General features: G+C 39.7%; 78 protein-coding genes and 3 tRNA genes (1 of these 81 running past the window's edge). 40 read left to right on the forward strand and 41 right to left on the reverse strand.

The genetic code is table 11. The features are described 5' to 3' along the window. A protein-coding gene (locus DEU42_RS12170; protein ID WP_114758579.1) for an O-methyltransferase crosses the window boundary here: on the forward strand, nucleotides 1-572 show its 3' portion. 70 nt of this gene lie to the left of the window's left edge; the window shows 572 of its 642 coding nt (coding positions 71-642); its start codon lies beyond the left edge, outside the window; it ends in the stop codon at nucleotides 570-572. Here DEU42_RS12170 and DEU42_RS12175 read toward each other — a convergent pair. The 8 genes from DEU42_RS12175 to DEU42_RS12210 all read right to left on the reverse strand — a co-directional run bounded on the left by DEU42_RS12175 (nucleotide 531) and on the right by DEU42_RS12210 (nucleotide 7,369). Next, complete coding sequence (locus DEU42_RS12175; protein ID WP_114758580.1) at nucleotides 531-1,142, reverse strand: phosphatase PAP2 family protein; 612 nt, start codon at nucleotides 1,140-1,142, stop codon at nucleotides 531-533. The two genes, DEU42_RS12170 and DEU42_RS12175, sit on opposite strands and share 42 nt — an antisense overlap. 1 nt (nucleotide 1,143) lies before the next feature. Then, entirely contained in the window at nucleotides 1,144-1,437 is a 294-nt protein-coding gene (locus DEU42_RS12180) for a twin-arginine translocase TatA/TatE family subunit (protein WP_114758581.1), read from the reverse strand. A gap of 92 nt (nucleotides 1,438-1,529) precedes the next feature. After that, nucleotides 1,530-3,794 (reverse strand): M1 family metallopeptidase, encoded by a 2,265-nt coding sequence (locus tag DEU42_RS12185; protein WP_114758655.1) that lies wholly within the window; start codon nucleotides 3,792-3,794, stop codon nucleotides 1,530-1,532. Between the two features lie 10 nt (nucleotides 3,795-3,804). Continuing rightward, nucleotides 3,805-4,308: a DUF6702 family protein gene (locus tag DEU42_RS12190; RefSeq protein WP_114758582.1), complete on the reverse strand. Its 504-nt coding sequence runs from the start codon at nucleotides 4,306-4,308 to the stop codon at nucleotides 3,805-3,807. Nucleotides 4,309-4,335: 27 nt separating this feature from the next. After that, nucleotides 4,336-5,130: a hypothetical protein gene (locus tag DEU42_RS12195; RefSeq protein WP_114758583.1), complete on the reverse strand. Its 795-nt coding sequence runs from the start codon at nucleotides 5,128-5,130 to the stop codon at nucleotides 4,336-4,338. Between the two features lie 2 nt (nucleotides 5,131-5,132). After that, the gene (locus DEU42_RS12200) at nucleotides 5,133-5,903 is read right to left on the reverse strand and encodes a hypothetical protein (RefSeq protein WP_114758584.1); all 771 of its coding nucleotides are present in this window, start codon (nucleotides 5,901-5,903) and stop codon (nucleotides 5,133-5,135) included. Between the two features lie 16 nt (nucleotides 5,904-5,919). Further along, complete coding sequence (locus DEU42_RS12205; protein WP_114758585.1) at nucleotides 5,920-6,651, reverse strand: hypothetical protein; 732 nt, start codon at nucleotides 6,649-6,651, stop codon at nucleotides 5,920-5,922. Then, on the reverse strand, nucleotides 6,641-7,369 hold the full coding sequence (locus DEU42_RS12210) for a hypothetical protein (protein ID WP_114758586.1): 729 nt from the start codon (nucleotides 7,367-7,369) through the stop codon (nucleotides 6,641-6,643). Before DEU42_RS12210 ends, DEU42_RS12205 begins: the two co-directional genes overlap by 11 nt. Before the next feature lie 97 nt (nucleotides 7,370-7,466). Here DEU42_RS12210 and pepE point away from each other — a divergent pair, with 97 nt between their 5' ends. Both pepE and DEU42_RS12220 read left to right on the forward strand, forming a co-directional pair. Beyond that, complete coding sequence (gene pepE, locus DEU42_RS12215; protein ID WP_114758587.1) at nucleotides 7,467-8,174, forward strand: dipeptidase PepE; 708 nt, start codon at nucleotides 7,467-7,469, stop codon at nucleotides 8,172-8,174. 6 nt (nucleotides 8,175-8,180) lie between these two features. Next, nucleotides 8,181-8,567 carry a 3'-5' exonuclease gene (locus tag DEU42_RS12220; protein ID WP_317047652.1) on the forward strand — a complete coding sequence of 129 codons (387 nt, stop codon included), beginning with the start codon at nucleotides 8,181-8,183 and terminating at the stop codon, nucleotides 8,565-8,567. 321 nt (nucleotides 8,568-8,888) lie between these two features. On the opposite strand, the gene DEU42_RS12225 is transcribed toward DEU42_RS12220, so the two are convergent. Next, nucleotides 8,889-8,961 (reverse strand) — tRNA-Gly (locus tag DEU42_RS12225). A 309-nt stretch (nucleotides 8,962-9,270) separates the two neighbouring features. Between DEU42_RS12225 and DEU42_RS12230 the strand changes: the two genes are divergently transcribed. Further along, entirely contained in the window at nucleotides 9,271-10,857 is a 1,587-nt protein-coding gene (locus tag DEU42_RS12230) for a murein L,D-transpeptidase (RefSeq protein WP_114758588.1), read from the forward strand. Here DEU42_RS12230 and DEU42_RS12235 read toward each other — a convergent pair. Continuing rightward, nucleotides 10,846-11,553, reverse strand: coding sequence for a murein L,D-transpeptidase catalytic domain family protein (locus DEU42_RS12235; protein ID WP_114758589.1), 708 nt, complete (start codon nucleotides 11,551-11,553; stop codon nucleotides 10,846-10,848). The two genes, DEU42_RS12230 and DEU42_RS12235, sit on opposite strands and share 12 nt — an antisense overlap. Before the next feature lie 335 nt (nucleotides 11,554-11,888). Between DEU42_RS12235 and gpmI the strand changes: the two genes are divergently transcribed. Then, on the forward strand, nucleotides 11,889-13,409 hold the full coding sequence (gene gpmI, locus DEU42_RS12240; RefSeq protein WP_114758590.1) for a 2,3-bisphosphoglycerate-independent phosphoglycerate mutase: 1,521 nt from the start codon (nucleotides 11,889-11,891) through the stop codon (nucleotides 13,407-13,409). A 61-nt stretch (nucleotides 13,410-13,470) separates the two neighbouring features. On the opposite strand, the gene DEU42_RS12245 is transcribed toward gpmI, so the two are convergent. Continuing rightward, nucleotides 13,471-14,748, reverse strand: coding sequence for an acetyl-CoA hydrolase/transferase family protein (locus DEU42_RS12245; RefSeq protein WP_114758591.1), 1,278 nt, complete (start codon nucleotides 14,746-14,748; stop codon nucleotides 13,471-13,473). Nucleotides 14,749-14,881: 133 nt separating this feature from the next. On the opposite strand from DEU42_RS12245, the gene map reads away from it, so the two are divergent. Both map and DEU42_RS12255 read left to right on the forward strand, forming a co-directional pair. Continuing rightward, the gene (map, locus tag DEU42_RS12250; RefSeq protein WP_114758656.1) at nucleotides 14,882-15,703 is read left to right on the forward strand and encodes a type I methionyl aminopeptidase; all 822 of its coding nucleotides are present in this window, start codon (nucleotides 14,882-14,884) and stop codon (nucleotides 15,701-15,703) included. Further along, a complete protein-coding gene (locus DEU42_RS12255) occupies nucleotides 15,703-16,470 on the forward strand; it encodes a class I SAM-dependent methyltransferase (RefSeq protein ID WP_114758592.1) in 768 nt (255 codons plus the stop codon). Before map ends, DEU42_RS12255 begins: the two co-directional genes overlap by 1 nt. Before the next feature lie 90 nt (nucleotides 16,471-16,560). On the opposite strand, the gene DEU42_RS12260 is transcribed toward DEU42_RS12255, so the two are convergent. Further along, nucleotides 16,561-19,368 (reverse strand): M16 family metallopeptidase, encoded by a 2,808-nt coding sequence (locus DEU42_RS12260; protein WP_114758593.1) that lies wholly within the window; start codon nucleotides 19,366-19,368, stop codon nucleotides 16,561-16,563. Nucleotides 19,369-19,538: 170 nt separating this feature from the next. Here DEU42_RS12260 and DEU42_RS12265 point away from each other — a divergent pair, with 170 nt between their 5' ends. From DEU42_RS12265 to pruA, 3 genes are all read left to right on the forward strand, one after another. Further along, nucleotides 19,539-20,804 carry a DUF5103 domain-containing protein gene (locus DEU42_RS12265; protein ID WP_114758594.1) on the forward strand — a complete coding sequence of 422 codons (1,266 nt, stop codon included), beginning with the start codon at nucleotides 19,539-19,541 and terminating at the stop codon, nucleotides 20,802-20,804. Between the two features lie 112 nt (nucleotides 20,805-20,916). Then, nucleotides 20,917-21,303 (forward strand): Co2+/Mg2+ efflux protein ApaG, encoded by a 387-nt coding sequence (gene apaG / locus DEU42_RS12270; protein WP_114758595.1) that lies wholly within the window; start codon nucleotides 20,917-20,919, stop codon nucleotides 21,301-21,303. 111 nt (nucleotides 21,304-21,414) lie between these two features. Then, nucleotides 21,415-23,040 carry an L-glutamate gamma-semialdehyde dehydrogenase gene (pruA, locus tag DEU42_RS12275; RefSeq protein WP_114758596.1) on the forward strand — a complete coding sequence of 542 codons (1,626 nt, stop codon included), beginning with the start codon at nucleotides 21,415-21,417 and terminating at the stop codon, nucleotides 23,038-23,040. Between the two features lie 57 nt (nucleotides 23,041-23,097). Here pruA and rsmG read toward each other — a convergent pair whose 3' ends face one another. Then, a complete protein-coding gene (rsmG, locus tag DEU42_RS12280; protein WP_114758597.1) occupies nucleotides 23,098-23,727 on the reverse strand; it encodes a 16S rRNA (guanine(527)-N(7))-methyltransferase RsmG in 630 nt (209 codons plus the stop codon). Nucleotides 23,728-23,838: 111 nt separating this feature from the next. Here rsmG and DEU42_RS12285 point away from each other — a divergent pair, with 111 nt between their 5' ends. The 3 genes from DEU42_RS12285 (at nucleotide 23,839) to purT (ending at nucleotide 27,565) form a co-directional block, all read left to right on the forward strand. Next, on the forward strand, nucleotides 23,839-24,933 hold the full coding sequence (locus DEU42_RS12285) for a fatty acid desaturase family protein (protein WP_114758598.1): 1,095 nt from the start codon (nucleotides 23,839-23,841) through the stop codon (nucleotides 24,931-24,933). Nucleotides 24,934-24,968: 35 nt separating this feature from the next. Continuing rightward, complete coding sequence (locus DEU42_RS12290) at nucleotides 24,969-26,156, forward strand: pyridoxal phosphate-dependent aminotransferase (protein WP_114758599.1); 1,188 nt, start codon at nucleotides 24,969-24,971, stop codon at nucleotides 26,154-26,156. Between the two features lie 230 nt (nucleotides 26,157-26,386). Beyond that, on the forward strand, nucleotides 26,387-27,565 hold the full coding sequence (purT, locus tag DEU42_RS12295) for a formate-dependent phosphoribosylglycinamide formyltransferase (protein ID WP_255418261.1): 1,179 nt from the start codon (nucleotides 26,387-26,389) through the stop codon (nucleotides 27,563-27,565). Between the two features lie 63 nt (nucleotides 27,566-27,628). On the opposite strand, the gene DEU42_RS12300 is transcribed toward purT, so the two are convergent. Continuing rightward, nucleotides 27,629-29,263: a hypothetical protein gene (locus DEU42_RS12300; protein ID WP_114758658.1), complete on the reverse strand. Its 1,635-nt coding sequence runs from the start codon at nucleotides 29,261-29,263 to the stop codon at nucleotides 27,629-27,631. A gap of 247 nt (nucleotides 29,264-29,510) precedes the next feature. Here DEU42_RS12300 and DEU42_RS12305 point away from each other — a divergent pair, with 247 nt between their 5' ends. From DEU42_RS12305 to DEU42_RS12320, 4 genes are all read left to right on the forward strand, one after another. Further along, nucleotides 29,511-30,185, forward strand: coding sequence for a response regulator transcription factor (locus DEU42_RS12305; RefSeq protein ID WP_114758600.1), 675 nt, complete (start codon nucleotides 29,511-29,513; stop codon nucleotides 30,183-30,185). A 1-nt stretch (nucleotide 30,186) separates the two neighbouring features. After that, a complete protein-coding gene (locus DEU42_RS12310) occupies nucleotides 30,187-31,584 on the forward strand; it encodes a sensor histidine kinase (protein ID WP_114758601.1) in 1,398 nt (465 codons plus the stop codon). A gap of 79 nt (nucleotides 31,585-31,663) precedes the next feature. Then, complete coding sequence (locus DEU42_RS12315) at nucleotides 31,664-32,380, forward strand: hypothetical protein (protein ID WP_114758602.1); 717 nt, start codon at nucleotides 31,664-31,666, stop codon at nucleotides 32,378-32,380. 21 nt (nucleotides 32,381-32,401) lie between these two features. Beyond that, a complete protein-coding gene (locus tag DEU42_RS12320; RefSeq protein ID WP_114758603.1) occupies nucleotides 32,402-33,352 on the forward strand; it encodes a bestrophin family protein in 951 nt (316 codons plus the stop codon). A 49-nt stretch (nucleotides 33,353-33,401) separates the two neighbouring features. On the opposite strand, the gene DEU42_RS12325 is transcribed toward DEU42_RS12320, so the two are convergent. Further along, nucleotides 33,402-33,683 (reverse strand): hypothetical protein, encoded by a 282-nt coding sequence (locus tag DEU42_RS12325; protein ID WP_114758604.1) that lies wholly within the window; start codon nucleotides 33,681-33,683, stop codon nucleotides 33,402-33,404. 329 nt (nucleotides 33,684-34,012) lie between these two features. Here DEU42_RS12325 and fabD point away from each other — a divergent pair, with 329 nt between their 5' ends. Continuing rightward, complete coding sequence (fabD, locus tag DEU42_RS12330) at nucleotides 34,013-34,897, forward strand: ACP S-malonyltransferase (RefSeq protein ID WP_114758605.1); 885 nt, start codon at nucleotides 34,013-34,015, stop codon at nucleotides 34,895-34,897. Between the two features lie 174 nt (nucleotides 34,898-35,071). On the opposite strand, the gene DEU42_RS12335 is transcribed toward fabD, so the two are convergent. Further along, entirely contained in the window at nucleotides 35,072-35,521 is a 450-nt protein-coding gene (locus DEU42_RS12335) for a GNAT family N-acetyltransferase (RefSeq protein WP_233506674.1), read from the reverse strand. Further along, on the reverse strand, nucleotides 35,521-36,747 hold the full coding sequence (locus DEU42_RS12340; protein ID WP_114758606.1) for a 3-deoxy-D-manno-octulosonic acid transferase: 1,227 nt from the start codon (nucleotides 36,745-36,747) through the stop codon (nucleotides 35,521-35,523). Before DEU42_RS12340 ends, DEU42_RS12335 begins: the two co-directional genes overlap by 1 nt. Before the next feature lie 99 nt (nucleotides 36,748-36,846). Here DEU42_RS12340 and DEU42_RS12345 point away from each other — a divergent pair, with 99 nt between their 5' ends. The 3 genes from DEU42_RS12345 to galE are packed head-to-tail and all read left to right on the forward strand — an operon-like array spanning nucleotide 36,847 to nucleotide 39,424. Continuing rightward, nucleotides 36,847-37,977: a DegT/DnrJ/EryC1/StrS family aminotransferase gene (locus DEU42_RS12345; RefSeq protein WP_114758607.1), complete on the forward strand. Its 1,131-nt coding sequence runs from the start codon at nucleotides 36,847-36,849 to the stop codon at nucleotides 37,975-37,977. Nucleotides 37,978-37,982: 5 nt separating this feature from the next. Continuing rightward, nucleotides 37,983-38,408, forward strand: a complete 426-nt coding sequence (locus tag DEU42_RS12350) for a hypothetical protein (RefSeq protein WP_147278116.1) — start codon at nucleotides 37,983-37,985, stop codon at nucleotides 38,406-38,408. A gap of 2 nt (nucleotides 38,409-38,410) precedes the next feature. After that, entirely contained in the window at nucleotides 38,411-39,424 is a 1,014-nt protein-coding gene (gene galE / locus DEU42_RS12355; protein WP_114758609.1) for a UDP-glucose 4-epimerase GalE, read from the forward strand. A gap of 75 nt (nucleotides 39,425-39,499) precedes the next feature. Here galE and DEU42_RS12360 read toward each other — a convergent pair whose 3' ends face one another. The 3 genes from DEU42_RS12360 to DEU42_RS12370 all read right to left on the reverse strand — a co-directional run bounded on the left by DEU42_RS12360 (nucleotide 39,500) and on the right by DEU42_RS12370 (nucleotide 41,103). Then, nucleotides 39,500-39,976: a GNAT family N-acetyltransferase gene (locus tag DEU42_RS12360; protein ID WP_114758610.1), complete on the reverse strand. Its 477-nt coding sequence runs from the start codon at nucleotides 39,974-39,976 to the stop codon at nucleotides 39,500-39,502. A gap of 18 nt (nucleotides 39,977-39,994) precedes the next feature. Then, a complete protein-coding gene (locus tag DEU42_RS12365; RefSeq protein ID WP_114758611.1) occupies nucleotides 39,995-40,429 on the reverse strand; it encodes a carboxymuconolactone decarboxylase family protein in 435 nt (144 codons plus the stop codon). A gap of 104 nt (nucleotides 40,430-40,533) precedes the next feature. Beyond that, nucleotides 40,534-41,103, reverse strand: coding sequence for a Crp/Fnr family transcriptional regulator (locus DEU42_RS12370; RefSeq protein WP_114758612.1), 570 nt, complete (start codon nucleotides 41,101-41,103; stop codon nucleotides 40,534-40,536). Nucleotides 41,104-41,195: 92 nt separating this feature from the next. Here DEU42_RS12370 and DEU42_RS12375 point away from each other — a divergent pair, with 92 nt between their 5' ends. The 3 genes from DEU42_RS12375 to DEU42_RS12385 all read left to right on the forward strand — a co-directional run bounded on the left by DEU42_RS12375 (nucleotide 41,196) and on the right by DEU42_RS12385 (nucleotide 44,809). Continuing rightward, nucleotides 41,196-43,331 (forward strand): S46 family peptidase, encoded by a 2,136-nt coding sequence (locus DEU42_RS12375; RefSeq protein WP_114758613.1) that lies wholly within the window; start codon nucleotides 41,196-41,198, stop codon nucleotides 43,329-43,331. A 229-nt stretch (nucleotides 43,332-43,560) separates the two neighbouring features. Next, complete coding sequence (locus DEU42_RS12380; protein WP_114758614.1) at nucleotides 43,561-43,767, forward strand: hypothetical protein; 207 nt, start codon at nucleotides 43,561-43,563, stop codon at nucleotides 43,765-43,767. A 130-nt stretch (nucleotides 43,768-43,897) separates the two neighbouring features. Beyond that, the gene (locus tag DEU42_RS12385; RefSeq protein WP_114758615.1) at nucleotides 43,898-44,809 is read left to right on the forward strand and encodes a CorA family divalent cation transporter; all 912 of its coding nucleotides are present in this window, start codon (nucleotides 43,898-43,900) and stop codon (nucleotides 44,807-44,809) included. Between the two features lie 54 nt (nucleotides 44,810-44,863). On the opposite strand, the gene DEU42_RS12390 is transcribed toward DEU42_RS12385, so the two are convergent. The 3 genes from DEU42_RS12390 to mutS form a co-directional block, all read right to left on the reverse strand. Then, nucleotides 44,864-44,949: transfer RNA gene (locus tag DEU42_RS12390), tRNA-Leu, on the reverse strand. Nucleotides 44,950-44,965: 16 nt separating this feature from the next. Continuing rightward, nucleotides 44,966-45,038 (reverse strand) — tRNA-Gly (locus tag DEU42_RS12395). A gap of 394 nt (nucleotides 45,039-45,432) precedes the next feature. Further along, nucleotides 45,433-48,039: a DNA mismatch repair protein MutS gene (gene mutS / locus DEU42_RS12400; protein WP_114758616.1), complete on the reverse strand. Its 2,607-nt coding sequence runs from the start codon at nucleotides 48,037-48,039 to the stop codon at nucleotides 45,433-45,435. Nucleotides 48,040-48,284: 245 nt separating this feature from the next. On the opposite strand from mutS, the gene DEU42_RS12405 reads away from it, so the two are divergent. Both DEU42_RS12405 and DEU42_RS12410 read left to right on the forward strand, forming a co-directional pair. After that, complete coding sequence (locus DEU42_RS12405; protein ID WP_114758617.1) at nucleotides 48,285-48,824, forward strand: RNA methyltransferase; 540 nt, start codon at nucleotides 48,285-48,287, stop codon at nucleotides 48,822-48,824. A gap of 24 nt (nucleotides 48,825-48,848) precedes the next feature. Further along, entirely contained in the window at nucleotides 48,849-50,963 is a 2,115-nt protein-coding gene (locus DEU42_RS12410; protein ID WP_114758618.1) for a T9SS type B sorting domain-containing protein, read from the forward strand. A 169-nt stretch (nucleotides 50,964-51,132) separates the two neighbouring features. Here the strand turns inward: DEU42_RS12410 and DEU42_RS12415 are convergent, their stop codons facing one another. Together DEU42_RS12415 and folK are read right to left on the reverse strand one after the other, a co-directional pair. Next, nucleotides 51,133-51,780 (reverse strand): HAD hydrolase-like protein, encoded by a 648-nt coding sequence (locus DEU42_RS12415; protein ID WP_114758619.1) that lies wholly within the window; start codon nucleotides 51,778-51,780, stop codon nucleotides 51,133-51,135. Between the two features lie 168 nt (nucleotides 51,781-51,948). Then, nucleotides 51,949-53,079 carry a 2-amino-4-hydroxy-6-hydroxymethyldihydropteridine diphosphokinase gene (gene folK, locus DEU42_RS12420; protein ID WP_114758620.1) on the reverse strand — a complete coding sequence of 377 codons (1,131 nt, stop codon included), beginning with the start codon at nucleotides 53,077-53,079 and terminating at the stop codon, nucleotides 51,949-51,951. A gap of 172 nt (nucleotides 53,080-53,251) precedes the next feature. Between folK and sppA the strand changes: the two genes are divergently transcribed. Next, complete coding sequence (gene sppA / locus DEU42_RS12425) at nucleotides 53,252-55,078, forward strand: signal peptide peptidase SppA (RefSeq protein ID WP_114758621.1); 1,827 nt, start codon at nucleotides 53,252-53,254, stop codon at nucleotides 55,076-55,078. 168 nt (nucleotides 55,079-55,246) lie between these two features. Continuing rightward, nucleotides 55,247-57,907 (forward strand): AsmA-like C-terminal region-containing protein, encoded by a 2,661-nt coding sequence (locus DEU42_RS12430; protein WP_114758622.1) that lies wholly within the window; start codon nucleotides 55,247-55,249, stop codon nucleotides 57,905-57,907. Between the two features lie 211 nt (nucleotides 57,908-58,118). Here the strand turns inward: DEU42_RS12430 and DEU42_RS12435 are convergent, their stop codons facing one another. Further along, on the reverse strand, nucleotides 58,119-58,916 hold the full coding sequence (locus DEU42_RS12435; protein ID WP_114758623.1) for a DUF2797 domain-containing protein: 798 nt from the start codon (nucleotides 58,914-58,916) through the stop codon (nucleotides 58,119-58,121). 40 nt (nucleotides 58,917-58,956) lie between these two features. Here DEU42_RS12435 and DEU42_RS12440 point away from each other — a divergent pair, with 40 nt between their 5' ends. Together DEU42_RS12440 and DEU42_RS17460 are read left to right on the forward strand one after the other, a co-directional pair. Beyond that, complete coding sequence (locus DEU42_RS12440) at nucleotides 58,957-60,492, forward strand: GH3 auxin-responsive promoter family protein (protein WP_114758624.1); 1,536 nt, start codon at nucleotides 58,957-58,959, stop codon at nucleotides 60,490-60,492. A 67-nt stretch (nucleotides 60,493-60,559) separates the two neighbouring features. Further along, nucleotides 60,560-60,733, forward strand: a complete 174-nt coding sequence (locus tag DEU42_RS17460) for a hypothetical protein (RefSeq protein WP_158537880.1) — start codon at nucleotides 60,560-60,562, stop codon at nucleotides 60,731-60,733. Nucleotides 60,734-60,840: 107 nt separating this feature from the next. Here the strand turns inward: DEU42_RS17460 and DEU42_RS12450 are convergent, their stop codons facing one another. Together DEU42_RS12450 and DEU42_RS12455 are read right to left on the reverse strand one after the other, a co-directional pair. Continuing rightward, the gene (locus tag DEU42_RS12450; protein WP_114758626.1) at nucleotides 60,841-61,140 is read right to left on the reverse strand and encodes a hypothetical protein; all 300 of its coding nucleotides are present in this window, start codon (nucleotides 61,138-61,140) and stop codon (nucleotides 60,841-60,843) included. A 137-nt stretch (nucleotides 61,141-61,277) separates the two neighbouring features. Beyond that, the gene (locus DEU42_RS12455; protein ID WP_114758627.1) at nucleotides 61,278-61,565 is read right to left on the reverse strand and encodes a hypothetical protein; all 288 of its coding nucleotides are present in this window, start codon (nucleotides 61,563-61,565) and stop codon (nucleotides 61,278-61,280) included. A gap of 293 nt (nucleotides 61,566-61,858) precedes the next feature. Between DEU42_RS12455 and DEU42_RS12460 the strand changes: the two genes are divergently transcribed. After that, on the forward strand, nucleotides 61,859-62,224 hold the full coding sequence (locus tag DEU42_RS12460; RefSeq protein ID WP_114758628.1) for a hypothetical protein: 366 nt from the start codon (nucleotides 61,859-61,861) through the stop codon (nucleotides 62,222-62,224). A 250-nt stretch (nucleotides 62,225-62,474) separates the two neighbouring features. Here the strand turns inward: DEU42_RS12460 and DEU42_RS12465 are convergent, their stop codons facing one another. The 9 genes from DEU42_RS12465 to DEU42_RS12505 all read right to left on the reverse strand — a co-directional run bounded on the left by DEU42_RS12465 (nucleotide 62,475) and on the right by DEU42_RS12505 (nucleotide 74,405). Further along, a complete protein-coding gene (locus tag DEU42_RS12465) occupies nucleotides 62,475-64,571 on the reverse strand; it encodes a glycoside hydrolase family 97 protein (protein WP_114758629.1) in 2,097 nt (698 codons plus the stop codon). Between the two features lie 142 nt (nucleotides 64,572-64,713). Next, a complete protein-coding gene (locus tag DEU42_RS12470) occupies nucleotides 64,714-66,177 on the reverse strand; it encodes a glucosyltransferase domain-containing protein (protein ID WP_114758630.1) in 1,464 nt (487 codons plus the stop codon). Next, a complete protein-coding gene (locus DEU42_RS12475) occupies nucleotides 66,155-67,102 on the reverse strand; it encodes a glycosyltransferase family 2 protein (RefSeq protein WP_114758631.1) in 948 nt (315 codons plus the stop codon). Before DEU42_RS12475 ends, DEU42_RS12470 begins: the two co-directional genes overlap by 23 nt. Before the next feature lie 381 nt (nucleotides 67,103-67,483). Beyond that, nucleotides 67,484-68,716, reverse strand: a complete 1,233-nt coding sequence (gene clpX, locus DEU42_RS12480; RefSeq protein ID WP_114758632.1) for an ATP-dependent Clp protease ATP-binding subunit ClpX — start codon at nucleotides 68,714-68,716, stop codon at nucleotides 67,484-67,486. Nucleotides 68,717-68,789: 73 nt separating this feature from the next. Continuing rightward, complete coding sequence (clpP, locus tag DEU42_RS12485) at nucleotides 68,790-69,464, reverse strand: ATP-dependent Clp endopeptidase proteolytic subunit ClpP (RefSeq protein ID WP_114758633.1); 675 nt, start codon at nucleotides 69,462-69,464, stop codon at nucleotides 68,790-68,792. Nucleotides 69,465-69,557: 93 nt separating this feature from the next. Then, on the reverse strand, nucleotides 69,558-70,883 hold the full coding sequence (tig, locus tag DEU42_RS12490; RefSeq protein WP_114758634.1) for a trigger factor: 1,326 nt from the start codon (nucleotides 70,881-70,883) through the stop codon (nucleotides 69,558-69,560). 124 nt (nucleotides 70,884-71,007) lie between these two features. Then, nucleotides 71,008-71,352, reverse strand: a complete 345-nt coding sequence (locus DEU42_RS12495; RefSeq protein WP_114758635.1) for a phage holin family protein — start codon at nucleotides 71,350-71,352, stop codon at nucleotides 71,008-71,010. Between the two features lie 173 nt (nucleotides 71,353-71,525). Then, the gene (locus DEU42_RS12500; protein ID WP_114758636.1) at nucleotides 71,526-73,106 is read right to left on the reverse strand and encodes a G-D-S-L family lipolytic protein; all 1,581 of its coding nucleotides are present in this window, start codon (nucleotides 73,104-73,106) and stop codon (nucleotides 71,526-71,528) included. A gap of 15 nt (nucleotides 73,107-73,121) precedes the next feature. Beyond that, nucleotides 73,122-74,405: an OmpP1/FadL family transporter gene (locus DEU42_RS12505; RefSeq protein WP_114758637.1), complete on the reverse strand. Its 1,284-nt coding sequence runs from the start codon at nucleotides 74,403-74,405 to the stop codon at nucleotides 73,122-73,124. A gap of 290 nt (nucleotides 74,406-74,695) precedes the next feature. On the opposite strand from DEU42_RS12505, the gene DEU42_RS12510 reads away from it, so the two are divergent. Next, nucleotides 74,696-76,324, forward strand: a complete 1,629-nt coding sequence (locus DEU42_RS12510) for a hypothetical protein (protein WP_114758638.1) — start codon at nucleotides 74,696-74,698, stop codon at nucleotides 76,322-76,324. Nucleotides 76,325-76,403: 79 nt separating this feature from the next. Here DEU42_RS12510 and DEU42_RS12515 read toward each other — a convergent pair whose 3' ends face one another. Next, complete coding sequence (locus DEU42_RS12515) at nucleotides 76,404-77,171, reverse strand: alpha/beta fold hydrolase (RefSeq protein ID WP_114758639.1); 768 nt, start codon at nucleotides 77,169-77,171, stop codon at nucleotides 76,404-76,406. 1 nt (nucleotide 77,172) lies between these two features. Next, nucleotides 77,173-77,886, reverse strand: a complete 714-nt coding sequence (locus DEU42_RS12520) for a pyridoxine 5'-phosphate synthase (RefSeq protein WP_114758640.1) — start codon at nucleotides 77,884-77,886, stop codon at nucleotides 77,173-77,175. 99 nt (nucleotides 77,887-77,985) lie between these two features. On the opposite strand from DEU42_RS12520, the gene DEU42_RS12525 reads away from it, so the two are divergent. From DEU42_RS12525 to murI, 8 genes are all read left to right on the forward strand, one after another. After that, entirely contained in the window at nucleotides 77,986-78,645 is a 660-nt protein-coding gene (locus tag DEU42_RS12525; RefSeq protein ID WP_114758641.1) for a CBS domain-containing protein, read from the forward strand. A gap of 9 nt (nucleotides 78,646-78,654) precedes the next feature. Beyond that, on the forward strand, nucleotides 78,655-79,539 hold the full coding sequence (locus tag DEU42_RS12530; RefSeq protein ID WP_114758642.1) for an NAD kinase: 885 nt from the start codon (nucleotides 78,655-78,657) through the stop codon (nucleotides 79,537-79,539). A 155-nt stretch (nucleotides 79,540-79,694) separates the two neighbouring features. Beyond that, the gene (locus DEU42_RS12535; protein WP_114758643.1) at nucleotides 79,695-80,372 is read left to right on the forward strand and encodes a DUF6089 family protein; all 678 of its coding nucleotides are present in this window, start codon (nucleotides 79,695-79,697) and stop codon (nucleotides 80,370-80,372) included. 1 nt (nucleotide 80,373) lies between these two features. Beyond that, nucleotides 80,374-81,114, forward strand: a complete 741-nt coding sequence (locus DEU42_RS12540) for an isoprenyl transferase (RefSeq protein WP_114758644.1) — start codon at nucleotides 80,374-80,376, stop codon at nucleotides 81,112-81,114. Next, a complete protein-coding gene (locus tag DEU42_RS12545; RefSeq protein ID WP_114758645.1) occupies nucleotides 81,047-83,806 on the forward strand; it encodes an outer membrane protein assembly factor in 2,760 nt (919 codons plus the stop codon). The genes DEU42_RS12540 and DEU42_RS12545 overlap by 68 nt, the downstream gene beginning before the upstream one ends. 36 nt (nucleotides 83,807-83,842) lie before the next feature. Continuing rightward, the gene (locus tag DEU42_RS12550) at nucleotides 83,843-85,030 is read left to right on the forward strand and encodes an OmpH family outer membrane protein (RefSeq protein WP_114758646.1); all 1,188 of its coding nucleotides are present in this window, start codon (nucleotides 83,843-83,845) and stop codon (nucleotides 85,028-85,030) included. A gap of 45 nt (nucleotides 85,031-85,075) precedes the next feature. Continuing rightward, a complete protein-coding gene (locus DEU42_RS12555; protein WP_114758647.1) occupies nucleotides 85,076-85,585 on the forward strand; it encodes an OmpH family outer membrane protein in 510 nt (169 codons plus the stop codon). Between the two features lie 63 nt (nucleotides 85,586-85,648). Then, nucleotides 85,649-86,431 carry a glutamate racemase gene (gene murI / locus DEU42_RS12560; protein WP_114758648.1) on the forward strand — a complete coding sequence of 261 codons (783 nt, stop codon included), beginning with the start codon at nucleotides 85,649-85,651 and terminating at the stop codon, nucleotides 86,429-86,431. Nucleotides 86,432-86,434: 3 nt separating this feature from the next. Here the strand turns inward: murI and DEU42_RS12565 are convergent, their stop codons facing one another. Together DEU42_RS12565 and DEU42_RS12570 are read right to left on the reverse strand one after the other, a co-directional pair. Then, nucleotides 86,435-86,953 carry a gamma carbonic anhydrase family protein gene (locus DEU42_RS12565; RefSeq protein ID WP_114758649.1) on the reverse strand — a complete coding sequence of 173 codons (519 nt, stop codon included), beginning with the start codon at nucleotides 86,951-86,953 and terminating at the stop codon, nucleotides 86,435-86,437. 62 nt (nucleotides 86,954-87,015) lie between these two features. After that, nucleotides 87,016-88,008, reverse strand: coding sequence for a type IX secretion system membrane protein PorP/SprF (locus DEU42_RS12570; protein ID WP_114758650.1), 993 nt, complete (start codon nucleotides 88,006-88,008; stop codon nucleotides 87,016-87,018). Nucleotides 88,009-88,339 lie beyond the last annotated feature (331 nt).

The following is an 88,339-nucleotide window of genomic DNA, read 5'->3' on the forward strand; positions in this document are numbered from 1 at the left end:
CTGCCCTGAACAGGGAAACCCACCAGAAAATACTTCAGCCACGAATGCTGAGCGGACATTTTCAGGGAAGGGTATTAAGTATAATATCTAAACTTGTAAATCCTAAGCATATACTTGAAATTGGAACTTACACAGGGTATGCTACGCTTTGCCTGGCCGAAGGTTTACAGGAAAACGGAACGCTTGACACCATGGACAATAATGAGGAATTGTTTGATTTTCAAAGAAAGTATTTTGATCTTTCTTCGTGGAAAGACCAAATAACACAGCACCTGGGCAATGCGCTAGATATGATACCATCGCTAAACAAGAAATTTGACCTTGTTTTTATCGATGCAGATAAAGAGAACTACATCAACTATTTTAATATGATAGTACCTATGATGAACAAAGGTGGCATCATATTATCCGACAATGTATTGTGGAGCGGAAAAGTACTTGAACCTGTAAAAGCAAACGATAAAAGCACAAAAATACTTTTAGAATACAATCAGTTGCTTAAGGAAGACCCGAGAGTCGAAACAGTATTGTTACCCATTCGTGATGGGCTCACTGTTAGTAGGGTTATCTAAATTTTCTTTTTGAGGAAAATATTTATCCCTTAAATAAACATATAATTTTAATACAAGCCAGGCGGTAAAAATGCCCCACGCATAACCTACAAGGATATCGCCCGGATAATGCAACCCAAGATAAATACGGCTGTAGGCAAATATAAGTGGCCATAAAAAGAAGAAGCCCATATATTTGAGATACGGCCTCAAAACTTTATACAGAAAAAAAGCAGCAGCCATAGAGTTGGCAGCATGCCCAGAAATAAAACTGAAAGACCTGCGGTGCTGAACTGCCCTGATAATACCCGCAATTTCAGGATTATTACCAGGTCTTAACCTTTGGAAACCATTTTTAAAAAGGTTCGTAGTCTGATCTGTAAAGGCGATAAGTACAGCTATCATTCCTACCACTAAGAGCGCGTGGCGCCATCCTAGTCTTTTAAAGGTAAGATAAGCAATAATGGCAAAAACCGGAATCCAGTTTTGCTGTTTTGTTATGAATTCCCAAAAAGGGTCAAAAAATTCAGAACCAAGGGAATTCAGGTATACAAATACATCCCTGTCAAGGTTTGCCAGCTTATCAAGCATATTATCTGATGCGTTTTATTGGTCCCGACATATCTTCAATATCCTCTTTCACCTTGTCAATCTCGCCGGTAATATTTTTAGTTATATTATCACTGCCAATATCCTCAAATGATCTTTTGATACCATCAAGGTCGGCACTTTTATGAATCTCGCTTTTTATCTCGTTAGAGGCATTCTTAAGTTGCTGCATACCTTTACCAAGGCCGCGCGCAATTTCCGGAATCTTGTCAGACCCAAACAACATAAGCACCACTATTATGATGAAGAAAATCTCTCCTCCTCCTATTCCAAACATAGCTTCAAAAATTTAATATACAAAGGTATTATAAATTACGTTTTTAATTGGCTTAGGGTTTGCGATTTTACAATTACTAAACCTAATTTAACTTATTTACTTCCTTTTTTCTCCAACTGATCGAATTTTGAGCCAGATTCCTGCTTTGGCCAGCTATTATTTGAAGTATCAACATCGGCAGTAAGCAATTTAGGATCAAGCATAATTTTAGTAACTTTCTTCTCAGTTGCAAAAACACGTGAAGCCGTTTCGTTGTTCTTTCTCCATATCTGAACCGGGAAGGTATGACTTTCTGTAGTACCATCTTCAAAAGCAAGCTCAACAATTATTGGCATAAGCATATCGCCCGGCTTGTTAAAAGTCACTTCATAAAAATATTTCGGAGCTTTTAGCCTGGTTCTTTCTTCCGGCGTAAACTTAGACCCCATATAATCTTCAAGTAGCCTTACATCTTGCACATCAAGGGCTTTTTTATCCCTGTTCTTTAGCTCAGACTCGTCAGCAACCATATAAACAAAAGGACCTTTTTCCCTGTCGAATCTTCCTTTTTTGATGTTAACATCTTTCAGGCTTTCAGGCTGTGTTTCGGTAACATAATATTGTTTTACTTCCTGTATCCCCATATCTACATAATCGGTAGTATAGAACCAGCCTCTCCAAAACCAGTCAAGATCAACAGCCGAAGCATCTTCCATAGTCCTGAAAAAATCTTCCGGCGTTGGGTGCTTAAACTTCCAACGGTTAGCATACGTTTTAAAAGCATGATCAAATAGTTCTTTGCCCATAACCACCTCACGAAGCATATTAAGTCCGGTTGCCGGTTTCGCATAAGCATTAGAGCCAAACTGATGTATAGCTTCAGAATTTGTCATTATAGGCTCCAGAAATTTCTGATCACCACTCATATAGGGTACTATCTTGGCAGCAGGTCCACGCGATGACGGATAGTTAGCATCATACTCCTGCTCTGTAAGATACTGAAGGAAAGTATTAAGCCCTTCGTCCATCCAGGTCCACTGCCTTTCATCAGAATTCACGATCATTGGGAAGAAATTGTGCCCTACCTCATGAATAATAACACTCATATTACCCCATTTGATCCTTTCACTCACAAAACCTTTTTCATCAGGTCTTCCGTAGTTCCAGCATATCATTGGGTACTCCATCCCCTGATCTTCAGCAGATACTGATATCGCCTTAGGATAAGGGTAATCAAAAGTATATTTAGAATATGTTTTTAAAGTATGTGCTACCACTTTAGTAGAGGTGTCTCCCCATAGCGGATTAGCTTCTTTAGGGTAAAGCGAAATTGCCATTACGGTTTTCTCCGACAGCTTTACTGCCATTGCATCATAAATAAATTTCCTTGATGTTGAGAAAGCAAAATCCCTGACATTAGTAGCTTTAAATTTCCAGGTTTTCTTTTGCGATGAGAAACCTTTCTCCGCTTTTTCAGCCTCTTCCTGTGTTACAATAACGACAGGCTTATCATAGGTTTTTGTTGCAAGTTCATAACGCTTCAATTGTTCAGGTGTCAGCACTTCGGCCCTGTTTTGAAGCTCACCCGTACCATCCATAATATGATCGGCAGGAACAGTAATATTCACTTCAAAATTACCAAATGGCAATGCAAACTCTCCCGCTCCCCAAAACTGCATATTCTGCCAACCTTCCACATCATTATAAACCGCCATTCTAGGATAGAACTGCGCTATTACATACAGGTTGTTATTATCCTTATCAAAATGCTCATAGCCCGAACGAAAACCATAAACACGGTAATTATTTACCGTGTACCACCATTTGATCGAAAACGAAACTTTTGCTCCCGGTTTCAGTGGTGTCGGCAGGTCGATACGCATCATTGTTTGGTTAATAATGTAATTCAAAGGCTTACCATTAGCATCCTGAACATACTCAATATTAAATCCTCCCGGAAAGCCATCTTCAAAATAACGACGCGAAAAAGCATCAGGTTTGTAGGCCTGATCCATTTTCTGACTCTCTACAAGTTTCGATTTCGAATCTTTTGCCTGTTGGTTCTGATCGAGCTGTACCCAAAGATAATCCAGTGTTTCAGGCGAGTTATTATGATAGGTAATTGTTTCTTTACCTAAAATCTTAGTGTTTTTATCATCAAGCTCTATATCCATTTTATAGTCGGCCTGCTGCTGATAATACGCAGGTCCCGGAGCTCCCGATGCAGTACGGAACATATTTGGCGTTGCCAGAAGATCATACATCTGACTAAACTTATTACTGTCCTTATGCCCCGGCTCACGCTTTTGAACATTTTTTTCCTGAGCTGTAATTTGTATTGCCGACAACAACGACAACGTATATAGTAGTTTCTTCATAATCCAGATTTTAGAACCCGAGTACACCTCCGGTTGTACCATTAGTCAGCAAAAGACTTTTTTTGTTACCACCTACCGCAACATGAATTATATTTTGCTGATCATCAAACACATCTAACAAAACAGTAGTATCTACAACCAAAGACTTTATAGCTTTTTCAGCCGGAAGTGTGTAATAACATACAAGAATATCATCTTCCTTTTCTTTTCCCAAAAATTTTATCTGTTTTTCTTTACCGTTTATTTTTATGTGTAGTTTTTCCGTTATGTATTTCTTGATGTATTCATCGGTTCCGGCAACTTCAGTTGATGTACCAATGTAAAAGTGCTTCTTGTATTTTTTTACGAAAGCCGTTTCAAGGTCATCGATAAAAATACGCGAAGTCATTTGTATTTCCTTTTTTGCAGGAACATAGTTTAGCTGAAATACCGACACATAATACTTATGTGCGCTAACAGCCATCATAACTGTAACGGAAAGTAAAAGGGTAATACTTGCGGCAATTTTTCTCATCGCCCCAAATGTAATAAACTTAATGATTTATTTACCCTTTTTTAAATATTCTGAACTCTGATTCACAAGATAGTCAGTAAGTTCAAACTCATATTTAGGCTCAAGCATCCAGGCAGTTTCTTTTCCTTTGTCGCAATAAGCCAGAAATAGCCCAATCTCATCATTGGGAATTTTAAGCATATTGGTGAAAAAATGATGTGTATAGCGTTCTTTTACATTCTCAGAAAAATTCTTAGCACTGCTATTGCCATAAATCTCACCTTTATCAGTGCGTTTCTTTTTCTTAAAGATCATTTTATAGACTTCATTGAAATTAACTCCTGTCAGCGGACTCCCCAAAACATTGCTTGGCAATGCCGTATTAGGATTCGCAATTGGCCTTATCGTGGGATCACTGGCTATAAGACCGGCAGAATTCATTCCTCCTGTTATGTTTTTAGTCTTAGTGTTTTTACTATCACTTTCCAGATCTCCGGTAAGTGCATTAGCCTTAATCACTACCTCATCAAGCACTGTAACATCAACGTTAAGCTCAATAACAAGTCTCCTTCCTGTAAAATGTTCTTTTTTCAACACCAGTTTTGCTTCACGCACTGCTATCCCTGAAAATAATAGCGTATCTGTTGGTCGGGCATATATGGTAAAGTCACCATTCCCATCGGTAATAGCCTTTATATTCGAGGTAATATTCTGTACCGAAAGATTCTCTACATTCAGTGAATCAGCTACTACACGGCCGGCTAATATTTGTCGCGGCTGCTTTTGAGCAAATCCGATTAGTGGTATCAGCAGAAAAAGAAAAAACAGAAACTTGGCTTTCATAATTATTGGGTTAGGTTGGCAAATCGTAAATATCTTTCTTTAAGATAAGCTATAAGTTCAGATTCATTTTTAGGATCGAGCAGGTATCGTTTTGCCCCATCATTGCAAAAATTAAGAAATAAGCCCAGCTTTTCGCGTGGAACTTTTATAATCTCAGTGAAAAATGATTCAGAATAGCTTTCCTGCAGGATTTTTGAAAATGATTTTTGCTCTACTTTAGCATTTGCGTATAACTTATCTTTTGAAGAGCCTTTTTTATTTTTTGAATCCGAAGAACTTAACGCATCGGCAAGCAGCCCATACACAGCGATAAAATTCAGATTCATCGATGGGTTATCAACAACCCTCCCCAGATTCAGTAAAGATGGATCAAAATCATCTTTGAATTTTTCATTAAGCAATACCACATCGGTGTTTTTGCTATCAATGTAAAGATTACCCGTAAGCCCGCTAAGTTCTATATCATCAAGCAAAATTGCAGACGGCACAAGCCGTACTACAAAAAGCTCCTCCTTTACATCAATTGCCGTAAGTGTATACTGAAGAGTTTTAAAAGCCGGTGCTGCAAACTCAAGCACGTCTCCTTCTTTAGCATTGATAGTAAAGCTTGATTGCTCATTTACTTTCCCCGCTACTCCTGTTGTGGTATTTTTTACTTCCAGAAATTCAATAGTCATTTCATCTGCAATAGCTTTACCATACACTATATGCCTTTCCTGCGCAAAAAAAAGCGTCGGTAAAAAAAACAGAACAAATGCTATTATATTTTTCATGGTTGGTTATTTATAGCTATTTATCTTCCTGCTGAAGTTTGAGGTATTTTTTAGCCAGTTCTGCGAGCATAAAATCCACATACGCTTTGTTATTTCCTTTTATAGCTACAGTAAACTCTTCATTTTCTGCCAGGTAATACAGGAAACCGTTAACCTTCTCTTTTGGAATATTATAATTCGCAGTAAATTCTTCATCGCTGTATAACCCCCGCACTTTATCTATAGTCCCCTCCTGCTTTTCGGTCTCATAGGCTCTTTTCAACATTTTAGTGCGCCCCGAGATAGCATTTATAATAGGATCAAGTCCAATAACCGTTCCTACAGTCATTGCGCTGGCCGTATACAGCCTGCGTTCGGCTACCGTATATCGTTTCTGCCCTTTAGGCACCAGCCCTAAAGCTTCCGAATTAATGTGACTGTATTTATTTATAACAACCTCCTGAAGCTCGTAAGAATTAAAGTTTACGCTTATTATATAAGGCGTTACCTTAAACGAATCAGTATTAAGCATAAATTCGCGCACTACAATTTTAGTACTGTATACCACCAGCCTGTCACCTGGCTTTGCTACAAGATCGAAAAATCCTTTATAATCGGTTTTAACTTCAGTTCCGGCAGTCTTGTTGATTACAAAAACATCACCAACACCATTATCACCAACAACTACCCTTCCTAACATTTTTTGTCTTTCCTGCGAGAATGCAGCAAATGACAGGAATAACAAAATATACAGTAGTTTAGTTTTCATCTTTTATAAGTTGAAGGTATTTTCCTGACAATCCACTCATCAGAAACCTTGCCATAGTATCGTTCTTGTTTTTTATGGCTCTGGCAAAATTAGCATCTTCGACAAGGTAATATACAAACCCCCTCACATATTCTAACGGTATATTGAATTTCGTCACAAGTTCTTCCTCACTATAAATATAGTTAATCTTCTCCATAAGATTTTCCTTTTCGGCAGTCTCATTGGCTTTTTTTAACATTTTAGTGCGTCCGGTCAGGGCATTTATAACCGGATCCAATCCCATAGGATTCATTTTGGATGAACTTGCTGTCAGCAATCTTTTTTCTGTGGGCGTATATTTCTTTTGTCCCTTTGGAACCAAACCCAAAGACTCCGCATTGATATAACTGTAATCAACAATAATTAACTCTTCGAGATGATGTACATACTTTTCAACAGGGACTATAAGAAGCGTAGATTTCACATCTTCTTCTTCAAGCGTAATTTCTTTAGCTACAATATTTATTGCCGAAAAGATTATGGTGTCGTTTGCTCTGGCAGGAATCGTAAAGTAACCACCCCGTGTTGTGGTAACCGAATTATCTGCCGTTTTATTAATAACATAGATACCTTCAAGGTCTTCGGCATCTGATTTGATTTTTCCGTTAACAGGGACACGTTCCTGCGCTGTGAGTAAGGATGTAGCAGCAACAGAAATCAGGAAAAATAAATTTTTCAAGTACGTGAGTTTAGGTGATTAATGAATCAAGCAGAAAAGCTACGCTGCAAGTGTATCAAAACTTTGTAACTTTACCTCTTCTTAGATTATTAAACGGATGAAAAAATTAATTATTGCAAGCACTTCTACTTTACACGGAGGCGCTTACCTTGAATATTTACTACCTACGCTCGAAGTACATTTTAAAGATTGCAAATCGTTGCTTTTTGTACCGTATGCGAGACCGGGCGGCATTAGCCACGACGACTACACTAAAAAAGTAGCTGAAACATTCGCTACTATAAATATCAGTGTTAAAGGGCTTCATGAATTTAACAACCCCGAGCAGGCAGTAGCCGATGCCGAAGCCATATTTACAGGTGGCGGAAATACCTTTTTACTGGTTACCCAACTGTATCAGAACAATGTAATGACTGCCATTAAAAAAGCCGTAGAGAACGGAACACCATATTTAGGAAGCAGTGCCGGAAGTAACATTACGGGGCTGACGATGCAAACCACAAATGACATGCCTATCATTTATCCGCCTAGCTTTAATACGCTTGCATTAATTCCGTTTAACCTTAACCCGCATTACCTTGACCCTATTGAAGGCTCTACCCACATGGGTGAAACACGTGAAACCCGAATAAATGAATTTCATAAAATTAATCCACAGCCGGTACTGGGATTGCGTGAAGGCAGCTGGCTTGAAGTACATGGCGACAAAATAACCCTTAAAGGCGATTTACAGGCCAGACTTTTCCGTCAGAACAAAGAACCCGAAGAACTGGAAACCGGAAGCGACCTGTCAGATCTTAAGTAAACAATAATGGCAAAAAAATTAGACAAAATACTGGTAGTAGATATTGAAGCTACCTGCTGGAATGGTCCCAACCCTCCGGGCATGGAAAACGACATCATAGAGATCGGCATCTGCCTGCTCGATATACACACCGGAGATATTACCGATAACCGCGGTATAATTGTAAAACCCGAGCGTTCGGAAGTCAGCGAGTTCTGTACAGAATTAACTACCATAACTCCTGAAATGGTAACTGAACAAGGCATATCGTTTAAAGAAGCCTGCGCAATACTTAAAAAAGACTATATGTCGCAAAGCCGTGCATGGGCAAGTTTTGGCGCATATGACCTCAAGCAGTTCCAAAGGCAATGCAGCGCAGTGAATGTTGGCTATCCTTTCGGTCCATCACATTAATGTAAAGACGCTTTTCGCCTTGAAAAACAAGCTGGGACACGAATAGGGAATGGCAGGCGCACTCGCTATGCTGAACATTCCGTTGGAAGGTACACATCACAGAGGTGTGGATGACGCGAAGAATATTGCCAAGATATTGAATAAAATTCTTGAATAATGGAAACCGTAAATTTCTAACGAACAGAAAGTGGGTTTTCTAATAAAAAAACTCATCCCTCTACACAAAACAATTTCAAATCAAGCTCATCACTTTCCTTTAGAGAAGGCTGCTGTGAGAGCAATAAAAAAAGCCCAAACATAAGTTTGGGCTTTTTAACGCAGAGCGGAAGACGAGGCTCGAACTCGCGACAACCAGCTTGGAAGGCTGGAGCTCTACCAACTGAGCTACTTCCGCGTTATTGTGGTGCAAATATACAACCACTTTCCATATTCGCAAACTTTTCAATGAAAAAAATTAGAGGTTTTTTCACCATCAGCACTTAAATTATTTATTATTAATTCGTTACCTCAATAAAAAATTTTCATTTTTTTTCTATCCATCAGCATTAGCGATTCCTCCTAAACTTCCGCTTTTTACTGAACCGGAATATTGGGCAGTAGTAACCCGATGTTAGGTCTTCACCTTTAACACCTCTTTTACAAATAATTACATTTTTCGCAATAAATCATTTTGTAAATTTAGTAAAAGCTAATTTCAAACGTTATGATGAAGGTAGCCTGCATAATACTAAGTATATTTTTTCTTGCCTCCTGTAAAAACACTGCCGGGGTAAAAGAAAAACAACCTGCTGTTGTGGTAAATACCCAACACCTGAAAAACAAGCCTCATACTATCGACAGGAATTTTCTTGAAGAGGCAAGCAAAGGCATAAAAGATTTTTATTCTTCAAATGCATTCAAAACCGTATGGACTGAAGAAAAAAACCGCATCGCCCTGCTTGAGTCTATAAAAGATGCTGCTAATGACGGATTGCTACCCTCTGACTACAACCTCAGCAAACTGGAAGAATTCGAAAACAAGATCGACATTACTGAAGACCAATGCGTACATTATGATATTTTGCTAACGCAGTCGTTCCGCAAGCTTGCTAATCATTTATTCAAAGGAAAACTCACCCCTTATAAAGTGTATAACGACTGGGCGCTGCCTACAAAAAACTTTGACAGCAATAGAATGCTAACTGAAGCATTAGTCAAAAATGACATAAAAAAGACACTCGAAAAATGCAGGCCTACCCACAAAATGTATGTAGGACTCAGGGAAGGCATGATTTTTTTAAACAGTCTGCCAGACGACAAAAACCTAAGAAAGATTGACATTAGCGCTGCCATAAAACTGAAAGATTCCGGAAACGTAGTAACTGATATTAAAAACAGGCTGGTTTACTGGAAAGACCTCAATCCTGCCGATGCCACGGGAAACGTATACGACCGTAAAACGATGAAAGCCGTAAAACGTTTCCAGAAACGTCACGGCTTATATCCTGATGGCGTTGTGAGTACCTCAACAGCAAAGGCATTAAACACAAGCCTTACCGCCCGTAAGCAGCAGTTAATCGCTAACCTTGAACGCTGGCGCTGGTTCCCTTATGATTTTGGTAAAAATGCATTACTCATTAACATACCAGAATACCAACTGGCAGTTATAGAGGAAAACGACACCATAGAAATGTATAAAGTAGTAGTTGGCAAGCCCGAACGAAGAACTCCGGTGTTACATGCCGTGCTGAACAATCTGGTTATTAACCCCACCTGGACGGTACCTCCTACTATACTTAAAGAAGACCTTACTCCATCGGCCTCTGAAGACAGGAGTTATTTTGCAAATCACAACATGAAAATATACAAACATCGCGACACTATAGAAACGCTGCCTGAAGACTGGGATCCCGAAAAGGCTGACCACTATAGGTATGTACAGGGTCCGGGCGTAAATAATTCTTTAGGGCTGGTAAAGTTCAATTTCAGAAACAGTTTTAGTGTTTACCTGCACGATACAAACCACAGGGAACTTTTTAAAAGAGGCTATAGGGCATTGAGTTCAGGCTGTGTGCGCGTACAGGATCCGCTGAAGCTTGCAGGTTATGTTCTCGAAAAAGAAGAAGCCGACTGGACAAAAGAAAAACTGGATGAAATGATTGCCGAAGGGGAAACAAAAAACGTGAGCCTCAATAAAGCGACTCACGTTCATCAGTTATATTGGACCGCCTGGATGGATAAAGGTGGTTTGCAATTCAGGAATGACATTTATAATCTTGACAGTGTACTCTATAAAAAATTACGACAGTAATTTAGAGGAAGCCGCATAGCTTTGAGAAGGATGGTAGATAAAAAGGCATGATTTTCCTTTTATCAGATTGATCACTTCTTTATTAAGCGTTGGCGGCAGCGCAGGACATCCCTGGCTTCTGCCTAATCTTTTATGTGCTTTGATAAAACCTTCAGTAACATAATCAGCAGCATGCATTACCACAGCCCTGCTGCGTGCATTACTGTTGATACCCTGCTCCAGTCCGTCAAGACGAAGCGAAGCCCCGTGTTTACCCTGATAGATCTCACCTGTAGCATAAAAACCAAGGCTGCTTTTATTAGAACTTGCAACATTTGAGAAAGCAGTAGCAAACTCGTCGCCACTATTTCTTCCGTGTGCTACAAGGGTATTATAAAGTACCGTATTGGTAGCCATATCGATAATCCAAAGTCTTTTTGTGTTAGACGACTGACTGAAATCGATTAGCGTTAAAATATCTTTTTTTATTTTACCCTCAGCCTTAAGCTTTTTAAAACCATTCATGGCTTTCTGAAAGCATTCAAACTTTGGCATAGACAGCGAATGTGCCCTGATAGTATTGTACACTGAAACAGTCTCGGATACAGCATTTACTTCTGCATTATTAGTTTTTACAGGAGTTTCGGCGTGTTTTGGTGTTGTTGTACTAATTGTAAAGAACAAAAAGAAAACCGACGTAAAAAAGTTGTAAACCATATTTAATCTAGTAGTTGTGTTTTTTAGACAGCGGCTAAAATAGTTAAAGAAAACTTAACAAAAAAATAGCAACACTGTTAAAATCAATTATTTAACATTTATCATTTGGCAAGCCTCTTCCCAGGCGCTACCTCTCACTTCATCAATAATTAACACTATAACGGTCTCGTAATAAAGATATTGTACCAATCTTAATTTTTTTGTAAATATTCTGAAAATTGGATGCAAAAACAATCTCTCTTGCGAAATAAATGGGCAATTTATAGTAATTTTAGCCCTCGTTATCGGGTTAATAATAACCCAAAATCGTGCCAAAAAATCATAATATTCTAAAAATGAACAAGAAAGTAATTTTAATGATACTTGACGGATGGGGTAAATCACCTGATCCAAAAGTGTCTGCCATAGACAATGCTAATGTCCCTTTTATCAATAGCCTCTACCAAAACTACCCTAACGCTTCGCTTCGTACCGACGGCCTTAACGTAGGACTTCCTGAAGGGCAAATGGGGAATAGTGAGGTAGGCCACATGAACCTTGGTGCAGGCCGTATCGTATACCAGGATCTTGTAAAAATCAACCTGGCGGTTCAAAACAATACCCTTGCTCAGGAAAAGCCTCTTGTAGACGCTTTTAACTACGCTAAAGAAAACAATAAAAAAGTACACCTGCTAGGACTGGTTTCTAACGGAGGGGTTCACTCACATATCGATCACCTTAAAGGACTTGTAGATGCTACTGAGGCAGCAGGCCTTGACAAAGTTTACATCCATGCGTTTACTGACGGTCGTGATGTTGACCCAAAATCGGGAGTATTTTTTATTTCTGAATTAGAAAACCACATCAAAAACACCCATGCAAAACTAGCCTCAATAGTAGGACGTTACTATGCAATGGATCGTGACAAACGTTGGGAAAGGGTAAAACTTGCCTACGACCTTTTGGTTAATGCAGAAGGAACTCCTTCTACCAATGCAGTTGACAGCATCCATAACAGTTACAATGAAGGTGTTACGGATGAGTTCATTAAACCTATTGTAATGACCGATGACGCCGGGCAACCTTTAGCAAAAATAGAAGAAGGTGATGTAATTATCTTCTTTAACTTCCGTACCGACAGAGGAAGACAGCTTACTGAAGTGCTAAGTCAGTATGACATCCATGAGCAGAACATGCACAAACTAAACCTTTATTATGTTACCATGACCAATTATGACGACAACTATACAGGCATTCACGTAATATATGACAAAGACAACCTGACCGAAACATTAGGTGAGGTGGTATCACGCAATGGCAAAAAACAAATTCGTATTGCCGAAACCGAGAAATACCCACACGTTACTTTCTTCTTCTCAGGAGGAAGGGAAGAGCCTTTTGAAGGCGAAAAACGCCTGCTTTGTCCATCACCAAAAGTTGCTACTTACGACCTTAAGCCGGAAATGAGTGCTTTTGATCTTAAAGATGCTCTTGTTCCGGAACTTAAAAAAGGTGAGGTAGATTTTGTATGCCTGAACTTTGCCAATGGCGACATGGTAGGACATACAGGTGTTATGGAGGCTGCCATTAAAGCTTGTGAAGCCGTAGATGCCTGCGCAAAAGAAGTTATTGAAACGGCTCTTGAAAACGGTTACACAAGCATAGTAATTGCTGATCACGGTAACTGCGAAACGATGATAAACCCTGACGGATCGCCTAATACGGCGCACACTACTAATCCGGTGCCTATCATCCTTGTAGACAAAGACCTTAAACATGTTAAAGATGGTATACTAGGTGATATTGCCCCTACTATCCTTGACCTGATGGGACTTGAACAGCCGGCTGTTATGACAAGGCATTCATTAGTTTCATAGTAACAAAGTTGCAAAGCAACTAAGTAAAAAGGCCTGCAGAATATGAATTCTGCAGGCCTTTTTATGAGATGTTCTTTAACGATTCAAAGTAAGCCTTATCAATTGCCTCTCTATGGTCAGGGTGGGCGACATTAGTTAATGCTGTGGCGCGTTGTCGTAATGTCTTGCCATATAAATCGGCAATACCATATTCGGTAACTACATATTGTACATGGGCACGCGTGGTAACCACCCCTGCCCCCTGTTTTAGGAAAGGTACGATTTTGCTTTCCCCATTTTTAGTTACTGATGGCAAAGCAATAATAGCTTTTCCGCCCTCGCTGAGCGATGCTCCACGAATAAAATCCATTTGTCCGCCAACTCCGGAATACATTTTAGAACCAATAGAATCGGCACATACCTGTCCGGTAATATCAACTTCGATAGCAGAATTGATAGCAACCATTTTTGGATTACGGCGGATTACAGATGTATCATTTACAAATGATGATTCTCGCATTGAGATAAATGGATTGTCATTTACAAAATCGTAAAGCCTTTGTGAACCGATCAGAAATGTAGCCAGTGCCCTGTTCTTAGTCACCCCTTTGTATTTACAATTGATTATTCCCTGTTCGATCAGGTCAATTACGCCATCGGAGAACATCTCGGTATGCAACCCAAGATTCTTATGATTGGTCAGTTTTGCCAACGCTGCGTTAGGTATCGAACCAATACCCATCTGAAGCGTACTACCATCTTCAATTAGCGAAGCTACAAATCCCCCAATTAGGGCTTCCTGCTCTGTAATTATATCTGAACCGTGACCATAAAGGGGCATATCTACTTCTACAAGATAATCAATATCCGAAACTTTGATAACACTATCTCCAAAGGTTCTCGGCATTTGCGGATTGACCTGTGCTATTACAATCTTAGCCATTTCGATAGCTGCTTTTGTCGCTTCTACTGAAACACCCAGCGAGCAATAACCATGACTGTCAGGAGGTGAAACATGAATAAAAACAACATCGAGATGCACTATGTTATTCCTGAACAAACGGGGAATCTCACTAAGGAAGACCGGCGTATATGAACCGTTGCCGGCGGCGATGGTATGCCTTACATTTTTGCCTATAAAGAAAGAATTTACGTGAAAACTATCACTCAACTCAGGATTCGCATAAGGTGCTTCACCTTCTGTATGCATGTGGCAAACCTCAACATTACGCAATTCTGATGCTCTTTCAGATAATGCTTTAGTTAAAACCGTTGGAGTTGCCGCAGCTGCCTGCACATAAATCCTGTTTCCTGACTGTACTACTTTTACGGCCTCAGCCGCAGTTACATATTTACTCATACCTATAAAAGTTTAAAGCAAAATTAGTTTCACATAAAGATATAAAACATGACATAACTCATGTTATACAACCATTTAAAATAATCATTATAAAAATCGTACTTTTGCCGTGGTAAAAAATTAGAGCATGAGCATGATCATCCCAAAAACGAGAGAAGAAATTGAACTGATGCGCCAAAGCGCACTTATGGTTTCTAAAACATTAGGCATGATTGCCGCAGAAATAAAACCGGGTGTTACAACACTTGAACTTGACAGAATGGCCGAAGAGTTTATTCGTGATCATGGTGCAATACCTGGCTTCAAAGGACTTTATGACTGCCCTTCAACCCTTTTAACAAGCGTTAACGAGCAGATAGTTCATGGCCTGCCAACAAACCGCCCAATCCAGGAAGGTGATATCGTATCGGTAGATTGTGGCGCTATCATGAACGAATTTTACGGAGACCATGCTTATACCTTTGAGATAGGCGATGTAGCTCCTGAGACTAAAAAACTATTACAGGTTACCAAAGAATCACTTTATGTGGGCATCCGTGAGTTTAAAGCCGGAAACCGTGTAGAAGACGTGGGTAACGCTATCCAGAAATATACCGAAGCGCATGGTTATGGTGTAGTACGTGAGCTTGTAGGCCACGGACTTGGACGCAAGATGCATGAAGCTCCTGAAATGCCAAACTATGGCAAACGTGGGCGTGGTAAAATTTTTGTTGAAGGTATGGTTGTTGCAATCGAGCCTATGATCAACATGGGAACTAAAAACATAAAACAGCTTAAAGATGGCTGGACAATTGTTACCAGAGACGGGAAACCTAGTGCTCACTTTGAGCATGATGTTGCTCTTGTAGATGGTAAACCGGAACTGCTTTCTACATTCGCCTACGTATACAAAGCTTTAGGCATTGAAAGCACTGAAGAAGATGAGTTCAGAGCTAAACCGCTTGTGATTTCGTAATGAAGAAACTTTTTAAGTTAATACTCAATACCATACCACGTCCATTACTGATAAGACTCAGTTATGTGGCGCGACCGGTACTTGCTGCTGCCCTGAAGGGTAACACCCATACCGACCCTATAGATGGTAAAAGCTTTAAAAACTTCCTGCCCTACGGTTACGGACACCAACGCAATAATGTGTTGGCACCGGGAACGCTTTCATTAGAAAGACACCGTTTGTTATGGCTATACCTTAATAAAGAGACTGATTTTTTCACAGCTCCAAAAAAGGTATTGCATTTTGCTCCGGAACAGGCTTTTTATAAGCGTTTCCGCAACCAGAAAAACCTGGATTACACTACTACCGACCTATACTCGCCTCTGGCAGATGTTAAGGCGGATATTTGTAACCTGCCGTTTGAAGACAATGCATATGATCTTATACTATGTAATCACGTATTGGAACATATCCCGGATGACACCAAAGCGATGCAGGAACTATACCGTGTTTTAAAACCTGGCGGCATGGCTATTTTACAGATCCCTCAGGATTTGAGCCGCGAAACGACTTTTGAAGACGACAGCATTACCGATCCGAAAGAACGTGCTAAAATCTTTGGACAATATGACCACGTAAGGGTATATGGACGCGATTATTTTAACAAGTTGAGAAGTATTGGTTTCCGTGTAGTTGAAGAAGATCATACTAAAAAACTAACTCCGGAAGAAGTAGAACGTTACTGTCTGGCAAAAGGTGAAATCATCCCTGTTTGCTACAAAGATTAATTTTTTGCTTAAACTACATAAATCAAAAATCCCTGCTATTGTCTTTAGCAGGGATTTTCTTTTTAACCTCTATAGTAAAAACGAAAAACATTAACTTTTCTCGGGCATAAGTACACCTATAATCTTATCTTTTGTAAGGTACTTTTTAGCCACTTCCTGAATATCTTTAGCCGTAAGTGCATTTACCTTTTCTTCAACCGTAAGGATATCTTCCGGATTTTCTCCCTGTGAGTAAGAACTCCTGAAGTTACTAACCCAGGTACGATTCTCTTTAATATTCTTCTTATAATCCAGTAACTCACCTTCTTTATATTTGGCAAGATCTTTTGCTTCTGGACCATTTTCGATTATCTTTTTTATTTCAGCCAATGCCGACTCTGTAAGCTTGTCTACATTTTCAGGACCACACGGGAAAGAAACCGTAAATCGATATGTACCGTAAGGAACCTTTCCTAATCCACCACTGACATTCACACCATACACACCACTCTCTTTCTCCCTAAGCTCCTCTACAAGTTTAATAGTCAGGATTTCACCAAGTGCCTGCATAGCCAGATCTTCTTTAGGGCTGTATTTTGTTTCTCCTCTATACCTGATCATAACTTTACTCTTAGGCTCAGTACCTTTATAAATTATTTTTTTATGCTCACCCTTTAATGGACGTATACCTAAATCAACAATTTTCTCCCTTTCTTTTGTCGAAGGCAGCGAAGCTATGTATTTTGCAGAAAAATCTTCAATAGCTTTATCATCTATATTACCCACAAAAAAGAATTCAAAATCTCCTGCATTGGCAAAACGCTCTTTGTATTTTTTATACGCCAGTTCATAATCTGTGTTTGCCCAATCTTCGTCAGAAGGAAACATTGGAGTAAACCTCGGATTGTCTTTACCTGTAAACTTAAGTAGTTCACTGGTAAAATAAGTATCCGGATTAGAGCCCATATTAGCAAACATTGATTTTCTTTTTTTCTCATAGCCTGCATAAGCATCCATATCAAAATTCATATCTGTAAAATAGGCATGTATCATCTGAAACATGTATTCCATATCTTTAGGTGTCGAACTACCTCTCAAACCTTCAGTTTCGTCATATACATAAGGTCTGACATTTACAATCTTACCGGTCATAAACTTATTGATATCATTTAATTTCAGACCTGAAAAACCTGCGTCTGGCAATCCTGATTCAGCCCAATTCGTTTTGAGATAGTCATTAGTAGAATAAAGATTTGACCCTCCAAGGCTTACTGCCTCAAGCAAAACCTCATCATTCTTAAAATCAGTTTTTTTATAGGTAACCTTTGCGCCGTTAGAAAGCGTTAAAGTAGTGGTACCCAGTTTAGCATTCGTCTCTTTTTTAGTGACTTTTCCGGGCTTTACCTCTTTCCTCAATAGACTTGAAGCAATTACACCTTCATCATAAGGCTTAAGATTATCTGACTTAGCATTCAGCACAGCCAATACTTCCTGTTCTGTTGGTTGTTTTACCCCTTCTTTTTCAGGCCCGGTAATTACAACCACACGATTATCGTCTTTTACAAATCCGTTTACAAGCCCATTTATATCATTAAGACTTATTTGAGGCAATACTTTTTGCAGGTAGCTATACATCCATTCAATACCGGGAGCAGGTTCTTTATCAAGGAAATTTGCCTGATACTGCCCTACAAAAGCAGAAGAATTCATTTTATCCCTCTCTTTATAGCTACGTTCCATACTTGTCAGGAAATCTGTTTTTGCCCTATCCAGTTCTCCTTGTGAAAAACCATACTTTTTAACACGGTTATTTTCTTCAACAAGAACTTTAAGTGCATCAAGCTGCTTGCCATCCTGCGTCATTGCAACAGACTGATACGCTTCTTTGGTTCTTGCCATTGTCCCACCGTGCGAACTAAAACCATAAGTAAATGGCGGCGTAGGCGAATTGGTAAGTTCACGTAGCCTTTTATTAAGCATTACTGCATACAAACGTTCTGTTAAACGTTTTTTGTAATCATCTAAAGTTACAACAGGCTTAGCCTCGTCATGATCTTTATACATAACCTGTACCTCGCTACCCGAAGCTTCTTTATCACTTTCGATTGCTACAAAAGTTTCTTTATGATTAGGAAGGTCGTATACTTTTCTTGGACGCTCATTTTTAGGGTTTTCATAAGATGAAAAATGCGCATGGATCTTTTTTTCCATTTCAGCAACATCAATATCGCCCACAACAATTACAGCCATCAGATCCGGCCTGTACCAGTCTTTATAGAATTTTTTGATCTTGTCATACGTAAAATTCTCCAGGATTTGTTTTTGTCCTATAGGGAAGCGGTTTACATAATGCGACTGATACATTACCTTCGGCATGAATCGTTTCATCATCCTGTTGTCAGCATCAAGGCCAAGGCGGTATTCTTCGAGAACAACACCTCTTTCCTTGTCAATTTCTTCAGGAGAAAGAATAGTATTAAACGCCCAGTCTTCAATTATTTCAAAACCTTTTTCAAGTTTGGCAGGATCATCACTGGGAATAGGAAGAAAATAAACCGTTTCATCAAAACTGGTGTAGGCATTTAAGTGCTGCCCGAATTTTACCCCGATACTCTGAAGGTAATCTACCAACTGATTTTTAGGAAATCGTTCCGTACCGTTAAAACACATATGCTCCATAAAGTGAGCCAGTCCCTGCTGGTCATCATCTTCAAGAATAGAGCCTGCATTTATAACAAGCCTCAGGTCTACTTTGTTTTCAGGTTTTGCATTTTTTCTGATGTAGTAGGTAAGCCCATTTTTAAGTTTTCCAACTTTCACATTTGGGTCAAACGGGATTGGATCACTCCCTTTGAGCTCCTGTGCAAAGCCCATAACAGGCATAGCAGCAAGGAAAACCCATAGTTTTAGGTTTTTCATTTTATAATTGGTTTATAGTTTTGGTTTCATAAAGAACTGAAAAATAAGGATATTATTATAAAATTTAAAAGAAAAGCCTCACAACTATTTTGGCGCGCTTATTGCTGACGATAAAAATCGCAGATATAATATATTTAGTATCTTTACCGTTCAAGTTAAAAACAAAACAAATGACAAACGCCTTCAAAAGGCTTATTGCCTTAGTGTTTCTTACTTTTTTGCCTTTTGTGGCTTTTTCTCAGGTTCAACAGGAAATAGCTCCTCCTTACAACATAAAAACCGTTGCTTTTATGAAAGATGGCCAAAACGCTTATCCATTTTTCAGGCTTAATGAACCTTTCACTTTTGTTTTTGATGATCTTTTTGGCAATGAGGCCAACTACTATTATAGTATCCAGCATTGCAATTACGACTGGACACCATCGTCTATGTTAAGCATAAATGATTATATCCGTGGTTTTGACACGCAGCGAATCCAAAACTATACAAACTCATTCAATACCCTTCAGATTTATTCTCGCTACACGTTGGCATTCCCAAACAAGTTTACCACACTGCTACTTAGCGGTAATTATATTTTAAAGATACTTAATGAGGATCAGGAAGTAATTTTTACGAGAAGATTTGTATTGTATGAAGATATGGCAACTGTTCCTGTCCAGGTAAAAAGAACAAGGGACATGTCTACCAATCTCGAAAAACATAATCTCGATTTTTCTATAAAAAGCAGAGGATTTATATTTCAGATGCCATTACAAAATGTAAAAATAGCTTTATTCCAAAACGGACGATTTGACAATGCTATTTACAATGTAAAACCACAATATACCATTGGTAACGATCTTATTTACAAATATGATAAGGAAACCCAGTTTTGGGCAGGAAACGAATACCTTTATTTTGAAAACAAAGACATTCGCAACGCGGTTAACAATGTAGTACGAATAACTGCCGGTGAAATTTACAATACTATATTATACACCAATGAGGCAAGAGCCAATAAGCCTTATACTTTTTTTCCTGACGTAAATGGTAATTTCGTGACGAAGAACATTAACCTGAGCGTTACGGACCCAATGGTGGAATCCGATTACACATGGGTATTCTTTAGCCTTAGCGCACCGGCTTATTATGGCAAAGACCTTTACATAGGTGGTATGTTTAACAATTATGCTAAAACTCCTGAATACAAAATGGACTACAACGAGAAAACCAAATTGTATGAGAAGGCCGTTATGATGAAGCAGGGTTTTAATAACTACATGTACATCAGCACCGATAAAAATGGCAAAGTAGATGGTAAAAATGCTGTAGATGGTAACTTTTACCAAACAGAAAATGAATACACCATATTAGTATATTACAGGGAGAACAACGATCGTTACGACAAGGTAATCGGGGTAGGGACCGCAAACTCAACAGATATTATAAACTAAAAATCAATTAGTTAAATATTACTTTCACATAATTTAATCTTTGAAAATTAGTCCTAACGTAATAAATTTGTATTTTTGTTAATAGGATTGAGAACCGTTAAACAGGTTTAGCATGGTAACACAGATAACAAGAGGCATAAAAATTTCGGTATCCACTAATTTTGAAGGGACTTACTTCAAAAATTACAGGATTCAGTTTGCATTTAGCTATGAGATAACCATAGAAAACCAAAGCAAAGACTCTGTACAGCTTAATACCCGCCACTGGGAGATTTACGATTCGCTTAATGATATCGAAATTGTAGATGGTGAAGGTGTTATAGGTAAAAAACCTGTTCTTAAGCCCGGAGAAAAACACACTTATAGTTCCGGATGTCTTTTAGCTTCACCATTTGGAGCCATGAGAGGTTATTTCAACATGATCAACTTTACTACAACCCGTTCATTCAGGGTAATGGTGCCTACTTTCAGGCTAAGCGCTCCATTTGCCATAAACTAACATTATAATCAGCATATTGCCTTTTTTCCTGTATTATTTGCAATTACAGGAACAATAATTTATTGTACATTTGCAATACTTTAATTTAATCCTTTAAAATTACATTACACTATGCCAAAAGGAATATATAATGTACCTAAAGCTATTAACGAACCTGTTAAGGCTTACGCTCCCGGATCTAAAGAAAGAGAGCAGGTACTTGCCGCTTTTAAAGAAATGTACAACTCTACAACTGATGTACCTTTATACATAGGTAGCGAAGAAATCCGCACCGGAAAAACAAGAACCATAAACCCTCCATTCGATCACAAAAAAGTAGTCGGTGTTTTTCATGATGCTGAAAAAGAGCATGTAGAAAAAGCTATAGCTGCTGCACTTGCTGCTAAAAAGAAATGGGCTGCACTTTCGTGGGAACACAGAGCATCTATTTTTCTTAAGGCTGCTGAGCTTTTAGCAGGTCCTTACCGCGCTAAGATCAATGCTGCTACGATGATTGGCCAGGCTAAAACGGTTCATCAGGCAGAGATTGATTCAGCTTGTGAATTTATCGACTTTCTGCGTTTTAACGTAGAGTTCATGACAAAAATATACAACGAACAACCTATATCTTCAGAAGGTATATGGAACAGAATGGAGCACCGCCCTCTTGAAGGATTTGTATATGCTATCACTCCATTCAACTTTACAGCTATTGCCGGTAACCTTCCTGCTTCTCCTGCCCTTATGGGTAACGTAGTGGTTTGGAAACCAAGCGCAACTCAAATGTTAAGCGCGAATGTTATCATGGAAGTGTTTAAACTTGCAGGACTACCTGACGGTGTTATCAACATGATTAACGGTAGTGCAGGAATGCTGACAGAAACGATCATTTCAAGCCCTGATTTTGCAGGTGTTCACTTTACAGGATCTACAGGTGTATTTAACGACATTTGGGCTGGGATTGGTAAAAACATCAACAAATACAAAACATACCCAAGAATTGTAGGTGAAACAGGAGGTAAAGACTTTGTTATTGCTCACCCGTCATCAATTCCTGCTCAGGTAGCAACAGCGCTTTCAAGAGGTGCTTTCGAATATCAGGGACAAAAATGTTCGGCTGCATCAAGAGCTTACATCCCTCAGTCTATATGGCCTGAAGTAAAAGAGCAAATGGTAAAAGACCTAGCTTCTTTTAAAATGGGTTCTCCTGAAGACACTACTAACTTCGTATCAGCTGTTATCACTGAAGGTTCATTCGACAAGCTGGCAAAAGCTATCGATGCTGCAAAAGCTTCAAACGAAGCTGAAGTAGTTATTGGTGGTGGTTATGATAAATCAGTGGGATGGTTCATCGAGCCTACGGTTATCGTTACAACCAATCCCAAATATGACACTATGGAAACAGAGCTTTTTGGCCCTGTACTTACAATATATGTTTATGAAGATGCTAAATGGAGTGAGACACTTAAACTAGTTGATGAAACTTCACCATATGCACTTACAGGCGCTATCTTCAGCCAGGATCGTTATGCTATCGAAGAGGCTACTAAAGCACTTGAGAATGCTGCTGGTAACTTCTACATCAACGACAAACCGACAGGCGCCGTTGTAGGACAGCAGCCATTTGGTGGTGCAAGAGCATCAGGCACTAACGACAAAGCAGGTTCTGTACTAAACTTACTGCGTTGGGTATCGCCAAGGACGATCAAAGAAACGTTCGTTCCGCCAACAGACTACAGATATCCTTTCTTAGGATAATCCATATACAGAAAAGCCCCGCAATGCGGGGCTTTCTTATTATAAGGCATAAATTATTTAAACTTTATATTTCATGGCAAGGTGAACCACTTTTTTAGTTTCAAAGAATTCATCTTCAAAATAATCAGAAAGATTATATAGCGTTACCCTTTGGAAAACAGCAAGCTCTTCGGTAAGGTCACCGCCTTTAAGGTAAAGTATACCGTTAGGAAGATCGTGGTTTTGTTCTTTCTTGATCTTGCCTCTCACCCATACTACAAAATCGGGCATGTTAGTCACTGCACGGCTCACGATAAAATCGAAATCTTTATTTACCGTTTCAGCTCTTTTTTGTTCTGCATTTACATTCTTAAGTCCCAGCCCTTCAGCAACACCCTGAACCACCTTTATTTTCTTAGCGATAACATCGATGAGGTAAAAATTGGTTTCCGGAAAAAGGATTGCCAACGGAATACCCGGAAATCCGCCGCCAGTACCTACATCCATTACATGAGCGCCCGGCTTAAATTCCATTACTTTGGCTATACCCAGTGAGTGCAGCACATGGCGCGTATATAACTCGTCGATATCTTTTCTCGAAATCACATTTATTTTAGCATTCCATTCTTTGTACAATTCTTCAAGTTTGGCAAATTGGGCAACCTGAACCTCAGTAAGGTTAGGAAAATGCTTAAGTATCTCCTGCATGTTTTTAATTTTGAACAAAAGTAATCATTTCCGTGATGAAATTTTGCATCAATTTTTGCGTTTACCTCTTCATTAATACCTACCTTTGAAACCCAAGATTATAAACTTGTTATGCATATAAACCCACCCATATTTTCAAAGAATGACTCTATAAAATTCTTCAGAACGCTAAATAAGCGCGTTAATGATTATTTTAAAGAGAATAATATAAAAAAAACAGGCAACTGGAAACTTCATTTAAAAGCATTTATTATGTTTTCGATGTTACTGGCGCCATACTTCATAATTCTTGCTTTAGACATGCCGCTTTGGGCACAGCTGCTGCTTTCGGTTGTTATGGGTATTGGCATGGCTGGCATCGGGATGAATGTAATGCACGATGGTAATCACGGTTCGTATTCCGACAAATCATGGCTTAATAAATTCATGGGCGGAAGCCTTTACCTTTTAGCAGGAAATGTGAACAACTGGCAGGTACAGCACAATGTGCTGCACCATACGTATACCAACATACATGGTCATGATGAAGATCTTGATGCAGGCCGTGTTATACGCTTTACACAGAGCGCCAAATGGAGAAGATTCCATAAATTCCAGCATTACTATTCTATTTTCCTGTACGGATTACTAACGTTCAACTGGGCTATAACCACAGACATACGCCAGATGAGACGTTACATAAAAAGAGGTCTTTCGTATGGCGAATTCCAGAGCCCTATTAAACAGTGGACCGTTTTGGTGATAACTAAAATCATCTATGTATTGGTATGGATTGTTACCCCAATGCTGCTTGGCATTGTTTGGTGGGAAGTACTTATAGGATTTTTTGTAATGCATTATGTTGCAGGACTTATACTGAGCGTGGTATTTCAATTAGCACACGTAGTTGAGGAAACTGCCAACCCTGTTCCTGACGAAAATGGCGAAATGGAAAATACCTGGGCAATTCACCAGTTGTACACTACAGCTAACTTTGCCCCTAAAAACAAGATCATAAACTGGTTTACCGGAGGTCTTAACCACCAGATAGAACACCATATATTCCCAAACATCAGCCATATCCATTATGGAGCTATCGCAAAGATCGTAAAGGAAACTGCCAAAGAACACAACCTGCCCTACCATGAATTCAAGACTATGAGAGGCGCTGTTGCTGCACATTTCAGACACCTGAAAGAACTGGGAATGAAACCTGCACTGAATTAATAAAAAACACTAAACTCTAAAATAACATCAAAAAAATGAATCCGCTTTCTGACAGAATCAACAATCTATCTGTATCACAAACGTTGGCAATGGCTGCAAAAGCCAGAGAACTTAAAGCACAGGGTAAAGATATCATCAGCCTTAGTTTAGGCGAGCCTGATTTCAACACACCTGATTTCATCAAAGAAGCTGCTATTAAAGCTATACACGAAAATTACAGCACGTACAGCCCTGTAGACGGTTATGCCGAACTTAAGGATGCTATCTGCCGTAAATTTAAAAGAGATAACAACCTTGACTATAAACCGGCTAACATCGTGGTTTCTACAGGTGCTAAGCAATCGCTTTACAACGTATGCCAAGTAATGCTTAATCCTGGTGATGAGTGTATACTTCCTGCGCCTTACTGGGTAAGCTACTCAGAAATGGTAAAGATGGCAGAGGCTACTCCTGTTGAAGTACCAACATCGGTAGAAAGCGATTTCAAAATAACTCCTGAACAACTTGAAGCGGCTATCACGCCAAAGACCAAGCTTATGATGTTCAGTTCTCCTTGTAACCCAAGTGGTTCGGTATATAACGAAGCAGAACTTACTGCTATCGCAAAAGTACTGGAGAAATACCCTCAAATCTATGTAGTATCTGATGAGATCTACGAGCATATCAACTTCTCAGGAACTTTCTGCAGCATTGCTACTATTCCGGGAATGTTTGACAGAACCATCACTGTAAACGGTGTTGCAAAAGCATTTGCTATGACAGGATGGAGAATTGGTTATATTGGCGCTCCGGAATTCATTGCTAAGGCATGTACTAAAATGCAGGGACAAGTAACCAGTGGTGCTAACAGTATCGCACAACGTGCTACTATTACTGCTGTTGATGCCGATCCAAGTGTACTTAAAGACATGGTAAGCGCTTTCCACAGAAGAAGAGACCTTGTTGTTGGATTACTAAAAGAAATTCCTGGTATCAAGATCAATACGCCTGAAGGTGCTTTTTATGTATTCCCTGACGTATCATCTTTCTTTGGCAAAACACTTAACGGTGTGGAGATCAAAAACGCTGACGATCTTTCTATGTACCTGTTAGAATATGCTAACGTGGCAACCGTAACCGGAGATGCTTTTGGTAATGCAAATTGTATTCGTTTCTCTTACGCTACCAGCGAAGACATCCTGACGGAAGCACTACGAAGAATAAAAGAAGCTTTAGCTTTCTAAATACCTGAATCCCTCGCCATGGCGAGGGATTTTTTTTAGTCTCACCCCCAAGCCCTCTCCTTTGGAGAGGGGAGCAATTGAAAAACAATAAGTATTTATATGTTACGACTCCCTCTCCTTTGCTTCGCCAGTTCGCTTTGCTCGTGTGGAGAGTCCCGATAGCTATCGGGAGGGGTGAGGAAACAATAAACTTTTGTATTTTTGAGCAATCAAACTACAAACACAAAACAATAAACACATCCATGCAAAAAAAGATAGTACTATTAGGGTCAGGCGAATTAGGTAAAGAATTTGTTATCGCTGCACAGCGCATAGGACAGACAGTTATTGCCGTTGACAGTTATGCAGGCGCACCTGCAATGCAGGTAGCCGATGGCTTTGAGGTAATCAACATGCTTGACGGTGCAGCACTGGATACCATTGTTGCCAAACACAATCCTGATTTTATAGTTCCCGAAATAGAAGCCATCCGTACCGAGCGTTTTTACGATTACGAAAAACAAGGCATTAAAGTAGTACCATCGGCTAAGGCGGCTAACTTTACCATGAATCGTAAAGCTATCCGTGACCTTGCCGCTAAAGATCTTGGACTACGCACTGCCAACTATCGTTATGCAACATCGGGTGAAGAGCTGGCTAAGGCAGTTGCCGAAGTAGGCATCCCTTGCGTGGTTAAGCCATTGATGTCATCGTCAGGTAAAGGACAATCGACCATCAAAAGTGAAGAAGATATTGAGAAAGCATGGAAATATGCCGTTGAAGGTTCGCGTGGTGACGTTGTAGAAGTTATTGTTGAGGCATTTGTAAAATTCAACTCTGAAATCACCCTGCTTACAGTTACTCAAAACAACAACCCTACCCTTTTCTGCGCACCAATAGGCCACAGACAGGAACGTGGTGACTATCAGGAAAGCTGGCAGCCGGCTAACGTAACTGACAAGGACATTGCCGAAGCTCAGGATATGGCACGTAAAGTAACCGAAGCCCTTGGCGGAGCAGGTATCTTTGGTGTTGAGTTCTTCCTTACGGATGAAGGCGTATACTTCTCGGAGCTATCACCACGTCCGCACGATACAGGAATGGTAACGCTAGCCGGAACACAAAACTTTAACGAGTTTGAACTGCACCTGCGCGCAATACTAAGCCTTCCAATTGCTGAGATTATACTAGAGAAAGCCGGAGCAAGTGCTGTAATACTGGCTTCTGAGAATAGCGACAACCCAACCTTTACAGGAGTAGAAGCTATTGCCGCATTACCTAAAACCGATTTCAGGTTATTCGGAAAACCAACATCACGTCCTTACCGCCGCATGGGGGTAGCATTGGTTAGCGATGCAGTAGGCACACCTATTGAAGGCATTGTAGAAAAAGCGAAAGCTGCTGCTGCATTGGTTAAGATTCACGCGTAAACAAAAAATACAGATATGAAAAAGCCGCTAATTAGCGGCTTTTTGTTTTTTATGGACGTTCAATTACTGCTTCTTTACGCCTAATTTCAGGTTATCAAAAGAAGAAACATCAATTACCTCTTCAGCATCGTTATCGAACGACATATTGATACTATCCCCAACAATCGTTACCGGTAGTTCGTTAGACAATTGCGATGAACCAATGAATATCTTAGGATTTCCATTTACTGTAAAGTAATAGAAACTGTTACCGTTTTTGATATCGCTTTGTATACGGGTCACTACTGTTTTCAGGGTTGCACGGTTATCTTTAGCATCGGGATTAATGCGATTACCCGCCATGTTATATACGTTTTTGAACGACATCAGGGTTTCACGCATAGTATTACCCACACCTACAATGGTATAATCGCCAATGGCAACCATAGCATACATTTTTACCAGTCCGCCCTCATCTTTAAGTGTCATAACATAGGTCGGTATCCCGTTAATGGTATAAGGCACCGGCAATGAAGCATGGTATCCTTTTTCCTGTACTTTACCTTCGGCAGAGCTTTGTGCCGCATATTCGGTAGCTCCACTCTGGTGATATAAATGTGTTTCTTTAGTACGGGTATCTACCAGTACAAAACCGATATTTGATTCATCTTTACCTACTGATGAAACTCCGGTATACCAATATGGCCTTCCATCTTCTCCATAAACCAGCGTAAGGTCTTCGGTAATCATAAGTTTATCTTCATTACTCCAATTCCAATATCCGTGAATGTACTCACCCCAGTCGTTAAGCTGGTCAATTACAAAAGATATCGGTTGTATCCTGTCTACCCATTTAGGGGTATCGGCAATGGTGTAATCGCTTATTTCACCTGTCTGGGCATCGATAAGAATAACCCCCTTCGCATCATCCCCTGAAAAACCTACTTTTTTATCATATTTGGTAGCCACCCAGTAAGGCTTACCATTATCGTCAATCTCAAAATTAAAATCCTCCAGACCCGTAGTCATATAGCCGTTAAAGTAAGCATGCCTCTCCACATTACTACCAAAGAACGCTTCCGGCTGGTATTTTATCTTCAGGTCTTTTCCGTTAAGTGTCTGAACCAGTTTTACATCACGCTCATTGGTAGCCGAAACCATTACATAACCTTCGGTACCGGCTTTGTTATTCATCCATTTAAAGAAACCTGAATGCTGTAATGGCGCTACCCAATACAACTGGTCTCCTACTTTCTGGATAAAGAACTCTCCAAGCTCTGATTTACTACCTAAGGCGGGATCAGATCCTAATATTTTCTCACCAAGCAGATAAGCAAGATCTTCATCTACCACCCTTACTTTTTCAATAGCTATCGGGGCAATGTGATTTGTCATTTTATCCCCGGTCTTCACCTCTCCTATTAGTTCACGGTAAGATTGATTCCAGAAGATAGGTGCACTCGTTAAAAAAGGTAGTATCGTTACATATACAATAAGAATTGCTACTACAGCAAGAAGAATTTTACTTAATTTAGTAAACCTAAAACTCGCTTTTTTATTCACCTGGGATATTTCAGCAAAGCTAAAGCCTGCAACAAGCAACATAAGAATAAGGATAATTGCAAAACCTGTAAATCCGTAACTGATTACAGGTAATTCTAAGTAGAATAATAAAAATCCAACTAAAAGTAATACTACGACCACTAATGGCTTTTTCATTTTTGTGTTTTTGATTATTTGGTTATACCTATTTGTACACAAACGTATATAAATGTTACATCGTATATTGAGATAGAGCTACGAATTGAATAATTATTACAATTAAAACCTTAAACTACAGATTAAAGATTACTTCGGTTTATTTTTATCAATTTGATAATTGCTGAACAGATGTTGAACGTAAAATTCATTTTGCATAACTTTTAGATTTGAATTACTATTTTTGCCTAAGCCCTCATTACAACCCATGAAGATACTACTAGTAGAAGACGAGCCTAACCTTCTTTCCATCCTTAAAAAAGGACTGGCAGAGAAAAACTTTGACGTGAGCGCCGCACTTGACGGCACAACTGCACTTGCCATGCTCGAATCTAATGTATTTGATGTAGTGGTTCTGGATGTTATGCTGCCGGACGTTAACGGAATTGAAATTTGCCGCAGATTACGTGCTGCAGGAAACTTTGTACCTGTACTCATGCTCACCGCTCTTGACAGTAGCGAGAACATCGTTACCGGACTTAATGCAGGTGCCGATGACTATATGGCAAAGCCTTTTAAGTTCAGTGAGCTCGAGGCCAGAATAAACGCATTAGCCAGACGCGCTCAGCAAAAACAAACACCTCCTGAGACTATTACTATTGAAGATCTTGAAATAGACCGTATAGCAAAAACCGTTAAGCGAGGCAATGACAATATACTACTGACAGCCAAAGAATTCCGTTTACTGTATTATCTCGCTAAAAATTCAGGCATAATATTATCGCGGGAACAAATATTAGACAACGTCTGGAACATTAATTTTGACATGAATACCAATGTAGTTGATGTATACATAAACTACCTCCGTAAAAAAATAGACAAACCCTACGATACTAAACTTATCCATACCATAAAAGGGCTGGGCTATGTAATAAAACCATAATATGCAGATTAGAAGAAAAATCATTACCACTTACATTACTCTTTCAGGTATTAGTACTTTATTGCTATGCGTGGTAGTTTTTTTTCTTTTTAAACAAAACAACCAGTACTATTTTCTAAAACGCCTGCAGGACAGAGCCAAGATAGTAGCCTCTATCCACTACCAAAACGACCCTGAAAAAGCGCGCTATTACCGTGAACTCAAAAAACATGGGTTGGAAGAACTAATCGATGAAAATGATTTTGTACTGAAGGTTAATGGAGCTAATTCCTTTGAATACAACACCCAACTGCATTTGCCCCATGAATTTTATGAAGAAGCCATGACAACCGGAAAGGCATGGGTGATGCTGGATGAACATCAATATTATTATGCTCAGCTATTTGATGAAAATAACATAAAATATATGGTTATTGTAACCGCTAAAGATCGGCGCGGAAACACAACTACAATATACATAACCCGTATCATGGTCTTTGGGGCTATTGGCTTTATTATCCTTGCTTATTTCTTTGGACGCTTTTTAGCTCAACGATTCATAAACCCGGTGTCTACCATCACTAAAGAAGTAAAACGTATTAGCGCCTCTAACCTTCACAACAGGCTACCACTTCCCGGAAATGACGATTCGGATGAGATTACTGATCTTACCAAAACCTTTAACGATATGCTCGACAGACTGGAAACCTCCTTCGAGATCCAGGCTAATTTCATTAATAACGCGTCACACGAATTAAAGACGCCCATCACCACAATACTGGCCGAAACGGAGATTGCCCTGCTAAAAGAACGAAGCCCTGAAGAATATACTGCTGCACTTGAATCTATCAACAGACAGGCTTCACGCCTTAGTAACCTTACCGAAAGCCTCCTCAAGCTTACACAAACCGGATATGATGGCAACAAACAGGTACAGGACATTGCCCGCATTGACGAACTTCTACTGGATGTAAAATGCGATCTTGACAGGTTATATCCTGATAACCGTATTAGCATCAAGCTAAACAACATGCCCGAAGACGAAGCCATGCTTACCCTGCCATGCAACAAGCCATTGCTGGAGCTTGCTATAGGCAATATCATTTCCAACGGAGTTAAATATTCTGATAATGAAGAGGTATTCGTTTCGCTTACAGCAGATACAAAAGCTATTAAAATTGTAATTACCGATATAGGAATAGGTATACCCCCGGAAGACATCCCTTATCTTTACGAACCGTTCTTTAGGGGTAAAAAAGCATCGCGCTATACCGGTTATGGCCTTGGTCTACCATTAGCCATGAAAATCATCAGGATGCATAAGGGAGAGCTTAATGTACAATCTGAACCCGATAAAGGAACAGTTGTAAGCATCGTTTTCCATAAATACAACATTAAAAATCCTAATGTAAAATCTTAGGGTTTTCTAATTTTATTTTAAGCACTTTCTTATATCGGGATAATTAATTTGTCTGTATAACTTTTAAGAATTATACAGCATGAAAAACATACTTATCCCCACAACATTACAACATGATACCCTTTTTGCAGTAAAAACAGCACTAAAACAAGCTAACAGTAACTGCAATATAACAATTATGTATGTACGTGATGTTGCTGATGCCGAATCTGCTTCATTATTCCTAAGATCGGCCAGACCTTCAAAAACAGACTTACAGGCAAAAATACTGGAGGCTTGCCATTCAGAAGCCAACAATTATCCGCACTGCACGCTCGAATTACATAACCGTTATGGCATTTCGGCTCCTTTGCTTAAAAACCTGCTACAGCATTTAAATACTGATTTTATTATAGTTCCTGCTTCCTACAGGCAGGAAAGGGACAGCATACACCATTACTGTCTGAACTTATTATCAAACAGTAAAATTTCCATGCTTCATCTCACTGAAGCCGGTGAAGAACTGGAGTTTAACAAAGCCCTGTATCTCGAACATTCTTCTGCGCAGCTTGATATTCAACAATTACAGGAACTGGTAGGCAACAGATTTAATTTAAGAATCGTTAGCCATGCGTCACTAGCCGAAAACTATCCTGAACAATTAGAACAACAGCTAAACGATGCTATTGCTAAAAATAATATCGATCTGCTTATAGAAACCAGAAAAACAGAAAAGATAAGGATGAAAAAACGCAAAGAAGCGTATGTAAATGAAACACTTGGGTTACCGGTGCTTTCTATATTTGAAGAGGTCTGATTAATTAAAATTCCAAAAGACATGCTATTAAGAAAGAGAATTCCGCTACAATATACTTTAGGCAAGATCAGACTTGAGCTTGCCCTTGTCATCGTCTACACTATAGGATTTGAGATAATACATCATTTTTATCATGCCGTCTCCATAAACATCCCTATTGCAGTCCCGGCAATTATAGGAACCATCATATCATTACTCCTGGCTTTTAAATCGAACCAGGCTTATGACAGATGGTGGGAGGCACGTACAATTTGGGGTGCTATAGTAAATGATTCACGCACATTGCTGCGTCAGGTTATCACCTTTTACGAAGACCCTGATTTCTCGGTAGAGGCTAATAACTTTAAAGAGCGTTTTGCCAAAAGACAGGCTGCATGGTGTTATGCCCTTGCTCAGGCCCTGAGAGGCAAAGATCCCGTTAAACCCATAAAAAGCTTGCTTAGCGAAAAAGAACTGCGCTTTGTAGAGAACCATAAACACGTGCCAAACGCTATACTGATGCTGCACGCCAAAGAAATTAAAAAAGCAAAAGAGAATAAAAAAATAAACGTATACCAGCAGGTAGAGATAGACAACACCCTGACAAGGTTGTGCGACTCGATGGGTAAATGTGAACGTATTAAAAATACAATTTTCCCAACAACTTACAGTATGTACATAAGGTTTACATTATTCCTTTTTATACTTCTGTTGCCATTTGGCCTTACCGATTACCTCGGCTGGATACAAATTCCGGTAATTGCTACTATTGGGGCCGCATGCTTTCTTATCGAAAAGATGGCGATCCATCTACAGGATCCATTTGAGGGTAAGCCAACTGACACTCCTATGGTTTCTATCTCAAACAACATAGAGAAGAATCTAATGCAAATGGTACACGAATACCGTAACGAGTTTGAAGAGGAAAAATTTGCACATAACCCTACACTGCATCACATACAGCCCGTAAAGAACGCTTATTTTGTGCTTTAATATTTAAGTTTTGGATTGACGAGAAGCCTTCGCGAAAGCGGGGGCTTTTTTATATCCTTTTGTTCCAGTTCTTACCCAGCCATATATTCATTTCACCACGGGTTACGCACTTTTCGGGCATATGCTTCTTTATGAGGTTTTCGAGACGGTGAAATGAATCGAGAGAAAAAAGACCCGACATCTGAAAAAAACGCTTCATGAAATCGAGCATCTGGTAGCCATTGTTCCTGTCGATGATATCATCATCGCACACGGTCTTAAAAATTTTAGCCTTATCGGTGTCCGACCACGAATATTCATAGCGCAGGGACGGTTTATCAGATCTGAACATAGGCTTATAAATTAGACGGTTGGGGGCTTAAAAAAAGTCAATATCTCTTTAAGATTTGACATATGTCTCTAACAATATTAATAAAAAAATCCCTCAGGCGGAGGGATTTAATTAAAAAATATTTTAGGAAAACCCAGCGGGCTTTAATAAGGTTTTTCAAAAGTACAACATTATTCAACATGCAAACACGGCAAAATGTTAATTAACATGTTAAAAATTAAGAGCTTCACAATAAATATTACAAACCTGAAATGTGATTTTGAGACGACCTATAGAAAAAACATTATTTTTGCGTGACAAACTAAAAACAGAAACAAATACCTCTCAGTATGAAAGCATACGTATTTCCGGGACAGGGTGCCCAGTTTACAGGCATGGGAAAAGACCTTTACGAAAAATCTCCCCTTGCAAAAGAACTATTTGAAAAAGCTAACGAAATATTAGGTTTCCGTATAACAGACATTATGTTTGAAGGAACAGCCGAAGAACTTAAAGAAACTAAAGTAACACAACCAGCAGTATTCCTTCATTCGGTAATACTTGCTAAAACCCTTGGTGAAGATTTTAAGCCTGAAATGGTAGCAGGCCACTCCCTTGGAGAATTCTCTGCCCTTGTTGCAGCTGGGGCACTTACTTTTGAAGACGGACTTAGACTGGTATCGCAGCGTGCTATGGCAATGCAGAAAGCATGTGAGATCACTCCATCTACTATGGCTGCTGTACTTGGCCTTGACGATAAAGTGGTTGAGGATGTATGCGCAACTATCGAAGGCGTGGTAGTTCCTGCGAATTACAACTGTCCTGGTCAGCTTGTAATCTCAGGTGAGACCACAGCTGTTGAAGCTGCTTGTGTTGCTATGAAAGAAGCCGGTGCTAAACGTGCTCTTATCCTGCCTGTAGGTGGTGCTTTCCACTCGCCTATGATGGAGCCTGCTCGCGAAGAGCTTGCGGCTGCTATTGAGAAAACAACTTTTAGCGCACCAGTTTGCCCTGTGTACCAAAACGTACCGGCAAGTGCTGTGACTAATCCTGACGAGATAAAACAAAACCTTATCATACAGCTTACTGCTCCTGTAAAATGGACGCAGTCAGTTCAGAACATGGTAGCCGATGGCGGTACACTTTTCACAGAAGTTGGACCGGGTAACGTACTACAGGGGCTTGTGAAAAAAATTGCTCCTGAAGCGCAAACGGCTGCTGCTGTTTTGAGTTAACAGTTTACAGTACTCAGCGTAACGTTTTTGTACTACCCGTCATCGCGAGCCTGCCTGCCGGCAAAGGCAGGGAGGAACGACGAAGCGATCTAAAGATTGCCGCGCTCCATTGCATTACGCTCGCAATGACCAAAATTCATAAAAAAATCCCGTTCGCCGAGGCGAACGGGATTTTTATTTCACTACCAACTTCATAAGTCCGCGGTTGTGTATAGCATAACCTTTGGACAAGTAGAGTTTTTGAGCTACGGTATTGTGACCTTCTATCTCGAGGTATATTATCTTAACTGACAATGTCTTTGCCTGTTCGCTGATAAAATCAAGTGCCTGTTTACCAAAACCAAGTCCACGAGCTACTGATGAAATAAAGAGTTCATCGAGAAAAGCGATTCGGCCTTTGTATTCAAAAGAAAAAACAAAAGTCATGATTACATATCCTACGGGTTCGTTTTCTTTGAATATTAGCCATCCCCTGCCTAACGTTTCATTTTCAAGAAATTCCTGCATTAGTCCGCGAGAAACATTAACGTCAATAGGATAATTATCTATAGCATAGAATTCTTCCATCATGGCAATTACCAACGGAACATCCTGTGCTTCTAAAGGTTTGAATACGGCCTGCATCAGTCAATATTCTTAAGGATTATATTTACCGCACCTCGGTTCATGCTCACAAATGTTCCTGCAACATGACCGGTTTCATAACGCACATCATCATTATATACCAGTGATGATAGTGCATCATTCATCTCTTCTTTATTTTTTACGGCAATACATCCACCCATATTGACCAAAGCAACTGCTTCGGGAAATTTTTGATGATTAGGCCCTATGATTATTGGCACGCCAAAAGCAGCAGGCTCTAAAATATTATGCAATCCTGCAGTGCCAAATCCTCCTCCAACATAAGCCACATCGGCATAGCTGTAAATTTTAGTCAGTATACCTACTGTATTGATGATAAGCACATCATATTCGGCAAGGTTCTTACCCTCCTTTTCTGAGAACAGAACCACTTTGCCTGTTAGGCTGTTTTTAATATCATTAATGTGGTCTTCGCCTGTGGTATGTGGCGCAATAATGAATTTAGTGTTTACCGCAGTATTGATAAAATCGACAAACATGGTTTCATCCTTTGGCCATGAACTGCCAAATACCACGGTGGTTGTATCATTTTTAAATTTTTCAATAAAAGGAAGTGTATTATCACGCTCCAGTATTTCACTCACCCTGTCATAACGGGTATCACCGCTAATAGTTACATTATTGAAACCTATACCCTGCAACAGCACTTTTGAACTTTCGTACTGCACAAAAAAATGATTAAAGGTTTTAAGCGCCTTTCTGTAAAAACCGCCATACCATTTAAAAAACACCTGATCTTTTCTGAAAAAACCTGAGATCAGATACACCTTTGCATCGGTCTTTTTCAACTCGTTCAGGTAATTGGGCCAGAATTCATATTTGATAAAAAATACTTTCTCCGGCTTAACGATTGAAAGGAACTTTTTAGCATTTGCCAAAGTATCCATAGGCAGGTAGACAATTACATCGGCAGTAGTGGCATTTTTCCGTACTTCGTAGCCCGATGGCGAAAAGAAAGTAAGCACAATTTTATGACCGGGATGCATGGCTCTTACCTTTTCCATCACCGGAAGCCCCTGCTCATACTCTCCCAACGATGCCGCATGGAACCAGATTGTTTTATCTCCCTGCTGAATTTTTTCCTGAAGTGTACTAAAAACAGTCTTTCTTCCGTTTACGAAGAGTCTGATTTTAGGGATGAAAAAAGCCACAAGACTCAGCACCCATTTAGCGATTATAATAAGCACATTATATAGAAAAAACATAGGCATAAAATTGAGGTGCTAAATTACATACTTTATGCTATTTTCATTGGCAGGCAGTCATTAAATTAGTAGTTTTGCGCTGATTAATAATTTCACATCATGAAAAAAATCCAAATGGTTGACCTGAAAAGTCAGTACGACCAGATTAAAGATACTGTAAATGCTTCTATACAGGAAGTTTTAGATACTACATCATATATAAACGGCCCACAAGTTCATAGTTTCCAAAAAAATCTTGAGACTTATCTTGATGTTAAACACGTAATACCATGTGCCAATGGTACCGATGCCCTTCAGATCATCATGATGGGTATGGGACTTCAGCCGGGCGACGAGGTAATTACTGCCGATTTTACCTTTGCCGCTACTGTTGAAGTTATTGCCCTGCTGCAACTTACACCGGTACTTGTAGATGTTGAGCCGGATACTTTCAACATTTCTGTAGAGGCTATCAAAAAAGCGATCACACCAAAAACGAAAGCTATCGTTCCGGTACACCTTTTTGGCCAGGCAGCCAATATGGAAGAAATTATGACCCTTGCTACTGAGCATAATCTTTATGTAATTGAAGACAACGCTCAGGGAATAGGTGCCAACTATAAATATGCCGATGGCTCTAAGAAAAAAACAGGTGTTATAGGTCATGCCGCTTCAACATCGTTCTTCCCATCTAAAAACCTTGGCTGTTATGGCGATGGTGGTGCTATATTCACAAATGATGATGCGCTTGCCCATACGCTAAGAGGAATTGTTAATCACGGTATGTATGTGCGTTACCACCACGATGTTGTAGGTGTTAACTCAAGACTTGACAGCATTCAGGCTGCGGTGCTTAATGCTAAGCTCCCTTTACTTGACGGTTATAATGTAAAAAGACAGGAAGCCGCTGCAAAATACAGTGCTGCTCTTGCCAATCATACAAATATTATTACTCCTGTAATCACAGGAGAACAGGACAGCCATGTATTTCATCAATATACACTGCGCATTATCAATGCTGACAGGGATGGACTAATGCAACACCTTCTTGACAAAGGTATTCCGTGTGCCATATACTACCCTATTCCGCTTCACAGCCAAAAGGCATATGCGGATAGCCGTTATAACGAATCGGATTTCCCGGTAACTAATCAACTTGTAAAAGAAGTAATATCGTTGCCAATGCATACTGAGCTTGATGATGAACAGATAAAATTCATTACGGATAGTGTAATTGAGTTTTTAAGCTAATGGAAATGACCAAAAAGAAAGCGTGGGGTCCCATAATAGGGATTGCTATAGGAGTTGGCGTGATGACAGGGATAAGCAATGTAAACAGGACAAGTCCTTACAAAGAGCTTTCAAAATTTTCAAAAGAAATCAATGCAAAAGGGGCTGTAACAATTGATCCGGATACGAGGATGGACAGCACATCTGTAGCTGAAGATCCGCTTATGGTTGTTTATCACTATACGGTTGTAACTGTTGATAAAGACTCTGTTACCATTGACGAAAAAGAGGCTAAAGAGGTATTGATAAAGCAAACGCAGGAAAACCTTGATAATAGCCCGGACATGGAAACGTTTAGAAAACATGATGTTTCTATGAAATATGATTACAAGGATAAAAAAGGCAGACATTTGTTTGACTTTACCATAAAACCAGCAAAAAACATCCAGTAAATATGAAAATTCTTGTAACCGGCGGACTAGGCTTTATAGGTTCGCATACTGTAGTAGAACTTCAGAACGAAGGTTTTGATGTGGTTGTAATTGACGACCTGTCTAATTCTTCTATCGAGGTACTTGACGGTATACAGGCCATTACCGGCAAAAAACCGGATTTTGAACAAACAGACCTTCGCGATAAGGCTGCTGTACAAAGCTTCTTTGCAAAATACAGCGATGTATCAGGCATAATTCACTTTGCAGCTTCTAAGGCTGTAGGCGAAAGTGTAGAAAACCCATTATTGTATTATGAAAACAATATTGGTGCACTGGTATACCTTTTACAGGGATTACAGGCAAAACCTGAATCGCATTTTATCTTTAGCTCATCATGTACAGTTTACGGACAGGCAGAAAAAATGCCTATTACCGAAAACGCTCCTATACAAACTGCAATGTCTCCTTATGGAAATACAAAACAAATAGGTGAAGAGATCATTCAGGACGTTGCAAAAGTAAGTGGCATCAATTCAATATTGTTACGTTACTTTAACCCTATCGGAGCCCATGAGTCTGCTAACATTGGCGAATTACCTAAAGGAACTCCGCAAAACCTTGTTCCGTTCATTACGCAAACTGCTATTGGACTAAGACAACAGCTATCGGTTTTTGGGTCTGACTACCCAACGCCGGATGGCACCTGCATTCGTGATTACATTCACGTGGTAGATCTTGCCAAAGCACACGTTACTGCGCTTAAGCGATTAGTGAACAAAGCGAACGCTGATAAAGTTGAAATCTTTAACCTTGGAACAGGTAAAGGAAGTTCGGTTCTTGAAGTTATCAATGCGTTTGAAAAAGTAAGTGGACAAAAACTGAATTACAAAATTGTAGATAAACGCCCGGGCGACATAACAGAAGCCTATGCAGATACTGATAAAGCAAATAATGTTCTAGGCTGGAAAGCCGAACTTTCCCTTGATGAAGCTTTGGCATCAGCATGGAAATGGGAACAGAAAATAAGAAAGTAGGCAGTCGCAGTATTCAGTATACAGACAATCACACTATAATTTAAAAAATCCGAAGCTAATGCTTCGGATTTTTGTTTATAATTCTTTCTTCATTTTATAGTTGATGAGTATAACATCACCTCTCTGGTTTTGCTGTTCTGTCACAACCACATAACCCTTCTTCTCAAAAAACGGGCGAGCCGTTTTACTGATATCCGATGTTATTACCGTTGCTTTTTGCCGTAAGGCTTCCGCCTCTAATGCTCTCAAAAGCAAATCAGCAATCCCCTGTCTTTGATAATCTTTATGAACGTACATAAAATCAAGATAATTTCCGTCAAGCAACGATCCGAAACCTACAATGACATCATGCTTTATTGCAAGCAAAACATATTGCAGTCTGATAAGATTCTCCCATCGTTCTGTTTTTTCAGATGACGAAGCCCATTGCTTTCGTTGTTCATCATCATATTCATTGGCACAAACATACTGTATGGTTTCCCTGAAGAGTTCTTTCATCTCGGGGAGGTCGCTTAATGATGCCCGACGTATTATGACTTTATCTTTGCTCATATCAAACAAATATAGACATTATTCAGGCTGCATACCCGTAGTAATGGCAATACGGTTCCAGCCATTGATCGCAATGATTGCCATAATAACCTGAGCAACATATTTTTCGCCCAACAGCGTTACGGCATCACTATACGTTTTATCCGAAACATGGTTTGATATTTGGGTAACCTCTTCGGTAAGCGCAAGTATAGCCTGCTCTTCTTTAGTGAAGAAAGGAGTATCCCTCCATGCACTAAGGGTAAAGATGCGTTGTTGGGTTTCACCATATTTAAGAGCATCTTTAGTATGCATATCCAGACAGAAAGCACAACCATTAATTTGTGATGCTCTTATTTTAATAAGCTCTTTATGGGTTTTAGTAAGCTCAGTAGCTGCAAGGTATTTTTCAAATGCAAGCATTGTGTTATATCCTTCAGTTTCAACTTTAAAAAAGTTCATTCTATTTTCCATGACTTTAAAAATTAAATTTGTTATTTGATTTGTACATGACAAATTTCCGTCAATGCCTCCTCAAAAAACTTAATCATGGTTAAGAAATGAAATTTAGTCAAAATTTATTTTTTCGCCCTCACCTTACTTAAAAACTCAGGAGTAATCCCTAAAAAGGAAGCCAGCATATATTGTGGCACACGCTGAACAAATTCCGGATAACGTTCCACCATCATCCTGTATTGTTCCTCCCCTCCCAAATTGAATATATAATGAATGCGATTAAGCTGGGCTGCATAGGCTTTCTCCAAAACGATCCTGAAATATTTCTCCAATTGTGGCAATTTTTCAAAAAGCTCGTCCTGTGCCTTTCTGCTAATTGCTATTACATTAGTTTTTTCTATTGCCTGTATGTAAAAATTTGACGGCTGATTACTTTTAAAACTGAAATAATCGGTCATCCACCAGTTCTCAACAGCAAACTGTATAACCTGTTCGGTTCCTTTATCTGTCGTAAGATACATCCTCAGGCAACCGTCGGCTACAAAGTAATTCTCATTGCAAATCTGGCCGGCTTCCAGCAAATGCTCTTTCTTTTTAAGTTCCCTAAGCTCAAGAGAAGCCAACAGCAATTCCGTCTCCTCGCGAGTGAGGCTTACATGTTTTTTTATATGTGTAACAATTGAATCAAACATACTACTCATTATTAAACAGCTGAAAGATACAAATTATAGCTTTTTATAAATAATGTGTACCTTGCACACCGCTAAAACAATTAAACCCAAATATGAGATTATTACGACTTCTTGTCCTGTTATTGGTTCTTCCTGCCTATGCGCAGCAAGGCGGTATGTGGATTCCTTCCCTGCTTAAAGGGATGAACGAAAAAGAAATGAAAAGCCTGGGCATGAAAATGTCTGCATCAGACATTTATGATGTAAACCATTCGAGCCTTAAAGATGCGGTTCCGCAATTCAACGGAGGCTGTACATCGGAGGTTATTTCTTCTCGCGGATTGTTACTTACTAACCACCACTGTGGTTTTGGAGAAATACAATCGCACTCAACTGTAGAACACGATTATCTTGCCAATGGCTTCTGGGCTATGAGCCTTGCAGAAGAGCTGCCTAACCCAGACCTTGAAGTAACTTTTATCGTAAGGATAGAAGATGTTACAACGCAGGTTTTGGAAGGTGTAGCATCACTGACAAACGAGAAAGACAAACAGAAAAAAATCCAGGAAAATATTTCACGTCTTACAAATACACTTCCTAAAGAATCATGGCAGGGTAACAGCATCCGTACTTTTTATGAAGGTAACCAATACATGCGTTTTGTAACTGAAACTTTTGAAGACGTTCGCCTTGTAGGGGCACCACCTTCATCAATAGGTAAATTCGGATCGGATACCGACAACTGGGTATGGCCAAGACATACAGGTGACTTCTCTCTTTTCCGTATTTATGCCGGTAAAGACAACAAACCTGCAAAATACTCTAAAGACAACGTTCCGTATGTGCCTAAGCATTACTTCCCTGTATCTATCGGTGGCGTAAAAGAAGACGACTTTACAATGGTATTTGGTTATCCTGGGAGAACTACCGAGTACCTTCCTGCGGTTGCGGTAGAACAAATTGTAAACAGCCTTAACCCAGCAAAAATTGAAGTAAGGGATGCAGCTCTTAAAGTAGCTGACGGCTTTATGCGTAAAGACCAGGCAATAAAAATACAGTATGCTGCTAAATATGCACAAATTGCCAACTATTGGAAAAAGTGGATAGGTGAAACGCAGGGACTTAAGAAAAGTAATGCCGTTGCCATTAAAAAAGCAAACGAGAAGGATTTCCTTGCACGCGTTGCAAAAGCCGGCAAGCAGGCAGAGTATGGCAACCTTTTAGCCGATTTTGAAAAGAATTATAATGAGATCGCTCCTTATGCACTGGCAAGAGACTATTTCACGGAGGTTGTTTTACGAAATACCGAACTACTTACAACAGCTTACAGACTGTACCAACTGGAGCAGATTTACAATGCACGTGGAGAGCAATCGTTCAACGACAGAAGAGACAATACCATTCTTGGACTTGAAGAGATATATAAAAACTTCAATAAAAATGTAGACGAGAAAGTTTTTGAACAGCTTATAGCACTTTATGCTGCAAAATCGCCTAAGCAATTCCAGCCGGAAATTCTTAAGGGTGCCGACCTGAAGGCTATGACATCTGAAATTTACGGCAGTTCAAAACTAACCTCGTATGAAGGAGTAAAAGAACTTCTGAAAGGTGATGCAAAAACTGTTATTGCACGTCTTAACGAAGACAAAGGCTACAAACTGGTAAAAGCTCTTACAGATGCCTACAACACTAATGTAGCTCCTAAATATGATGAGATCAACCTTAGGATAACGGGTCTTCAGCGCACCTACATGAAAGGTATACTGGAACTAAGCCCTAAAGACGCCCGCATCTTCCCGGATGCTAACAGCACACTGCGTGTTACTTATGGTAAGGTAGATGGCTACCAACCTAAAGATGCCACTTACTACGGACCTGTAACTTACCTTGACGGTGTTATGGAAAAATACATTCCGGGGGATTATGAATTTGATGTTCCTCAGAAACTTATCGATCTTTACAATAAAAAAGATTACGGCCGCTATGGCGAAAATGGTAAGATGCCGGTATGTTTTATAGGCACTAACCATACTACGGGAGGTAATTCGGGCAGCCCGGCAATTGATGCTAAAGGAAACCTTATAGGCCTTAACTTTGACCGTGTATGGGAAGGAACCATGAGTGACATTTATTATGACCCGTCTATTTGCCGTAACATTATGGTAGATATGCGCTATGTGTTATTCATCATCGAGAAGTATGCCGGAGCAAAGCACCTGGTAGACGAAATGAAGGTTGTAACCAAATAATCGTAATCGTTTTCATAAAAAAACAAAAGAGAAACCTTTGCAGTTTCTCTTTTGTTTTTTATAGCTACCATAAAGGCAAAAACCTACAAAAAAAGCAAACTAAAATCATCAAACCCCTTGATTTTAAAGGGCAAAATCGAAATATTTTTTTTTCAGCCAAACATCCCCCGATATTAAAAAATTTATATCTTTGCTTCGAATTAATAATTAACCTTTATAATTTAGTAAGATGAAAAAAGTTGTTTTAAGCCTAGCTCTAGTAGCAATGATGAGTGTTTCTTTCGTTTCTTGTAAAGAAACTAAAACTGAAGAGACTACAGTAGAAGAAACTGCAACTCCAGTTGAAGAAGCTCCAGTTGCTGAAGAAGCTCCAGTTGCTGCTGATACTACAGCTGTTGAGGCTGCTAGCCCAGCTGAAGCTGCTCCTGCTCACTAAGAAATAGCAAGACGACAGTCAAAGTATTTGAAAACCTTCGCCAAGCGAAGGTTTTCTTTTTTACAGGGTTTATAAAAAACTTAAGAAAAGATATGCTAACTTTGAGCAAACCACCTCAAAACAAAGTAGTATGCCTACAACATCCTGCCGTATCAACGACGCCGATATAGACTGGATAGACATTAGCGATCCCAGTAAAAATGAATTAATAGAGGTAAGTAAAAGGTACAACCTTAATCGCTATACGCTAAGAGACTCTTTAGATCCGGATCACCTGCCAAAATATGAAGAGCATAATGATACGCATTTTATCATTGTAAGGATACTGAAGGACATTGATTCCGAAAGCAGGAACCAGCAAACCATACAAAGCCTTAGCAGCAAGATTGCGCTCTTCTTCAACAAGAACTTCATCATTTCAATACACCGCAACGAGCAATCAATTATACACGATATAAAGGCTGGTTTTGTCGATACCGGAAAAATCACCTCAACAACGGGAGTTGCCATCCGTATATTACGCGATGTACTCCACTCCTACGAGCAACCTGCCATAAAACTTTCTGACGAAATAGATTTTTTTGAATCGAAGCTTTTCCTGAAAAAGAATACCCCTTCTGACATGATAGAGGACATTTATTATGTAAAGAACAAAGCCGGACTCTATAAAAAGCTGTTGGTACTAAGCAATGAGGTAATCAATTCGCTTATTACAGAAGGCGAAGACCGGCCTGCATTACGCGATGTGCGCGACCTGCATACTAAACTGATGCTGCTGTATGACCAGATACTCGAAGACGCCAATAACCTGCTGAATATTTACCTTTCACTTTCGGCACGAAAAACCAATGATGTAATGAAAATACTCACGGTATTTTCAGTATTCTTTATGCCACTTACTTTTATTGTTGGGGTTTACGGAATGAATTTCAAATTTATGCCCGAACTGGAATACAAATGGGGTTATCCACTCTCAATAGCATCTATGGTGATAATATCAGTGATTATCTATATTTGGTTTAAGAGGAAGAAGTGGTTATAGATTTAAAAACTTCATAAAATAAAAAAGCCCTAAACTTTCGTTTAAGGCTTTTTGTACTCAAGGCGGGACTTGAACCCGCACGGGCATTACTACCCACTGGATTTTAAGTCCAGCGTGTCTACCAATTCCACCACTCGAGCATAAACTGATAGTTTGAGCGAAAAACGGGGTTTGAACCCGCGACCTCAACCTTGGCAAGGTTGCGCTCTACCAACTGAGCTATTTTCGCGTTTTATACCGCTGTTTGTTTCAGTATTACGGGTGCAAATGTAGCACTTAATTTCAATTCTGCAAACGTTTCAGCGAAAAAAAATCAAAGAAAAACATAACCTTCTGATAACGTTCCGCTTAAAATTGAAAGTTTTTTTAAGCTACATATCTTATGACGGTTTCATTGTGAACGTAGCGAAGTGCGGCAATCAGAGATTGCTTCGTTATACCTCCCTGCCTTTGCCGGCAGGCAGGCTCGCAATGACCGGACCCGACTGAACCCTATAAATATTTAAAACACACCCCTAACCCCTTCCGCCGCGGCGGAGGGAACAAGCTTCACTCAAACGGAAAAAATATCGGATTTGTATGAAGCTAAATTGCTACATTAAATAATCTACACATTGGTAATACTACTTCGTGAGCATTCTCTTTATCTCGTTCAGTTTCATTAGCGCCTCTACCGGTGTAAGCGTATTGATATCGAGATTAACGATCTCTTCTTTTATTTCCTGCAATAACGGATCATCAAGATTAAAGAAACTTAACTGTAATTCATCCTTGGCTGCCGGTTTGCCGTTTGACAATGCTTCACCTGAATGATCTTTCTCAAGCTTTTTAAGCAGCTTTTGCGCCTTTTGTATTACCGTTTGTGGCATTCCGGCCATCTTTGCCACATGGATACCAAAACTGTGCGCAGAACCGCCTTTTACAAGCTTACGAATAAACAGTACTGTATCCTTAAGCTCTTTTACGGAAACGTTGAAATTCTGGATGCGCTCAAAGATATCCTGCATCTCGTTCAGTTCATGGTAATGCGTTGCAAACAATGTCTTTGGCTGTGCCGGGTGTTCATGCAAAAACTCGGCAATAGCCCAGGCAATAGAAATACCGTCATACGTACTTGTACCACGACCGATCTCATCCAAAAGAATAAGGCTTCTGTCAGATATATTGTTCAAAATGCTGGCCGTTTCGTTCATCTCTACCATAAAGGTCGATTCGCCCATAGAGATATTATCTGACGCTCCTACCCTTGTAAATATCTTATCTACAATACCCATACGAACGCTTTCAGCAGGCACAAAACTTCCCATCTGCGCGAGCAATACGATCAGTGCCGTCTGACGAAGAATGGCCGATTTACCCGACATATTCGGACCGGTGATCATAATGATCTGCTGTCCGCTTCGGTCAAGGTAAACATCGTTGGTAATGTATTCTGTGCCGACAGGTAATTGCTTTTCGATAACAGGGTGGCGGCCTTCTTTTATCTCAAGATCAAAGCTATCGTCGATAACCGGGCAAACATATTTATTATCAATTGCCAGTTGGGCAAATGAACTAAGACAGTCCATTTGTGCCACAAGGCTCGCATTAAGCTGTACCGGTTTTATATAGGTCCCAATCCAGATAACCAACTGCTCAAACAACTGTGTTTCCAGCGCATGGATTTTTTCCTCGGCACCTAATATTTTAGATTCATATTCTTTAAGCTCTTCGGTAATGTAGCGCTCTGCATTTACCAATGTTTGCTTGCGTATCCACTCCGCCGGAACTTTGTCTTTATGCGTATTGCGCACTTCGATATAATAACCGAATACATTATTAAATGAAATCTTCAATGAAGATATTCCTGTAGCTTCAGACTCCCTTCTTTCTATTCCTTCAAGATATTCTTTACCGGAATTAGAGATATTCCTTAAATCATCAAGCTCGGGATGAATACCCATTGCAATGGCATTTCCTTTATTGATAGATACCGGAGCATCAGGGTGAAGTGTAGTTTTTATCTTCTCACGAAGCAGGTCGCAGGCGTGCAGGCTGTCACCAATAGCTTTAAGTGCATCGTTTTTGCTATCCAGCGCCAGTGCTTTTATGGGCACAATGGCGTCTAGCGAGTCTTTCAGGTAAATTACCTCACGCGGACTCACCTTACCCGTCGCAACCTTAGAGATAAGACGTTCCAGGTCGGAAATCTGCTTAATCTGGTATTGTATCTTGTTAAGGGTTTCCTGATTGTCTTTCAGGTAAGCCACAACCTCATGACGCGCACGCACCTTATTAGCATCCTTTAGCGGAAGCGCCAGCCAGCGTTTCAGCAGTCGGCTACCCATAGGCGAAAGCGTTTTATCGATGACGTCAAGCAGGGTTACAGCATTCAGGTTCGGGCTTTGGTACAGCTCAAGGTTACGGATGGTAAAGCGGTCCATCCATACATAGGCATCCTCAGCAATACGCTGAATACTTGTAATATGCTGCACTTTGTTATGTTGCGTTTCCGACAGGTAATACAGCACCGCTCCCGAAGCGATGATACCTTCCTGCAACTCCTCTACCCCAAAACCTTTAAGGGAATTGGTTCCGAAGTGGGCTGTAAGGTTCTCAAAAGCATAATCTTCTTTATACACCCAGTCTTCGAGGTAGAAAGTATGAAAATCTTCTCCAAAGGCTTCCCTGAAATTATTTTTCTCCGCTTTAGGTACCAGCACCTCACTCGGACTGAAGTTTTGTAATAGTTTATCAATGTATTCCTCATTACCCTGCGCCGTAAGAAATTCTCCCGTAGACACATCAAGGAATGAAACACCCATTGTCCTTTTTCCAAAATATACCGACGCCAAAAAGTTATTGCTTTTAGAGTGCAGCACCTCATCGTTCATCGAAACTCCCGGAGTTACCAGTTCGGTCACGCCACGTTTCACGATGGTCTTTGTCATTTTCGGATCTTCCAGCTGGTCGCATATCGCCACACGAAGACCGGCCTTAACCAGCTTTGGCAAATAGGTATTCAGCGAGTGGTGCGGAAACCCGGCAAGAGCCGTTTCGGTTTCGCTGCCCGCTCCCCTTTTGGTAAGTACTATCCCTAATATCCCGGCCGCCCTTATGGCATCTTCGCCAAAGGTCTCATAAAAATCGCCCACACGAAACAACAGGCAGGCATCAGGATACTTTGCCTTAATCTCGTTATACTGTTTCATTAACGGGGTTTCTTTGGGTGCTTTTTCTTTAGTCGCCAAGGGAAATAGGGTTTAAATTAACTTGATGGGCGAAGTTACTCAAATTCTGAAAAAGGTAAACGCGGTGTTGGTAAATGGTGGATAACTTATCTCTTCTTTTGTCTTGAAACAAAAGAAGCAAAAAAACCTCACCCCAGCCCCTCTCCTTTGGAGAGGGGAGCGAACACAGTAACGAATACGTTTGATATCAGGCTATTTCTTTAAAATATGTTTACATTTGCGGTTATCTATTCCAAAAAACACTCATGAGAAAATTAGCTAACAGTGAGTTGGGCCGCAAAAGCATTGAAGACTTTAAGGAAGCCGAGAAGACCCCGCTCATTATAATACTTGACGACATCCGCAGCCTGCACAATATAGGCTCGGTGTTTCGTACTGCCGACGCTTTTCTGGTAGAGAAGATCTACCTGTGCGGCATTACCGCTACCCCTCCCAACAAGGAGATTCATAAAACAGCCCTTGGAGCTACCGATACCGTAGCCTGGGAATATGCCAAAGATGTTCTCGAAGTCATTACAAAACTTCAGGCAGACGGCACTGATGTATGGGCTATAGAACAGGTGGAAAATTCGGTTTACCTGAATGATTTTCAGCCTGAAGAAGGAAAGAAATATGCCCTTGTTTTTGGCAACGAGGTAAAAGGTGTTTCGCAGGAAGCCATAAAACTGTGCAGTGGCACTATTGAGATCCCACAACTTGGGACTAAACATTCCCTCAACATCTCGGTAAGTGCCGGTATAGTGGTGTGGGATATTTTCCAGAAAAACCATATAACAGCAGGTTAAGCCCCAACCTCTCACACTTACGACATGATACTATTTCAACCCTCTTTTAACGGGAGCATTACTAGTGCGCAACTGTTTGTGATTGCATTATTTCTTTTCACAATTCAACACAGTAACGCACAAGACATTGCACCCGTTGTTACAGCAACAGGCCAACAAACCTATTGCCCCGGAACTCCGCTAAATATCGTTACGGATTTTAATATTACCGATGTTGATGATACCGGCGCGGAAGCTGCGTACATACAGATATCATCAGGTTATGTAAACGGAGAAGACATCGTGAGTCTTAACAGTGTACCTGGACTTACAGCAACATGGAATGCAACATCGGCAACCCTTACCATAAAAAGCACTACACCCGGCGCGGAAATACCTTATCCGACACTTAGAGATGCCATAAAATTTAACGTTATATACAACAATATGTCGGCAAATCCATCTGCCGGACAACGTACTTTTTCCATATCATTAGGCGACGCTAACTATCTGGCTTCAACAGGGCATTATTACAAATTCATAGCTGCAGACGGCATTTTATGGACGAATGCAAAAATCGCAGCAGAGAACACCACTTATTACGGACTTCAGGGTTACCTGGCTACTCTTGGGTCGACCGACGAAGCTCAGCTTTGCGGGGAACAGGCAACAGGAACGGGATGGATAGGCGGTAGTGATGCCGAACAGGAAGGCGTATGGAAATGGATGACAGGTCCCGAAGCAGGTACTATTTTTTGGAACGGTGGAGCAAACGGATCCACACCTAATTTTGCATTCTGGAATAGTGGCGAACCCAACAATATGGGTGCGGAAGATTATGCCCACATTACAGCTCCGGGAGTAGGTATTCCAGGCTCGTGGAATGACCTTGCCAATGCCGGCAGCGGCGGGCAATATTCCCCAAAAGGTTATATAGTAGAATTTGGCGGCATGCCGGGCGATCCGGTATTACAGATATCAGCCACTACAACAATAGATGTGGAAAGACTATCCGAAACCACCCCTGCACAACGCTGCGGCGATGGGGCAGTCACCTTACAGGCAGTCTCAACAGGCGGAATGGTATATTGGTATAACGCTTCAACCGGAGGCAACCTGCTCGCAACGGGCTCGAGCTTTACGACCCCATCATTATCGCAAACAACAACCTACTACGCATCAGCATATTCACCGGGCTGCATCACGGGTCCGAGAAGAGCTGTAATAGCAACAATCAACACTCAACCCTCCTTACCAAATCCTGATCCAGTTGCGCCAGTTTGTTACGGAGATCCTGCACAACTTACAGCAACTGTTACTTCGGGAACATTAAACTGGTATGATGCGCCCACCGGAGGAACACTTTTAGGCACAGGAAGCCCTTTTACTACATCTCCGCTTACTGCCGAAACCATTTTTTATGCCGAAGTAGTTAGCACCGGATGCACGGCAACGTCACGGGAGGCCGTAACAGTTAGCGTTTTAGCGCTACCGGTTGTAACCGACGAAGAAATAGAATTTTGCGAAAAAACAAGAACTACAATAAATGCAGGGATTTCAGGTGTAACCTATGAATGGTCGACAGGAGCGACCACCCCATCCATAGAAATTAACGCGGCAGGGACCTACACGGTTAAAGTAACAAATCCGGCAGGCTGCAGCGCGGTAAAAACCATCACAGCCACTACCCTCCCTTCGGCAGATATAGTCCGCGTGGAGGTGAACAGCGACGTGGCAACAGTTATCATGTCCGATCCTGAAATAAACCATTATGTATTCTCACTTGATGGCAACAGCTATGGAGACTCAAATGTTTTTTACAACCTCAATCCCGGGCAGCATACGGTAAAAGTACGCTCTAAAAATGGCTGCGGAAGCGATTCGATGACATTCTACGTATACATGATACCAAAGTTCTTTACCCCTAATGGTGACAACATCAATGATGTATTTACTATTGCAGGTATGTCAGCCTACCCTCAGGCAACCATCAATATCTTTGACCGCTATGGTAAGATTGTAGCTGCCTTAAACAGCCGTAACCGTTCATGGGATGGTACATTTCAGGGACACAAGTTACCGGCAACCGATTACTGGTACATTATTAAACTAACCTACGATAGCGAAGAGATTAAAGGGCATTTTAGTTTGATTCGATAATCGTTGTAAAGAAATTTATTCCCTACGGGAAATATGAGCCAATGCATATTAATTTCTACCAGCATTCATTCCCTACGGAAAACTTCCATTCCGAATATCGCGTAGCGATTTAATGCTGGTAGCAAACAATTAGAACAGGGAGAAAATTTCCCATAGGGAATAAATTTCGTTATACCGCAACAACAGGCTTATGCAACACCAACGATAATATTTGGGCAGGGCTATCAATATGGTAGTCCGGCTTATTATTTTCAAGAGCTTTTTCATTGTCGTAACCCCAGCTTACCCATGCAACATCTACACCGCTTTTACGGCAGGCAATTACATCACGAAGTTCATCACCCACATAGAGTATCTCAGAAGGTTTTACATCTTTATCCCTCAGGAATTTATTAATAAGCAGATGTTTACCAAACATACTTCGGGAAGAATAAATGTGCTTACACTTTACTTTATGCTGCCTGAAAAACTGCTCGATATTGGTTTTGGAATTGGACGAAAGCACAGCATATTTAACCCTGTTTTCAGTTAATGACAGTAGCAGTTCTTTCATGCCTTCATTAAACTCCAGTTTAGGTATTGCTGCTTTATACCTTCGGATAATTACCGAAGCCAGAAAAGGTATTTTATACAATGGCACCCCTAATAGCCGGCAGCGTTCGGTAATGCTAAGGCAACGGAGCTCATCGAGATTTTCCTCATTAAGCAGCTGATAATTATTTTTTAGGGCAAGTTCGTTATAGAGTTCAATAAATAAGGACCGAGAATCGGCAATAGTGCCGTCAAAGTCGAAGACAATAAATTTATAAGGATACATTTAATGATTGATGATGATTTAATAGTGCAAAGGTAATTAGTTATAGCATACGTTTATAAATTATCATCTTAAAGCTCGTGAGGAGTGGCATATGATATGTCACTCCTCACGAGCTTTAAGAATTATTATCATTTATTTTCTATAAATATGCCGCCAGGTGTGGCCTGACTATCTATTTAAATTTACCTGTTCCAGCACCCAAATATAATCCTCCTGATTATGCACGAAATCACGGTTGGAAACATCCAATACTAAAACATTAAGTCCACTATGGGTTTTGATGTAATCCAGATACCCCTGATTTATACTCTCAAGATATTCGGCTTTGATGTCCTGTTCGTAGCTTCGTCCACGCATTTTGATATGCTCAAGCAGTGTTTCGGTAGTCTGATATAAATACACATACAGTCCCGGCCTGCGCATTTCGCCATACATAATATCAAACAGCTTTTTATATAGCGTATACTCATCTTCCCCAAGCGTAACTTTTGAGAAGATCAGCGATTTGATGATATGGTAATCGGCAACAACAAAATCGGTCTGTGGGTTTACCTGCAACAGGTCGTCGCTAAGTTGTTGGTAGCGATCAGCCAGGAAGGACATCTCTAGTGAAAACGCATAAAGTTGCGGATCTTTGTAAAATTGTGGCAGAAAAGGGTTATCAGCAAAACGCTCTAACACTATTTGTCCCCCAAAGTCTTCCGAAAGCTTTCCGGCAAGACTGGTCTTACCAGCCCCTATATTTCCCTCAATAGCAATATAGCTATGATGTTTTGGATTAAATTGTTCAATTGGCGAAGGCAACTGCACTACAAATTCACATTTGCTTTGGTCTCCCGATTCGGTTATCAACTGGTTAATATTCTTTTTGAATTTTGGGTGCTCCCAATGCGGGGCGACATCCCGTAACGGAATCAAAACAAAATTGCGGTTCTGCATTCGCGGATGCGGTACTTCGAGCGTTGGCTCAGCAATAATCTCATTATTAAAAGTAATCACATCAATATCTATGGTACGCGAATGATAGCGTTCTTCAGGATTGCGAACCCTGCCACCCTCCAGTTCGGCACTAAGCAATTCGGCTAATAGCTGTACAGCAGGTTTTTGCGTATGCACCAACAAACAGCAGTTATAAAAATCGTCGCCTTCGAAACCAACAGACGGATTCTCATATATACCCGAAACCTTTACTACCGTAGCAATATGGTTATTAATATAATCGATGCACCATTGCAGGTTTTCAAGGCGATTGCCCATATTGCTGCCCAGTGACAGTATAGCTTTGTTTTGAAATCTCATACCGCAAAGTAAGCGAAAAGTATTCAGTTTTCAGTCGCGGTCGTCAGTATCTTACTGGCTGAAAACTGAGGCTGTGACTGAAAACTGAATACTTCTTTAATTTTTCTAACTTAGTAGTTGTAACATATCAGGCTATTTTGCGTCTGATTAATAAATAAATTATCATTTCAAGATGAACGATACCCCACAACAACCACAGTACAGGCAACCACAGCCTAAATCGCCCTCATTCCTTAAGAATGTACTTTCTACCGTAGTAGGGCTTTTTGTGTTTTGCTTTATTTTCTTCTTTCTAATACTACTTATCGGTATTATTGCCGCTGCTGCCAGCGGAGGGAACGACACAGCCGTAAAAGTTGAAAAAAACAGTGTTATTGAACTTGACCTTTCTCAGGTTACTAATGATTATTCAGGAAAATTCAAATATAAAGACTTCCCAATGTTTGACTCTGACAATCAGGAAGGCCTTGTTGATGTTATAAGAGCTATTGATGCTGCTAAAGACGACGAAAGAATTAAGGGAATCACTATAACCAACAGTAGCACCCAACTGGGTATTGCCCAAAACAAAGCACTTCGCGATGAGCTTGATGCCTTTAAAAAATCAGGAAAATTTATCGTCGCTTATTCTGACGGTTATTCACAAAGCGATTACTACCTGAATTCTGTTGCCGATACCATTTACCTTAACCCGGTAGGTGAAATTGACTTTAAAGGACTTTCATCAGAAGTGATGTTCTACAAAGACCTTCAGGACAAAACGGGCATTAAAATGGAAGTTATCCGTCACGGAAAATACAAGAGTGCTGTTGAACCTTTCCTAAGCAATGAGATGAGCCCTGAGAACAGGGAGCAGATTACCGCATTGCTTAACTCTGTTTGGACATCGGTTGTTGGCGATATCGCTAAAAGCCGTAAAATTCCGGTTGACAGTCTTAATGCTGTAGCCGACAGGCTTGGTGGCCGTACTCCGGAACTGGCAAAAGAAGCAAAACTTATAGACAAAATTGGTTATATCGATCAGTATGAAGCCGGCATCAAAAAAGCACTTAAACTGAAAAAGGATGAAGACTATAAAAGAGTATCAATCCTTGATTATGTAAAAGCCACTGCGCTTGACAAACTGCTATCGGGTGGTAAAGACGAGATTGCCATCATTTATGCACAGGGCGAGATTCGCGGCGGAGAAGGTGATGTGAATACCGTTAGCGAAGTACCAATCCGCAAAGCACTAAAAGAGGCAAGGGAGAATGATGCCGTTAAAGCTATCGTACTTCGTGTAGACTCTCCGGGTGGTAGTGCACTGACTTCTGAACTGATATGGAGGGATATTGAACTTACTAAAAAAGTAAAGCCGGTTGTAGTATCTATGGGTAATATAGCAGCTTCGGGAGGATACTACATCTCTTGTAATGCTAACCGTATTTTTGCAGAAGAAGGTACTATTACCGGATCGATAGGTGTATTTGGAATGCTGCCAAACTTTACAGAACTGTCTAACCGAATTGGTATCCATACCGAGCAGGTAAGCACACATAAAAACGCATCAGGATATAGTGTATTCACCCCGCTTAAAGATGACACGAGAGCTATCATTCAGGAAAGTGTAGAGAAAGTATATACAACATTTGTGAGTCGTGTAGCTGCCGGGAGAAAACTTACTCCGGAGCAGGTTGATGCCATAGGACAGGGACGTGTATGGAGTGGAAGCATGGCACTGAAAAACGGACTTGTAGACGAAATTGGCGGACTTGATGCTGCTATTGAATATGCTGCCAAACTAGGCAAAACAAACGACTATTCTGTTTCAGATTATCCTGAGTTTGAAAAAGACTTCAGTAAAATTTTAAGTATGTTCGGACTTAGCACACAAACTAAAGAAGAGCTTATTAAAGAACAGGTAGGTGTAGAAAACTACCGCGTTATAGAGCGCATTCGTCGTGTAAGCCAAATCAAGGGCAACCAGGTACTAATGCCTTATGAGCTGACCATAAAATAAATCCCGAAAGGAATTAAAAAGCAAAAGCACAATGGTAATCGTTGTGCTTTTTCTTTTTTAATAATGGTTATATTATCTAATGTCAGAAAATTACGTGCAACAATAACATGAAATTTGAGTTATACAAGTCAGGATTCCCTATCTTAGGGGCAAAATTTAAAAAATATCATGGTTAAGAAAGTTTTAAAATGGACCGGTATCGTTTTACTGGTAATTATCATTGCGTTGGCGGCTACGCCATTCTTATTCAAAGGAAAAATTAAAGAACTGGTATTAAAAACCATCAATGAAAAGGTAGATGCCAATGTAGCATTTGAGGATGTAAGCCTGAGCCTTTTCAGGAGTTTCCCTAAAGCCAATGTTACCATTGAAAAACTTAGCATTGTAAACAAGGCGCCTTTTGCAGGCGACACTCTTGTTTATATGGAAGAAATAGACCTTGATATGTCGGTTAAGGAATTATTCAAAGGTGAAGGAGAACCGATGAATATTGAATACATCGGCACCAAAAATGGTATTGTAAACATCCTTTTCAACAAAGATGGTGTAGGCAACTTTGATATTGCCATCAAAGACGAAAAAGAGCAGCCTGCTGACAACAAAGAAAGCAAGCCGTTTGCCCTTAATATGCAAAAATATAAAGTAGAGAACCTGCGTTTCCGTTACTTTGATGAGCGCTCTAAGATAAACATGGTAATTGACAGCCTTAACCACGAAGGTAAAGGCAACATGGCGGCTAATAAGCTTGACCTTGACACCAAAACCACAGCTAAACTTTCGTTAAGCATGGATAAGGCTAATTACATGAACAATGTAGCCCTTAGCCTTGATGCTGTATTAGGCCTTGATCTTGACAAAAGCATTTATACTTTTAAAAACAATAAAGCACTCATCAACCAGTTGCCTCTTGAATTTGACGGTAGCTTTGCGATGGTGGAACAGGGACAGCAAATTGACATTACATTCAAAACGCCTACCTCATCATTCAAAAACTTCTTAGGTCTTGTACCGGAAGCCTATTCAGGTAACCTTGCCACAGTTAAAACAGACGGTGATTTTACCATTAATGGTAAAGTAAACGGACTGAATGGCGATAATTCAATCCCTAAATTCAACATTGCGATTGCATCAAACAATGCATCTTTTAAATATCCTGACCTGCCTAAATCGGTTCAGAATATTGTTATCGACACTAAGATCATCAATGAAACAGGAGTACTTAACGACACCTATGTAAACCTTGATAAACTTTCGTTCAGGATAGACCAGGATGTTTTTGATGCCAGCGCAAGTATTAAAAACATTGTAGAAAACCCTCTTGTAGATGCAAGACTTAAAGGTATAATAAACCTTGCCAACGTATCCAAAGCTTACCCTGTTAAGGTTGATATTCCGCTTTCAGGTATACTGAGGGCAGATGCCTCTACAAAATTTGATATGAAATCGGTAGAAAACAGCCAGTATGAAAAGATACAGAACAATGGTAGCATGAGCCTTAGCGGATTTACGTACAAAGGCGACCTTCCTAAACCTGTAAAGATAAACGAAGCTGCCGTGCAGTTTAATCCAAGCCGCATTACCCTTAGCAAATTTGATGCTGTAACAGGCGGATCTGATATTAATGTAAGCGGTACACTTGATAACTTCTACGGTTTTGTGTTCAGGGATCAGACCCTGAAAGGTAACTTTAACATGAGTTCTAACAAGCTTGTAGTTGCTGACTTTATGGCTCTGGAAGCTGCCAATACAGCCGCTAAAAAAGCCGAAGGCGCACAAAAAACCGAAACTCCTAAGCAGGTAGCAGCTACCGACGCGGTTAAAATCCCGGCTTTCCTTGACTGTACTATTACAGCAAAAGCCGGCACTGTAGTATATGACAACCTGTTCCTAAAAGATGTATCAGGTAAAATGATTATTAAAGACGAGACTGTTACCATCCAAAACCTGCAGTCGTCAATATTTGGCGGAAAAATAGGTGTTAGCGGAGATGTGTCAACTAAAGGCACCACACCTAAATTTAACGTAGACCTTGCTCTTAATAACGTTGACATTACACAGTCGTTCAACCAGCTTGACATGCTTAAGTCCATTGCTCCGATAGTGGGTGTTATAACAGGTAAAATGAATACCACCATTAAGGTAGGCGGTAATCTGGATGCTAAAGAAATGACTCCTGATCTGAAATCGCTTTCCGGAGATTTGCTTGGACAGTTATTGAATACGACTGTAAATCCTCAGAATTCAAAAATGCTTACGGCATTAACATCGAATGTAAAATTCCTTGACCTTTCTAAAGTCGACCTTAATAAAAAAATAGGCCTGACATTTGAAAACGGAAACGTTGTTATAAAACCAATTGACCTGAAATACCAGGATATTCCAATCAAGATACAGGGATCACACGGTTTTGACCAGAACATGAACTATACTGTTGCTTTTGAAGTTCCTGCCAAATACCTGGGCACCGATGTAAACAAGCTTATAACTCAGGCAAAAGGAGATCCAAGTAAAATAATCGTTCCGGTAAACGCATCAATTACAGGTAACTTTAAAAGCCCTAAAGTATCAACCGATCTTAGCAAGGCTGCAACTAACCTGACGAACCAATTGGTACAACAGCAAAAAGACAAGTATATCAACGAAGCTACCGACAAAGGTAAAGATGCCCTGAACAAGCTTTTAGGCGGAGGTAAAACAACGTCGACTGATACAACTAAAACAACTACAACTAAAACCAATGCCGAAACTCAAAAACAGGTTGAAGAGAAAGCTAAAGAAGGTGCAGGCAAACTAATTAATGGTCTGTTTAAAAAAGATAAGAAAGAATAGACTTTGTCTGTTTCGGGTTATTGAGTTTCGGGTTGCTTACTCATACCAATTAACTCAAACCCATAAAAAAACCGCCTGATGAAAAATAACATTAGGCGGTTTTTTATTTAAAAGAGATTACTTCGTCCGTTCGGCTTTTAGCCTCGGGTGCCACGTCGTTCCTCCTCGCAATGACAGAAGCCGACAACAGACAACCATCAACCGACAACATTTATACGTTTATCTGCACTACAAAACCTTCGTAAGATCTTACGTTAAAAACAGTACCATCTTCAAATAAAAGATACTGCCCTTTTACGCCCATAAGTTTACCGTTGAAGATTGGAGTCTTAGACAGATTTAAACTTGTTCCCAATTTTTGAGGGTATTGCAGTACGGGATAGTCTAATGTAAACAGTTTTTCCTGGGTTGACTCAAAATAAGGAGCAACTTCTGCCGGAAGCAATGAGCGCACCTCGTTTCGCCTGGCAATAAGATCTATTTCATTTACTTCGTTAAGCAGCATTTTTTTCCAGTTGATCTTATCCGAGAAATGATCTTTAAGTGCCACCTCTGTAATTCCTGCAAGATAGCGGTTAGGCACTTCCACCAGTGGTGTAGCCCACGAAGCTCCCTGATCGATCCATCGTGTGGGCACCTGTGTTTTACGGGTTACCCCTACCTTCAAATCACTCGATGCGGCCAGATAAACAATATGCGGCTGTACCTGTACTCTGGTTTCATATTCAAGGTCGCGATCGGCAATACCCAAATGGGCCGTACTAAGCTCCGGACGCATGATCCAGTCGCCTGCAGCCGCCGAACTGTAAAAACAATCATAACAAAATCCCTGACGGTAGATCTTTTTCTTCTTACTACAATTCAGACACTGGAAACCCATGAAATTGATCTCTAAGTCTTTGCCTAGCAATTGATTTACATTCAAAAAACTGTTTTCAAAAACCAGGTAATATTGTATCGGGCTGCCCACCTCAGTTTGCATTTTTGTTAAAACCCCTTCGTATTGCATATAAATTTTAGTATTTTTATGGGCATAAAGATACTAAAATATGGCGTTGCCGATTATCAATTCCATTGCTTCGTGGATCCTTAAAAAGCGTATCCATGATATCGAATTGTTCCTTAAATACCCTAACGAGGTACAGGAAGAACTGTTAATGAACCTTATCCGTACTGCGGAGGGCACATCCATTGGCAGAAAATACGATTTCTCATCCGTTAAGAATTATAGAGCTTTTTCCGAACGGGTACCTGTTTCAACCTATGAAGAACTGGAACCCATGATAGAACAAACCCGTAAAGGTGAGCAAAATGTTTTTTGGCCCAGCCAGATTAAATGGTTTGCCAAATCGAGCGGAACTACTAATGCCAAGAGCAAATTTATTCCCGTGAGTAATGACGCCCTTGAGGACTGTCATTATAAGGCCGCAAAAGACTTATTGTGCCTTTACCTGAACAACAATGAGGAATCGCAGCTCTTTACAGGTAAATCCCTTCGCCTGGGAGGCAGCAAACAGCTGTATGAGGACAATAATTCGTTCTTTGGTGACCTCTCGGCCATTCTGATAGACAACATGCCTATATGGGCAGAATTCAGCAGCACGCCAAGCAATAAGGTATCACTAATGAGCGAATGGGAAACAAAACTGCCAGCTATAGTTAAAGAAACCATCAACGAAAATGTAACCAGCTTTGCCGGTGTACCTTCGTGGATGCTCGTACTGATGAATCGTGCGCTTGAAGAAACCGGAAAAACCAATCTGATGGAAATATGGCCCAATCTGGAAGTATATTTTCACGGAGGGGTAAGTTTTGAACCGTATCGAGAACAGTACAAAAAGATACTACCTAAAGCTGACTTTAAATACTACGAGATATATAATGCTTCTGAAGGGTTCTTTGCCATACAGGATAGTAACGACAGTAACGAATTACTGCTGATGCTCGACTATGGTATATTCTACGAATTTATCCCGATGGATACTTTCGGAACGCTGAACCAAAGAACAATTCCTCTTTCAGAAGTTGTGGTAGATAAAAATTATGCTATCGTTATCACTACCAATTCCGGCCTATGGCGCTACATGATCGGCGATACCGTGAGATTTACATCCATCAATCCGTACCGCATAAAAGTAACCGGTAGAACCAAACACCATATTAATGTTTTTGGCGAGGAGCTGATGGTAGAAAATACCGATACTGCAATAGCCAAAGCCTGTAAAGTTACTGGTCACGAAGTAATTGATTATACCGTGGCTCCCGTATTCATGAACGGAAAAGAAAAAGGGGCACACGAGTGGATCATTGAATTTAAAGAACCTCCGGCAGATGCCGAGCACTTCCGTACTATTCTTGACGAAACACTGCAAACCCTGAACTCCGACTATGAAGCCAAGCGTTACAATAATATGACGCTGAATCCGTTAATACTGAACGTAGCACGACCAAGGCTTTTTTATGATTGGTTAAAGGAACAGGACAAACTTGGTGGACAGCACAAAATACCACGCCTGAGCAACGAGCGACATTACCTTGAACAGCTAAAAGCCATGCAGGATAGTTTTTCTACAGACTTAGCATAATACAACAAACAGAAAACCAGCAATCTGGCATTATGTTTGCTTCCTTTAAATAATGAAACAGATGATAATGAAGAGGAAACACATTTTTACATTAGCAGCAGGAGTATTGCTATTAGCTTCCTGCGGACCTAAACTGCACCGTTATAGCTGCGGTGGAAGGAAACGCTGCATAAGCCATGTCGAAAAAGAAAGACCGGCTGCTGATAAATCAGTCCAAAAAGTACAGACTAAAGACTCATAAAAAAAGCCTCACGAAGTGAGGCTTTTTAGTGCCCTCTCCCTTCTAAAACTAAAGCAAAAAGGAGTAGAAACCTTAATAACCCAAATCTTGTATTTTATTACAGCATTTTAATCAAAAACACTGCAGTCCATTTCTTCTACCACTGTTTTGGTCTGATCCAGTTCAGTAGTAGCATAACCACATGATTTCATTTTGTTATACACATTAAACCATGCTGTTTTATAAGCCTGGCAGTTGGCTACTGTCTGATTAGAGCTTAATGCACTGGTTTTTTCCAGCAGTATGTTCGACAGATTCTCAACCTCGTCCAAACAGTTATCACCACTTACATTTGTAGTTTCTTCCTCTTCGCACGCAATACTTACCAACGCAAGCGCGGCAACAAATAAGATAAATTTCACTTTCATATCGTTCTGATTTAAGATTAATATGAAGTCAAAGGTATTTTACCCGTTTGATATAAGTCATAGGCTATTAACTAAAGCTAATAAGGATTTTACCTAGAAATGATCGTGTATCCTGAAAAGAAAAAGCGAAAACTGAATCAATTTGCCAGTAGTGAAATATCCACCACTTTAATAATCTCTTCAAAGTCGGCAATTACAGAAGTATGTGCTGCGGTGTTTTTAGGATCTTTTATAAACCTGTCGATATTGTAAAGCCAAAGGTCCATTTCGTCTTCGGTATGATTACGGTCGTGTGAAGATAATGGCAGTTTATTGAGTTCCTTAAAGATGTTATCACGTATTTCTGCACGTTCTGAAGCATCAGATGTTGCAAGGAAATCGGCAATCAGCTTATTTAGCAGTGCCTTTTTTTCAGATTTAGTCATAGCGTTGGATTTGGTATCTTAAAGGTACGATAAAACAGGATTAATTCCCTACGGGAAAATAAAAACCCACTTGAATTATCTTCTACCAAAATTATTTCCCTAAGGGGAAATCTCATTACGGCTATCGTAGCGCGTAGCGATTTAATTTCGGCAGACAAGACATTCAGATATGGTAAACATTTCCCGTAGGGAATAAATTACACCTACAAGGTTAAATTGTACAGCACCATGTTAAAACCGCTTGACCCGCTTCTTTAAAATGCGTATATTAGTGATATATTTACAACCCATATATGACCTATTACAAAGCCATTTTCAGGCTGCCGGGAGGCAGCGAACTTAAAGCCGACAGAGGCTACGTTCCTGATGCGTTTTTCAACGCCCTTTTTGAAGTTACAACTACAGATATTGTTGATATACACGAAGGCGGATTTATCCTTTCTACCGAAATGCATGAAAAACTGAGCGTGCCCGATCACTTTACCAGCTATGCTATTACCGGACTGAATGCGTCTGAAGAAGAAAAGTTTTCGCCTGAATTCCACATCAAACTACTGGAACATCTTAGGGAAGCGAACCATGCCCGCCCTATTGAGGAGCATTACAATTACCAGGTATTTATGATGGAGTATATTGAGGAAGTACCGGATGATGATTAAGCCTGACCCCTAGCCCCTCTCCAAAGGAGAGGGGAACTCATATCGAATAATTAAAGCTTCTGAGAAGCGGCATATTTATAGCAAATAATGCATAATCCCATAAAGAGCTCCGGAGGAGCGGCATATAATCATACCGCTTCTCCAGTGTTCTTAACATTCCATCCACAATAAACTATAAATATATCGCCCCGCCGGGGCTAAATAAAAAACCGGACATCGCTGCCCGGTTTTTTAAAATATAAACACGAAATTATTTAATGCTTATTGCACATCCTCCACCAGGAGCCAGTTTCTGGTCAAGCTTCGTTTTGCTTGTTACCTTAATGGTTTTGATGGTATAGCTTTGCGGATTTTTCTCGTAGTGAGCATCGGCACCATCAGCATAGATTGTTGCTGTATAGGTTTTACCTTTTGGCAGGTACTCAAAAGTAATTTTTGCCGTACGGGCATTCTCATCATTGATAGCACCTACATACCATTCTTCTTTACCTTTAGCCTTACGTGCTATTGTAATATAATCACCCGGCTCTGCCTCAAGAATATAACTGTTATCCCAGTCTACCGCTACATCTTTAATGAACTGGAATGCATCCATGTATTTGTTATATGTTTCCGGAAGATCGGCAGCCATTTGTAATGGGCTGTACATTGTCACGTAAAGCGCTAGTTGTTTTACAAGCGTAGTGTGAACAAATGAATTGTTCTCAGGATTGTAAGCACTTACTTTAGTCTGGAAGATACCCGGAGTATAATCCATAGGGCCACCCATCAAACGTGTAAACGGAAGGATAGTTGTATGATCTGGGTTATTACCACCAAAAGCTTCATACTCTGTACCACGGGCTGCCTCGTTTCCGATAAGGTTCGGGTACGTACGGCTTAATCCTGTAGGACGTACTGCCTCATGAGCATTTACCATTATTTTGTAATCTGCCGCTTTTGTAATAGCATAATTATAGTGATTGATCATACTCTGGCTATAGTGGAACTCTCCTCTTGGGATAATATCGCCTACATAACCGCTTTTTACAGCATTATAGCCATAATCATTCATCAGTTGGTATGCTTTATCCATATGACGCTCATAATTCGCTGCAGCACCCGATGTTTCGTGGTGCATAATGATCTTCACCCCTTTTGAGTGTGCATAGTCGTTAAGCGCCTTGATATCAAAGTCAGGATATGGCGTTACGAAATCGAAAACATACTCTTTCGATTTCCCGAACCAGTCTTCCCAACCTTCGTTCCAGCCTTCTACAAGTACCGCATCAAAACCATGTTTTGCAGCAAAGTCAATATACTCTCTAACGTGAGCATTGTTAGCAGCGTGCTTACCATTCGGTTTTGTTTTAGAATAGTCAAGCTCACCCAGTTTTACGTTAGTAAGGTCGTTATAAGCCCATGTACTTTTACCTGTAATCATTTCCCACCATACACCTACATATTTCACTGGTTTGATCCATGAAACATCTTTGTATTTAGTAGGCTCATTAAGGTTCAGTATCAGTTTAGAAGCAAGGATATCAGTTGCTTTATCACTAACTACCACCGTTCTCCAAGGCGACTGTGTAGTAGTTTGCATATAACCTTTGTCACCAATTGCATCAGGAGTAAGCCATGATTCCAGGATCATGTTCTTGTCATCAAGGTTAAGCGACATACAAGAATAGTTAATTAGTCCCGCCTCATGAATATTGATGTACAAACCATCATTACTTTTCATCATAAGCGGAGTCTGTAATCCTGTATCAGAGAATGGATGCTGAGAAGCATTTGGTGTAACCGCTTCTTTCATTTTACCACGAACTTCAGACAGTTTAGATGTTACCGTGCTGTATTCCTGTGTATCATAATCACCCGGAAGCCAGAATGCTTTGTGGTCACCCGCAAGTGCAAACTGTGTTTTTTCTTCCTTAATTACGAAGTAGTTAAGGTTGGGTTGTTCAGGGAATTCGTAACGGAAACCAAGACCGTCATTAAACAACCTGAAACGGATATTGATAAACCTGCCTTTTTCAGCCTGCTGTGCAACAGTAACCACAAGCTCGTTATAGTTGTTACGAATGTCCTTTTGCTCACCCCATACCGGACTCCAGGTTTCATCAAAACTAGCTTGCTTTGTCCCGGTAACGGTAAAGCCTTCAAGCATATCGGCCTCTTTTTTAAGGTCAAGTCCCAGTTTACTGGTTTTTATAACCGGCTTATTCTTGTAAGTAAGTTGATAAGTAGGCTCTCCTTTTGCGCTCAGGGCAAAAGTAAGCGAAAGGTTTTTGTCGGGTGACGAGATGGTTTGTGCACCTGCCAGAGCCGCTGCCAGAAGTAAAACGGCAGAAAACAGTTTCTTCATAGTATAGATTTTGTCTTTTGAAATGCTAAATTACCCAAATTCAGCACATAAACATAAATATACATAATCGAAACCGTTTTCGTGTTGACAACTTTATGAATTTACATATCCATACAGTAGTTAAATCAAGAGTTTAAAGAATCTACTTAACACAATCACTTTTTCTAAAATCAATAATAACAGTATCAGAATTCAGTTTTCGTAAATAATAAAATTTTGACTCTAATAACAATTCTCCTTTACAGTAATAATCATCAGTCTGAAGGATATTAACACTATTAAGTTCACTGTTTATATTCACCTCCTTACTCCATGAAGTATATTGCCCAATAGGCGCCTGAACCAAATTCTCGAATATTGGGAATTGGGAATAGGTAAAATTATTTTTAGGAGCAATAACCATCTTGCCTGAAATAACAATATTCTTAAGGGATTTACCTTTTAAATAAGGTCTAATTTCAGAAATAAAATCTTTAGTAAACTCAGTTTGTCTGGTAAGGACTTTTCCGAATTGTGCCATCAGCAGAAAAGAAAAAAACACTAACAGTGCTACCGAAAATCTACTTAACCATTGAAACGCATTAACCTTTATATATTTATGAAAATATACACAAACCATCAAAAAGAAACCCAGCCCACAAAAGGTTCTCAAGTCCCAATAAGTGTCCACCAACAAAAGACTCACACCACATATCAACCAGAAATTAACCCCTAAAACAATTAACAGCAATGGAAGAATCAATAGTCTCTTTAATTTTTCTTTTGCAGAATATACAAAAAACCCCAGACCCAACACTGTAAAAGAAAGAAACAGCATTACCCAGTACTTATAGTTACCGGACCTCAGCAATAATGATATTCTTTGAAAGAAAAGATCATTATTCTTTGTCAGCAACTCACTGAAATTGGCTTCACTAATAATTAACCCAGCCCTGTCAGACATATCAAGATTAAGCACTTTTAATGCAATCATGTATGAGATATAAGCTAAAAGAAAACTTGCTACGATAATCGAAAAATTGGCAAAGAAACGTTTCCATTCGAATTGAATCATTTCCCGAATCAGGAACACAGAGCCTACAATAAAAAATACGGTAGCACTACTCTGGTATAAACCAAGAGCCAAGAAAACCCCAATAAAAGAAGCAATCGCAAACTTTATCCTGTTATGAAAAAAAATATAAGGAATAACAACGACAAACAGAGATAATGCCATCGGTAAACAGTCAAACTTGTATACGAGATTACCCAAAAAAGCAGGCGCAGTAACAACCAGTAATGAAGACCATTTTATAATTCGGTTTTCTTCAAGCCCCATCATCTCTGTTAAAAGATATCCTGTAAAACCGAGTATCGAAGCACTTAACACTAATGAGAATGGATGAAAAGACATAACCGCACTATTTAGCGACCATACTTTAGCTAATAGAGTTGCTATAAATCTCCCATCATGCTGCCAGCCATAACCAAAGAGATCCCTGCCATAATCATCCAGGTACGTGTAATCAGCTGTTAATAGAGGTAAAATGTATAATAATGATATCCCCAGCGTAACCTTTAACGATTTTTTATCCTGAAGTAAACTATCCAGCTCTTTGATTCTCATTAATTGATTTTTTTATAATGTATTTAGGTCTTTGTTTTGTTTCCAGATAAGTTCGCCCAAGGTATTCTCCTATTACACCAATCCCAATAAGCTGTACACCCCCAAAAAACAGTACAGCTACCATTAGAGAAGCATATCCTGAGACATTAATACCGAAGAAGAGCTTTTCAATAATAATTTTTAAGCCATATAAAAAAGAGATGAAAGCCGTTATGCCACCAAAGTAAGTCCATATCTTTAACGGAAGGGTTGAAAACGAAGTGATGCCCTGAATAGCTAAATTCCACAATTTGAAGAAATTGAATTTAGTATCACCTTCATTCCTTGCAGGCCTTACATAAGTAACAACCACAGTATCAAAACCAACCCAACTCATAAGCCCTTTCATAAAAAGCTGGTTTTCTTTAAGTTTTAGTATCTCGTTTACTACCTGGCGTGTCATCAGGCGAAAGTCACCTACATTATCTTCAAGCTTAAGCGAAGACATTTTATTATTCACCTTATAAAACATTTCAGCCGACCTCCTTTTCAAATAACTATCTGTCCCTCTGTCTATTCGCTTCGCTAAAACAACATCAGCTCCTTCCTCATATTTTTTCAGCATCTCAAAAACAACTTCAAAAGGATCCTGAAGATCAACATCCATAGGAATAATCAAATCTCCTGAGGCATGCTCAAGCCCTGCAAAAAGAGCCGATTCCTTACCAAAATTTCTTGAAAAGAGTATTGCCCTGACATAAACATATTTATTCGCTAGTGCTTCAAGAATAGCAGCAGTATTATCTTTGCTGCCATCATCAACAAACTGAATATCAAAATTATAATTCAATTCTGAAAATTTCGGATAATGTATATTGAACTCATCTATAAAGGTATTGAGATTCAACTGTTCATTATACACAGGCACTACAAGAGTAACATTCATACTTAGCAATTATTTATGTCAATTCCGAATCAACATATAAGATTGTAAATATAAATTAATTAAGAATTGACACTACCATGTTAAATCATAAAATCGCTTTTTTCTGACAACTCAGTAAAATAATGTCTTTATTTATTAGCGCCAAAAAAAGCAATATTAAAACTCAAAACACTATAAACCAAAAGCTTAACGCTTTTAATATTACGCAGCAAAAGAGCATTTTTGGCGTTTTTGAGATACCAAAAGCGTAAGATTAACACTTTTTTGAGTCATTTGTGTAAGATATTACTCTAAATAAAAATCCCTTGCTGAAGCAAGGGATTTTTCAATTTTATATCTTTTTGCAAATCACTGAAAACTACGACCGCAAACTTTATACTTTTATGAAGCCGTTTTAAGACGCTTTAAAAGTGTCCTGTTCAGGTGGTGTTCTACATAGTCTTTATCGATATGCAGTTCCTTCTCTTCAGACCCTGGCAATTCATACATTGCTTCGGTTAGGATAGCCTCACAAAGCGAACGTAACCCTCTGGCACCCAGCTTGTACTCCAGTGCTTTTTCTACAATATAGTCAAGCGCATCGTTTTCTACAGTAAGAGCAACCTCATCCATAGCGAATAACTTAACATATTGTTTTACAAGGGCATTCTTAGGCTCAGTAAGAATAGCACGAAGCGTTTCCCTATCCAGTGGATCCATATGCGTAAGCACCGGCATACGCCCGATGATCTCAGGAATAAGTCCGAAATCTTTAACATCCTTTGGGATAATATATTGCAACAGGTTATCCTTATCTATGTTGTCTGTATTCCTTGACGTGCTGTACCCAACCGCTTGACGGTTAAGCCTTTTTGATATGATACGTTCTATACCATCAAAAGCACCTCCGGCAATAAACAGGATATCCTGTGTATTTACCTCAATGAATTTCTGGTCAGGGTGTTTACGGCCACCTTTCGGCGGAACGTTAACTACCGTACCTTCAAGCAGTTTCAGTAAAGCCTGCTGTACTCCCTCACCCGATACGTCACGGGTAATAGAAGGGTTGTCGCTTTTACGGGCAATCTTGTCTATCTCATCGATAAACACAATACCACGCTCAGCTTTTTTAACATCATAGTCAGCAGCCTGTAACAGACGCGTTAGTATACTCTCTACGTCCTCACCCACGTAACCTGCTTCAGTAAGTACCGTAGCATCTACAATAGTTAAAGGCACATTAAGCATACGTGCGATGGTTTTAGCCACCAGTGTTTTTCCGGTACCAGTCTGGCCCACCATAAGGATGTTACTCTTTTCGATCTCAACACCATCATCGCCGGCAGGCTGCATAAGTCTCTTGTAGTGGTTGTATACCGCTACAGAAAGCACTTTTTTAGTCTGATCCTGACCAATAACATACTGATCAAGGAATGCGCGTATTTCTTTAGGCTTTTTAAGCTCAAGCTCGGCAGATAATGCCGATGTACCTGACTGCCTTAATTCTTCAAGCACAATGCCGTGAGCCTGCTCTATGCATCGGTCACAGATGTGCGCGCTAATACCCGCTATAAGCAGGTTTGTTTCCGGCTTCTTCCTACCACAAAAAGAACACTCTAATACTTCTTTAGCCATTTTTATTCATTTGGTAATGCAACAATAAGACTAACATATAGCCCTATTGTTACATAACTCAGGTTTTATTTTTTTATTCTCTGATCAAAACTTCATCGATCATTCCATACTCTTTAGCTTCAGGAGCTTTCATCCAGTAATCCCTTTCGCTGTCTTTATGTACTTTTTCAAAAGTCTGGCCTGAATGCTTAGAGATAATCTCATAAAGCTCATCTTTAAGCTTAAGCATCTCTTTAAGGTTAATCTCCATATCGGTAGCAACACCCTGCGCACCTCCTGATGGCTGGTGAATCATAACCCTTGAGTGTGGCAATGCCGAACGTTTTCCCGCTGCACCAGCACATAAAAGCACTGCACCCATAGAAGCAGCCATACCTGTACAGATAGTAGCTACATCAGGACGGATATACTGCATCGTATCATACATACCAAGACCTGCATAAACGCTACCGCCCGGTGAGTTAATATATATCTGGATATCCTTAGAAGCATCTGTACTCTCAAGGAATAATAACTGCGCCTGTACGATGTTAGCGATCTGGTCGTCGATACCTGTACCAAGGAATATAATCCTGTCCATCATAAGACGCGAGAAAACGTCAAGCTGGGCAACGTTCATTGTACGCTCTTCCATGATGTAAGGTGTCATTCCTGTTGGTGTAACACGGCTTATAAGTTTATCGTAGTATAAGTTGTTTATGCCGTGATGTTTAGTAGCATATTTGTGAAATTCTTTTCCGTAATTCATAATTGAAGTAAAATAAATTTATTTGTTTGCATTAAAGAACGAAACGCCAGCCCAAACGGACTGACGTTCAAATATACTTATTTTTTACGAGAATTATTCTCCGTACATTTCTTTAACAAACTCCTGATATGTAACATCTTTCGTTTTGTATTTCACTTTTTCTTTGAAAAGGTTAAGCATTTTTTCGCTCATTACCTGCTCAGAAAGTCTCTTAACTTCATCTTTGTTAGATAGTACTCTTGCAACGATGTTATCTACATCTTCCTGGCTTGGATCAAGCTGACCGAACTGTGCCATTTGTTTTTTAATAACCTCTGCAGTATACGCTTTAAGGTCGTCAAAAGTTATCTGAAGACCATTCTCAGCAATCACTTTTCCTTCAATAAGCTGGTAACGAAGACCGTTTTCTGATTTTTTGTACTCAGCCTCAGCCTCTTCAGCCGTTAGCGTAGTCTCACCTGCAGTCTGAAGCCATTTTACAAGGAATTCAGCCGGAAGCTCAAATTTAGTGTTCTCGATTAGCGACTCAGTTACATCATTAAGGAATTTCTGATCTGCCTGAGAACCAAATTGCTGCTCTGCATCCTCTTTAATTTTTTCTTTAAGCTGCTCTACAGATGTTACAACACCTTCTCCAAACAGTTTATCAAAAAGCTCCTGGTTAAGTTCAGCTTTCTCAGATGTGTTGATCTCGCTGATAGTAAAGTTTACTTCTACATCAAGACCGTGAACATCATCATGCCCTACTTTTAGGTAGTCCATTAGTTTGTGATCATCATCAAAAAGACCTTTTGTAGAAACAGTAACTACATCACCAACTTTTTTACCAAGGAATTTTTTACCAGTAGTTTTTGTTTTGAAGATATCAGAAGAGATAGTAGCCTCAGCGTTGATACCTTTCTCCTCGTTAGTAAAAGTACCACGGATATCATCACCTTCTTCTGATTTCTCTTTAGAGATAAGTTTACCAAATTGTTTCTGAATGCGCTCTACCTGCTCATTAAGCATAGTCTCATCAGCAGTGATGTTGTATTTTACAACTTTATTCTTAGCACCAAGATCTACTGAAAACTCAGGAGCAAGACCAAGTTCGAACTCAAAAGAGAAATCGTCAGCATCCCAGTTAAAATCTTCAGTTACTTTTGGTAGCGGGTTACCAAGTATATCAAGTTTTTCTTCTACAAGATAATCGTTAAGAGAAGTCTGAAGTAATTTGTTTACTTCATCTAAAAGTACAGCTTTACCGTATTGTTTTACGATAAGGCTCATAGGAACAGCACCTTTCCTGAAACCCGGAATGCTTGCATTTTTCCTGTAGTCCTGTAAAACTTTGTCTACTTTTTGTTTGTAATCTTCTTTACTTACAGCTACTGTTACAACAGCGTTTAATGCATCTACCTGCTCTCTTGTAATATTCATTATCTAAATTTGTTTTATATCCATATAAATTTGGGTTGCAAAATTATAGTTTTTTTACAACCCATACAAGTTTTTAAATTATTGTCTACCAATATCCTGAAAAAAAGAAGTGCAATTATTATCCTTAGTCTTTTTTACCTGAAAGCGAAGCTACCAACGACTGACAGAAAGAAAGCACAAGACTAAACAACAACGCCCTCCAGAAACCAAGAACTTCAAAGCCTTCTACCAGCGAATCGCACAGCATTATTATTAATGCATTGATTACCAGCAAAAACAAACCCAAGGTAAAAATAGTTACAGGAAGGGTAAAAAGCACTAATAAAGGTTTGATAAAAATATTAAGCAGTCCCAGCACCAATGCCACTATAAATGCAGTAAAAAAACTATCTACCCTTACACCCGGCATTAAATAAGACAGTAGTATTACAAACAATGCAGTAAAGAAAATATTGATAAGTGTTTTCATAATATCCGTTTTATACAAAATTAAAAAATGCATTTAAAATGCGAGAGATTTAGTTCCCGCAATAATAAACCCTAACGTCGCCCACTCTTTTGGAGAGGAGTTGGGGTGAGGCCAAAATTAAAAAAAGCATCCGCTGAGGCGGATGCTTTTAAGATTTATGTACCCTTGTACCGTTAGTTTGAAGTCAGTACCGTAGCACCCGGATATGCACCAGGTATTACAAAAGGTAAATGCGCTTTATAATGACTGTTGATCACTTTTATAAACTCGTTAGCCACAATAGCATAACCCCTTGCGTTTGGATGCACTCCATCAAGAGAGAACACTACAGTGTTAGCTGTAGCAGAACTAAAGTATCCTGCTTTATAAATTTGTCCGTCAGCCGTCTGAAGACCTGTTACAAGCTGGTTAAGCACTGCGTTCATATCTGCAACAGCAAGTCCTTTAGAAGTAGCTATAGCTTTAATAGTTGTATTAAACGCTGTTGTTGCATTATTAATAAGTGTAATTTCAGAAGGCACTAAAAGGTGCTGATCCTGTAGCGGATAAGTAATACCAAACTTGTTAAGCGGATCGATACCTCCGGTAGCCGTTGTGCCGATAGCTGTTCTCGTAGTTAAAAGTACAAGATCAGCAGAAGTAGCCTGTCTTGCCTGTCCGTAAACAGCCCCTAAATAAGGTGCAAGTGCAACAAGTTGCGGATTACCACTTGCTGCAGCTACTGCAGATATCTGAGCACCAACATCAGCAAGACCCTCATCTTTAATCAGTAGTGGGTTAGCATCAGTAGCAGACAACAGGTTTATTCTTGATCCCTGGCCAATAGCAGTAAGTATTTGCTTAAGCGGACCGTATAACTGCTGATTAAGCGCAGCAATTGTAGCCTGACCTACCTGCTCATTACCCTGACCTATTACTGATGCCGTAAGAGGATTGTAAGGAACAGTTGTAAAATAAGGAATAGATGTTACATTTGGAATAGTAGCACAAACACCTTTAGCACCATTTGCCGTTAAAGCGTTAGTTATATTAGAATAAATACTGGCAAATACAGTAGGATCGGTAATATCATTATCGCCGTATGAAGAAGGATCAAAATTACCAGTCTGGTCTACTCCTACACCTCCTGAAGTTGCAAATGCCAACACATCCATATCGCCTACCCAGTTCGTAAAGAATGTAGGATTTTTAGCCACCGCATCACCTAAAACTGTTGCAGATGGAGAAGAAGCCTGACGCACAAAGTAAGGATTAGCCTTACCTGTTGTACCCAGTACCTGAAGGCTACCATAACCCGGAGCTATGAAATGATATGACTTTGCTCCCGGAACACCCATGTTATTATATGGACCAGGAACTATATTAGACACTAAAGACGACGGACCTCCTGAAATTGGCTCCGGACCTCCTGTTGACGTATTGATAACAAGTCTTGTAGAAGTTGTTATGCCCGGACCTAAAATCATACCTCCGGTATTATTTACATCATCCTCATAAGAAGGCTGCGTAAATGCACCTCCCCCCACAAGCGCAAACTGCTGTGAAAGAATATTTGGAAATGAATTCTTCTGGCCTTCGCGATAAACGGTACCATCAATATAACCGGCAGTAAGCGAGTTACCTATTGCCACATATGAACTGAAGTCAGCCTCTCCGGCACTGTAACTGGCGTTGCTAACCTCATTATCAAATTCCGGCTGACAGCCTGCAAATACAGCTGAAAGAACCGCTAAGTATATAAATTTATTTTTCATGATATTTTTTTCAGATTAGAACTTGTACGATAAACCAATACCCGGCGAGAAAACCACATTTTTGTATGTTCCACCAAATGAAACATTTGTATTTCCGTCTTCAATATAATGATCATACGATGCATTAACCTCACTAAAGTGAAGGTAAAGGAAAGAAGCATCAACACCTAAGTTAGGCGTAATCATATATGTTAAACCACCTGTATAACCGGTAGAGTCGTTTCTTGGCGTTTCAGGAGCAAAGTATCCGTTTTGTACCGGGCTCTCGTCATAATAAATACCTGCACGGAAAGAGAACTTATCATTGTGTTTATATTGCGCACCAAATCTGTAAGTACTTGCATCTTTATAGTTACGCGGATTGTATGACTGCGGCACCTGAGAAGTAGCTGTTGGTTTGAAATCTACCACTAACGCATCATATACATTCCAGAATGCTCTGTTGTAATCAAAAGCAACTAACCATTTATCTGTTAACTGAACCGAAAGACCGGCAGTAATTTCTGCAGGAAGCGGAAGATCTGCATTAAAAGTTGTATTACCCAACTGTATATCCTGAGCCGATGTTGGAGCATCAGCAAGATAAGCCGGCACCTGATTAAAAGTAGCATCACCATCGCGTGCTTCCATTGTAATTTCAGAACGGTAGTTAACACCTAATCTTACTTTATCCGTTGGGTTAACCATAAAACCTGCGCTCCATCCCCAAGCAGTTACATTTTTAGCTTCAATGGTAACATCTGTTTTATTGCCTTGTTCATCGGTAACGCTTCGCCCAACATTTCTGTTAAAGTCTACACCACCGGTAACAAAGATAGGTCCACCACCTACACTAAACTCATCACTAACTTTTACCGAAACAATAGGCTGTATATATATTGCCTTAAGATCAATATTGTTTACAAGATGAGCTCCTTCCCAATCCTGATCCCATTCTACAGCACTACCATAAGGGCTGTAAACTGCAAGACCAACCGACAACCAGTCCGTAGCTTTATAAGCAATATAAGCACTGAAAGGTGTCCCTGTGTTCTCTGTAGAATTTCTAAGATTGTTTTCCAGACTCTGGAATTTAGTACGCGCAAAAAGAGCATTTGCACCTACTGATGCGCTAAAGCGATCTTCAAGATATACCGCTCCCGCAGGGTTAAAGAACAATACCTCGGCACTGTTCACAACAGCTACTCCGGTATGCCCCATCGCTAATTGTTTCTGACCCTGAAGACTCACGCGGTATCCTCCGGCGAAAGCCGATGATGTTGCAAGAGCCATCATTGTTAAAGATAATAGTTTTCTCATAAGTTTAAGACGTGTTAGTTTCCCGTTGTTAAAAATTGTATTTCAAATTTATAATATTTTATGAATTACACAATAGGAAACGTCAAAATATTATGCATTCATAATAATTATATTGTCAAAAATTACGTATCAATTTTGAAAAATTATCATAAATATTATTTAAAATTGCGCGATTACACCAAAACTTAACACCTGTCACCTATCATTATAGACTCAGGCTATTAATAAAAACACAAATAACTAGCTTAAGCAGCTGCTTTGTAATAAATTACACCTTAAATAGAATTTACATGAAGCTGCTCCGTAAAATTGTAATCATACTCCTATCATTCCTCCTGCTCATAGTCATCGCCGGATTTGGCCTTAGCTGGTATGTTTCCGAAAAGCTGCCATCAATACTTAGGGGAGAGAAAGATTTTCCGTACAACGTAAGTTATGCTAATCTTGACATCGACCTGTTAAGCGGGAGTTTCACGATTCAAAATGCCTACCTCGCTCCTAAAGACAGTCTCAATCAGGGAATACAAACAGGCGCATTTGGAAAAATTGAACGTATAGAAGTCAATAACTTTAGCTTATTGGCACTGCTACGCAAAAACCAGATTGCAGTAAGTGAAGTCATCATCATAAAGCCGGATGTAACCTTATTTTTCCGTAAAGAAAAATATGACCCTCAAAAAGATTTTGTAAAGCCATTTGAAAACACCATCAGCACCGGAAAACTCATCATAAAAAATGGCGAGTTTAAAATGCTCGACTCTTTACAGAAGCCTTCTGTAAAAGTTGCTAATATCAGTTTCGAACTTACCAATATAAAGGTAGACAGCACTACTCTTAAAAAAGACATTCCTGTTCGCTATAGGGATTACACCCTTAAATGCGACAGCCTGTTTTTTGACATGGGAAAACATTACACGATAACCGCCAACAAACTTTCTACAACAGACAGCAAGCTAAGCCTGGAAAATTTTAGGATGACACCCAAACAATCGAGAGAGCAGTTTACACGGATGCAGCCTAAAGAGCTCGATCAGTTTAACCTGAGTGCTAAAAAAATCAGCATCCCCAATCTTGACTGGGGCTACTTCCGCGACACTTTATATGTTCATACACCAAAAATTACGCTGGATGGCATATATGCCAACATCTACCGAAGCAAGGAACCGGCAGACGATTACACCCGCAAAAAATTGTATAGCGAAATGCTTCGTTCTTTAAAGTTTGATCTTGATGTAAAGCAGTTCGACATAAAAAACACAATTATAGAATATGAAGAGCAACTCACTTTCAGTAAACCTGCCGCAAAGGTTTCGTTCTCTAAGTTTGATGCTAAAATTAAAAACATCTATAGCCTGACAGGACACAAAAACCAGAAAAAACTACCTGCAACAGTATTAGACGTAAAATGCCTGTTCATGAAATCTTCACCACTTAGGGTTACATGGTCTTTCAACATTCCGGATAAAAGCGATGCCTTTACTATTATGGGGCATTTACAAAACATAGATGCCCAAAAAACAGACGCCATCACTATGCCTCTCATGAATGCAAGAACTGACGGCCACATCAAAGAGGTAAAATTCAACTTTAATGGTAACCTGCGACACGGCAGCGGCCCATTTGCTATAAACTACGACGATCTAAAAGTAGACATCCTTAAAAAAGATGGTAAAAAGGAAAACAAGCTTGTTAGCACCATTGCCAACACCATCGTAAAAAATGATTCTGACGATAAATTAAAAGAAACCCATGTAGAGGTTGACCGGATTCAGCATAAATCGGTATTCAATTTTCTGTGGCGTTTTACCGAACAAGGGTTAAAACAAAGTGTACTACCTAAAACGGTGGTAAATATTGCCAATAACAAAAAAGAGAAGAAAGACGAAAAGGAAAAAGCGAAGACGAAAGGAAAGAAATAGTTTCCAGTATTCAGTCACAGTAAGCAGACACACCCCTAGCCCCTCTCAACAGGGGGCTAGGGGTGTGTAGTTTCATTTATTACTTCAGGAACTCCAGCGTTTCCGTTAAAAAATCCTTTGGATTTTCTGCATGAAGCCAGTGTCCTGAATTATGTATTGTTTTTATTTCCGCCTGTGGGAAATGTGATTTTATAAGATCAAAATCTTCATCCTTTACATAGTTGGATTTGTCGCCACGCAGGAAAAGTGTTGGCTCATGAAATACTGCCCCCTCGGGAAGTGCTTCTCCTATGTTCTCAATAACTTTATTAAAGGCATCGAGATTAAAACGAAAGCCCAGCTTTTTACCTGGCTCAACCCAATACACACTTTTTAGCAAGAACTGGCGCGTTCCCCAGTCCGGAAGATAAGGCTCCATAGCAGCCTCAACTGCAGCCCTGTCAGTATGTACTGAGAAATCAACAGCATTAAGTGCCGCCATTACATCCTGATGATGTGGCTTATAATATTTAGGACCTATATCGGCAACCACCAGCATATCTACCAGTTGCGGATACTGCACCGCAAAGAACATCGCTACCTTACCCCCCATAGAGTGCCCTATAATATCAACCTTTCCTAAACTGTAATGATTAATATATTCAATCAGATCCTGCACCATTACAGCATAGGTAAACTCATCCGAATGAAAACTCTTACCGTGGTTACGCATATCTATAGCATGCGTTTGGAAACCTGCAACAACATATTGCCCTGCCAGCGTTTTCCAGTTATCGCTCATACCCAGATAGCCATGAATGATCAATAGCGGCTTACCTTCACCTTGTATAACAGAATGTAAAAGCATATTATTTCAGTCGTTGAAGGTACATATTCACTACATTCTCAAGTCCCAGATACAATGACTCTGATATAAGGGCGTGCCCTATTGACACCTCAAGAAGTCCGGGAATATTCTCTTTAAAGAATTTGACATTATCAAGACTCAGATCGTGTCCGGCATTAATCCCAAGGTTCAGTTTGTTGGCAAGTTCCGCGGCAGCCACATAAGGCTTAATGCCGTTTTCATTACCCAAACCATAATCATGAGCAAAAGCTTCGGTGTACAACTCAATCCTGTCGGTTCCCGTCAGTGCAGCACCTTCAATCATAGACAACACCGGATCTACAAAAATTGATGTACGTATACCGTTACGTTTGAACTCGGCAATAACATCAACCAGAAAATCTTTGTGCTTTACGGTATCCCAACCCGCATTGGACGTGATAGCATCATCAGCGTCCGGAACCAGCGTAACCTGTGTAGGTTTGGTTTCTAAAACAAGATCAATAAACTTAGGAACCGGGTTACCCTCTATATTATATTCAGTATATACCACCGGAACAAGATCGCGGGCATCCTGATAACGGATATGTCTTTCATCCGGTCTTGGGTGAATGGTTACACCTTCTGCACCGAACTTCTGAACATCGGCAGCTACTTTTAAAAGATTAGGAACATCGCCCCCTCTTGAGTTACGAAGAGTGGCTATTTTATTTATGTTTACGCTTAATTTTGCCATATATTTGTATAGTGTGCATTTTCACACAAAAATACAAAGTTAAAAAGGCATAGTCTCTTTATTTTTGATTATTTTGCATAATATATTCCCATTTGCCCCATGACAGACATTACAGATTTTATCAATAAAGACATCAAGGCTTTAAGGACTACAGACAGTATTGCTGATGCACAGGATTTGTTTGCCGATTATCCTTTTTCTCACTTTCCGGTACTGGAAGACGGCATATATATAGGTGCCGCCAGAGCAGAAGATATTGAGCTGGTGGATATTGACAAAACACTGGCCGACGTACGTTTTAGCTTTGACCGCTTTTTTGTAAGGGATACGGCATTATGGCTTGACGTGCTTGAGGTTTTTGCAAAAAATGAAACAAACCTCCTTCCGGTTCTTAATAAAGACAACAAATACCTCGGCTATTACGAAATTACCGATATCATTACCTTTTTTCACGACACTCCTTTCCTTAAAGAAAACGGAGGTATAATCGTTGTTGAAAAAGGCATCAACGATTATAGCATGAGCCAGGCGGCACAGATAGTAGAAAGCAATAACGGCAGACTACTTGGGCTTTTTATATCTGAAGCCAATATGGAAAAAGTTCAGATTACCCTAAAAATAAGCCTTGGAGGTATGAGTGACATACTACAAACCTTCAGACGTTATAATTATGAAATCATTACAGAGCATCAGGAAGACGCTTACCTGAACACTCTGAAAGAGCGCTCAGATTACCTTGACAAATACCTGAACATCTAAAACCTGCCTATGAAGATTGCTGTATACGGACAGTACTATAAAGATAACACCGAAGACATCATTCATAAAATGATTGCTGTTTTCGAAAGGTATAATCCCGAGGTAACTTTTGAATCCAAATTTTACAATGTACTGAATGAGCACAACCTGCTCAACAAGTCTTTCGATACATACACCACCCATGAAGAGCTGGATAGCGGCTACAACCTGCTTATATGTATAGGTGGTGATGGTACCATGCTTCGCGCAGCGACCTATGTGCGCAATAAAGGAATTCCTATTTTAGGTATCAATGCAGGGCGTCTTGGATTTTTAGCTACCGTACAGCAGGAAAACATAGAGACTTTACTGCCTCTTATTTTTGAACACAAATACAAAGTATCGCCACGCTCGCTCCTTACCCTGGATTACGATGGAAAGACTGAAGAGCTGGACGAATTGGACTATGCACTTAACGAAGTAACCGTAAGCCGCAAGGACACCACTTCGATGATAACCATAGAAACAAGGCTTAACGGAGACTATCTGAATGCTTACTGGGCAGACGGCCTTATAATATCTACCCCTACCGGATCTACGGGTTATTCCTTAAGTTGCGGCGGACCAATATTAATGCCTGAGGTAAACAGTTTTGTAATAACCCCTATCGCACCACACAATCTAAATGCACGTCCTCTGGTAATACAGGACGACACAGAAATAGAACTCATCGTTAGCAGTAGGGAAAACCAACATCTTATCTCTTTGGACTCCCGAATAATAACCGTTGAAACCGAAACCGTACTACGCCTTAAAAAAGCACCTTTTAAAATCAATCTTGTTGAATTCCCACAGGAAAAATTCCTGGTTACTTTACGCAAAAAACTGCTTTGGGGAGAAGACAAAAGAAATTAAAAATGCACAATTTTATTCCGTTTACATACTACACTGCATCTTCTTCCGTTTTCAAGACTGTATTTAATGCTAATTATGCAATTATAGATGTAAAAAGTCTATTGTTACAATAATTAGAAATCTATATTGTTATATTTGCAGCCAATTTCGAAAGAATGAAAAGGATCATTTTTATTTTAGTATTAATCGTAACGTCGCTAAACAGCCGTGCCCAGATCAATGAACTGGGTGTATTTGTGGGTGGTGCAAACTATATTGGCGATGTAGGACCTACTAATTACATAGCTCCTAACGAGCCTGCATTTGGCATTATATACAAATGGAACAGGAGTCCGCGTCACTCGTGGAGGGCTTCATTTACGTATGCCGACATTAAGTCTAAAGACATCGATTCTGACGAGACATCGAGACAACAAAGAGGCTACGAATTTAAAAACACAATAAAAGAATTATCTTTAGGCCTTGAATTCAATTTTTTTGACTTCAACCTTCACGAGCCTGACTTTAAAATCACACCTTATACTTATATAGGTGCAAGCTATTTTTGGGCAGATGAACTTTATATAAGCGGAGGCGAAACCCATGGTGGTAACGCTAAGGGCAATTTTGCAATACCAATGACGGTAGGTATAAAAAGCAACCTGTTCGAAAACTTTGTCCTTGGATTTGAAGTTGGTGCACGCTACAGTTTTACCGACAACATAGACGGAAGCAACAACCCTGACTATAAACCGTATGCGTTTGGTAACCTGAACAACAATGACTGGTATGTATTTACCGGATTTACCTTAACGTATACCTTTGGTGAACAGCCTTGCTATTGTGCTCAATAATATGGATATAACAACTACTATAAATACCGACAATCTTCCCAAACATCTTGCGATAATCATGGATGGCAATGGCCGTTGGGCTAAAAAGCAGGGATTGTTGCGCGCTATAGGACACGAAAATGGCACAAAAGCCGTTAAGCAGGTTGTAGAATCCTGTGCAAAACTTGGCATCGAAAACCTTACGCTGTATGCCTTCTCTACCGAGAACTGGAACAGGCCCAAACTTGAGGTAGATGCCCTTATGAATATTCTGGTAAATTCCCTAAAAAAAGAACTACCTACCCTTATAAAAAACAACATAAGGCTTAATACCATAGGAAATACCGACCTTTTGCCATCTAAAGCACGTAAGCAGCTGCTTGATGTTATAGAACAGACAAAAGGAAACAGCAGAATGATACTTACACTCGCCCTGAGCTACGGCTCAAGGGAAGAGCTTATCTCTGCCTTCAAAAAAATAACCGAGAAAATAAACACAAATCAGCTAACTGTTGCTGATATAAACGAAAACACCATAAATGAGCATTTATATACTCATGACCTTCCTGATGTTGACCTTGTGATCAGAACAAGTGGTGAACACAGGATAAGCAACTTCCTGCTTTGGCAGATTGCTTATGCAGAGTTATACTTTACAGATATTTTATGGCCCGATTTCAGGGAAAAAGACCTACATGAAGCAATCATCAGTTACCAACAAAGAGAACGTAGATTTGGAAAGACCAGTGAACAAGTTAAATAAAAAATCAATGCTTCAGAGAGGCATCAAATTACTTTTTAGCATCTTAGTATTAGCCGCAGGAAATAAAGCTGCTGCTCAGGATGGTCCCCGCCTTGAAACAGGCAGGCAATATATTCTTGCCGATGTTCTCGTTACAGGTAAAATAAGCTATAATGAGCAAACCGTAGTTACTTTTACCGGTCTTGAAAAAGGACAGGCAATAAATGTACCCGGTGAAGAAATAAGTACAGCTATTAAAAAACTATGGAAGCTTGGTCTTTTCAGCGATATTGAATTTTATGAGGTAAAAACTCAAAATGATAGTATCTGGCTGGAACTGAATATTAACGAATTACCCAAACTTAGCGAAGCCAGGATTCAGGGCGTTAAAAAAGGTAAACGTGAAGGTCTTATAAAAGACACTCAGCTTACAAAAGGTAAAATTGTAAATGAAAACCTCCTGACAACCACCAAAAATTATATTGAAAACAAATATAAAAAGGATGGTTACTACAATACTAAAGTTGCTATTAATGTAATACCGGACAGTACCAATACGGTAAAAATGGTAGTAAACGTTGACAGAGGCAGCAAAGTAAAAGTAAAATCTATCGCTTTTTCAGGGAACACCAAGCTTAGCAATGCCAAGCTGAAACAAGCCATGAAAAACACTAAAGTTAAGGCATTTCCTAACCCACTGCGTATATTCAAGTCGTCAAAATTCGTTTCAGACAAGTACAAGGAAGACCTTAATAGCATTGTAGACAAATACAAAGAAAAAGGATATCGTGATGCAAGGATAACCGAAGACACAGTAGTATATGATGCTAAGAAAAACCTTGTTTCAATAAAAATTAACCTTGAAGAGGGTAACAAATATTATTTTGGTGATATAAAATACCTTGGTAACACGGTTTATACCAACCAGCAATTAAACCAGATTCTTGGCATTAAAAAAGGTGAAGTATACAATGGTATATTACTTCAGAAAAGAATTGCCGACCCATCTAAACCGGATGGTATGGATCTTACAAACCTTTACCAGAACAATGGTTACCTGTTCTCTAACATCAATGCTGTAGAGGTTAAAACAGCCAATGATACTATTGACTTTGAGATAAGGATTGTTGAAGGTCCTATTGCCTACTTCAACAACGTAACCGTAGTAGGTAATGACAAGACTAATGACCACGTAATTTACCGAGAGCTGAGAACAAGACCGGGAATGCGTTGGAACAAAGAAGAGGTTATCGGTACAATCAGAGAACTTGGAGCACTTGGTTTCTTTGACCCTGAAACCATCAGACCTGATGTAAAAAACCCGGATCCGGCAACAGGAACTGTAGATATCGAATGGAACGTTACTGAAAAAGGATCTAGTCAGATTGAGCTTCAGGGTGGTTATGGTGGCGGTGGCTTCATCGGTACACTTGGTCTATCATTCAATAACTTCTCAGCAAGAAATATGTTCAAGAAAGAAGCCTATAAACCAATACCTATGGGAGATGGCCAAAAGCTTTCTTTACGCCTGCAGGGAAGTACCTACTTCCAGACATACAGCTTATCATTTACTGAACCATGGTTTGGAGGTAAAAAACCAATACAACTTTTCACTACCTTATCGCACAGTAAACAATATTTGTATAACTTTAACACCCGCGATGTAGACAGGAATAAGAGTTTTACAATATCTTCGATATCGCTTGGACTTGCCAAAAGGCTTAGTGAACCGGATTATTACATGAGATTATCTCACGCATTGACATTCCAGTACTATGACCTTAGCAACTATAATACAGGATTATTTACCTTTGGTAACGGACAGTCAAGAAACATTAACTATACAGTAGAATTAAGCAGGGACAACAGAGGATACAACATCATCTACCCTTCAACAGGTTCTTATTTTAGTGTAAGTGCAAAGTTAACGCCTCCATATTCAATGTTTAACGGCATTGACTATGCAAACCTTGGTAATAAGGAAGAGTATAAACTTAAAAACACCGGAGCTCCTTATGAAGGTTCAGATGGTATTGGTATCGGTACAGGAGATTACATCCGTCAGGAAACCGTTAACGGAACAACAAGACAGTATCGTGCAAACACATGGCAGGAAGCTTCTGCTGACCAGGGTAAAGTAGACCAGCAGCGTTTTAACTGGCTTGAATACTATAAAGTTAAGTTCAAAGCTGATACATATACAAGGCTTGCAGGTACTAAATCGCACGAACTTGTATTACGCTCGCTTGCCGAATTCGGATTTATGGGAGCTTACAACCAGGCGAGAGGACTTGTACCTTTTGAAAGGTTCTACCTTGGTGGTGACGGTCTAGCCAACTATGCACTCGACGGAAGGGAAGTTATACAGTTAAGAGGTTACCCTAACCAGTCGCTTGCTCCAATAGATGCAAGCGGAAACCAGATTGGAGGTACAATTTATAATAAGTTCTCGATGGAACTTCGTTACCCTATCACACTTAAACAACAGGCATCAATTTATGTGCTTTCGTTTGCAGAAGCAGGTAGGTCATTCAACTCGTTCAGAAACTACAACCCGTTTGCACTTAAACGTTCTGCGGGAGCAGGTCTTAGGGTATTTATGCCTGCATTTGGTTTACTTGGTATTGACTTCGGTTACGGATTTGACCCGGTTGAAGGCGGAACCCAAACAAATGGATGGGAAACACACTTCATCATCGGACAACAGTTTTAAAAAATTGGCATGATATTTTCTAATACGTAATAGGTTATGAAAAAATGTTTTTTTACAGTACTTTTTGCTTTAGCAGCCTTAACGGTAAATGCTCAGGGAGCACGTGGTATTAAGATTGCATATCTTGATATGAATTATATCCTTGATAAGGTACCTGACTATGCTGAAGCTAAAAATCAACTTGAGCAAAAAGCCTCTAAATGGAGACAGGAACTTGAAGTAAAGCGAAATGATATAGCCAAGCTTAAAGAAAGCCTTGCTCAGGAAAAAGCATTGCTTACTAAGGAACTTATAGAAGAAAGAGAAGAAGAAATTGCTTTTCAGGAAAAAGAACTTCTGGACTATCAGGAGAAGAAATTTGGTCCTACAGGCGACCTGATGTCACAAAAAGCAGTACTTGTAAAACCTATACAGGATCAGGTATTTACTATAGCACAAGATCTTGCGGAAATAAGAAAATATGATTTTGTTTTTGACAAGTCCTCTGACCTTACAATGATTGTAGCAGCTAAAAAACACGACATCAGCGATCTTATTATCAAAAGGATGTCACGCGCTGCTAAACAGGAAAAACTGAGCAGCAAGGAACTTAAAGAGTTTGAAAAACAAGAAGCTAAAGAAGAGCTTGAATCAAACCCTGACTTTGCCGAAAGACAAAAAGTTCTTGAAGACAGAAAGAACGCAAGAGATAAAAAACTTGAAGAGCGTAAAGCTTTACAGGAAGAAAAGAAAAGAGCTTATGAAGAAAAGCGTGAGCAGATGAAACGTGACAGAGAGGCTAAGTTGAATGGAACTGCACCGGCAACGAAATCGGCTGCTCCTGCTTCAACTGAAAGCAATCCTGCTTCTGGAAGCACCACTGCAAAAACAGGCGCACCTAAGTCAACGGCAAAAGAAAATAAAGCACCTGAAGCATCATCAACAGCGAAAACAGGAACTCCTAAAACAACTCCTGCCGATACTGATGAAAAACAGTCTACAACAAATGATTCAGACAATGCTACTCCGGAAAAGACAGCAGCTCAGCTTGCGAAAGAAGAACGCGACAGAAAACTGGAAGAGAGAAAGAAACTGATTGAAGAAAAAAGAAAAAAACAACAGGAAGACAGAGAGGCAGCCATAAAAGCGCGTGAAGAAAAAATTAACGCTCAAAAAGAAAAAACGTCTGCTCCTGCAACCGACATTCCGGAAGAAAAAGAAACTCCGGCGACACCTTCAAACTAATAACACAGAACAAAAACGAAAAATTAATAATAAATACCTTAAATGATGAAACAATTGAAATCTTTACTAATCGCTGCGTTACTTTTTGCAGGAGCAAGTCAAACTGTTTCAGCTCAGGCTAAAGTATCTCACATTAATGTACAAGAATTGATGACGAATATGCCGGAGATGAAAGCTGCTAATACACAGTTAGAGAAACTTGGCAAAACATATGATACTGAATATGAAACTATGGTTACTGAGTATCAGAACAAAATTAAAAAATATGACGCAGAAGCAAATACTGTAGGTGAAGCTGTAAACAAAACCCGTGAGGCTGAAGTACAGGATATGCGTGCAAGAATCCAGCAATATCAACAAACAGCTACTACTGAACTTCAGAAAAAACAAGAAGAGATTGTTAAGCCTATCCTGGAGAAAGCAAGAACTGCTATCCAAAAAGTAGCTAAAGCAAAAGGTTACCAATATGTACTTGACTCTTCTACAGGAAGCGGTGTGCTTTTAGCTGACGGTCCGGATCTTTTAGCAGATGTAAAAAAAGAACTTGGTTTCTAAGAAAACCATCATCGATACGCAGAACGGCTCATTTTATGGGCCGTTTTTTTTTATATTTGTTATATGGATAAAAGCACAGCCCCTATCGGATTATTTGACTCAGGAATTGGTGGAACATCAATATGGAAAGAAATACACAACCTACTCCCTAACGAAGACACTATATATCTTGCCGACAGCAAAAATGCACCATACGGACAAAAATCGAAAGAAGAAATTATTGAGCTTAGCTTTAAGAACACTGAATACCTTCTGGAGCAAAATTCAAAGATTATTGTTGTTGCCTGTAATACTGCTACAACAAACGCCATAAAAGAATTAAGAGCAAAGTATGATGTGCCTTTTATAGGCATTGAACCAGCAATAAAGCCGGCAGCCTTTAACACCAAAACGAAAACAATTGGCATCCTGGCAACAAAAGGAACGCTCTCCAGCGAACTTTTTTACAAAACCGTATCTAGCCTTGAAGGCATCAATGTAATTGAGCAGGTAGGCTATAACCTTGTAAAACTCATAGAAGAAGGCAAATTGGGCTCACCTGAAATAAAAGAACTTCTTGAAGAATATCTAAATCCCATGATTGAAGCCAATATAGACCATTTAGTCCTTGGTTGCAGCCACTACCCATACCTTGTACCTCAAATAAGAAAAATCCTTCCTGAGAGCGTTAAAATCATCGATTCAGGAGAAGCTGTAGCCAAACAGACAAAAGCAATCTTAGAGAAAAATAATCTTTTGAATACAAACAGCCATAAAAATAAAAATGCCTTTTATACAAACGCTGATACGACTGTATTAAAAAGCATCTTAAATAACGAATACGAGGTTTTAAATAAAGACTTTTAAAAACTATTTGTCTTTATCAAACCACGAAGAATACATAACATAATTATTAGATATTCTTTCTATTTCTCCTGCAAAGTCTGAAGCACTTATATCCTTAACTTTTTTAGCAGGAACACCTGCATAAATAGTACCCGATTCAACTACAGTATTCTGGGTTACCACCGCCCCAGCCGCAATAATGGAATTGCTCTCAACTACACAATTATCCATCACGATAGCACCCATACCAATCAGCACGTTATCTTTTAATGTACAGCCGTGAACAATTGCATTGTGACCTATAGAAACATTATTACCAATGTTAGTTGGATGCTTTTGATATGTTGCATGTATAACAGCACCATCCTGAATATTAACCTTGTTCCCTATCTTAATGTAATGAACATCTCCACGTATCACAGCATTAAACCAAACACTGCATTGTGCACCTAAAACCACATCACCTACTATTGTTGCATTTTCCGCAACAAAACAATCTTCAGGTATCTGTGGATATTTTCCGTTAACTTCTTTAATTACCATATGCTTTAAAAAAATTGTCCCGATAGAATCTATCGGGACTGAATTAACAATATATGTTTTGATTAATTAACTGCAGGACAGTTACAATCATATTTCTCTCTTTTACAGAACAGGTTAAGACCTAATGTGATTTGATGGAAACCGCTGTTATCAAATCTCACGTTACCGGTAAGGTAAGAATAAGTATAAGCAAACATAACGTTTTTATAATTGATACCTATTATCGGAGTAAAATATTGAAGGTTTTGATCTGAAGTACTACCTCCATCTACGTACTGCGCTCCTTCAAGACTTCTTCTGTATGATAACCCTCCCCAAAGTCTTCCGAAATCCATTTCTTTATAAAGCTTAAGGTTTATGTCAATAGTTTTCTCTTTAGTTTGATCTACCGCCTGGAACATAATTGATGGCTCCCACTGTAAAGACTCCTGGAATCCAAAAACATAACCTAAAGAGAAAAGGTATTTTCTTAAGTTATCACTTTCTATATCAGTATAAATATCCCTTTTACTTGCTATTACGTTCATAGCGGTAAAATGCGCATAAAAATCAAGATAGTGATACGACGCTCCTATATCAACATTGAAATATGAATCTTTTTGTTTCATCCCTCCGTCAACAATTGGATCAAACTCAGGGTCGAACTTAGTTTCATCAAGACGGCTGGCAATCAAACCTGCATTAATACCAAATGAAAGCTGATTCAAATCGTAATCACTTCTCGAAAAACGAATATGGTGCGCGTAAGTAAGTTTTGCCCCGGTTTGAGAATGATAACCATTCTTATCATTGAATGCAATAGCACCGATACCTGAAGAAGGACCAACACTACCATTAAAACTTAGGGTTTGTAATTGTGGAGCATCGTCCTGTCCAAACCATTGTTGGCGAGCAGTAAGCCTAACTTTAGCACAATTAGCTGCTCCGGCCATTGATGGGTGTATCAGATAGTAGTTATCAGACAAATAATCTGAATAAACTGCTATACCTTCCTGAGAAAAAGACAGCTGCGTTAATAACAATCCAAAAATTAAAGAAATCTTTTTAAAATTCATGTCGACCTTTTCGTTTAATGAGAATGCGCTTTTTTATTATACCATACAGGCAATTAATGTTCAATAATCCCATTTGGTTACAGTGCTTTGTAATTCTGCAACTCCTTTATTTTACAGTAATTTTCCATAGCGGTCAAATATATAAATTTTTGTCATAGGTTGGTAATATAATCCTAATATTATTATAAAAAATGCTGCCATTACTGACAGCATTTTTAAAATTTAACTTTATTTCATTATCTCTTCAGTGAGAAATGCGATTTAAATTCACGTATCACGGTTGTTGTTCCGTCATATTCCGGGTAGGTAACGGTAAACCAGTAGTCGGTTG

The sequence above is a fragment of the Flavobacterium sp. AG291 genome (assembly GCF_003350375.1).
Lineage (GTDB): Bacteria > Bacteroidota > Bacteroidia > Flavobacteriales > Flavobacteriaceae > Flavobacterium > Flavobacterium suzhouense.

Excerpts from the sequence above, each read along its gene's own strand:
- DEU42_RS12175 (WP_114758580.1), bottom strand. The coding sequence starts at position 1,142 with ATGCTTGATAAGCTGGCAAACCTTGACAGGGATGTATTTGTATACCTG.
- DEU42_RS12180 (WP_114758581.1), bottom strand. The coding sequence starts at position 1,437 with ATGTTTGGAATAGGAGGAGGAGAGATTTTCTTCATCATAATAGTGGTG.
- DEU42_RS12185 (WP_114758655.1), bottom strand. The coding sequence starts at position 3,794 with ATGAAGAAACTACTATATACGTTGTCGTTGTTGTCGGCAATACAAATT.
- DEU42_RS12190 (WP_114758582.1), bottom strand. The coding sequence starts at position 4,308 with ATGAGAAAAATTGCCGCAAGTATTACCCTTTTACTTTCCGTTACAGTT.
- DEU42_RS12195 (WP_114758583.1), bottom strand. The coding sequence starts at position 5,130 with ATGAAAGCCAAGTTTCTGTTTTTTCTTTTTCTGCTGATACCACTAATC.
- DEU42_RS12200 (WP_114758584.1), bottom strand. The coding sequence starts at position 5,903 with ATGAAAAATATAATAGCATTTGTTCTGTTTTTTTTACCGACGCTTTTT.
- DEU42_RS12205 (WP_114758585.1), bottom strand. The coding sequence starts at position 6,651 with ATGAAAACTAAACTACTGTATATTTTGTTATTCCTGTCATTTGCTGCA.
- pepE (WP_114758587.1), top strand. The coding sequence starts at position 7,467 with ATGAAAAAATTAATTATTGCAAGCACTTCTACTTTACACGGAGGCGCT.
- DEU42_RS12220 (WP_317047652.1), top strand. The coding sequence starts at position 8,181 with ATGGCAAAAAAATTAGACAAAATACTGGTAGTAGATATTGAAGCTACC.
- DEU42_RS12230 (WP_114758588.1), top strand. The coding sequence starts at position 9,271 with ATGATGAAGGTAGCCTGCATAATACTAAGTATATTTTTTCTTGCCTCC.
- DEU42_RS12235 (WP_114758589.1), bottom strand. The coding sequence starts at position 11,553 with ATGGTTTACAACTTTTTTACGTCGGTTTTCTTTTTGTTCTTTACAATT.
- gpmI (WP_114758590.1), top strand. The coding sequence starts at position 11,889 with ATGAACAAGAAAGTAATTTTAATGATACTTGACGGATGGGGTAAATCA.
- DEU42_RS12245 (WP_114758591.1), bottom strand. The coding sequence starts at position 14,748 with ATGAGTAAATATGTAACTGCGGCTGAGGCCGTAAAAGTAGTACAGTCA.
- map (WP_114758656.1), top strand. The coding sequence starts at position 14,882 with ATGATCATCCCAAAAACGAGAGAAGAAATTGAACTGATGCGCCAAAGC.
- DEU42_RS12255 (WP_114758592.1), top strand. The coding sequence starts at position 15,703 with ATGAAGAAACTTTTTAAGTTAATACTCAATACCATACCACGTCCATTA.
- DEU42_RS12260 (WP_114758593.1), bottom strand. The coding sequence starts at position 19,368 with ATGAAAAACCTAAAACTATGGGTTTTCCTTGCTGCTATGCCTGTTATG.
- DEU42_RS12265 (WP_114758594.1), top strand. The coding sequence starts at position 19,539 with ATGACAAACGCCTTCAAAAGGCTTATTGCCTTAGTGTTTCTTACTTTT.
- apaG (WP_114758595.1), top strand. The coding sequence starts at position 20,917 with ATGGTAACACAGATAACAAGAGGCATAAAAATTTCGGTATCCACTAAT.
- pruA (WP_114758596.1), top strand. The coding sequence starts at position 21,415 with ATGCCAAAAGGAATATATAATGTACCTAAAGCTATTAACGAACCTGTT.
- rsmG (WP_114758597.1), bottom strand. The coding sequence starts at position 23,727 with ATGCAGGAGATACTTAAGCATTTTCCTAACCTTACTGAGGTTCAGGTT.
- DEU42_RS12285 (WP_114758598.1), top strand. The coding sequence starts at position 23,839 with ATGCATATAAACCCACCCATATTTTCAAAGAATGACTCTATAAAATTC.
- DEU42_RS12290 (WP_114758599.1), top strand. The coding sequence starts at position 24,969 with ATGAATCCGCTTTCTGACAGAATCAACAATCTATCTGTATCACAAACG.
- DEU42_RS12300 (WP_114758658.1), bottom strand. The coding sequence starts at position 29,263 with ATGAAAAAGCCATTAGTGGTCGTAGTATTACTTTTAGTTGGATTTTTA.
- DEU42_RS12305 (WP_114758600.1), top strand. The coding sequence starts at position 29,511 with ATGAAGATACTACTAGTAGAAGACGAGCCTAACCTTCTTTCCATCCTT.
- DEU42_RS12310 (WP_114758601.1), top strand. The coding sequence starts at position 30,187 with ATGCAGATTAGAAGAAAAATCATTACCACTTACATTACTCTTTCAGGT.
- DEU42_RS12315 (WP_114758602.1), top strand. The coding sequence starts at position 31,664 with ATGAAAAACATACTTATCCCCACAACATTACAACATGATACCCTTTTT.
- DEU42_RS12320 (WP_114758603.1), top strand. The coding sequence starts at position 32,402 with ATGCTATTAAGAAAGAGAATTCCGCTACAATATACTTTAGGCAAGATC.
- DEU42_RS12325 (WP_114758604.1), bottom strand. The coding sequence starts at position 33,683 with ATGTTCAGATCTGATAAACCGTCCCTGCGCTATGAATATTCGTGGTCG.
- fabD (WP_114758605.1), top strand. The coding sequence starts at position 34,013 with ATGAAAGCATACGTATTTCCGGGACAGGGTGCCCAGTTTACAGGCATG.
- DEU42_RS12335 (WP_233506674.1), bottom strand. The coding sequence starts at position 35,521 with ATGCAGGCCGTATTCAAACCTTTAGAAGCACAGGATGTTCCGTTGGTA.
- DEU42_RS12340 (WP_114758606.1), bottom strand. The coding sequence starts at position 36,747 with ATGTTTTTTCTATATAATGTGCTTATTATAATCGCTAAATGGGTGCTG.
- DEU42_RS12345 (WP_114758607.1), top strand. The coding sequence starts at position 36,847 with ATGAAAAAAATCCAAATGGTTGACCTGAAAAGTCAGTACGACCAGATT.
- DEU42_RS12350 (WP_147278116.1), top strand. The coding sequence starts at position 37,983 with ATGACCAAAAAGAAAGCGTGGGGTCCCATAATAGGGATTGCTATAGGA.
- galE (WP_114758609.1), top strand. The coding sequence starts at position 38,411 with ATGAAAATTCTTGTAACCGGCGGACTAGGCTTTATAGGTTCGCATACT.
- DEU42_RS12360 (WP_114758610.1), bottom strand. The coding sequence starts at position 39,976 with ATGAGCAAAGATAAAGTCATAATACGTCGGGCATCATTAAGCGACCTC.
- DEU42_RS12365 (WP_114758611.1), bottom strand. The coding sequence starts at position 40,429 with ATGGAAAATAGAATGAACTTTTTTAAAGTTGAAACTGAAGGATATAAC.
- DEU42_RS12370 (WP_114758612.1), bottom strand. The coding sequence starts at position 41,103 with ATGTTTGATTCAATTGTTACACATATAAAAAAACATGTAAGCCTCACT.
- DEU42_RS12375 (WP_114758613.1), top strand. The coding sequence starts at position 41,196 with ATGAGATTATTACGACTTCTTGTCCTGTTATTGGTTCTTCCTGCCTAT.
- DEU42_RS12380 (WP_114758614.1), top strand. The coding sequence starts at position 43,561 with ATGAAAAAAGTTGTTTTAAGCCTAGCTCTAGTAGCAATGATGAGTGTT.
- DEU42_RS12385 (WP_114758615.1), top strand. The coding sequence starts at position 43,898 with ATGCCTACAACATCCTGCCGTATCAACGACGCCGATATAGACTGGATA.
- DEU42_RS12405 (WP_114758617.1), top strand. The coding sequence starts at position 48,285 with ATGAGAAAATTAGCTAACAGTGAGTTGGGCCGCAAAAGCATTGAAGAC.
- DEU42_RS12410 (WP_114758618.1), top strand. The coding sequence starts at position 48,849 with ATGATACTATTTCAACCCTCTTTTAACGGGAGCATTACTAGTGCGCAA.
- DEU42_RS12415 (WP_114758619.1), bottom strand. The coding sequence starts at position 51,780 with ATGTATCCTTATAAATTTATTGTCTTCGACTTTGACGGCACTATTGCC.
- folK (WP_114758620.1), bottom strand. The coding sequence starts at position 53,079 with ATGAGATTTCAAAACAAAGCTATACTGTCACTGGGCAGCAATATGGGC.
- sppA (WP_114758621.1), top strand. The coding sequence starts at position 53,252 with ATGAACGATACCCCACAACAACCACAGTACAGGCAACCACAGCCTAAA.
- DEU42_RS12430 (WP_114758622.1), top strand. The coding sequence starts at position 55,247 with ATGGTTAAGAAAGTTTTAAAATGGACCGGTATCGTTTTACTGGTAATT.
- DEU42_RS12435 (WP_114758623.1), bottom strand. The coding sequence starts at position 58,916 with ATGCAATACGAAGGGGTTTTAACAAAAATGCAAACTGAGGTGGGCAGC.
- DEU42_RS12440 (WP_114758624.1), top strand. The coding sequence starts at position 58,957 with ATGGCGTTGCCGATTATCAATTCCATTGCTTCGTGGATCCTTAAAAAG.
- DEU42_RS17460 (WP_158537880.1), top strand. The coding sequence starts at position 60,560 with ATGAAGAGGAAACACATTTTTACATTAGCAGCAGGAGTATTGCTATTA.
- DEU42_RS12450 (WP_114758626.1), bottom strand. The coding sequence starts at position 61,140 with ATGAAAGTGAAATTTATCTTATTTGTTGCCGCGCTTGCGTTGGTAAGT.
- DEU42_RS12455 (WP_114758627.1), bottom strand. The coding sequence starts at position 61,565 with ATGACTAAATCTGAAAAAAAGGCACTGCTAAATAAGCTGATTGCCGAT.
- DEU42_RS12460 (WP_114758628.1), top strand. The coding sequence starts at position 61,859 with ATGACCTATTACAAAGCCATTTTCAGGCTGCCGGGAGGCAGCGAACTT.
- DEU42_RS12465 (WP_114758629.1), bottom strand. The coding sequence starts at position 64,571 with ATGAAGAAACTGTTTTCTGCCGTTTTACTTCTGGCAGCGGCTCTGGCA.
- DEU42_RS12470 (WP_114758630.1), bottom strand. The coding sequence starts at position 66,177 with ATGAGAATCAAAGAGCTGGATAGTTTACTTCAGGATAAAAAATCGTTA.
- DEU42_RS12475 (WP_114758631.1), bottom strand. The coding sequence starts at position 67,102 with ATGAATGTTACTCTTGTAGTGCCTGTGTATAATGAACAGTTGAATCTC.
- clpX (WP_114758632.1), bottom strand. The coding sequence starts at position 68,716 with ATGGCTAAAGAAGTATTAGAGTGTTCTTTTTGTGGTAGGAAGAAGCCG.
- clpP (WP_114758633.1), bottom strand. The coding sequence starts at position 69,464 with ATGAATTACGGAAAAGAATTTCACAAATATGCTACTAAACATCACGGC.
- tig (WP_114758634.1), bottom strand. The coding sequence starts at position 70,883 with ATGAATATTACAAGAGAGCAGGTAGATGCATTAAACGCTGTTGTAACA.
- DEU42_RS12495 (WP_114758635.1), bottom strand. The coding sequence starts at position 71,352 with ATGAAAACACTTATCAATATTTTCTTTACTGCATTGTTTGTAATACTA.
- DEU42_RS12500 (WP_114758636.1), bottom strand. The coding sequence starts at position 73,106 with ATGAAAAATAAATTTATATACTTAGCGGTTCTTTCAGCTGTATTTGCA.
- DEU42_RS12505 (WP_114758637.1), bottom strand. The coding sequence starts at position 74,405 with ATGAGAAAACTATTATCTTTAACAATGATGGCTCTTGCAACATCATCG.
- DEU42_RS12510 (WP_114758638.1), top strand. The coding sequence starts at position 74,696 with ATGAAGCTGCTCCGTAAAATTGTAATCATACTCCTATCATTCCTCCTG.
- DEU42_RS12515 (WP_114758639.1), bottom strand. The coding sequence starts at position 77,171 with ATGCTTTTACATTCTGTTATACAAGGTGAAGGTAAGCCGCTATTGATC.
- DEU42_RS12520 (WP_114758640.1), bottom strand. The coding sequence starts at position 77,886 with ATGGCAAAATTAAGCGTAAACATAAATAAAATAGCCACTCTTCGTAAC.
- DEU42_RS12525 (WP_114758641.1), top strand. The coding sequence starts at position 77,986 with ATGACAGACATTACAGATTTTATCAATAAAGACATCAAGGCTTTAAGG.
- DEU42_RS12530 (WP_114758642.1), top strand. The coding sequence starts at position 78,655 with ATGAAGATTGCTGTATACGGACAGTACTATAAAGATAACACCGAAGAC.
- DEU42_RS12535 (WP_114758643.1), top strand. The coding sequence starts at position 79,695 with ATGAAAAGGATCATTTTTATTTTAGTATTAATCGTAACGTCGCTAAAC.
- DEU42_RS12540 (WP_114758644.1), top strand. The coding sequence starts at position 80,374 with ATGGATATAACAACTACTATAAATACCGACAATCTTCCCAAACATCTT.
- DEU42_RS12545 (WP_114758645.1), top strand. The coding sequence starts at position 81,047 with ATGAAGCAATCATCAGTTACCAACAAAGAGAACGTAGATTTGGAAAGA.
- DEU42_RS12550 (WP_114758646.1), top strand. The coding sequence starts at position 83,843 with ATGAAAAAATGTTTTTTTACAGTACTTTTTGCTTTAGCAGCCTTAACG.
- DEU42_RS12555 (WP_114758647.1), top strand. The coding sequence starts at position 85,076 with ATGAAACAATTGAAATCTTTACTAATCGCTGCGTTACTTTTTGCAGGA.
- murI (WP_114758648.1), top strand. The coding sequence starts at position 85,649 with ATGGATAAAAGCACAGCCCCTATCGGATTATTTGACTCAGGAATTGGT.
- DEU42_RS12565 (WP_114758649.1), bottom strand. The coding sequence starts at position 86,953 with ATGGTAATTAAAGAAGTTAACGGAAAATATCCACAGATACCTGAAGAT.
- DEU42_RS12570 (WP_114758650.1), bottom strand. The coding sequence starts at position 88,008 with ATGAATTTTAAAAAGATTTCTTTAATTTTTGGATTGTTATTAACGCAG.